The sequence below is a fragment of the Devosia sp. 63-57 genome, assembly GCF_001899045.1.
GTDB classification, from domain to species: domain Bacteria; phylum Pseudomonadota; class Alphaproteobacteria; order Rhizobiales; family Devosiaceae; genus Devosia; species Devosia equisanguinis.
Map to the genome: position 1 here is coordinate 1,411,728 of NZ_MKUY01000005.1, position 107,313 is coordinate 1,519,040.

At 62.6% G+C, this 107,313-nt stretch carries 99 protein-coding genes, 2 tRNA genes, 1 pseudogene and 1 riboswitch (1 of these 103 cut by a window edge); of the genes and pseudogenes, 42 read left to right on the plus strand and 60 right to left on the minus strand.

The annotated features are described in order from the left end of the window. The 8 genes from BGO80_RS15055 to BGO80_RS15090 form a co-directional block, all read left to right on the plus strand. On the plus strand, window positions 1-501 hold the 3' portion of the coding sequence (locus tag BGO80_RS15055; protein ID WP_286722115.1) for a cytochrome c oxidase assembly protein. 66 nt of this gene lie to the left of the window's left edge; only the last 501 of its 567 coding nucleotides appear in the window; the start codon falls outside the window, past its left edge; it ends in the stop codon at window positions 499-501. A gap of 2 nt (window positions 502-503) precedes the next feature. After that, window positions 504-1,337 carry a cytochrome c oxidase subunit 3 gene (locus tag BGO80_RS15060; protein ID WP_126149676.1) on the plus strand — a complete coding sequence of 278 codons (834 nt, stop codon included), beginning with the start codon at window positions 504-506 and terminating at the stop codon, window positions 1,335-1,337. 64 nt (window positions 1,338-1,401) lie between these two features. Beyond that, a complete protein-coding gene (locus BGO80_RS15065) occupies window positions 1,402-1,755 on the plus strand; it encodes a DUF983 domain-containing protein (protein WP_286722117.1) in 354 nt (117 codons plus the stop codon). Further along, window positions 1,752-2,522, plus strand: a complete 771-nt coding sequence (locus BGO80_RS15070; RefSeq protein WP_286722118.1) for an SURF1 family protein — start codon at window positions 1,752-1,754, stop codon at window positions 2,520-2,522. The genes BGO80_RS15065 and BGO80_RS15070 overlap by 4 nt, the downstream gene beginning before the upstream one ends. Window positions 2,523-2,594: 72 nt before the next feature. After that, window positions 2,595-3,989 (plus strand): threonine synthase, encoded by a 1,395-nt coding sequence (thrC, locus tag BGO80_RS15075; protein ID WP_286722119.1) that lies wholly within the window; start codon window positions 2,595-2,597, stop codon window positions 3,987-3,989. 51 nt (window positions 3,990-4,040) lie between these two features. Then, window positions 4,041-5,303, plus strand: coding sequence for a M16 family metallopeptidase (locus tag BGO80_RS15080; protein WP_126149672.1), 1,263 nt, complete (start codon window positions 4,041-4,043; stop codon window positions 5,301-5,303). A gap of 4 nt (window positions 5,304-5,307) precedes the next feature. Beyond that, window positions 5,308-5,925: a GNAT family N-acetyltransferase gene (locus tag BGO80_RS15085; RefSeq protein ID WP_126149716.1), complete on the plus strand. Its 618-nt coding sequence runs from the start codon at window positions 5,308-5,310 to the stop codon at window positions 5,923-5,925. 180 nt (window positions 5,926-6,105) lie between these two features. Further along, window positions 6,106-8,985, plus strand: coding sequence for an EAL domain-containing protein (locus BGO80_RS15090; protein ID WP_126149671.1), 2,880 nt, complete (start codon window positions 6,106-6,108; stop codon window positions 8,983-8,985). A gap of 27 nt (window positions 8,986-9,012) precedes the next feature. Here BGO80_RS15090 and BGO80_RS15095 read toward each other — a convergent pair whose 3' ends face one another. Continuing rightward, window positions 9,013-9,588: a YqgE/AlgH family protein gene (locus BGO80_RS15095; protein WP_126149670.1), complete on the minus strand. Its 576-nt coding sequence runs from the start codon at window positions 9,586-9,588 to the stop codon at window positions 9,013-9,015. Window positions 9,589-9,718: 130 nt separating this feature from the next. On the opposite strand from BGO80_RS15095, the gene BGO80_RS15100 reads away from it, so the two are divergent. The 3 genes from BGO80_RS15100 (at window position 9,719) to BGO80_RS15110 (ending at window position 11,743) form a co-directional block, all read left to right on the plus strand. After that, window positions 9,719-10,552 carry a protein-disulfide reductase DsbD domain-containing protein gene (locus tag BGO80_RS15100; RefSeq protein WP_286722120.1) on the plus strand — a complete coding sequence of 278 codons (834 nt, stop codon included), beginning with the start codon at window positions 9,719-9,721 and terminating at the stop codon, window positions 10,550-10,552. A 98-nt stretch (window positions 10,553-10,650) separates the two neighbouring features. Next, window positions 10,651-11,139: a peroxiredoxin family protein gene (locus BGO80_RS15105; RefSeq protein WP_126149668.1), complete on the plus strand. Its 489-nt coding sequence runs from the start codon at window positions 10,651-10,653 to the stop codon at window positions 11,137-11,139. 19 nt (window positions 11,140-11,158) lie between these two features. After that, the gene (locus BGO80_RS15110) at window positions 11,159-11,743 is read left to right on the plus strand and encodes a hypothetical protein (RefSeq protein WP_126149667.1); all 585 of its coding nucleotides are present in this window, start codon (window positions 11,159-11,161) and stop codon (window positions 11,741-11,743) included. Window positions 11,744-11,793: 50 nt separating this feature from the next. Here the strand turns inward: BGO80_RS15110 and gcvPB are convergent, their stop codons facing one another. The 9 genes from gcvPB to BGO80_RS15155 all read right to left on the minus strand — a co-directional run bounded on the left by gcvPB (window position 11,794) and on the right by BGO80_RS15155 (window position 19,470). Beyond that, window positions 11,794-13,338 carry an aminomethyl-transferring glycine dehydrogenase subunit GcvPB gene (gene gcvPB / locus BGO80_RS15115; RefSeq protein ID WP_286722121.1) on the minus strand — a complete coding sequence of 515 codons (1,545 nt, stop codon included), beginning with the start codon at window positions 13,336-13,338 and terminating at the stop codon, window positions 11,794-11,796. Continuing rightward, complete coding sequence (gcvPA, locus tag BGO80_RS15120; RefSeq protein ID WP_286722122.1) at window positions 13,335-14,678, minus strand: aminomethyl-transferring glycine dehydrogenase subunit GcvPA; 1,344 nt, start codon at window positions 14,676-14,678, stop codon at window positions 13,335-13,337. The genes gcvPB and gcvPA overlap by 4 nt, the downstream gene beginning before the upstream one ends. 12 nt (window positions 14,679-14,690) lie before the next feature. Next, window positions 14,691-15,056 (minus strand): glycine cleavage system protein GcvH, encoded by a 366-nt coding sequence (gene gcvH / locus BGO80_RS15125; RefSeq protein WP_126149664.1) that lies wholly within the window; start codon window positions 15,054-15,056, stop codon window positions 14,691-14,693. Between the two features lie 9 nt (window positions 15,057-15,065). Further along, the gene (gene gcvT, locus BGO80_RS15130; RefSeq protein WP_126149663.1) at window positions 15,066-16,226 is read right to left on the minus strand and encodes a glycine cleavage system aminomethyltransferase GcvT; all 1,161 of its coding nucleotides are present in this window, start codon (window positions 16,224-16,226) and stop codon (window positions 15,066-15,068) included. Between the two features lie 147 nt (window positions 16,227-16,373). Then, window positions 16,374-16,462: riboswitch (glycine riboswitch) on the minus strand. Window positions 16,463-16,762: 300 nt separating this feature from the next. Next, window positions 16,763-17,251 carry a F0F1 ATP synthase subunit B family protein gene (locus tag BGO80_RS15135; RefSeq protein ID WP_126149662.1) on the minus strand — a complete coding sequence of 163 codons (489 nt, stop codon included), beginning with the start codon at window positions 17,249-17,251 and terminating at the stop codon, window positions 16,763-16,765. 5 nt (window positions 17,252-17,256) lie between these two features. Then, the gene (locus BGO80_RS15140; RefSeq protein ID WP_126149661.1) at window positions 17,257-17,889 is read right to left on the minus strand and encodes a F0F1 ATP synthase subunit B; all 633 of its coding nucleotides are present in this window, start codon (window positions 17,887-17,889) and stop codon (window positions 17,257-17,259) included. A gap of 102 nt (window positions 17,890-17,991) precedes the next feature. Continuing rightward, window positions 17,992-18,219, minus strand: coding sequence for a F0F1 ATP synthase subunit C (locus tag BGO80_RS15145; protein WP_116589250.1), 228 nt, complete (start codon window positions 18,217-18,219; stop codon window positions 17,992-17,994). A 57-nt stretch (window positions 18,220-18,276) separates the two neighbouring features. Further along, window positions 18,277-19,056: a F0F1 ATP synthase subunit A gene (locus tag BGO80_RS15150; RefSeq protein WP_126149660.1), complete on the minus strand. Its 780-nt coding sequence runs from the start codon at window positions 19,054-19,056 to the stop codon at window positions 18,277-18,279. Between the two features lie 18 nt (window positions 19,057-19,074). Beyond that, window positions 19,075-19,470 (minus strand): AtpZ/AtpI family protein, encoded by a 396-nt coding sequence (locus BGO80_RS15155; protein ID WP_286722123.1) that lies wholly within the window; start codon window positions 19,468-19,470, stop codon window positions 19,075-19,077. Between the two features lie 286 nt (window positions 19,471-19,756). On the opposite strand from BGO80_RS15155, the gene BGO80_RS15160 reads away from it, so the two are divergent. Further along, window positions 19,757-20,143 (plus strand): hypothetical protein, encoded by a 387-nt coding sequence (locus BGO80_RS15160; protein WP_286722124.1) that lies wholly within the window; start codon window positions 19,757-19,759, stop codon window positions 20,141-20,143. Between the two features lie 90 nt (window positions 20,144-20,233). Next, on the plus strand, window positions 20,234-20,548 hold the full coding sequence (locus BGO80_RS15165) for a hypothetical protein (protein WP_286722125.1): 315 nt from the start codon (window positions 20,234-20,236) through the stop codon (window positions 20,546-20,548). 6 nt (window positions 20,549-20,554) lie between these two features. Here BGO80_RS15165 and BGO80_RS15170 read toward each other — a convergent pair whose 3' ends face one another. The 3 genes from BGO80_RS15170 to BGO80_RS15180 all read right to left on the minus strand — a co-directional run bounded on the left by BGO80_RS15170 (window position 20,555) and on the right by BGO80_RS15180 (window position 25,545). Beyond that, the gene (locus BGO80_RS15170) at window positions 20,555-24,010 is read right to left on the minus strand and encodes a chromosome segregation SMC family protein (protein WP_286722126.1); all 3,456 of its coding nucleotides are present in this window, start codon (window positions 24,008-24,010) and stop codon (window positions 20,555-20,557) included. A gap of 132 nt (window positions 24,011-24,142) precedes the next feature. Further along, window positions 24,143-24,943 carry a thioredoxin domain-containing protein gene (locus tag BGO80_RS15175; RefSeq protein WP_286722127.1) on the minus strand — a complete coding sequence of 267 codons (801 nt, stop codon included), beginning with the start codon at window positions 24,941-24,943 and terminating at the stop codon, window positions 24,143-24,145. 89 nt (window positions 24,944-25,032) lie between these two features. Beyond that, window positions 25,033-25,545 carry a DUF721 domain-containing protein gene (locus BGO80_RS15180; RefSeq protein ID WP_286722128.1) on the minus strand — a complete coding sequence of 171 codons (513 nt, stop codon included), beginning with the start codon at window positions 25,543-25,545 and terminating at the stop codon, window positions 25,033-25,035. Window positions 25,546-25,643: 98 nt separating this feature from the next. Between BGO80_RS15180 and BGO80_RS15185 the strand changes: the two genes are divergently transcribed. Continuing rightward, window positions 25,644-26,699 carry an A/G-specific adenine glycosylase gene (locus BGO80_RS15185; protein ID WP_286722129.1) on the plus strand — a complete coding sequence of 352 codons (1,056 nt, stop codon included), beginning with the start codon at window positions 25,644-25,646 and terminating at the stop codon, window positions 26,697-26,699. 35 nt (window positions 26,700-26,734) lie between these two features. Then, a complete protein-coding gene (locus tag BGO80_RS15190) occupies window positions 26,735-27,298 on the plus strand; it encodes a GNAT family N-acetyltransferase (protein ID WP_286722131.1) in 564 nt (187 codons plus the stop codon). Window positions 27,299-27,381: 83 nt separating this feature from the next. On the opposite strand, the gene BGO80_RS15195 is transcribed toward BGO80_RS15190, so the two are convergent. From BGO80_RS15195 to BGO80_RS15205, 3 genes are all read right to left on the minus strand, one after another. Further along, the gene (locus BGO80_RS15195; protein ID WP_286722132.1) at window positions 27,382-28,518 is read right to left on the minus strand and encodes a site-specific DNA-methyltransferase; all 1,137 of its coding nucleotides are present in this window, start codon (window positions 28,516-28,518) and stop codon (window positions 27,382-27,384) included. 82 nt (window positions 28,519-28,600) lie between these two features. Beyond that, a complete protein-coding gene (gene rnhB / locus BGO80_RS15200; RefSeq protein ID WP_502686564.1) occupies window positions 28,601-29,287 on the minus strand; it encodes a ribonuclease HII in 687 nt (228 codons plus the stop codon). After that, window positions 29,287-29,652, minus strand: a complete 366-nt coding sequence (locus tag BGO80_RS15205; protein WP_126149650.1) for a DUF4180 domain-containing protein — start codon at window positions 29,650-29,652, stop codon at window positions 29,287-29,289. Before BGO80_RS15205 ends, rnhB begins: the two co-directional genes overlap by 1 nt. A 79-nt stretch (window positions 29,653-29,731) precedes the next feature. Here BGO80_RS15205 and BGO80_RS15210 point away from each other — a divergent pair, with 79 nt between their 5' ends. Further along, on the plus strand, window positions 29,732-30,313 hold the full coding sequence (locus tag BGO80_RS15210; protein ID WP_126149649.1) for a hypothetical protein: 582 nt from the start codon (window positions 29,732-29,734) through the stop codon (window positions 30,311-30,313). A 48-nt stretch (window positions 30,314-30,361) separates the two neighbouring features. Here BGO80_RS15210 and BGO80_RS15215 read toward each other — a convergent pair whose 3' ends face one another. Continuing rightward, the gene (locus BGO80_RS15215) at window positions 30,362-31,510 is read right to left on the minus strand and encodes a PA0069 family radical SAM protein (RefSeq protein ID WP_286722133.1); all 1,149 of its coding nucleotides are present in this window, start codon (window positions 31,508-31,510) and stop codon (window positions 30,362-30,364) included. A gap of 369 nt (window positions 31,511-31,879) precedes the next feature. On the opposite strand from BGO80_RS15215, the gene BGO80_RS15220 reads away from it, so the two are divergent. Next, window positions 31,880-33,361: an MDR family MFS transporter gene (locus BGO80_RS15220; protein ID WP_286722134.1), complete on the plus strand. Its 1,482-nt coding sequence runs from the start codon at window positions 31,880-31,882 to the stop codon at window positions 33,359-33,361. Between the two features lie 104 nt (window positions 33,362-33,465). After that, complete coding sequence (locus BGO80_RS15225) at window positions 33,466-34,647, plus strand: GGDEF domain-containing protein (protein ID WP_286722135.1); 1,182 nt, start codon at window positions 33,466-33,468, stop codon at window positions 34,645-34,647. A 69-nt stretch (window positions 34,648-34,716) separates the two neighbouring features. On the opposite strand, the gene BGO80_RS15230 is transcribed toward BGO80_RS15225, so the two are convergent. The 7 genes from BGO80_RS15230 to BGO80_RS15260 form a co-directional block, all read right to left on the minus strand. Then, window positions 34,717-35,667 (minus strand): glutathione S-transferase family protein, encoded by a 951-nt coding sequence (locus BGO80_RS15230; RefSeq protein WP_286722136.1) that lies wholly within the window; start codon window positions 35,665-35,667, stop codon window positions 34,717-34,719. Window positions 35,668-35,670: 3 nt separating this feature from the next. Next, entirely contained in the window at window positions 35,671-36,501 is an 831-nt protein-coding gene (locus BGO80_RS15235) for a VOC family protein (RefSeq protein WP_286722137.1), read from the minus strand. A 104-nt stretch (window positions 36,502-36,605) separates the two neighbouring features. Then, a complete protein-coding gene (gene moaB, locus BGO80_RS15240) occupies window positions 36,606-37,142 on the minus strand; it encodes a molybdenum cofactor biosynthesis protein B (RefSeq protein ID WP_286722138.1) in 537 nt (178 codons plus the stop codon). Next, a complete protein-coding gene (locus BGO80_RS15245) occupies window positions 37,120-38,445 on the minus strand; it encodes an MFS transporter (protein ID WP_126149642.1) in 1,326 nt (441 codons plus the stop codon). The genes moaB and BGO80_RS15245 overlap by 23 nt, the downstream gene beginning before the upstream one ends. A gap of 109 nt (window positions 38,446-38,554) precedes the next feature. Continuing rightward, complete coding sequence (locus BGO80_RS15250) at window positions 38,555-38,875, minus strand: type II toxin-antitoxin system PemK/MazF family toxin (protein WP_286722139.1); 321 nt, start codon at window positions 38,873-38,875, stop codon at window positions 38,555-38,557. Beyond that, complete coding sequence (locus tag BGO80_RS15255; protein ID WP_126149640.1) at window positions 38,872-39,105, minus strand: antitoxin MazE-like protein; 234 nt, start codon at window positions 39,103-39,105, stop codon at window positions 38,872-38,874. Before BGO80_RS15255 ends, BGO80_RS15250 begins: the two co-directional genes overlap by 4 nt. Before the next feature lie 49 nt (window positions 39,106-39,154). Beyond that, a complete protein-coding gene (locus tag BGO80_RS15260) occupies window positions 39,155-39,970 on the minus strand; it encodes a uracil-DNA glycosylase (RefSeq protein WP_286722140.1) in 816 nt (271 codons plus the stop codon). Window positions 39,971-40,037: 67 nt separating this feature from the next. Between BGO80_RS15260 and BGO80_RS15265 the strand changes: the two genes are divergently transcribed. The 3 genes from BGO80_RS15265 to BGO80_RS15275 all read left to right on the plus strand — a co-directional run bounded on the left by BGO80_RS15265 (window position 40,038) and on the right by BGO80_RS15275 (window position 44,379). Beyond that, a complete protein-coding gene (locus tag BGO80_RS15265; RefSeq protein WP_286722141.1) occupies window positions 40,038-41,684 on the plus strand; it encodes an electron transfer flavoprotein-ubiquinone oxidoreductase in 1,647 nt (548 codons plus the stop codon). A 96-nt stretch (window positions 41,685-41,780) separates the two neighbouring features. Further along, window positions 41,781-43,502 carry a tetratricopeptide repeat protein gene (locus BGO80_RS15270; RefSeq protein WP_286722142.1) on the plus strand — a complete coding sequence of 574 codons (1,722 nt, stop codon included), beginning with the start codon at window positions 41,781-41,783 and terminating at the stop codon, window positions 43,500-43,502. Between the two features lies 1 nt (window position 43,503). Further along, window positions 43,504-44,379 (plus strand): 4-(cytidine 5'-diphospho)-2-C-methyl-D-erythritol kinase, encoded by an 876-nt coding sequence (locus tag BGO80_RS15275; RefSeq protein WP_126149636.1) that lies wholly within the window; start codon window positions 43,504-43,506, stop codon window positions 44,377-44,379. 45 nt (window positions 44,380-44,424) lie between these two features. On the opposite strand, the gene BGO80_RS15280 is transcribed toward BGO80_RS15275, so the two are convergent. Together BGO80_RS15280 and BGO80_RS15285 are read right to left on the minus strand one after the other, a co-directional pair. After that, window positions 44,425-45,411 carry a DUF808 domain-containing protein gene (locus BGO80_RS15280; RefSeq protein ID WP_126149635.1) on the minus strand — a complete coding sequence of 329 codons (987 nt, stop codon included), beginning with the start codon at window positions 45,409-45,411 and terminating at the stop codon, window positions 44,425-44,427. A gap of 154 nt (window positions 45,412-45,565) precedes the next feature. Next, complete coding sequence (locus BGO80_RS15285; protein WP_286723054.1) at window positions 45,566-46,561, minus strand: polyprenyl synthetase family protein; 996 nt, start codon at window positions 46,559-46,561, stop codon at window positions 45,566-45,568. Window positions 46,562-46,714: 153 nt separating this feature from the next. Between BGO80_RS15285 and BGO80_RS15290 the strand changes: the two genes are divergently transcribed. From BGO80_RS15290 to BGO80_RS15300, 3 genes are all read left to right on the plus strand, one after another. Further along, window positions 46,715-47,458: a tRNA1(Val) (adenine(37)-N6)-methyltransferase gene (locus tag BGO80_RS15290; protein WP_286722143.1), complete on the plus strand. Its 744-nt coding sequence runs from the start codon at window positions 46,715-46,717 to the stop codon at window positions 47,456-47,458. A gap of 62 nt (window positions 47,459-47,520) precedes the next feature. Then, on the plus strand, window positions 47,521-47,754 hold the full coding sequence (locus BGO80_RS15295; RefSeq protein WP_286722144.1) for a hypothetical protein: 234 nt from the start codon (window positions 47,521-47,523) through the stop codon (window positions 47,752-47,754). Between the two features lie 56 nt (window positions 47,755-47,810). After that, a complete protein-coding gene (locus BGO80_RS15300; protein WP_286722145.1) occupies window positions 47,811-48,734 on the plus strand; it encodes a glycine--tRNA ligase subunit alpha in 924 nt (307 codons plus the stop codon). 120 nt (window positions 48,735-48,854) lie between these two features. Here BGO80_RS15300 and rnk read toward each other — a convergent pair whose 3' ends face one another. Then, on the minus strand, window positions 48,855-49,265 hold the full coding sequence (rnk, locus tag BGO80_RS15305; RefSeq protein WP_126149631.1) for a nucleoside diphosphate kinase regulator: 411 nt from the start codon (window positions 49,263-49,265) through the stop codon (window positions 48,855-48,857). A 345-nt stretch (window positions 49,266-49,610) separates the two neighbouring features. Between rnk and BGO80_RS15310 the strand changes: the two genes are divergently transcribed. The 3 genes from BGO80_RS15310 to glyS all read left to right on the plus strand — a co-directional run bounded on the left by BGO80_RS15310 (window position 49,611) and on the right by glyS (window position 54,295). After that, window positions 49,611-50,165, plus strand: a complete 555-nt coding sequence (locus BGO80_RS15310; protein ID WP_126149630.1) for a LemA family protein — start codon at window positions 49,611-49,613, stop codon at window positions 50,163-50,165. 114 nt (window positions 50,166-50,279) lie between these two features. Further along, window positions 50,280-52,166, plus strand: coding sequence for a DUF2207 domain-containing protein (locus BGO80_RS15315; protein ID WP_286722146.1), 1,887 nt, complete (start codon window positions 50,280-50,282; stop codon window positions 52,164-52,166). Between the two features lie 104 nt (window positions 52,167-52,270). Beyond that, window positions 52,271-54,295: a glycine--tRNA ligase subunit beta gene (gene glyS, locus BGO80_RS15320; protein ID WP_286722147.1), complete on the plus strand. Its 2,025-nt coding sequence runs from the start codon at window positions 52,271-52,273 to the stop codon at window positions 54,293-54,295. 226 nt (window positions 54,296-54,521) lie between these two features. Here the strand turns inward: glyS and rnhA are convergent, their stop codons facing one another. From rnhA to ispH, 3 genes are read right to left on the minus strand one after another with little or no spacing between them, the layout of a single operon-like run. Further along, window positions 54,522-54,992 carry a ribonuclease HI gene (gene rnhA, locus BGO80_RS15325; protein WP_126149627.1) on the minus strand — a complete coding sequence of 157 codons (471 nt, stop codon included), beginning with the start codon at window positions 54,990-54,992 and terminating at the stop codon, window positions 54,522-54,524. A 3-nt stretch (window positions 54,993-54,995) separates the two neighbouring features. Continuing rightward, window positions 54,996-55,514: a GNAT family N-acetyltransferase gene (locus BGO80_RS15330; protein WP_286722148.1), complete on the minus strand. Its 519-nt coding sequence runs from the start codon at window positions 55,512-55,514 to the stop codon at window positions 54,996-54,998. Further along, window positions 55,511-56,482: a 4-hydroxy-3-methylbut-2-enyl diphosphate reductase gene (ispH, locus tag BGO80_RS15335; RefSeq protein ID WP_286722149.1), complete on the minus strand. Its 972-nt coding sequence runs from the start codon at window positions 56,480-56,482 to the stop codon at window positions 55,511-55,513. Before ispH ends, BGO80_RS15330 begins: the two co-directional genes overlap by 4 nt. Window positions 56,483-56,622: 140 nt before the next feature. Here ispH and BGO80_RS15340 point away from each other — a divergent pair, with 140 nt between their 5' ends. After that, the gene (locus BGO80_RS15340; RefSeq protein ID WP_286722150.1) at window positions 56,623-58,872 is read left to right on the plus strand and encodes a putative PEP-binding protein; all 2,250 of its coding nucleotides are present in this window, start codon (window positions 56,623-56,625) and stop codon (window positions 58,870-58,872) included. Window positions 58,873-58,957: 85 nt separating this feature from the next. Further along, window positions 58,958-59,506: a hypothetical protein gene (locus tag BGO80_RS15345; RefSeq protein WP_286722151.1), complete on the plus strand. Its 549-nt coding sequence runs from the start codon at window positions 58,958-58,960 to the stop codon at window positions 59,504-59,506. 88 nt (window positions 59,507-59,594) lie between these two features. Here the strand turns inward: BGO80_RS15345 and aroC are convergent, their stop codons facing one another. The 4 genes from aroC to BGO80_RS15365 form a co-directional block, all read right to left on the minus strand. Continuing rightward, the gene (gene aroC, locus BGO80_RS15350; RefSeq protein ID WP_286722152.1) at window positions 59,595-60,710 is read right to left on the minus strand and encodes a chorismate synthase; all 1,116 of its coding nucleotides are present in this window, start codon (window positions 60,708-60,710) and stop codon (window positions 59,595-59,597) included. A gap of 74 nt (window positions 60,711-60,784) precedes the next feature. Beyond that, on the minus strand, window positions 60,785-61,681 hold the full coding sequence (locus BGO80_RS15355) for a hypothetical protein (protein ID WP_126149621.1): 897 nt from the start codon (window positions 61,679-61,681) through the stop codon (window positions 60,785-60,787). A gap of 146 nt (window positions 61,682-61,827) precedes the next feature. Beyond that, on the minus strand, window positions 61,828-62,448 hold the full coding sequence (locus BGO80_RS15360; RefSeq protein ID WP_286723056.1) for a histidine phosphatase family protein: 621 nt from the start codon (window positions 62,446-62,448) through the stop codon (window positions 61,828-61,830). Between the two features lie 54 nt (window positions 62,449-62,502). Further along, on the minus strand, window positions 62,503-63,312 hold the full coding sequence (locus BGO80_RS15365; RefSeq protein ID WP_286722153.1) for an enoyl-ACP reductase FabI: 810 nt from the start codon (window positions 63,310-63,312) through the stop codon (window positions 62,503-62,505). Window positions 63,313-63,415: 103 nt separating this feature from the next. On the opposite strand from BGO80_RS15365, the gene BGO80_RS15370 reads away from it, so the two are divergent. Both BGO80_RS15370 and BGO80_RS15375 read left to right on the plus strand, forming a co-directional pair. Continuing rightward, window positions 63,416-64,840, plus strand: a complete 1,425-nt coding sequence (locus BGO80_RS15370) for an FAD-binding oxidoreductase (RefSeq protein ID WP_286722154.1) — start codon at window positions 63,416-63,418, stop codon at window positions 64,838-64,840. 142 nt (window positions 64,841-64,982) lie between these two features. Further along, a complete protein-coding gene (locus BGO80_RS15375; RefSeq protein WP_286722155.1) occupies window positions 64,983-65,546 on the plus strand; it encodes a hemerythrin domain-containing protein in 564 nt (187 codons plus the stop codon). 86 nt (window positions 65,547-65,632) lie between these two features. On the opposite strand, the gene ygfZ is transcribed toward BGO80_RS15375, so the two are convergent. Next, a complete protein-coding gene (gene ygfZ / locus BGO80_RS15380) occupies window positions 65,633-66,460 on the minus strand; it encodes a CAF17-like 4Fe-4S cluster assembly/insertion protein YgfZ (RefSeq protein WP_286722156.1) in 828 nt (275 codons plus the stop codon). A gap of 65 nt (window positions 66,461-66,525) precedes the next feature. Here ygfZ and BGO80_RS15385 point away from each other — a divergent pair, with 65 nt between their 5' ends. Continuing rightward, window positions 66,526-67,854 (plus strand): dihydroorotase, encoded by a 1,329-nt coding sequence (locus BGO80_RS15385; RefSeq protein ID WP_286722157.1) that lies wholly within the window; start codon window positions 66,526-66,528, stop codon window positions 67,852-67,854. Window positions 67,855-67,919: 65 nt separating this feature from the next. On the opposite strand, the gene BGO80_RS15390 is transcribed toward BGO80_RS15385, so the two are convergent. From BGO80_RS15390 to BGO80_RS15410, 5 genes are all read right to left on the minus strand, one after another. Next, entirely contained in the window at window positions 67,920-68,333 is a 414-nt protein-coding gene (locus BGO80_RS15390; RefSeq protein ID WP_286722158.1) for a lysozyme inhibitor LprI family protein, read from the minus strand. Between the two features lie 80 nt (window positions 68,334-68,413). Beyond that, complete coding sequence (locus BGO80_RS15395; protein WP_126149613.1) at window positions 68,414-68,962, minus strand: hypothetical protein; 549 nt, start codon at window positions 68,960-68,962, stop codon at window positions 68,414-68,416. Window positions 68,963-69,027: 65 nt separating this feature from the next. Further along, the gene (locus tag BGO80_RS15400) at window positions 69,028-69,306 is read right to left on the minus strand and encodes a hypothetical protein (RefSeq protein WP_126149713.1); all 279 of its coding nucleotides are present in this window, start codon (window positions 69,304-69,306) and stop codon (window positions 69,028-69,030) included. 94 nt (window positions 69,307-69,400) lie between these two features. Further along, window positions 69,401-69,802: a TIGR02301 family protein gene (locus BGO80_RS15405; RefSeq protein WP_286722159.1), complete on the minus strand. Its 402-nt coding sequence runs from the start codon at window positions 69,800-69,802 to the stop codon at window positions 69,401-69,403. A gap of 279 nt (window positions 69,803-70,081) precedes the next feature. Continuing rightward, on the minus strand, window positions 70,082-70,483 hold the full coding sequence (locus BGO80_RS15410) for an NUDIX hydrolase (RefSeq protein WP_286722160.1): 402 nt from the start codon (window positions 70,481-70,483) through the stop codon (window positions 70,082-70,084). A gap of 67 nt (window positions 70,484-70,550) precedes the next feature. Between BGO80_RS15410 and BGO80_RS15415 the strand changes: the two genes are divergently transcribed. From BGO80_RS15415 to BGO80_RS15425, 3 genes are all read left to right on the plus strand, one after another. After that, window positions 70,551-71,279, plus strand: coding sequence for an SOS response-associated peptidase (locus BGO80_RS15415; RefSeq protein WP_286722161.1), 729 nt, complete (start codon window positions 70,551-70,553; stop codon window positions 71,277-71,279). A 170-nt stretch (window positions 71,280-71,449) separates the two neighbouring features. Then, complete coding sequence (locus BGO80_RS15420) at window positions 71,450-72,064, plus strand: HD domain-containing protein (RefSeq protein WP_286722162.1); 615 nt, start codon at window positions 71,450-71,452, stop codon at window positions 72,062-72,064. A gap of 111 nt (window positions 72,065-72,175) precedes the next feature. Then, the gene (locus BGO80_RS15425; RefSeq protein ID WP_286722163.1) at window positions 72,176-72,625 is read left to right on the plus strand and encodes a hypothetical protein; all 450 of its coding nucleotides are present in this window, start codon (window positions 72,176-72,178) and stop codon (window positions 72,623-72,625) included. 4 nt (window positions 72,626-72,629) lie between these two features. On the opposite strand, the pseudogene BGO80_RS19480 reads toward BGO80_RS15425, so the two are convergent. Next, window positions 72,630-73,058, minus strand: a pseudogene (locus BGO80_RS19480) (cell wall hydrolase); the annotation flags it as partial. A gap of 1,039 nt (window positions 73,059-74,097) precedes the next feature. Here BGO80_RS19480 and BGO80_RS15435 point away from each other — a divergent pair. Continuing rightward, window positions 74,098-75,657, plus strand: a complete 1,560-nt coding sequence (locus tag BGO80_RS15435; RefSeq protein WP_286722165.1) for a methyltransferase regulatory domain-containing protein — start codon at window positions 74,098-74,100, stop codon at window positions 75,655-75,657. Between the two features lie 3 nt (window positions 75,658-75,660). On the opposite strand, the gene BGO80_RS15440 is transcribed toward BGO80_RS15435, so the two are convergent. Next, entirely contained in the window at window positions 75,661-76,581 is a 921-nt protein-coding gene (locus tag BGO80_RS15440; RefSeq protein WP_286722166.1) for an MBL fold metallo-hydrolase, read from the minus strand. 93 nt (window positions 76,582-76,674) lie between these two features. On the opposite strand from BGO80_RS15440, the gene BGO80_RS15445 reads away from it, so the two are divergent. From BGO80_RS15445 to BGO80_RS15465, 5 genes are all read left to right on the plus strand, one after another. Continuing rightward, complete coding sequence (locus BGO80_RS15445; RefSeq protein ID WP_286722167.1) at window positions 76,675-77,289, plus strand: biotin transporter BioY; 615 nt, start codon at window positions 76,675-76,677, stop codon at window positions 77,287-77,289. Window positions 77,290-77,481: 192 nt separating this feature from the next. Continuing rightward, a complete protein-coding gene (locus BGO80_RS15450; protein ID WP_286722168.1) occupies window positions 77,482-78,378 on the plus strand; it encodes an ABC transporter substrate-binding protein in 897 nt (298 codons plus the stop codon). 3 nt (window positions 78,379-78,381) lie between these two features. After that, a complete protein-coding gene (locus BGO80_RS15455) occupies window positions 78,382-79,368 on the plus strand; it encodes a FecCD family ABC transporter permease (RefSeq protein ID WP_286722169.1) in 987 nt (328 codons plus the stop codon). 2 nt (window positions 79,369-79,370) lie between these two features. Further along, on the plus strand, window positions 79,371-80,372 hold the full coding sequence (locus tag BGO80_RS15460; RefSeq protein ID WP_126149601.1) for a FecCD family ABC transporter permease: 1,002 nt from the start codon (window positions 79,371-79,373) through the stop codon (window positions 80,370-80,372). Further along, complete coding sequence (locus tag BGO80_RS15465; protein ID WP_126149600.1) at window positions 80,369-81,181, plus strand: ABC transporter ATP-binding protein; 813 nt, start codon at window positions 80,369-80,371, stop codon at window positions 81,179-81,181. Before BGO80_RS15460 ends, BGO80_RS15465 begins: the two co-directional genes overlap by 4 nt. A 27-nt stretch (window positions 81,182-81,208) precedes the next feature. On the opposite strand, the gene BGO80_RS15470 is transcribed toward BGO80_RS15465, so the two are convergent. Then, window positions 81,209-81,283: transfer RNA gene (locus BGO80_RS15470), tRNA-Gln, on the minus strand. A 171-nt stretch (window positions 81,284-81,454) separates the two neighbouring features. On the opposite strand from BGO80_RS15470, the gene BGO80_RS15475 reads away from it, so the two are divergent. Then, window positions 81,455-81,531, plus strand: a tRNA-Pro gene (locus tag BGO80_RS15475). Between the two features lie 58 nt (window positions 81,532-81,589). Here BGO80_RS15475 and BGO80_RS15480 read toward each other — a convergent pair. The 17 genes from BGO80_RS15480 to BGO80_RS15560 all read right to left on the minus strand — a co-directional run. Further along, the gene (locus tag BGO80_RS15480) at window positions 81,590-83,479 is read right to left on the minus strand and encodes a DUF4214 domain-containing protein (RefSeq protein ID WP_286722170.1); all 1,890 of its coding nucleotides are present in this window, start codon (window positions 83,477-83,479) and stop codon (window positions 81,590-81,592) included. A 526-nt stretch (window positions 83,480-84,005) separates the two neighbouring features. Continuing rightward, the gene (locus BGO80_RS15485) at window positions 84,006-85,370 is read right to left on the minus strand and encodes a DUF4214 domain-containing protein (RefSeq protein ID WP_286722171.1); all 1,365 of its coding nucleotides are present in this window, start codon (window positions 85,368-85,370) and stop codon (window positions 84,006-84,008) included. 90 nt (window positions 85,371-85,460) lie between these two features. Continuing rightward, window positions 85,461-86,750 carry a sugar transferase gene (locus BGO80_RS15490; protein WP_286722172.1) on the minus strand — a complete coding sequence of 430 codons (1,290 nt, stop codon included), beginning with the start codon at window positions 86,748-86,750 and terminating at the stop codon, window positions 85,461-85,463. 178 nt (window positions 86,751-86,928) lie between these two features. After that, the gene (locus BGO80_RS15495; RefSeq protein WP_286722173.1) at window positions 86,929-89,064 is read right to left on the minus strand and encodes a DUF4214 domain-containing protein; all 2,136 of its coding nucleotides are present in this window, start codon (window positions 89,062-89,064) and stop codon (window positions 86,929-86,931) included. Window positions 89,065-89,490: 426 nt separating this feature from the next. After that, the gene (locus BGO80_RS15500) at window positions 89,491-90,615 is read right to left on the minus strand and encodes a glycosyltransferase (protein WP_286722174.1); all 1,125 of its coding nucleotides are present in this window, start codon (window positions 90,613-90,615) and stop codon (window positions 89,491-89,493) included. Further along, window positions 90,615-94,253 (minus strand): glycosyltransferase, encoded by a 3,639-nt coding sequence (locus tag BGO80_RS15505; protein ID WP_286722175.1) that lies wholly within the window; start codon window positions 94,251-94,253, stop codon window positions 90,615-90,617. Before BGO80_RS15505 ends, BGO80_RS15500 begins: the two co-directional genes overlap by 1 nt. Further along, window positions 94,250-95,509 (minus strand): class I SAM-dependent methyltransferase, encoded by a 1,260-nt coding sequence (locus BGO80_RS15510; RefSeq protein ID WP_286722176.1) that lies wholly within the window; start codon window positions 95,507-95,509, stop codon window positions 94,250-94,252. Before BGO80_RS15510 ends, BGO80_RS15505 begins: the two co-directional genes overlap by 4 nt. After that, window positions 95,506-96,723, minus strand: a complete 1,218-nt coding sequence (locus tag BGO80_RS15515) for an ABC transporter ATP-binding protein (protein ID WP_126149592.1) — start codon at window positions 96,721-96,723, stop codon at window positions 95,506-95,508. Before BGO80_RS15515 ends, BGO80_RS15510 begins: the two co-directional genes overlap by 4 nt. Continuing rightward, window positions 96,720-97,514 (minus strand): ABC transporter permease, encoded by a 795-nt coding sequence (locus tag BGO80_RS15520; protein ID WP_286722177.1) that lies wholly within the window; start codon window positions 97,512-97,514, stop codon window positions 96,720-96,722. Before BGO80_RS15520 ends, BGO80_RS15515 begins: the two co-directional genes overlap by 4 nt. A 71-nt stretch (window positions 97,515-97,585) precedes the next feature. Then, window positions 97,586-98,677: a glycosyltransferase gene (locus BGO80_RS15525; protein WP_126149590.1), complete on the minus strand. Its 1,092-nt coding sequence runs from the start codon at window positions 98,675-98,677 to the stop codon at window positions 97,586-97,588. 58 nt (window positions 98,678-98,735) lie between these two features. Next, window positions 98,736-100,160, minus strand: coding sequence for a mannose-1-phosphate guanylyltransferase/mannose-6-phosphate isomerase (locus tag BGO80_RS15530; RefSeq protein ID WP_126149589.1), 1,425 nt, complete (start codon window positions 100,158-100,160; stop codon window positions 98,736-98,738). 201 nt (window positions 100,161-100,361) lie between these two features. Next, window positions 100,362-101,714, minus strand: coding sequence for an HlyD family type I secretion periplasmic adaptor subunit (locus tag BGO80_RS15535; protein WP_286722178.1), 1,353 nt, complete (start codon window positions 101,712-101,714; stop codon window positions 100,362-100,364). 9 nt (window positions 101,715-101,723) lie between these two features. After that, complete coding sequence (locus BGO80_RS15540) at window positions 101,724-103,445, minus strand: type I secretion system permease/ATPase (RefSeq protein ID WP_126149587.1); 1,722 nt, start codon at window positions 103,443-103,445, stop codon at window positions 101,724-101,726. A 339-nt stretch (window positions 103,446-103,784) separates the two neighbouring features. Next, entirely contained in the window at window positions 103,785-104,210 is a 426-nt protein-coding gene (locus tag BGO80_RS15545; RefSeq protein ID WP_126149586.1) for a GtrA family protein, read from the minus strand. A 1-nt stretch (window position 104,211) separates the two neighbouring features. Then, on the minus strand, window positions 104,212-105,147 hold the full coding sequence (locus tag BGO80_RS15550) for a glycosyltransferase family 2 protein (protein ID WP_126149585.1): 936 nt from the start codon (window positions 105,145-105,147) through the stop codon (window positions 104,212-104,214). Then, on the minus strand, window positions 105,144-106,763 hold the full coding sequence (locus tag BGO80_RS15555; protein ID WP_286722179.1) for a DUF6311 domain-containing protein: 1,620 nt from the start codon (window positions 106,761-106,763) through the stop codon (window positions 105,144-105,146). The genes BGO80_RS15550 and BGO80_RS15555 overlap by 4 nt, the downstream gene beginning before the upstream one ends. 94 nt (window positions 106,764-106,857) lie before the next feature. Further along, window positions 106,858-107,313 (minus strand): hypothetical protein (locus tag BGO80_RS15560; RefSeq protein WP_286722180.1); only part of this gene is annotated, 456 nt, incomplete at its 5' end.

Consider the following 107,313-nt stretch of genomic DNA (forward strand, 5'->3'; position numbering starts at 1 on the left):
ATGCTGGCTGGCATCGCCGCCGGCATGGTGGGCCTGGCCTTCGTGTCGGTGCCGCTCTACCAGATGTTCTGCCAGGTAACCGGCTTCGGTGGCACCACTCAGGTAGCAGCCGATAACCCCAAGGGCGTCATTGCCCGCGAGATGAAGGTCCGGTTCGACGTCAATGTCGAGCGCGCCTTGCCGTGGACGGTGAAGGCTGCGGCGCCGGTGACCGACCGCATTGGCACTGTCGACACGGTCAACTACATCGCGACAAATAATTCCGACAAGCCGCTGACCGGCATGGCCGTGTTCAACGTCACGCCTGAAAAGGCCGGCGTCTATTTCAACAAGATCCAGTGTTTCTGCTTCAACGAGCAGACACTACAGCCGGGCGAGACGGTGGAAATGCCCATCGTCTTCTTTGTCGATCCCGATCTGGACGACAATCCTGAGCTCCACACCATCAAAGAGATTACGCTCTCTTATACCTTCTACGCTTCAGACAGTGAGGGAAGCTGAACATGGCCGCCTTAGAAAAGAACCATGACTACCACATGGTCGAACCGAGCCCCTGGCCGTTCGTCATGTCGGTTGCCGTCTTCGTGCTGGCGATCGGTGGCATCGCTTGGATGCACCATTGGACGCCGTGGCTGTTCTTCATCGGCCTGGCTGGTGTGGTCTACACCTTCTATGCTTGGTGGGCCGATGTGATCAAGGAAGCCAATGGCGGCTTCCATACGCCGGTGGTCCAGCTCCACCATCGCTACGGCATGCTCTTGTTCATTGCCTCCGAAGTCATGTTCTTCGTGGCCTGGTTCTGGGCCTATTTCGATGGCTTCTTCCGCTTCGACGACATCGAGCAGTATGCCCGCGTCGCCTTCACTGGCGGACATTGGCCCCCGACTGGCATCGAACTGTTCGACCCCTGGCACCTGCCGCTGTTCAACACGCTGATCCTGTTGACCTCCGGCACCACGGTGACCTGGGCCCACCATGCGCTGCTTGAAAACGATCGTCAGGGCCTGCGTTGGGGCCTCGTGCTCACCGTGGCGCTCGGCGTGCTGTTCTCTTTCGTTCAGTATCTCGAATACACCCATGCCGGCTTCTCGTTCTCGGGCAACCTCTATGGCGCCACCTTCTTCATGGCGACCGGCTTCCACGGCTTCCACGTCATCATCGGCACCATCTTCCTTCTGATCTGCCTGATCCGTGCCGAACGCGGTGATTTCACCCCCAAGCAGCATCTCGGCTTCGAGTTCGCCGCCTGGTACTGGCACTTCGTGGACGTGGTGTGGCTGTTCCTGTTTGCCTCGGTCTATGTCTGGGGCTCCTGGGGCGTGGCCCTGAGCCATTGAGGCCGAATACGACAATCGGAGAGGGGCGCGGCATGGTCTGCGCCCTTTTTCTTTGGAACATACCATGAGCACCCCCAATCCCATTTTGACCGGCATTGCCTGCCGCTGCCCGCGTTGCGGCAAGGGTAGGTTGTTTTCCGGCTATCTTCAACTTACCCCATCTTGCCCCCAGTGCGGGCTCGACTACGACTTTGCCGATAGTGGCGATGGCCCGGCTGTTTTCGTGATATTTCTGGTCGCGCCGGTGGTGATCATTCTGGCGCTTGTTGTCGGCGCCAGCTTCACCATCCCGCCGTGGATGCATCTCGTGCTATGGATTCCCACGACCTTGATCCTGTCGCTGGCCCTCCTGCCGCCATTCAAGGGCGTGCTGGTCAATGTCCAGTACCGCCATGATGCGCATGAGGGCCATCAATGAGCACTGTTCGCCTCGCCAATCTGCGTTGGACCGATTGGGTCTTTGTCGTCCTGATGCTGGCCCTCGCTGCAACCTGCGTTTTCCTTGGTACCTGGCAAATGGAGCGCTTGGGTGAGAAAGAAGCGCTGATCGCCGCCGTCGATGCCCGCCTGAATGCTGCACCCATCCCGGTGCCGGCCGCCGATACCTGGCCCGATCTCGATGTCGATGCGCTGAATTTCCAGCCGGTGTCGCTGAGCGGCCACTTCGCCTATGACCAGACCAGCACCGTCTTCACCAGCCTGGCCGATCCCAAGGGTCGATATGGCGGTCCCGGCTACTGGGTCATGACCCCCTTCGTGCTCGACGCGGGCGGCACCGTCTTCGTCAATCGCGGCTTCGTGCCGGAGCAGAATCAGGAAGAGGTGATCCTGGGCGGTCTTCATGATGCCAGTGAGGGACAGGTGATCGTCTCGGGGTTGTTGCGCCCTGGGGAGCCCACCGGCTTCATGACCCCCGAGACCAATATGTCCGACCGGGTAGCCTGGGTCCGCGACCCGACGCTGCTTGCCACCATGATCGATCCTGCCCTTGTGCCGGTGGCGCCGTTCTATGTCGATCTTCCGGCCGGCGCGCCCGATGCACTGCCGCAGGGCGGCGAAACCGTCATCAGTTTCCCCAATAACCATTTGGGCTATGCATACACCTGGTATGGCTTTGCCATCGTCGCCATTGTCATGCTCGGCTTCTGGTTGTGGCGGCAGGCGCAGCGGCAGCCAAAACGCTGATCGCGGCAAAACCTTGCGGCTCAGCGCGGCTTTGACTAGGTTGCAACAATTCTAAAAGGGCGCTTCTTCCCGATGCAGTTTGTTTCTACGCGTGGCAAGGCGCCCGCGCTTGGCTTCTCCGACGCAGTTCTGGCAGGACTTGCCGCAGATGGCGGCCTCTACGTGCCGGCATCCTGGCCGCAGGTCAGTGCGGACGAAGTCGCCGGTTTCGCTGGTAAGCCCTATGCCGATGTCGCCTTCGCGATTATCTCCCGCTTCACCCAGGGCGAGATCGATGACGCGACGCTGAAGACCATCATCGACGAAGCCTATGCCAGCTTCCGCCACGCCTCGGTGACGCCGCTGGTGGAGATTGCCCCTGGCCATTTTGTGCTTGAGCTGTTCCATGGTCCGACCCTGGCGTTCAAGGACGTCGCTATGCAGTTCCTCAGCCGGGTGATGGACCATATCCTGGCCCAGCGCGGTCTGCGCGCCACTATTGTCGGCGCCACCTCCGGCGATACCGGTTCTGCCGCCATCGAAGCCTTCCGTGGCCGCGACACCACCGATATCTTCATCCTCCATCCCAAGGGGCGCACCTCGGAGGTGCAGCGCCGGCAGATGACCACCGTGCTCGACGCCAATGTCCACAACATTGCGCTCGAAGGCACCTTCGATGATTGCCAGGACCTGGTGAAGGCCATGTTCAACAATCATGGCTTCCGCGATCGCGTGCGCCTGTCCGGCGTCAATTCGATCAATTGGGGCCGCATCGTCGCGCAGATCGTCTATTATTTCACCGCTGCCGCATCGCTGGGCGCACCACACCGCAAGGTGAGCTTCACCGTGCCCACCGGCAATTTCGGCGATATCTTCGCCGGCTATTGCGCCAAGCAGATGGGCCTGCCAATCGAGCAATTGGTAATCGCCACCAATGCCAACGATATCCTGCGCCGCACGATCGATACCGGGCGCTACGAAATGGCCGGGGTGGAGCCGACGATCAGCCCGTCCATGGATATTCAGATTTCCTCCAATTTCGAACGCCTGCTGTTCGAATCTGCCGGTCGTGACAGCGACGCGGTCAACCGCATGATGTCGAGCCTCAAGCAGTCGCGCGGCTTTGCCTTGCCGGATGCGGCGCTTTCGGCGATCCGCCGCGACTTTGCCGCCGGCACCACCGACGAGGCGGCAACGCGCGCCGTCATCGCTGGGACCTGGAAAAAGAGTGGCTACCTACTCGATCCGCATACCGCCGTTGGTCTTGGCGTTGCCCAGCGCCTGCCGTCCACAGCCGTGCCGATGGTGACGCTGGGCACCGCCCATCCCGCCAAATTCCCAGCTGCGGTGAAGGAAGCCTCGGGTGTCGATGCGGCCCTGCCGAGCTGGTTGGCCGATCTCTATACCCGCGAAGAACGGGTGACCGTGCTGGCCAATGACCAGCGCATGATAGAAGACTTCATCGGGGCGCGTAGCCGCGCGGCCTGAACGACACGGCGAACCCGCGGTCGCGATGGCCGCCGGTTCAGGAGGACCAGTGTGAGCGTACGATCGACAAGTCTCGACAATGGCATGGTGGTTCTCACCGACGACATGCCGCATCTGGAAAGCGCGTCGCTGGGCGTTTGGGTCAAGGCCGGTGCGCGGTCCGAGCGCAAGGCCGAACACGGCATTTCGCACCTCCTCGAACATATGGCCTTCAAAGGCACCAAGACCCGCACGTCGTTGCAGATCGCCGAGGCCATCGAAAATGTCGGCGGTGATCTCAACGCGGCCACCTCCATCGAGCATACCGGTTATTTCGCGCGCGTCCTCAAGGACGATGTGGTGCTGGCGGCTGATATTCTCGCCGATATCCTGCAGAACTCCACCTTCGACGAAGATGAGCTCGCCCGCGAAAAGCAGGTGATCGTCCAGGAAATTGGCGCTGCCCGCGACAATCCCGACGACCATGTCTTCGACCTGTTCCAGGAGGCGGCCTACCCGACCCAGCCCATCGGTCGCACCATTCTGGGCACCGTGGATTCGGTGCGTGCTTTTACGCCTGAGACCGTCCGCAAATATATGCGCCGCAACTATGTGGGCGACCACATGGTGATCGCTGCCGCCGGCAATGTCGACCACGATGGGTTGGTGGAAGTGGCCAAGCAGCGCTTCGCCGACCTCGCGCCCAGCGGCGCACCGGCCCCGCAACGCGCCGAATATCGGGGCGGTCAGGAGCGGCTGGTGTCCGACCATGAACAGGCCCACATCGTTCTCGGCTTCGAAGGTCGCGCCTATAATTCCGATGGCTTCTATGCGGCCCAGGTCCTTGCCTCGGTTCTTGGCGGGGGCATGAGTTCGCGCCTGTTCCAGGAAATCCGCGAGAAGCGCGGCCTGTGCTATTCGGTCTATTCCTTCCACTGGGCCTTTGCCGATAGCGGCGTGTTCGGCGTTGCCGCGGCTACCGGCGAGGACGAAGTCTCCGAGCTCATCCCTGTCGTGCTCGACGAGCTCCGCCGTGCCACCGAGACCATTTCCGATGACGAAGTGGTGCGCGTGCGCAACCAGATCAGGGCGGGTCTGCTGATGTCGCTCGAAAGTCCTTCAGCGCGCGCCGGGCAGCTTGCGCGCCAGCAGATTCTCTGGGGTCGCCCAATCCCCATGGCCGAGACGGTCGAGCGCATCAATCGCATCACCGCCCAGCGCGTGCGCGAGGTCGCCGAGCAGATCTTCACCAAGGGCGCCGTGACCCTGGCCGGTATCGGCCCGATCGATCGACTGGCCGATGTCGAAAGCATCGGCGAGACGCTGCAACGCTGATCCCATGGCCTGGCCCTGGTCCTCGCCCCTGCCTCTGGTTGCTCTGCGTGGTGGTCGGGTCATGCTGCGCCTGCCGGTCATGCGCGACTATGAGCCCTGGTATCGTTTACGCCGCGAGAGCCAGGATTTCCTGAAACCCTTCGAGCCGCGTTGGTCCGAGGCCGATCTGGCGCGACGGGTTTTTGCCATGCGGGTCAAGCGGGCGCGTCAGGAAGCAGAGCAGGGCACCGATTTCACCTTCTTCGTCTTCCTGCCCGATGGTCGTTCCGAAACCCTGGTGGGCGGTATCACCCTCTCCAATATTCGCCGTCGCGCCGCCCAGTTCGTCAATCTTGGCTATTGGATGGGCCAGCCCTATGCCGGCAAGGGGCTGATGAGCGAGGCTGTCTCGGTCACGCTGCCCTTCATCTTCGACACCCTGAGCCTGCACCGCGTCCACGCCGCGTTCCTGCCCACCAACACGCCGTCGCGTCGGGTGCTGGAAAAGAACGGTTTCGTGGAAGAGGGCTATGCCGAACGCTATCTGCAGATCAACGGCCGCTGGGAAGACCACGTTCTCATGGGGCTGACCCATGAGCGCTGGGAAGCGGAAAGAATGGGTGTGCGCCACTGGGTGGCCTAGCGGCTTAAGCGCCCATCAACCCACTGTGGCAGTTTGGCCACAGGAAACGACGCTTGTCGCAAGCGGCAATCTCTCGTACCAAGTTACCGCCCTCCGGGAGGAGAAAGAAAAACCAAGGCTGTGCGGCCTCTTTTGCGCCGCCGCCACAATGAAGCCTAGCGCAGGATTTAACTGCCCCTGATGCGTCACTTTCTCGCCGCCGCGATCTCCCTGGCCGTCGCCTTCCTCTGCCTCACTTCAGCGTGGGCCTTCGAGGTCATTTCCGTTCCCGAGGACGTCAACGCCGTCAATCTCTCCGCCGTGGTCGAGATCGTGCCGGGCCAGGATGGCCGCGTGCAATTGTCGACCGCGCCGGACTCGACCGGCATCATCCGTCGCATCGAAGTGCTGGCGGCCGAGCAGGGCACGAACCCTGCCTTTGCGCTGATCGCACTGCGCAATGACAGCGACCAGCAGATCGAGCGTCTGCTCGTCGCGCCCTTCTTCCGTCTGCCGGGTTCCGGCGTGTTCCAGCCAGATCTAGGCGAAGGCCGCGTCACTGCCGTAACGCCCAGCGCCGGCATCCGCCCGGTCCGCCTCGCCGATCCGGAAGCCGATGTTTTTGAGGTAACGCTCGATCCGGGCTCCACCGTTACCCTCGTTGCTGAGCTGACGTCAGGCAATCTGCCCGAACTCTACCTCTGGCAACCCAATGCCTATCGGGACTATGTGAATTCCTTCACCCTGTTCCGAGGCGTGGTTCTGGGTGTCGCAGCGCTTGCCGCCGTGTTCCTCACCATTATGTTCGTGGTCAAGGGACGCGGTGTTTTCCCCGCTACGGCAGCCGTGGCCTGGGCGGTGCTGGTCTACCTGCTCATCGATTTCGGCATCATGGGGCGCCTGTTCGGCCTGTCCCCAGGTGGCGTGCAGCCTTTACGCGCGGCGGCGGAGGCGGGCATAGCAACGGCCCTGGCCGGATTTTTGTTCATCTACCTCAACCTCCATCGCTGGCATCTGCGCTTCATTCATTTGGCGCTGGGCCTCGCGGCCTTGTTCCTGGCGCTCTTTGCCTTTGCCTTCTTCCAGCCCGCCATTGCCGCCAGCATCGCCCGGCTGGTGCTGGCGCTGCTGGGCGTTTCGGGTTTCTTCCTGATCCTGCTTCTGGCCCTTCGCGGCTATGACCGCGCCGTGCTCCTGGTGCCCACCTGGATCATCTATATCGCCTGGCTGTTCTACGCCTGGCTGGTCATTTCAGGCCAGGTGAGCAATGACGTGGCCCAGCCTGCCGTGGCCGGCGGCCTCGTGCTCATCGTCATGCTGCTTGGCTTCACCGCCGTGCAGCACGCCTTTGCCGAGGGGCAGGTCTCTATCGGTACGCTCAGTGAGGTGGAGCGCCGCGCCCTGGCGCTGACCGGTTCGGGCGATTTTGTCTTCGACTGGAACATCGAGCGCGACCGCGTCACCGTCAGCGACGAACTCGGCACCAGACTGGGCGAAAAGCGTGGCACGTTGCGTGGCGCCATCAAGCGCTGGCTTGACCGCGTCCATCCCGACGACCGCGACCGTTTCCGCACCGCCTTCGATACACTGGTGGAACTGCGCCGCGGCAAGGTTTCCGCCGATATGCGCATCGCCAGCCACGACGGCAGCTATCGCACGTTCCGCATGCGGGTGAAGCCGGTTCTGGGCGGCGATGGCCAGGTCAATCGCATCGTCGGCACCCTGCAGGACGTTACCGAAGACCGCGCCGCGCGCGAACGCCTGCTGCATGACGCCGTGCATGACAGCCTTACCGGCCTGCCCAACCGCCAGCTCTTCCTCGACCGGCTGGAGCGGGCCCTGGTCCGCGCTCGCATCCCCGGCGGCACCAAGCCGGCTGTGTTCCTCATAGACATCGACCGCTTCATGGAGCTCGAGGAACGCATTGGCCATTCCGCAGCCGATTCCGTGCTGCTCGCCATTTCCCGCCGCATCGCGCGCATCATGCGGCCGCTCGATACGGTGGCGCGGGTGTCTGGCGACCAGTTTGCCGTTATCCTCTCTTCCGAACAGGCTGCCAGCAAGATCGCCGAAACCGCGGAGCAAATCCGCAAAGCGCTGAAATCCCCGTTCAATTTCGGCGACCGCGACCTGGTGCTGACCGCCTCGATTGGCGTTACCATCTATGACAGCAATCCCTCGACCGCCGAGGATGTGCTGCGTGATGCCGAGCTGGCCATGTACTACGCCAAGCGGCTGGGCGGCGACCGTATCGAAGCCTATCGTGCTTCCGCCCGTTCTATCGCGGCCTACAACAAGGCAAGCGAGGAAGATCTCGAGCGCGGTATGAAGCAGGGCGAGCTGCATGTGCAGTTCCAGCCGATCATGGATCTGCAGACCGGTCAGATGGCCGGTGCCGAGGCGCTGATGCGTTGGACCCATCCCACCCGCGGCCTGGTCATGCCCGACGAATTCGTGCCGCTGGCGGAGCGCTCGGGCCAGATTGAAAAGCTGGGCCGCCTGGCTTTCGAGCAGGCGGCGGCGCAGGCCCGCGAATGGATGACCACACCGGGCCTGCCGGAAGGGTTCTTCATCTCGGTCAACCTCTCTCCTACCCAGTTGGCGACGGAGACGCTGCTGACCGACATGCGCAACCTATTGTCCCGCGACAAGGAACTGGCCGCCCACCTCAAGCTAGAGATTACCGAGAGCCAGGCCATGACCAATCCGGAGCATTCCGCCCATATGCTTGAGGCACTGCGCAATCTCGGCGTTGGGGTGGCGCTCGACGATTTCGGCACTGGCCATTCCTCGTTGAGCTATCTCCACCGCTTCCCGATCGACACCATCAAGATTGCTGCGCCTTTCGTGCGGTTGAGCACCGAAAACGGCATTGCCCAGACCCAGGCGCCGATCATTCGTGCCGTCGTGGCCCTGGCCACCGATCTCGATCTGTTGGTGATTGCCGAGGGTGTTGAAACGCAGGACGAAGTGGATCGCCTGCGCGACCTCAACTGCCGCTATGCACAGGGCTTCGTCTTTGGATCGGCCATGACCGGCGTGGAGCTTGGCAAGAAGCTGGCGGTGCAGCTGGGGCGGTAAACCCGCTCACAAGCTAGAGTGGCCGCGCTAACCGTGCCCGACTTCCGTGCTGAGGCTGGCGCGGGTGATATGCAGGCTGGCCAGCGCATGGTCGTAGCGGTCTTCCACCGGCACGTCGAACAGCAGTTCACGGCTGAACGGCGCAGTCAGCCAGCCATTGGCGCTGATCTCGTCTTCCAACTGCCCGGGACTCCAGCCACAACAGCCCAGCGCCAGGAGAGAGGCGCGCGGTGCCGGCCCGAATGCCATGGCCTTGAGCACATCCAGCGTCGCCGTCAGCCCGACCTCTTCAGACACCTGATAGGTATTGCCGCTCTGGTAGTCGGCGCTGTGCAGTACGAAGCCGCGCCCCTTTTCCACCGGTCCACCGCGCATGACCGCACGCTGCCGGATCGCGTCTGGAAGCCGGATCACCGCATCGGGATCGCCCAGATCCAGTTCGTCCAGAATATCGGCGAAGCGCAGATTGGCCATTTCGTGGTTGACCACCAGTCCCATGGCGCCTTCGGTGCCGTGGCCGACGATCAGGATGACGCTTTCGGCAAAGCGCTCATCCTCCATATCAGGCATGGCGATCAGAAAATGTCCTTCGAGCGAGTTCATGATCCCAAGTGTAAAGGGCCCGGCCCGCCCTGCCAAGCGAACCAGGGCCGCAGCCGGACAATTGAGCATCACGAAGGCCTGATCGCCGATCAGCTATTCCTTCACCTTCTGCTGCGCTAATGCCAGCACCATGCGCACCCTTCTTGCTCTGCTCACAGTGCCGTTTCTTGCCCTGTCGCCCGCTTTGGCGGGCGAAACCGCCTGGCAGGAACTGGCGCCGGGCGTGACCCTCCGGCTGATCAGCACCGGGATCGTCAAGGCCGACGGCACCACCCTGATGGCGCTCGAAATCGACATGCCTGCCGATACCAAGACCTATTGGCGCGTACCCGGCGATACCGGCCTGCCAACGCAAATCGACTTTACAGGCTCCATCGGCGTTTCCGGGCACGAAATGCATTGGCCCTATCCGGTGCGCGACCAGAAGGCGGATTATCTTGATTATGTCTATTTCGGTCATGTGGTACTGCCCTTCGCCGTGACGGTGGATGACCCCGCCGGTCGCGTCGAGGCGGCCGTGACCCTTGGTGTCTGTGCCGAAATCTGCATTCCGGCCCAGGCTCGTCTCAGCCTTGAACTCCGCGATGCGGCGCCCGACCGGGCCAATGGCCTGCGCATCCGCCAAGCCTTGGCCAGCGTCCCTGCCAGGTGGGCCGAACCCGATGAGCCGATCGGCGCTGTGGAAGTGCTTGATGGCGGCAAGGCCATCGGGGTGTGGATAAATGACGATGGCTTTGATCCCGCGAGCTTGATTGCCTCCACCCAGGAGGGTTTTCCGGTGTTCGGTGCGCCGCAAAAAAGCCCTCAAACCAACCTAGTCACGCTTCCCATCCATGGAAAAACGGACAATAGTGCCCTGCAAGGCAAGATTGTTCAGCTTACATTCATGACCGGCATGGGAGCCTTTGAGGTCAGCCGGACCATTGGTAAGCCTGTGGACGACGTAACTGCACCGCGCCCATAGACCGCCGGGTCTTGCTTGCGGCGGCAAAGCCGCATATCGCGGTGCAGAGTTTTGGAGTAGGCGGCGCTGACCGCCAGAGGCATGGGGCATTTCCACCAATGATCGAACGTGGCAATCCGATCCCGTCTATCGGGATCAAGCTTGTGACGGCGACCGGGACCAGCGACACCACCAGCGACGCGGTTTTGGGCGAAGGCACAGTTGTTCTGTTCTCCGTGCCTGGGGCCTTCACCCCGACCTGCCATGTCAATCATCTGCCCGGTTTCCTGGCCAATGCCGACAAGCTGCATGCGGCCGGTGTCGACAAGATCGTCTGCGCCAGCGTCAACGACGCCTTCGTGATGAAGGCGTGGGCCGAGGCCAGCGACGCGCTTGGTGCGGTCGAGTTCATCGCTGACGGCAATGGCGACCTCGCCAAGGCCATGGGCCTCGACAAGCAATTTGGCGGGCTTGGCCTGCGCTTCGTGCGCTCTGCCATGATTATTCGCGACGGCGTCCTCTCCGATGTGTTCGTCGAAGATGCGCCTGGCGTCAACGCCAGCGGCGCCCCCGCCATTCTGATGGCCCTCCAGGCCGCTGCAGCCTAATTTGTCAGGAGCGACAGACATGACCACGACCCTGACCACCACCTTGCGTTTTGCCTCACTCGGCGCCATGGCCGTTCTTCTCGCCGGCTGCTCCATGGGCGGCCTCATGGGCGGTGGCTCGCGCGACACCGCGCAGCTGCAGAATGCCACGGCCACCCCGGCTGCCGTTGCCCAGGCGCAGACCAGCGCCCTGCCGGTGATCGCCACCGAATGCCCGCCGATCAAGGTGCGTCTGGGCGGCGAAGCCATGTTCTATTATGGCGGCGGCCGCACCGGCGATGCCAAGTCCCTGCAATATCAGGGCGTCATCGACGAGACCTCGCGCAACTGCGTCGTCTCCAACGGCCAGATCACGGTCAATATGGGTGTCACCGGCCGCGTGCTGCTCGGCCCTGCCGGCAAGCAGACCTCGGTCAATGCTCCGATCCGCTTTGCGGTCGAGCGCGACGGCCAGGCCATCTTCTCGGAAAAGTACACCATTCCTGTTGCCATCACGCCGCCAGCCCAGTCGGCTGAATTCGTGAAGGTCGTCAACAGCGTCAATATTCCCTATCTCGGTGGCGAAAACATCACCATCTGGGTCGGGTTCGACACGCGCGGCTGATTTCAGCGCGGCAGACAAGAAAAAGGCCCGGATCGCTCCGGGCCTTTTGTTTACTCGGCTGCCTTCGGCAGCTCAACGGGCTTTTCCCATTTCAACACCGGCTGACGGGCCGCGCGGGTCTCGTCGAGGCGACGGCGCGGGGCCTTGAGCGGGGCTGCAGTAAAGCGCTCGGTATTGCCGGCCTTGGCGTCGTTGGCCAACTCCGCCATCACGTCGCAGAAGCGATCCAGCGTCTGCTTGCTCTCGCTTTCTGTCGGCTCGACCAGCATGGCGCCATGCACCACCAGGGGGAAATACATGGTCATGGGGTGAAAACCCTCATCGATCATCGCCTTGGCGAAGTCGAGCGTGGTGACGCCCGTGCCCTTGAGGAAGCTGTCGTCGAACAGCGCCTCGTGCATGGTCGGATAGTCAGGGAAGGGCACCGAGAACACATCCTGCAGCCGCGCCTTGATATAGTTGGCGTTGAGCACCGCGTCTTCCGCCGCCTGCGCCAGCCCGTCGGCACCATGGCTCAGCATATAGGTGAGCGCGCGCACATACATGCCCATCTGACCATGGAAGGCGGTGACGCGACCCAGGGCCTGATCTTCGATATGCTCGACCAGGTCCAGCCCATTGGCACCCTTGCGGACGAACGGCACCGGCGCGAAGGGCGCCAGAGCCTCGGACAGCACGACAGGGCCGGCGCCCGGCCCGCCCCCGCCATGCGGCGTCGAGAAGGTCTTGTGCAGGTTGATATGCATCGCGTCGATGCCGAGGTCGCCTGGACGGACGACGCCCATAATGGCGTTGAAATTGGCGCCATCGCAGTAAAAGAACGCCCCGGCCTCATGCACGGCCCTGGCAATCTCGATGACCTGCGGCTCGAACAGCCCGCAGGTGTTCGGATTGGTCAGCATGATCGCGGCGACCTCCGGCGACAGCGCCGCCTTGACTGCTTCGACATCGACCGTGCCATCGGCCTTGGCCGGGACGGGCTTGACCGTGTAGCCGAGGAAGGCTGCGGTGGCCGGGTTGGTGCCGTGGGCGCTTTCGGGCACGAGCACGACGGTGCGGTGCGCGTCGCCCTTGGACTCCTGTGCCGCCTTGATGGCCATCATTCCCAGAAGCTCGCCATGGGCGCCCGCCTTGGGCGAGAGCGCCACGGCAGCCGTATTGGTGAGCGTCATCAGCCAATGGCTGAGTTCGTTCATCAGCTCCAGCGCGCCCTGCACGGTAGAGACCGGTTGCAGCGGATGAATGTCGGAGAAGCCGGGCAGGCGGGCCATTTTCTCGTTGAGGCGCGGATTGTGCTTCATCGTGCACGAGCCCAACGGATACATGCCGCTATCGATCGAGTGGTTGAGCCGCGACAAGCGCACATAATGGCGCATGGCTTCAGGCTCGGTCAGGCCCGCCAGATCGAGCCTGCTCTTGCGGCCAAACCCGCCGAGGCGGTTTCTGGTCAACTCTACCTCCGGGAGGTCGACGCCGGAATGTTCGGTGTCACCGATTTCGAACAGCAGCGGTTCGTCGGGTAGTAGCGCCGAGCCTGAGGCGGAGGTGCCCAGGGTGCCGATGCCGGTGGGGCGGCCTTGCGTGTTCATGCTCATGCCAGTTCCTCCGTCAGGGCGGCGACCAGTGCGGCAATGTCGGCCTCAGTGGTGAGTTCAGTGGCAGCAAGGATGATCAGGTTTTCGACACTTTGCTCATCCGGCAGCAAGCGGCTGACCGGCACACCGGCAAGAATGCCACGGTTGGCGAGGCGCTCGACCAGACCGGCAGCGGGCTGCGACACCCTGATTGTCATTTCGTTGAAAAATGTGTCGTTGAGCACACGCACACCGGGGACACCGGCCAGCGCATCGGCCAGCTTTATCGCATTGGCATGGTTGAGCCGCGCCAGACGGGTAAACCCCGCCTCGCCGAGTAGCGCCATGTGAATTGAAAAGGCCAGCGCACAAAGGCCGGAATTGGTGCAGATGTTCGACGTCGCCTTTTCGCGGCGGATATGCTGCTCGCGGGTGGAGAGCGTCAGCACGAAGCCGCGATTCCCGTCGGCATCGACAGTCTCGCCACACAGCCGCCCGGGCATCTGGCGGATGAATTCCTTTTTGGTCGCCATCAGCCCGAGATAGGGACCGCCGAAATTGAGCGCATTGCCGATGGACTGGCCCTCGGCCACCACGATATCGGCGCCCAACGCCCCTGGAGCTTCCAGGAGGCCCAGCGACACCACTTCGGTCACAACGACGATCAGCAGCCCGCCTTGGGCATGAACGGCGTCTGCTGCGGCCCTGAGGTCGCGCAAGTGGCCGTAGAAATCTGGCGTCTGGATGACGATCGCGGCGGTATCGCCATCGATCTGGTTCAGAATGTCGCCCTGACCCTCCGGCGACGGCGATAGGCACACCAGATCTGCGTCGTCCTTGAGATAGGCTTTCACCACGTCACGGTAGTGTGGATGCAGGCCACCAGAAAGGATGATCCGGTTTTTGCGCGTGAGGCGGCGCGCCATCAACACGGCTTCGGCAGTGCCGGTGGAGCCGTCATAGAGCGAAGCATTGGCCACATCCATTCCGGTGATCTTGGCCACCTGCGTCTGGAACTCGAACAGCATCTGCAGGGTGCCCTGCGAGATTTCCGGCTGGTAGGGAGTATAGGCCGTGAGCCATTCCGACCGCTGGATCAGATGATCCACCGTCGCTGGGACGTGGTGGCGATAGGCCCCGGCCCCGACAAAGAACGGACCATCGCCGGCGGCGTGGTTTTTGCCGGCAAGGGCGCGCATATGCGCCTCGACCAAAAATTCCGGGCTATGGGCCGGCAGGTCGAGCGTGAAGGATTTGAGGGCACTGGCCGGCACGGCGCTGAACAGCGCCTCGACACTGGGCGCACCGATCACACCGAGCATCTCGGCGCGCTCATGGGCGGAATGGGGAAGATAGCGCATGATGTCCAGGTCTTAGAGTGTCAGCTCGGCATAGCCGTCGGCGTCGAGCAGGGTGTCGATTTCGCCGGCGTCAGCAATGGTGATCTTGAACATCCAGCCGCCGGCCTCGGCGGCGGAATTGACCAGACCCGGTTCACCATTGAGGGCTTCGTTCACCTCGGTGACAGTGCCTGACACCGGCGCGTAGATTTCCGAAGCAGCCTTGACCGACTCGACCACGGCCGCTTCGTCGCCCTTCTTGAGCACCTTGCCCAGGGCGGGCAGCTCGACGAAGACGATGTCCCCCAGCTGCTCCTGGGCATAGTGGGTGATGCCGACGATCCCGGTCGAACCCTCAACGCGGATATATTCGTGGTCTGGCGTGAATTTGGTGGTCATAGGGGGGCCTCAGGCTGATTTGCGGAAGTAACGGTGGGGAACAAAGGGAAGCGCGACGACTTCGGCCTTCTGAGCACGGCCGCGAACGGAGACCTGTAGGGCCGTGCCGATATCGCTCAGGGCAGGGGGCACGAAACCCAAGGCTATGGCCCGCCCGATAGAGGGCGCAAAGCCGCCGCTGGTGACGATGCCGACGGCATTGCCATCGGCGTCGAGAATTTCGGCCCCTTCGCGGGCCGGCGCGCCTTCGACCAGAAGGCCGATGCGCTTGCGGGACAACTCCCCTTGCCGCTCGGCCAGTATGCGAGAGGCGCCTGGAAAATCGGCAGCCTCGCGACGACGCTTGGAGACGGCGAAGCCAAGGTCGGCTTCGATCGGCGAGACGGTTTCGTCGAGGTCATGGCCATAGAGCGGCAGTCCGGCTTCGAGCCGCAGGCTGTCCCGGGCACCGAGGCCGATCGGCTTGACGCGCGGATCGGCGAGCAGCGCGTCCCAGAGGGCTGCGGCATTGTCGCCAGGCACCAGAATTTCAAAGCCGTCCTCGCCGGTATAGCCGGAGCGAGAAATCGTTGCTTTCACCCCGTTCCATTCATAGCGGCCATACTGCATGAAACCGAGTTGCGCGGCGTCAGGCACCAGCGCCGACATGACATTGACCGCCTCCGGCCCTTGCAGGGCCAGCAAGCCGCCGTCGTCCGCGCGGTGCAAGATAGCCTTGTCACCCGCCGCTTTGGCTATGATGGCAAAATCGTTTTCCTTGGTGCCGGCATTGACCACGATCAACAGCGAGCCCGGCGTGGTCGGCGAGCGGCCCACCATCAGGTCGTCCACAGCGCCGCCGGTATCGTTGAGCAGCAGCGTGTAGCGCATCTGGCCGGGCTTGAGTCCGGCGATATCGCCAGAGATCAGCGGTTCGATGACAGCGGCGATGGCTGCGTGGTCCGCCTCGGCGTCGCCGGAGGGATTGGTGAGGGTGAGAAAGCTCGGTCCCATATGGCTGACATCGAACAGGCCGGCCTGCTCGCGCGTCCATTTGTGCTCGGCCATGATACCGGTGGGATACTGCACCGGCAGGGCATAGCCGCCAAACGGCACGATGCGGCCGCCGGCGGCGACGTGACGATCGTAGAGTGGGGTTTGCTTGAGGTCTTCTGTGGAGGCTTCGGCCATGAACTCTCTCTGGCTGGACGGCGACACGACAAGGCTCCGCCTTACGGCGGGAATGCGTGCCCCCTCTGTCCTTGCCCTGAGAGATTTCCCGGCTGAGCACCGGTTGCTCCTTCGGAGAGGCCGTTAAGCCTGCTTTCCAGAGTTTCTGACCTGACTGCGGTCCTTTGGCCTGAGAGTTTCCGGGGCGGTTGCTCCTTCGGCGCCGGCACAAGGCCAGTCTCTCCCGCAGTCATCGGCACCATGGTGGAGATTTTTGCTTGCGTCAATCTGCGTCAAGAATTGTTCTGCTATCCAACCCGCAGTGCCCGGGGAACTCGCCTGCAGAGTCCCAGACTTCCAGCCAAAGTGCCCCCACCCCGCCTCCCCCTGAAGACGGGGGAGGAGCCCATCCAGCTTGTCCTCGCAATTGGGAGCCACTGCTGTTCTTATCCTCCTCGTGAGAGGGGGAGGTCGGGTAGGGGCCTCGTCAATTCGCATCAAACAAAAAAGGCGGGCATCGCTGCCCGCCTTTAAAATTCATGTGGACCGTTCGATCCTTAGTTCAGCCGGCCTGCGACATCGGCGATGGCGGCGTCGATGACCTTGCCACCATTCTTGTTCATCTCGTCGGACAGCACTGCACGGGCTGCCTCGATGGCGATGTCGGCAGAGCGCGACCGCACTTCGGCGAGCGCCTGAGCCTCGGCCTGGGCGATCTTGTCTTCCACGGCCTTGGTGCGACGGGTCACCAAATCTTCCAGCGAAGCCTTGGCTTCGACGGTGAGGCGCTCGGCCTCCTGCTTGGCGGCAGTCACGATGCCCTCGGCTTCGCGTTCGGCGGCAGCGCGCTTCTGTTCGTATTCGACGAGCAGGGCGGCAGCCTCAGTACGCAGGCGCTTGGCCTCCGCGATGTCGGTCTCGATCTGCTTGATCTTGCCGTCCAGCATCTTGGCGATGATCTTCGGCACGCCGAAATAGATCATCAGGCCCAGGAAGAGGACGAGGCCGACCGTTGCAAAGAAGCTGTTATCCAACCATTCAGCCATGGCGATTACCCCTTAACCTTGGCAACGGCAGCGCGAACGCTGTCTGCCGACACGTCGCCGACGATCTGCCCGACAACGGCCTGGGCCGTCTCTGCAGCAATCTCGTCCACATGGGTGAGGGCCTCGGCCTTGGTCTGGGCGATGCGGGCTTCCGCCGCCGTAACCTTGGCGCTGAGATCAGCCTCGACGGCAGTGCGCTTGACAGCGAGATCCGCCTGGATGGCGTCACGCGTCTGGTTGGCAATCCCCTGAGCGTTGGACTTGGCATCGGCCAAGGCCTTCTCATAGGCAGCAATGGCAGCGTCGGTCTTCTGGCGATCCGCGTCGGCGGCAGCCAGATCGGCATCGATCAGGGCCTTGCGGTTTTCCAGGATCCCGCCGATGCGCGGCAGAGCGACCTTGCTCAGCAGCACGTAGAGTGCGGCGAAGGTAATGGCGAGCCACACCAGCTGGCTGGGGAAGGTCGCGGGATCGAAAGGAGGGAACACGCCCGAACCATGGTCACCGCCATGCGCTTCGGTCGTGGCATGCGTATCAGCGGTCGGGTCGCCGTGGGCGGCGTCCGTGCCGTGAGCAGCATCGACAGCATGTTCTGCTGCCGGGGTTTCCGCTTCTTGAGCGTAGGCTTGCGTTACCATCTGGTCGAGGTCCCGTTAAATCCGGTCATCCGGCCGAAGGACCGGAGAAGGGAGCGCAGCCGAGCGAGATGCCCGGCCGCGTTAGTCTCGTGCTGTCGCGAATTAGGCGACGAACAGCAGGATCAGGGCAACCAGGAACGAGAAGATGCCCAGAGCTTCGGTCACGGCGAAACCGAAAATCAGGTTACCGAACTGGCTCGGAGCAGCCGACGGGTTGCGCAGGGCACCCGACAGGAAGTTGCCGAAGATGTTGGCCACGCCAAGGGCGGCGCCAGCCATACCGAAGGTAGCAATACCGGCACCGATGTACTTCGCGGCTTCAGCTTCCATTTCAAAGTCCTTTCAAGCGACTATGGGTTCCGGCGGGCCATCCGCCGAGATTGGTGGTTAGTGGGAGGGGTGGATCGCGTCGTTGAGATACATGCAGGTCAGGACCGCAAAGACATAGGCCTGAACTGAACCGACGAGAAACTCGAGACCGGTGAGGGCAATTGCCATCAGGATCGGCAGGATGGAGGCGACCCAGCCGACGGCACCCAGTCCGGCGATCATCATCACGGCAAAGCCGGTAAAGACCTTGAGTGTGATGTGACCGGCAAGAATGTTGCCGAACAGACGGACCGAGAGGCTGATCGGACGCGAGAGGAAGGAGATGACCTCGATCGGCGTCACGATGGGAAGGATATAGCCGGGAACACCGGCAGGCACGAACAGCTTGAGGAATTTCGGGCCGTTCTTGACGAAGCCATAGACGATGACGGTCACGAAAACCAGCATCGAGAGGGCGAAGGTGACGATGATGTGGCTGGTGACGGTGAAGAAGTATGGCACCATGCCGAACATGTTTGCCACGAAGATGAAGGTGAACAGCGAGAACACCAGCGGGAAGAACTTCATGCCGGCGGTGCCTGCCGAACTTCGCACCATTCCTGCCACGAACTCGTAGAGCAGTTCGGACACGAGCTGCGCACGGGTCGGGATCAGCTTCTTGCCGGACGTGGTCAGCAGCAGGAAGGCGACGATGGTCGCCACGGTGAGGACCATGAACAGCGCCGAATTGGTAAAGGCGATGGTCGTGCCAGAACCTTCGGTGCCGTCACCACCAATGGTGAAAAGCTTGGCAATGTCATAGATGACAAACTGGTGGATCGGGTCAGTACCGGCCATGGAGCCCTCTAATCGTCATCAATTTTCATTCCGCTCTTCGTCTTCCGCGTCGGGACCGAGATCGGCACCCTTCGGGGCAGGCGATGCGGCGTTCATTTCCGTCACCACGCGGATGACGTTCAGGATTCCAGCGGCGAAGCCCATCAGCAGAAGGATGAGCAAACCCCAGGGGCTGGTCCCCAGGCCAAAGTCGATCAGGTAGCCGATGCCGGCACCCACCAGAACCGCGGCGATGAACTCGGTGCCGATGCGCAGGCCGCGCGCCAGACCGGTCATTTCCGGGGAAGCGTCCCTCGAGGCTCTGTTGTCCTCCAGATCCCGCTCCCGCTTGGCCGAAGCAATACGCGATGCAAGATCGCGCGTCGCCTCTCGAGCATGTGCGGCTTTGCCCTGGTCGTCAGACGGCTTGGTCACCCGCTGCTTCCTCCGGCCGGCCGCATTCCCGGGGATTCCGGGCTGCCCTTCAAGTTGGGCGCAACATAGTGGTGGCCCCAAAAGGTGTCAAGGCGCATTGAAAAGGCATAAGTCTTTGTATTTTCAGCGGTATTCGAACCATTTCCGGGGTGCGGCATGCTGTCCACACCGTGATCGTGGCAGAGTCATGGCGCGCTTGGGGGATTCTTGGTCCCTGCTGGGTGTCTGCGGATGTCAGCTCCCGTTCAGGATCGAAGCGATAGGGAAGGCATGAGCGGAGGCCCCCATGAGCAAAAAGCGGCTGCTGTTATTCTGCCTTCTTGGTCCCTTTCTATCCTTGTGCGTTCTTAGGTTCTTGCTGGCGAGTGACACTTTGGATGCCTTCGATCCATTTTTTCTCGTGGTTGTTTACCCACCTGCTCTCGCCATGGGATGCCTGCCATTCATTGCTGCAGCCGGCGTCGACCAGGTGCTCGAGGAGAAAGGCCTGCCATTTCGGCCAGCGATCATGCTCATGGTGGGATTTCTCTTCAGCTTCGTACCGATTGCCGTTCCTGTCATTCTGTTCGGCCTGTGGTCGCCGCTGGTCCTGTTCTGGGGCCTGCTTGGCGGGCCTCCGGCTGCGATCTGTTCTCTGCTCGCCGCAATCGGCGCGCGCAAGCCGGCCGCCTGAGGCAGCCAAGGCATGGCGCCGTTGAGGTTGTGTGTTGCTTCCGATTGAGGCAATGCAGGAGGTGAATGTCAGCAAAACAGGAAAAGCATGATGGATCTGTCCGAAGTCGAGCGTCTGGTCAGCGAGTTGCTGGCAACCGGAGAGATGAACGAGGACACTTCGGCCGATCTCGAACGCATTCTTGCCGAGGCGCGTGCCGGTCAGTCCTATCCGGACGATCTCGACTATCTCGCAGCTCTTCATGCCAGGATTCTTTCCGCCGGTGCTCCGCAGGCCAATATAGCAGCGCCGACAGCCATCCATGAAGACATCGAAACCCTGCGCCGGGAAAACGCGCAACTGCGCGCCGAACTGCAGGACGCGCGCCAGATCATTTCCGAACTGGAAGCCCGCCTCACCCTGTAGCGCCGGCTACACGGCCTCGAGAAAACCCTCTGCGGTGGTCAAATCCACCGACACCAGCTGACTCACCCCGCGTTCGGCCATCGTAACGCCGAACAGGCGGTCGACGCGGCTCATGGTGATGGGATTGTGCGTAATGACCATAAAACGCGTATTGGTGCGCTGGCGCATATTGTCGAGCAGATTGCAGAAGCGCTCGACATTGGCGTCATCGAGCGGCGCATCGACCTCGTCGAGGACGCAGATCGGCGCTGGATTGGTGAGAAAAACCGCAAAAATCAGGCTCATGGCGGTCAGCGCCTGTTCGCCGCCGGACAGCAGCGTCATGGTCTGGGGCTTCTTGCCGGGCGGGCGGGCGATGATCTCCAGCCCGGCTTCCAGCGGGTCATCGCTCTCCACGAAGGTCAGCTCGGCCGTGCCGCCGCCGAACAGCGTCGTGAACAGCTCCTGGAAATAGGCATTGACCTTGCCGAAAGCCTCATTGAGCCGCGCGCGGCCTTCGCGGTTGAGCGAGGAAATGGCGCTGCGCAGCTTGGCGATGGCCTCGATGATGTCGTCGCGGTCCGCCACCATCTTGTCGAGCTTTTCCTGGACCTCCTCGGCTTCCTTTTCGGCCGAAAGATTGACCCCGCCCAGGCGCTCCCGATCGGCCTTGAGCCGTTCCAGCTTCTGCTCGGTGGGGCTTTCGGGGGGCAGGGCCTCTTCAGCGCGAATACCCGAGGCTTCGAGCGTCTTGCTCGCCGGAATGCCAAGCGATTCTTCGGTCTGCCGCTCGATCTGCTGGCGTTGGGCGATGAAGCCCTTGAGACGCTCGTCGATACGCGTCAGCTCGATACGGACATCGTTGACCCCATCGCCGGCTGACTTGACGGCACGGTCGGCGTCGCGCCAGGCGGTTTGCGCGGCCGAGAGCCGGTCCCCGGCCTCCTTGTAGTCGATCTGCGCGTCTTCGATCTGGTCGTCGAGCTGGGCCTTGCGGCTCGAAAAGCCTTCCGGTGCCTCGGTAATGCCGGCCAGCTGCGCCTCCACCTCGCGGGTGCGCTGGTCGAGCGTATCGAGCTGCGCCTGGGCGCCATCGCGGCGGCGCTGCCAGGCGGCGGCGTCGCGGGTCAGCTGATCAAGGCGGGCGCTTCGCATGCGCGTGGCAGCCTCCACCGTGCCGAGATTGAGCCGAGCCTGCTCGGCCCGCTCCCGCAGAGCGGACAAGCGGCGCTGTCCGTCTTCGGCGGCGGCCGCAAATGCGTCCTCGTCGCCTGCCTCTGCCAGCATGTCTTCGGCCTCGGCGCGGGCGGCCTCGGCTTCCTCCTGGCCGGAGGTTATGCGCTGCAACGCTTCTTCAAGCGCCGAGCGGCGGCTGGCGAATTCGCCCAACGCCCGCTGCGCCTGGTCCAAGGCGATCTGCGCCGCGCCGATGGCATGCTGGGCCTTGCGCCAATCCTCGCGGCGCGTTCGCTCTTCGTGGCGTCGCTCATCGAGCGCGTTGGTCAGCATGTCGATATCGCGTCGCCACGCATTGCGCTCAGCCTTGGCGCGCGCGATTTCCTCGTCCAGCTCCGCCAGCCGATTGCGCTGGGCCAAGCGCTGTGCTGCCGCTGTCGGTGCGTCTGCCGCAGCGACAAAGCCGTCCCAACGCCAGAGCGCACCCTCGATCGTCACCAGCCGCTGGCCCGGCCACAACGCTGTCATCAGCCCCGGCCCATCCACTGCATCGACCAGCCCGATCTGATCGAGCCGGCGCTTCAGCAGCGGCGTGCCGGAGACATAGCGCGACAACGGCTCGGCGCCCTGCGGGAGCGGCGGGTCGTCATAGCCCTCAATGGCGATCGACCAGTGCATCGGCGCCCCGGCATCGGATGAGGCTTCGAGATCATCGCCCAGCGCCGCACCCAGCGCCGTTTCGTAGCCGGATTGCACCTGCAATTCATCGACAATAGCAGGCCATAGGCTGGCGCCGATATTGAGCATCTTGCCCAAGGTCGATGCCTCAGCCTCGAGCCCGCTCACCAGCGCGTCGAGTTCGGCCAGCCTCGGGCGGGCATCATCGAGCCGCGCCTGGGCAATGGCCGATTCTTCCTCGGCCTCCAGCGCAATGGCTTCGGCCTCGGCCGCGTCCACCCGTGCGGTCTCAAGCGATTCGCGGCAGGCCGTGACCGTCTCGTCGGCGTCCAGCACCTCGGCAATGCGGCTGAGTTCGGCGGCAACCCCAGCGCGTTCCTGCGCCAGTCGAGACAGGCGGGTTTCAGCGTCCTGGGCCACGCGCAAGGCCTGGGCCCGACGGCTGCGCAATTGCGCCAGGGCCTCGGTTGCCTTTCGCGTCTCGGCCTCGGCCTCGATCACCGCAGCGCGCGCCGCCTCAGCGACCTCGCTGGCTGCTTCGAAGGCCTCCTGCGCCTCTTCCTGCTCCTCGCGCAGCGCTTCCTGCTCCTCGAGATAAATGGCCAGCGTCGATTCGCTCTCCGCCACCAGCTCCCGTTCACGTGCGCCATCGGCCGCGATCTGGCGCAACCGTTCTTCCAGTTCCACCCGGCGCTGGCTCATGCGCCGCGCTTCATCGGCCAATTGCTCGGCCAGAATCGTGTAGCGCTGCAGAATTGCCCCGGCCACCGCCTCCTTTTCGCGCAGGGGCGTCAGCGCCGCCTCGGCTTCAGCGAGCCGTTTCTGGGCCTCGTGCTCTGAATGGGTAACATCGGCCAATTGCCGCACCAGCACCGCCTGGGCCGCTTCGGTTTCCTTTTCCGCGGCGCGGGCGGCCACCCAGCGAATGTGGTAAAGCGTTGCCTCGGTGCGGCGGATGTCGCCGGACAGCGCGCGATAACGTGTCGCCAGTCGAGCCTGGCGCTTCAGCGTTTCGAGCTGCGTTTCGATCTGCGCAATGATGTCATCGACGCGCTCGAGATTGCCTTCGGCGGCGCGCAGGCGCAGTTCGGCTTCGTGCCGGCGCGAATGCAGGCCAGAAATGCCGGCCGCCTCTTCGAGCAAAGCGCGGCGAGCGGTCGGTTTGGCGGCAATCAGCTCGCCGATCTGCCCCTGCCGCACCATGGACGGGGAACGCGAGCCGGTCGAAGCATCGGCGAACAGCAATTGCACGTCGCGGGCGCGCACATCCTTGCCGTTGACGCGATAGACTGAGCCCTGTTCGCGCTCGATCCGGCGCGTGACCTCGAGCACATCGGCGGTGTTGAGCGTTGCCGGAGCGGTGCGGTCGGAATTGTCCAGCACCAGGGTGACTTCGGCGCTGTTGCGGCCGGGGCGATTGCCCGAGCCGGAAAAGATCACGTCGTCCATGCCCGACGCGCGCATGGCCTTATAGGAGCTTTCTCCCATGACCCAGCGCATGGCTTCGACGAGGTTGGACTTGCCGCAGCCATTGGGTCCGACAATGCCGGTCAGCCCCGGTTCCATGACCAGGACCGTCTCATCGCAAAAGGATTTGAAGCCGTGAAGCTTGAGCCGCGTGAACTTCATTTCTTGCGTCCTCCGGGGAGGGGCAAGGGGACGCGGCGCATTGCATGAATGGTCTTGGCGGCGGAGGCGGCGAAAAGCCCGTCATCCGCGAAATTGCCTTCTCCCCATGCAGGGGAGAAGGCGACGTCGGAATTACTGCTGCGCAGGGGCCGGGGCCATGCTGTCGGTCGCCGGTGCCATGGTGTTGGCTGGCGCCATCGTATTGGCAGGGGCCATCGTGTCGGTTGCCGGAGCCATTGCACCTGCGGCGGGCTGCTCGGTGGTCGCAGCCGGGGCAACGAAGTCAGCAGGCACGAGGGGATCGATCTCGGCAGCGAGCTGCTCGAGCGTCTTGGCCCCCGAAAGCGTCTTGCCGTTGACATAGAAAGTCGGTGTGCCCGTCATGCCGAATTCGTCGAGCGCCTGGTCGCGCTGCGCTTCCATCCCGGTGAACAGGGCCTGATTCGTCAAGGCGGTGTCGAAGCTTTCCTGGGTAAAGCCGAGCTGCTTGGCAATATCTAAAATGGCGTCGCGCGGCGTGGCCGAGGTGCCCCAATTGTTCTGGGTGCGGAAATAGGTGGCGAGCACATTATTGTACTGCTCGGGACCGGCCGCTTCCGCCAGCATGAAGATGGCGGCGTCGAGCACGTTGCGCACGAAGGGGCGCAGGATGAATTTCACCTTGCCGGTATCGACATAGGCGGCCTTGAACGGCTCATAGACCTCGTTGTGGAACTGCGCGCAATGCGGGCAGGTCGGGGAGGCATATTCGATGACAGTAACGGGGGCGTCGGGATTGCCCTGCACCTTGTCGGGAATATCGCCCGCCGGGGCCATCAGCTTGGCGACGTCGACCACGTCACCTTCGGCCGCTTGAGCGGTGACGACACCGCACAAGCTCAGCGCCGAAGCGGCAGCAGCGAGAATTAGAGTGTCGCGGCGAGTGAAATTCACGGGGAGGCTCCTGTTTTTCTTTGTGCGCGACACTACACGGGCGGAACTTGTCGGCAAGTAGGCACAATTATCACTTGGGGGTGAACAGTCTATCCGTCGTTCTGTTCCGATCTGCCGGAGAGCGCCAGGCCCAGGGCCCGCAACGCTTCCCGCAGATCGCTGTCTTGGACCTTGTCGGTCACAGCGCCGACCTTTGCGACTTCGCTCTGGCTCGGTTGATGAGGTTTATGCCGCTTCTGGCCTGAACCGGGACTGAACGGTTCGGCAGACAATCTGACATCGGCCACCAGCAGATAGCCGAAATAGCGGTTGACCGCCTGCGCGATCTCGGGCGCTGCATGCTGGGCGAACAGCGCCTGGCCCGGAGCGCAGCGCAATACCAATACCGCCCCTTCGGCGCCACTGGCCCCGCGCGGCCAGCTGAGCTTGTCGGGCAGGGTGGTCTTGTCGAATGGCGGCGGCGCGATCGCGGCCCAATGGGTGATGATGTCGCGACCGGCAAAGCCGCGCTTCTTCAGCACCGGATCGAGCGCATGCCCAATCGCGTCGGCAATGCTGACGGATTTGTTGCGGCGCTTCGGTTCGGGCGGGGTTTCGGCCATGTCTAGGCAGTACTGTTGCCGCCCATGTCATGCAAGGTTGATCCTGTCCGCTCAGCGTCCGGCTTGTCGGCAGCGGCCACAAGACGATATCCACGCCCATGCCCCTTTCGTCCCCGCATGCCCTCGATTCGTCTGCCGTCCTCGTCTGGTATGATCTGCATTCACGCGATCTGCCTTGGCGCGTTTCGCCTGCCGACCGCAGAACCGGCGTCAAGCCGGACCCCTATAAGATATGGCTGAGCGAGGTCATGCTGCAGCAAACCACCGTGGCGGCGGTCAAATCCTATTTTGTCCGCTTCACCAGCCTCTGGCCGACAGTGTTCGACCTGGCTGCGGCGCCGCTCGATTCGGTGCTGCGCGAATGGGCGGGTCTCGGCTACTACGCCCGGGCCCGAAATCTCCATGCCTGCGCCGTCGCGGTCGTCCGCGACCATGGTGGGGTCTTTCCGACAAGTCCCGTCTCCTTGCAGAGCCTGCCTGGGATCGGCGCCTATACCAGCGCCGCCATCGCCGCCATCTGCTTCGACGAACCCGTCGCCGTGCTGGACGGCAATCTCGATCGTGTGCTGGCCCGCTATTATGCCCTTCCCGTGCCGGTGCGCGATGCCAAGGAGCAATTGCGCGCGGCTCTTCAAGCGTCGGTGCCCACACGCGCCGGCGATTTCGCTCAGGCCATGATGGATCTGGGGGCTACCATCTGCGCGCCGCGCAACGCCTCCTGCCTCATCTGCCCGCTTCAGCCAGGATGCATGGCCGCGCGCGAGGGCAATCCGCTGCTCTATCCGATCAAGCCGGCCAAGGCTGAACGCCCCGTCCGAAAAGGCCACGCCTTCGTCATGCTGGACGCAGCGGGCGATGTGTATTTGCAGTCGCGTCCCGGCAAGGGCCTGCTGGCGGGCATGACCGAGGTGCCGACCTCGGAATGGAGCGCCGATCTCGTCGATCCCATATACCCACTGCCTGCAAACTGGCGGCATCGCGGGCAGGTGGTCCATATTTTCACCCACTTTCGATTAGAACTCGAAGTGTGGTCGGCTGTGGTGCCACCCGAAGGGTTGGACGGTGGCTGGTGGAGCGAACCTGCGCTATTGGGCGGCGAGGCTTTGCCGACGCTATTCCGGAAAGTGCTGGCTGCGGCCGGGCTTGATGGGTGACGAGATGTCACTCACAAAGATTGAAAGACGAAGAAATGCAAACCATCCAAACCGAGCGCCTGACCCTGCGGAAATTTCGCGATGGTGATGCCCCGGCGCTGTTCGCCTATCTCGAGGCGCCCACGGCCGGCTGCTTCCTGTCGCTCAAGCTTGCCGATCTGGCTGCGGCGGAAATCGAGGTGAGCAAGCGCGCTGCCGAAGATGGCTATATTGCCGTGTGTCTCAAGCAGACCGACGAGGTGATCGGCGATCTTTTCGCCCATGTCGAAGAAGACCCGTTCGCTGCTGTGCCGGACACGATTTCGGTCGGCTGGAATTTCAATCCCGCTTTCTCGGGAAAGGGCTATGCCTTCGAGTCGGCCAAGGCGTTTTTAGCGCAGCTTTTCCAAGAGCAGAATGCGCGGCGCATCTATGCCTATGTCGAGGATCACAATGTCGCCTCGCAGCGTTTGTGCGAAAAACTGGGCATGCGGCGTGAAGGCATGTTCATCGAATATGTGACGTTCATGAACGATGCCGATGGTAGGCCCATCTACGAAAACACCATGCAATACGCCATTTTGCGCCGCGAATGGGAGGCGCATGCTCAAGGCGCCTGACTGGCCGATTGCGCAAAGAAAAAGGCCGCCGGGGCAAACCGGCGGCCAGTGGATAGAGCCTGAGACGTGATTGGAGGTCAGGATCAGGCAGAAAGCAAATCAAGTTTTTGACGAACGCTGGCCCGAAGGGTGTCGATGGGCTCGGCGACGCCAAGGAAGTCGTGATGCCAGAAGGTCCACCCGTTGCATGCCTCGGCTCCCTGAACCAGCGCGCCGACCTTGTGGATCGACCCCTGGTGTGGACCCGAGACGAGCGAGCCGTCTGCACGAACCATGGCAGAGTAACGTTTCGTTAAGTCGAAGAGTTGCGCGCCCGGTTCAATAAGTCCTTGCTCGACCAATGAGCCGAAGGGAATGCGCACTTCCTTGCGTTTCGGCGTCACCGACTGCAGCGCCTCGAATACCCCCGGACGTATGGTGGCGATGCGGGTGCGGGCAGCTTCGATATATGCTGGTTCACGCTCGATGCCGATGAAATGCCGGCCCAGTTTGCGCGCCACCGCCCCGGTGGTGCCGGTGCCGAAGAACGGGTCGAGCACGATATCGCCCGGCTTGGTCGTGGCATTGAGAATGCGGAACAGCAGCGCTTCGGGCTTCTGGGTCGGATGGACCTTGCCATCGTCCTCGTTCTTCAGCCGCTCCGCCCCGGTGCAGATGGGAAACAGCCAGTCGCTGCGCATCTGCGTATCGTCATTGGCCAGCTTCATGGCTTCGTAATTGAAGGTGACGCGGCTCTTCTGACTTTTCGCCGCCCAGATCAGCGTTTCGTGCGCATTGGTAAAGCGCGTGCCGCGGAAATTGGGCATGGGATTGGCCTTGCGCCAGATGACATCGTTCAGCATCCAGTAGTCCAGATCCTGAAGCGCGGTGCCGACGCGGAAAATATTGTGATAGCTGCCGATGACCCAGATGGCGCCATTGGGCTTGAGCACCCTGCGGGCGGCGCGCAGCCAGCCGCGGGTAAAGGCATCGTAATGGGCAAAGCTGTCAAACTTGTCCCAGTCGTCGTCCACCGCATCGACCTTGGACTGGTCGGGGCGGGTCAGGCCCTCCGCCAGCTGCAGGTTATAGGGGGGATCGGCGAAGATCAGATCGACGGAGCCGGCCGGCAAGGCATTCATGTGGTCGATGCAATCGCCCACGAGAATGGTGTCGATTGGAAGGCGGGTCGCCTCCCTCTCCGCATCGGCCTTGCGGGCCGTACGCGCGGTACGCAACATACACTTAACCCTAACGCAGTACTAACAGTCCCGTTATAGCCCGTCAGGGTTAATGGAGCGTTCGCAAGGGGTTAGCGAGGGGTTAACCGGCAACCACAACCGTTGTCCGCCGCATCAGCAACGCCGTAACCGGCGCAAACCCGTTCCGGTGGTGGCGGCAGGGTCCATGTGTGTTGAGCGCATTCAAGTGCGCGGCAGTTCCATAGCCCTTGTGACCGGCAAAGCCGAATTGCGGTGTGTCGCAATCCATGACTGCGCACATGCGGTCGCGCGTCACCTTGGCGATGATGGAGGCCGCGGCAATCGACACGCTGCGTCCGTCCCCACCGATCAGCGCCAGGCCGGGGCAGGGCAGTCCCGGCGGCACGTCACGTCCATCGACCAGCACCCGATCGGCGGCATAGGGCAGGGCGCGCACGGCCCGTGCCATGGCGGCAAGCGTCGCGCCTCGAATGTTAAGGCTGAGGATTTCACCCGGTGGTGCGCTGGCTATGGCCACCGCGCTGCTTGCCATGATCTCGGCATAGAGTGCCTCGCGCTGGGCAGCATTGAGCTTTTTGGAATCGTTGAGGCCGGCGGGGATATTGTGCGGATCAAGATGGACCGCTGCCACCACGACAGGGCCAGCCAGCGGTCCGCGTCCGGCCTCATCGACGCCGACCACGATCCGCGCCCCGCGCTCGATCAGCATGGTTTCATGAGAAAAGTCCGGGGTCTCGGGCATGGTGGCGAAAAGATCGTCGCCCTCTGGTCGCAAACGCCTTGCCATCAGCGCCCTCGCTCGAGCGCGGCGACCAGCGCCGCCCGGTCAGGGACGAATAAATGGTGGCCGATGCGGTTGGTTTCGCCGACGAAGTCGCGAAGCGCCTTGCTGGCGGCCATGCGTTCGGAAATATCGCCGATCACGGCCAGCCGCAGGCTGTAATTCTGCATCTTCTGGAAAAACAGCCCGGCAACGCGCGTGTCGAGTTGGAGAAATTCCGGCACCAGCCGGCCCACCGGCACCACCACCATCTCGGCGCCGGTCCCATAGGTGTTGCCGATAATGTCGACAGCATCCGCTTCGCTGCCCTGCAGCGGCCCTTCACTGGGCAAAAAGGCCAGCGTCAGGGGGCCAAGCTTTTCGATGTCCATGGCGTCGCCTCCATTTTCCCAGCACATTGACCCTGATATAAGAGTCCGTGCCGGGGGGCAAAGCGATTGAGAGACAACAATGCGCCTAGCGACATGCTTTGCCGTCGGCCTGCTTATGGCCATGCCCGCCGTGGCGGCCCCGTTTCACCACCCCTATGGCGAATGGCGCGAATATAATCGCGACTGGCTGGCGGCCTGTCCCGACAAGATCGACGAGGACGCCACCGATTTCTACGGCTATTCCTGCTTTGCCAGCACCGGTAGCCAAACGCTCAACGGCGCCAATTTGCCCTCCTACAAGCTGACCCTTGTTCGCAATCGCCTCGACGGCAAGCTCGACCTTGCCATTACCATTGCCGGCGAGGAGGGCGATTATGACCCCACCCGTCCCATGGAACTGCGCTTCGGTGGTGAGCCTCCCATCAGCCTGCCCATGGGCTCCGGCATCGAAACCCGTTTCAACACCATTAATCAGTTCTTCATCACCGATGATGTGGTCGAGACCGGGATCATCGACAAGATGAAAAACCGCAATGCAGTCACCCTTTCTGTGCCCCTTACCGGCCGCGATCAGCCGCTCGAGGTGCGCCTGTCCCTGCAAGGTGTCCTTGCTTCGCTCGACTTCATGGACATCTATGCGCGAAAGGTGGCGGAGTACTAAGGGCCGACCCGCGGGCCCGAGCCTTGCAGTCGCGCCGACCTTGTCTTTTCAGAACAGGCTCATCTGTCGGCTTTCCAGCGTCGGGGCCTCGAACAGGTCGATGCGCAGCGGCGGCAATTTGGCGTCGAGTTCCAGCCGCTCCCGGGCCTTGTCGAGGCGCTGGCGCAGCAGGGTGGCATAAGGGCCTTCGCCGGTCATGCGCGTGCCCCAGCGGGAATCGTAATCCTTGCCGCCGCGTGTGTCGCGCACCAGCGACAGCACATGGCGCACCCGGTCGGGGAAATGGCGCAGCAGCCATTCGCGGAACACGTCGCGCACTTCGCCCGGCAGCCGCAGCAGGATCATCTGTGCGCTGACGGCACCCTGCGCCTTGCCGGCATCGAGAATGCGTTCGAGCTCCATGTCGTTGATCGCAGGGATCATCGGCGAGGCGAAAATGGCGGTGGGCACGCCGGCCTCCGACAAGACGCGGATGGCTTCCAGCCGCCGTGCAGGCGAGGAAGCGCGCGGCTCCATCTTGCGGCTGAGCTTGTGATCCATCGACGTCACCGAAATCGCCACCTTCACCAGGTTGAGCTTGGCCAGCTCGGTGAGCAGGTCCAGATCGCGCAGAATCAGGGCTGACTTGGTGGTAATCATCACTGGATGCCTGGTCTCCAGCATCACCTCCAGAATGCCGCGCGTCAGCTTGTGCTTGCGCTCGGCCGGCTGATAGGGATCGGTATTGGTGCCCATGGCAATAGGCTTGGGCCGGTAGGACTTTGCCCCCAATTCGGCGCGCAATGCCTCCACGGCGTTGGTCTTCACATAAATATCGCGCTCGAAGTCGATCCCGGCCGAATGGCCGAGATAGGCGTGGGTGGGCCGCGCAAAGCAGTAGGAGCAGCCATGCTCGCAGCCGCGATAGGCGTTGATCGAGCGATCAAAACCGATATCGGGGCTGTCATTGGTGGTGATGATGCTCTTGGCGCGCTCAGTGTGCTCGATGGTCTCGAACACCGGCAGGGGCTCCACATTGTTCCAGCCATCGTCAAAGCCTTCACGCTGGTGCACCTCGAACCGGCCCGTGCGGTTCGATTGCGCACCGCGGCCGCGAATACGGTCCGGATTTTCCAGCTCGCGCCGCGCCAGGTCGGCGTCGCGGCTGCGGCTCAAGCGTTCCAGGGCTTCGAAGGATGGGGCCTGATAGAGGGCCATTTCGTGTTCTCCTGCCTGCGACGGCGGCAGAATCGCTGCCTTCCGACACGCAAAAGACTTAACAGCAACACGAGAACAAAACAAGAACGAACTTGTTTGGATGACATTTCCTGCCTACCATATCGGCATGGCCGGCCTGCATTACAAGACTTTACGGCCCAGCCGCACTGGCGTAGACAACCGCGCCTGGGCCGGCCCACCCGTTAACACATTGTCCTGCGCCTTATCCCGCGATCCCGATCCCATCTCGGTTTCGCGTGCGCCCGATTTGTTGCTGACAGGGTCTGTCACGAATTTTTTGGAAGCGGTGTCGAAAGCCGATGGGTCGCTCCGTCGTCTTGCCGACACGCACAGCCATGAGGGACTGAGATGACAATGGACGCAACCATGGACGCCGCGCCGACCAGCGCGCCGCACCACCCCGACAATGCTGCGCGCAATCGGCTGGTGATCGCCATCCTGCTCGTATCGACCTTCGTGGTATTTCTCAACGAGACCATCATGAGCGTGGCCATTCCCCACCTCATGAAGGATCTCGAAGTGACAGCCAGCGCCGCGCAGTGGCTGACCACGGCGTTCCTGCTGACCATGGCCGTCGTCATTCCAGTCACCGGTTTCCTGCTCCAGCGCATCAATACGCGCCCGATCTACATGATCGCCATGTCCGTTTTTTCCGTGGGCACGCTGATCTGTGCGCTGGCGCCGGGGCTCGAACTGTTGATTTTCGGCCGCGTGGTGCAGGCCACCGGCACCGCGATCATGATGCCCTTGCTGATGACCACGGTCATGACCCTGGTGCCGCCAGAGGGCCGTGGCAAGACCATGGGCAATATCTCCATCGTCATGTCGGTGGCTCCCGCTATCGGCCCGACCATTGGCGGCTTCATCCTGGCGCATTTCGACTGGCGCTTCATGTTCTACTTCACGCTGCCCATCGCCATCGGTGCGCTGGTGCTCGGCGCCATGCGCATCCGCAATGTCTCAAATCCGCGCTATGCGCCGCTGGATGTGTTCTCGGTCATCGTCTCGGCCCTTGCCTTTGGTGGCATCGTCTATGGCCTCTCCAGCCTTGGTGAAGGCGCCGAGCATGGTTCGGCCATTCCGGCCTGGCTGCCCATCGTGGTTGGCGTCGTTGCAATGGCGGTGTTCATCTGGCGTCAGATCAATCTCGCCAAGGATAACAAGGCGCTGCTCGATCTGCGCACGCTCCAGCATCGCAATTACACCATGGCGCTGATCACCATGGCCATTGCTATGGTGGCGCTGCTCGGTTCCTCCATCCTGCTGCCGATCTATACGCAAAGCGTGCTTGGCCTCGACACGCTGCAGACTGGTATGCTGCTGCTGCCGGGCGGCCTGCTCATGGGGCTGATGGGGCCGATCGTCGGTCGGCTCTACGACAAGATTGGCCCGCGCCCATTGCTGGTGCCGGGCGTGATCCTGGTCTCCGCCGTCATGTGGGCACTGACTTTCGTCAGCCAGTACACTCCGGTCTGGGCCGTGGTTGCCGGTCACATCACGTTGAGCTTCGGCCTGGCCTTGACCTTCACCCCGCTCTTTACCTCGTCCATGGGGTCGGTGCCGATGCCGCTTTACTCCCACGCCAGCGCCATTCTGGGTTCGGTCCAGCAGGTTGCCGGTGCTGCCGGTATCGCGCTCTTCGTTGCAGTGATGAGCCTGCGGACAGCCTCCGGAATCGCCGAAGGGCTCGATGGCATTGACGCGCTGGCCGCCGGCATTCGCGCCGGTTTCCTGTGCGGTGCCATCATTTCGCTGGCCATGGTTGTGGCCGCCTTTTTCGTGCGCAAGCCGGAGGTGGCGCCTGGCGGAATGGCCCCCGCCGGTCACTGAACAGAGACGGCGCCCCTCGGGGCGCCGTTTGTTTTTGAGACCAGTTGTCATCGCCATCGAACCGCTTTTTTAACGGCATTGTTTGTAGGATTGAATGGCAGCACTTGAGGCTTGCGACCACACTGGCCGGGCCCATGGACCACTTGGCGTTTCTGCTTCCCTCGACGATGATCCTGTTCGCGATCACCTTTCTGGCCGTTGGCTGGTCAGGACCAAAGTCCGCACGCGCCTGGGGGCTGGCTTTCCTGTTCGGCGCGCTAGGCTTCATTGCGCCCATATTGCCTCTCCCTTTCGCCCTGCAATCGCTACTGGCCAATGCGGCCTTTCTGGTTTCCTTTTATTGCTACGGCGATGCGCTGCTGCTTCACTTCCGTGCGCCGCGCATGATTGCCCCGCGTATTATCTTCGCGCTCCTGGCCTACGCCATGGTCATCGTGGCCGTCGAGGGCTTTGCCAGTCTCCCGCTGGAACTGACGGTCGCGGACATCTCTGTTGCCATACTGCTCGGCGTGCCGCTCGCTTCCGTTATTTGGCGCGCCCATACCTTGCCCGATCGCGTGCTCGTCGCGGTGGCAGGCATTGTCGTGCTCGACATTATCGTGCGTCTCTTCATCTTCAACGTGCTGGTGGGTATCAGCCCGGCACTGTCCGATTTTGCGGCCTCGTCCTATGCCTATTACAACCAGGTTGCGGTGGGCGTGCTGAGCGTCGGCTTTGCTTTGGCGGCCATGGGATCGATTGTCTCTCAGATGTTGGCCGGCTATCGCAGCGCGGCCGAACGTGACCCGCTGACAGGCCTGCTCAACCGGCGCGGCTTCGACGCTGTTGCCGCCCCCATGACCCCGATGGGGCAGGGGGCTGCTATATTGCTGGTGGATGTCGATCGCTTCAAGCTGATCAATGATGATTTTGGCCATGAGGCCGGCGATCTGGTGCTGGCAGGGCTGGCCGATATCCTGCGCTCCATCCTGCCGGGCACTGCTGTTATCTCGCGCTTTGGCGGCGAAGAATTTGCTGTGTTGATTCCGCGGCTCAGCATGGCCGAGGCGGGCGCCCTGGCGCATGGTATTCGTCTTGCCTGTTCGGAACGCGATTGGCGGCTGTGCGGCGTTGACCGCTTGGTGACGCTATGCGTCGGCGTCAGCCTTGTGCTCTCGGAGGAGCCGAACTGGAAGGCTGCGTTCAAGCGCGCCGACAGCGCCCTCTATGCCGCCAAGGACGATGGGCGCGATCGGGTTATGTTCGCCAAACCCGACGCCTATCTCGCCATTGAGCGCGCTGCCTGACAGTTCCCGCCGGGACCGACCACTCGCGCGGTGTGGGGATAGCCGCGAACGCAGCTGTTCCTGCTCCGATCAGCGCGCCACCCTATCGAGCCCGGCAATATCTGGCCCCCGCGGGACTATGCCATTGGGATTGAGCGACTTGATCGAATAATAGCCGCGCTTGATATGGTCGATATTCACCGTTTCTCGCACCCCCGGAATATCCAGTACGCGCAGCATATAGGCCTGCAGATTGGGATAGTCGGCAATACGCTTGAGGTTGGTCTTGAACAGCCCGTAATAGGCCGCGTCGAACCGCACCAGCGTCACAAAGGCGCGAATGTCGGTTTCGGTGAGCATATCCCCCAACAGGTACGCCTTGCCCGCAAGCCGCTCTTCCAGCGCATCGAGTGCCGTGAACACATCGGCGAAAGCCTCGTCATAGGCCAGTTGCGTGGTGGCAAAGCCGGCGCGGTACACCCCGTTATTGAGGCGCGGATAGATATAGTCGTTCAGCGCGTCTATCTCAGTGCGCAGTGTATCCGGATAGAGATCGTAGGCGTCGGAAGCCAGGCCGCCAAAGCCCGAATTGAGCATGCGCAGAATGTCGGCGCTCTCATTGTTGACGATGGTATTGCGCTGCTTGTCCCACAGCACCGGCACGGTGGCGCGGCCGCTGATCTGCGGATCGGCCCTGGTATAAATCTCGTGCATGTAGGTTGCACCGTTGATCGGGTCCGGCGTGGCAAAGCGCCAGCCTTCCTCGGTTAGCTCGGGTTCGACAACGGACATGGAGATGACGTCTTCCAGGCCCTTGAGCTTCCGCGCGATGATGGTGCGGGAAGCCCAGGGGCAGATCAGTGCCACATAGAGATGATAGCGTCCTGCCTCGGCAGCAAATCCGCCTTCTCCGGTTGGCCCGGTGCTGCCGTCTGGGGTGATCCAGTTGCGGAAGCTCGAGGTCTGGCGCACGAAACCACCCTTTTCGTCCTTGGCCTGCACCGGCTGCCAATTGGCGCTCCACTTTCCGTTGACGAGCATGGCTCAGCTCTCCCTGGCGACGTTGAGGGTGATCGCAAGACCCCAAGGGTCGGTGATCGTGTTTTGGTTCGATTGCGCCCGCTCGAGAATGGCGCTGCGCTGCGCGTCGTCGTCGGCCAGAAGTTCGAAGCCGACAAGGCCGGTCTGGTTCTGCGGGATGGGGCCGGCGCCGCGGCTCGACCAGATATTGGTCGCCAGCTGGTGATGATAGCCGCCCGCACCATAGAAGCTGGCACCCGGATAGTGCGCCGTGATGTCGGTGCCCAGGACGCCCGAGTAGAACGGCTCTGCGATGGCATTGTCGCCCACCTGCAGATGCATATGACCAACGATCAGTCCGGCCGGCGCCCCGGCCCAGCTCTTTTCAGGCGCCAGATCCAGCAACGAGGGAATATCGAGCTGTTCGGTGCTCATTGTTATCTGCTTGCCGTCGATACCCCACTGCGCGCGGGTCCGGTCGGCATAGACCTCGATGCCATTGCCCTCGGGGTCGTGCAGATAGACGGCTTCGCTGACCAGATGGTCCGATGCGCCATCCACCGAGATCCGGTCAGTGGCGACGTGGCGCAGCCAGACTCCGAGGCTTTGCCGATCCGGCATCAGGAAGGCGGTATGAAAGAGTCCGGCCGAGCGCGGATTGCGTTGCACCAAGGCTGCATTGCCCCGCAATTCCAGCAAGGCCAGCCCGTTCACGCCCAGTTGCACCGTCGTGCCATCCTGGCCGATCGTCTCGAGGCCCAGCAGATGCCGGTAATAGTCGGCCACCCGGTTGTGGTCACGCACATTGAGCGTCACCATGCCCACCTGCAGGGGCGCGGTCGCGGTTCTGGACATGGTCAATCTCCTGTCGGGCGCTGGTTCAGCGCCGTTTCAGCAAAGATGCCCAGTCTGATTGCAATGTTAAAGGGAACGCTGACGAACGCGTTGTTCGCCAAACCTCACCGTTCGCTGAGCCGCGGCATGATCTCAACGAAATTGCACGGCTTGTGGCGGTAGTCCAATTGGTGGCTCAATATCCCCTCCCAGGCATCGCGGCAGGCGCCGCTGGAGCCAGGCAGGCAGAACACGAAGGTCTCACCGATAAGACCGGCCGTGGCCCGCGACTGCAGCGAGGACGTGCCGACCGTGGTTGCCGAATACTGATGGAACAGCACCGAGAAGCCTTCCATGCGCTTGTCGAACAGCGGCTCAATGGCGTCTGGTGTCACGTCGCGGCCGGTAAAACCAGTGCCGCCCGTCGTCAGCACCACATCCACCTGTGGGTCTGCGACCAGAGCCTGCACTGCGGCGCGGATCAACTGGATGTCGTCGCGAACCACCTGGCGGCTGGCGCAGTGGTGGCCATCGGCCTCCAGCAAAGACTGCAGCAGTTTTCCGCCCTTGTCGGTTTCCAGCGTGCGCGTGTCTGAGACCACGACGATGGCGATCGATACGGGTTTGAGATCACGGTCTTCATATCTTGCCGTTTTGAACATCGTCGTCGCCCTCAACCGTTTCGATCAGTTCTTCCGGCACCGCTGTTTCGCGCGTCACCGGAAAATCGTCGGCATCACTATCAGCGCGCGGATCGAGTGCAAAGCTTTCCGGCGTCGCCTGCTTGTCGCTCATTGGCTGGAACGGCGCGCGGCTCGAAGCGTCGGGGCTCTTGCGTACGCGCATGCGCAGATAGGCAGTGCCGGCCAGGGCGCCGTGGAAAGTGGCGGTAACCACGAAGAGTCCAACAGGGCTCCAGGCGCCCATGATCATCGAAGCGACGGCCGGCCCGATGGCCAGGCCCGTACCCAGAATGAGCAGCATGCCTCCGGCGATCTTGGCAAATTCGCCATCCTTGGCGAAGTCGTTGGCATGGGCCACCGCGACCGCATAGATCGGGTTGGCCGCAAAGCCATAGGCGGCAAACAGCACATACATGGCCCAGCCCGCATCGGGATTGATGATCGCCGTCAGCGCGCCCACGAGCGCGGCGAAGCTGGATAGGCCAATGAGGACCAGACGGCGGTCGATCCGGTCGGAAAGCCGGCCAAACGGCACCTGTGCCACGGCGCCCAAAATGGCGGCGATGGCAAAAAGCAGCGCGATACCACTGGCATCTAGCCCCTGTTCATAGCCGTAAACCGGCGCCAGCGTGCCGAAGGCCCCATTGGCCATGCCGCAGGAAAAGGCCGCGATCGCCGCCACCGGCGAGGTCTTGTAGAGCAGCTTGAGATCGAGCTTGGCCGATTGCAATGGCCGCGGCTGCGGGCTGGAGGTGAGGGCAGTGGGCAGAACCGCGCAGATAAAGCTGATGGCGCCGACAACAAAAGGAATATACCCCGCCGTGCCTGTGACCGACATGGCCAGCTGCCCCATGGTGGAGGCGGCCATGTTGATGGTCACATAGATCGAAAACACCGTTCCGCGGTTCTTGTTATCCGCCACCTCGTTGAGCCAGCTTTCCACGATCATGGCAGCACCGGCAAAACAGAAGCCGGAGAGGGCCCGCAGCAGGATCCAGCTGACATCGTTGACCAGCAGCAGATTGAGCAGAATGGTGACGGTGCCGATGGCCGCCATGACCGAAAAGGCACGGATATGGCCGACCTTGCGCACGATCAGCGGCACGAACAGCGAACCGGCCACGAACCCAACCGACCAGCCGGTACCGATCAGGCCCAGCGACAGTAGCGAAAACCCTTCCTCGGCGCCGCGCACCGAAAGCAGCAAACCCTGCAGGCCACCGCCAAACATGAGCAGGGCCGAACCGAGAAAAAGAGCATAAATCTTGATAACGGAAGCCATGGCGCTTTCGGGTCTGTAAGCAGATCAATCGTTGCAAATCACTCAAGCGTGACCATAACGCGGCATTCCGCGTTTGCGAGGGCCGATTGCGCCCGGTTCCTGAATTTTATCAGACGAGGCCGATAAAGAGCGTCAGTCGCTTGCTGACCTCTTGCATAGTCTCCTGGTCAAGCCGGCCGATGACCTGTCCCACCTTTACTCTGCCGGTGGTGGTAATGCGATCCGTCATGATCTGGGAAAGTTCACGCAGCCCGTTGCCGGGTTTGGGCTGTACGGTAAGTCGGATCATTGATTCAACGACGGTGGAGGTGATCGGAACCAGGACAACGCTGCCTGTTTCGGAAAACAAATCCGATTGCAGAATTAATGCGGGGCGCGGTTTGCCCAGATCGCCGGGAAGCGCGACGATGACGATATCGCCGCGTTTCACTTTTCCAACTGGTCTAGATACTCTGCCAATTCCTGGTTGGCAGCGTCGAGAAAGCTGTCGATCGTTGGGTCTTCAGCGTCGGCCCGAGCGAGAAGGCGGGCTTCTTGCGCACACCTCTCCTTGAACTCGGGTGAATCGAAATCCGGCACCCAAATCGTCACCGGCCGCAATCCCGCAGCTCGCATTTCTGCTTCTTCTTCGGCTGTATAAGTTCTGGCTGTATTCGGCATGGCCAATACTCCATCCAAGCGCCAAATATAGAGCGCCGGGGGAGCGCCATCAACCCAGTCCCAGTTCCGCCATTTTGACCTTCAAGCCCAATAGGTCCCGCCAGGCCTGCTGTTTGGCAGCGGGATTGCGCAGCAGGTAAGCCGGGTGCAGCGTCGGCACGGCGTCGACCTCATGGCCGCCAATGGCGACCCGTTGCCACTTGCCGCGCATCTTGATGATACCATTGGTGGTCTTGAACACCGTTTGCATGGCCGGCCCGCCCAAGGTCATCACCAGGCTTGGCGCCACCAGCTCCACCTGCCGGTTAAGGAATGGCAGGCAGAGTTCCATTTCTTCCGGCGTCGGCGTCCGGTTGCCGGGCGGCCGCCATGGCACGGTGTTGACGATATAGACCTTGGTTCGGTCGAGCCCGATCGCCGCCAGCATGCGGTCGAGCAGCTGCCCAGAGCGTCCAACGAACGGCTTGCCCTGTCTGTCCTCTTCCGCCCCCGGCGCTTCGCCGATCAGCATGATTTTGGCCTCGGGATTGCCATCGGCAAACACCAGCTGGGTGGCGCGGAATTTGAGACCACAGCCATTGTATCCGTCCAGAATGCCGCGCAATTGCTCGAGAGACTGCGCCGATGCCGCCAGCTGCCGTGCCTCGCTGGGGTCCCCGCCCAGCGCCGCGGCAGGCACCGGCGCCGCCGCAGCGGCGGTCTGGTTCGGTTGCGCTGGGCGCGGCGCAATCGCCTGCGGCGCCGGCGCGATCTGGGCAAACCTGTCCACCGGCGCCTCACCCACGGCCAGGTCCACACCGGCGGACTGATACCAGTCCAGCACGGCGAGTAGTTCGGCGTTATCGAGGCTGCGATCTTGAGACATCGGGCCCGTTATGTCACACCCCGTCCGGGGGCTCCAGTCTTGCCCCGAGGTTGAGGATGCTTTCCCCATGGCACAAGCGGGCAGTCGCGAAACGCTTTCCACCGATGTGTTGATCGTCGGAGCGGGCCCCGCCGGACTTTCCGCCGCCATCCGCCTCAAGCAGCGCCATCCCGATCTTGCCGTCACCGTCGTGGAAAAATCCGCCGAGATCGGCGGCCATATCATTTCCGGCGCGGTTATGGACCCTGTGGGCCTCGACGCGCTCATTCCCGACTGGCGGCTCAAAGGTGCGCCGGTCGGTCCCGCCGTGACCCGAGACAGCTTCCATTTCCTCACCGCCGGCGGCGATTTCGCCATCCCCCATGGGCTGGTGCCGCCGCAGATGAAAACGCCGGGCGCCGTGATCGTCAGCCTGGGCCGGCTGGTGCAGTGGCTCGGCGATCAGGCCGCCGAGCTAGGTGTTGATATCTTCCCCATGACCGCCGCTGTCGACGTTCTGGGCGGGGAGGGGGCTGCCGTAAGGGGCGTCATCACCGGCGATCTCGGCCGCGACGCCAAGGGCGAGCCCAAGCCCGGCTTTGCCGAAGGCATTGCCCTGGAAGCTAAATATACCCTCATTGCCGAAGGCGCGCGGGGCTCGCTGGCCAAGCACATCATCGCCGATAACGCGCTGGCCAACGATCCGCAAAAATATGGTCTCGGCATCAAGGAAGTCTGGGAAATCCCAGCGGCGCTGCACCAGCCTGGCCGCGTCGATCACTATCTCGGCTTTCCACTCGACAATGCCACCGCCGGCGGTGGCTTCGCCTATCATGCAGAGGACCGAAAACTCTATCTCGGCCTTGTCACCTATCTCGATTATGCCGATCCCACCCTTTCGCCCTTCGACGAATTTCAGCGCTTCAAGACCCACAAGTCCATCGCACCATTGCTGGAGGGCGCGACGCGCCTGTCCTATGGCGCGCGCGTGGTCACCGCTGGCGGTTGGCAGTCCATTCCCACCCTGGCCTTTGCCGGCGGCGGGCTGATCGGCTGCTCGGCCGGCTTCATGAATGCGCCGCGCCTCAAGGCAATCCACAATGCCATCCTCTCGGGCATCGGCGCCGCCGATGCGGTGGGCGAAGCCATAGCCGCCGGTCGTCAACACGATGTGATCGACGACTTCGCCCATCGCATCATGCAAACCGGCATCGAGCGCGAGCTCAAGGGTGTGCGCAACGCCAAGCCGCTCTGGTCCCGCCTCGGAACCATCGCAGGCAGCCTCGCCATCGGCATCGATCTGTGGACCTCGGCCATTTTTGGCCGGTCCTTGCTGGGCACCCTGCATCACCGCAAGCCCGACCATGTCGGTTTGAAGCGCCGCGATCAGGTGCAGGGCCGCGTCTATGAGCGCCCGGACGGCACCACGCGTTTCGACCGCGCCTCCTCGGTTTTCCTGGCCAATCTTTCTCACGATGAAGACCAGCCGGTGCATCTTCGCCTGGCCGATCCAGCCGTGCCGGTGCGTGACAATCTGCCCGTCTATGGAGAGCCAGCTCCGCTTTATTGTCCCGCCGGTGTCTATGAACTGGCCGAGGAAGGCGGGGCGCCGATCTTCCGTATCCACGCCGCCAACTGCGTCCACTGCAAGACATGCGATATCAAGGACCCGGCGCAAAACATCACATGGGTCCCGCCCGAAGGCGGCAGCGGTCCCAACTACAGCGGAATGTGACCGGCACTTGTCTTGCCGACCTTGCGGCGCAGTCGCAAAACGGACAATCTTTGCCGCCAAATCCTGCCGTACTCGGCACAGGGAGACTTCAGTAACGTGATCCTGCTCAAGAACCGACTGGCGCGCCCATTTGCCTTGGCTCTGATGCTGTCGGCATTCAGCCTGCCCACCATGGCCGAAACCGCGCCAACCGGAGCCCTCGACTTCCTGAAGCTCCTGCGCCCCAGCATTTCGGGTTCGTTCATTGCCGGCCAGGAGGCGATGAAAGACCTGCGCACCGACGAAGCCGCGCGCTATTTCGGTCAGGCCGTGCAGGGCGATTGGGACAATCCCATTCTGGCCGAGCGCGCCTTCTTCGCCGCCGCCGCCGATGGACAAATTCCGCAGGCCGCGGAAATGGCCAAGCATCTGCTTGATCTGCAGAAGGGCAATGAACTGGCGGAGCTGGTGCAGGCCAGCGTCGCTCTCAAGGAGCGTCGCTATGGCGCCGCCGAACGCGCTCTGGCGCAGGTTCCTCAGGATACGTTCAGCGGCATCACCGCCGGCATTCTGCGGGCCTGGGCCCTGGTGGGCGATGGCCGCGGCGAAGAGGCCGAGCAACTGCTCGGCAAGCTCGGGCAGCGCGGCCTCGAAGATTTTCTGGTTTTCCATCGCACGCTGATGGCCGAGGCATCGGGTAACAAGGCCAAGGCGCTGGAACTGGCCGAAAAAGCCTATGATGTCGAACCCTATGTGCCCCGCGTCGTCGAAATCTATGCGCGCATGCTGGCCAATGACGGCCAGTTCGATGCGGCGCTCGATGTGATCAACGAGTTCGAAGCCCAGGGGCTCAGCCATCCCGAGCTGACGGCGGTCAAGGCCACGATTGCCAGCGGCAAGCGCCCCGGCGTCTTCGTCGCCAATGCGCAGATCGGCGCGGCAGAGATGTATCAGGGCATCGGCGCCGCCCTGGCCCGCGATGGCAGTTCCGATCTGGCGCTGGTATTCCTGCGCCTGGCCAACTACCTCAATCCGAGCTCCGACGTCATTCCGCTCACCGCGGCCCAACTGCTCGACAATGCCGGCCAGCACGAGGCCGCCAACCGCATCTATGATGCGGTTCCCGCCAATTCACCGATGAAGCCGGCGGCCGTGGTGCGCATCGCGCAAAACCTCGATGCCATCGGCAATCGCTCCGAAGCCCTGCGCCGCCTGCGCAATATCGTCGCCACCAATCCCGACGATCTGGACGCGGTTTCGGCGCTGGGCGATCTGCTGCGCTATGACGAGCAATATCTCGACGCCGCTGCCGCCTATAGCCACGCCATCGAACTGACCGGCGGCGACGCTCCGGCCGACTGGCGCTATTACTATGTGCGCGCCATTGCCTATGAGCGCGCCAAGGAATGGCCCAAGGCCGAGGCGGATTTCCTTAAGGCGCTGGAGCTCAATCCGGAACAGCCGCAGGTGCTGAACTATCTCGGCTACAGCTGGATCGATCAGGACATGCACCTGGAGAGGGCGCTGGAAATGATCGAGAAGGCGGTCGAGATGCAGCCGCGCGACGGCTACATCGTCGATTCGCTCGGCTGGGCCTTCTACAAGCTCGGCCGCCTCGACGACGCCGTCGAAACCCTCGAACGCGCTGTCATGCTTCGCCCCAACGATCCCGAGATCAACGACCATCTCGGCGATGTCTATTGGGAGGCCGGGCGCAAGCTCGAGGCCGGCTTCCAGTGGCAGATCGCCAAGGCCATGGATACCGAAGGCGGTCATGTACGCGATCGGGCCGAAGCCAAGCTGGCCGAAGGCCTCACCGAAAAGACCGCCTCCGAATAGCATGGTTGCCCCATCCGTTCAGGCAGCGCCGGCCAAGGTCAATCTGGCGCTGCATGTCACGCGGCGGCGTGAAGACGGCTATCACGACCTCGAAAGCCTGATTGTCTTCGCGGACATTGCCGACGAGTTGGAGGCAAAGCCGGCGGCTGCAGATAGCCTCGAGATTTCCGGCCCTTTTGCATCCGGCCTGGGCGCCGGGCCGACCAATCTTGTCCTGCGCGCCACGGCAGCCTTTCGGAAGCGCTGGCCTGAAATTGCGCCGGCAGGCCTCGCCATGCATCTGGTGAAAAACCTGCCGGTGGCGGCCGGTATCGGCGGCGGCTCGGCCGATGCCGCCGCGGCGCTGAGATTGATGGCGGAATTGTCGTCCGAACAGGTGCCTGTGGTCGATCTGGCCGACCTGGCGGCGACCTTAGGCGCTGACGTGCCGGCCTGCCTGTTGTCACGACCGCTGGTGGCGCGCGGTGTTGGCGAAATCCTTTCGCCGCTCCCGGATTTTCCGGAGCTGCATATTGTTTTGGCCAATCCGCTCATCCCGGTGGTCACAGCCGATGTGTTCCGTCGTCTGCGGGCGCATGACAATTATCCGCTGCCCGCCCTCCCGTCGCCGCTGACGCGCCCCGCGCAACTGGGATTGTGGCTGGCCGAAACCCGCAACGACCTGCAGCCCCCCGCCATCAAGCTCGTGCCTGAAATCGGCGATCTCATCGACGACCTCGCCCAGACCCAGGGCTGCATTCTGGCCCGCATGTCCGGCTCCGGCGCTACGGTGTTCGGCCTTTTCGGCTCCGCCAGCCAGGCCCATGGCGCCGCGCACGAATTGCGCCTGCGCCGACCACAACACTGGTTCGCCGCCGCTCCGCTATTGCGGCCCTAATTTCTTCAAACAAGGCATACTCTGGACTCTTTCGCCTCCCTCCCCTCAAGCCGCGGCGCGCTTGGGCAACAGGCGCTTGATTGCCCGCCATGCCGGCGCCAGCACATAACCGGCGACAGGGATCAGCAACAGGCCCAGGATCAGTCCGACGATCCCGTCAATCAATGCGGTCATGGCCCAGCCGGCAAAGCCGGCAATGGCGGGCAGGGCATGCTCGGCCCATTCGGCCGCGGCCTCCACCATATGCTCGGGCGCCGCGATGCCGAAGCTGTCGAGGCCGTGGATCAGGATGCCGCCGCCGACCCAGATCATGGCAGCCGTGCCGACCACGCCCAGAACTTGCATCGCCAGCGGCATGGCGCGCACCAACCAGCGTCCGAACTTGCGCGTCAGGTCCAGCCGTCCCCTGCGGGCCAGCAGCACGCCGAAATCATCGGCTTTCACGATCAGCGCCACGGCGCCATAGACTAGCGCTGTGATCCCCACGCCCACCAGCGCCAATATGGCCGCGCGCGTCCAGAAATTGTTCACCTCGATCGCGGCCAGCGCGATGGTCATGATCTCGGCCGAGAGAATGAAGTCGGTCTTGATGGCGCTGGCCACCTTGGTGTCTTCCAGGGTCTGCGGATCGAGCGCCACCGGCTCGAGGCTAGCCTCATGCGCCTCGGCTTCATGCGGCTTGAGCGCATGATAGACCTTCTCTGCGCCTTCGTAGCACAGATAAGCCCCACCCAGCATCAGGATGGGGGTGATGATCCATGGCGCGACAAGGCTGAGGATCAGCGCGGCCGGCAACAGGAACAGCAGCTTGTTGCGCACCGATCCCCAGGCGATCTTGCCGACGATCGGCAACTCGCGATCCGAGGAGAAACCATCGACATAGCGCGGCGTCACCGCCGCATCGTCCACCACCGCGCCTGCGGCCTTGATCCCGGCCTTGGCGGCCTGTCCGGCAATATCGTCCAGCGACGCCGCCGCCACCTTGGCAAGCCCCGCAACATCATCGAGAAGGGCGAGAAGACCGACGGACATGGATAAGCCTCAAGGTGATTTGAGCGCGATAATGCGCGGCGAAACCAAAGGTGCCAAGTGGAAACCACGACGCAGGTCGACAGGCCACCGCTCGATCTGGTTTGAAGCGACGGCATCGCCACCAGGCAGGCTGAGATTGCCAATAGGCAGAGTGCTAAGACGCGCGGCCGACGCTGTGGCGGACGACGTCGGCGAGGATGGATTTCATCTCGCTGTCGGGGAGCTCGGACAGTGCCGCAATCGCGGCTTCGGCGTGTCGCTCCGCTTTGTCCAGCGTGCGCTTGAGGGTGTCGTAGCGGTTGAAGATGGCCACAACCTGCTGCACTTCGAGATCGCTGGCATCGACCTTGCCCAGGGCGGCGGCGATCACTGATCGCTCTGCTTGGGTGCCGTCGGCCAGCGCCAGGATGACCGGCAGGGTCATCTTGCCCTCGCGCAGATCGTCGCCGACATTCTTGCCGAGCGTGCCAGACTGCCCGCCATAATCCAGCGCATCGTCGACGAGCTGGAAAGCATTGCCCAATTCAAGCCCATAGAGAGCCAGGGCCTCGCGGCCGGCCTGATCGGCACCGCCGGACATGGCGCCCACTTCGCAGGCGGCCTTGAACAACACGGCGGTCTTGGCGCGGATGACTTCGGCGTAGTCGGCCTCGGTGGTGGCGAGGTCGCCGGTCTTGGCGAGTTGAAACACTTCGCCTTCGGCCATCACGGCAGAGGCGGCGGAGAGCACGCCCAGCGCGCCGATATCGCCGGTTTCCACCATCATCATGAAGGCCTGGCCGAGCAGGAAATCACCCACCAGGATGGATGCTTTGTTGCCCCAGACCATGCGAGCTGCCGGCTTGCCGCGGCGCATGTCGCTTTCATCGACGACATCGTCGTGCAGCAGGGTGGCGTTGTGCATGAATTCGACGGCGGCCGCGAAATTGACGGCATTGCCGGTGCCGCGGCCGAAGAGAATCGCGGTGGCAACGGTGAGCATCGGCCGCAGGCGCTTGCCGCCGCTGTCGATGAGATAGCGCGCCAGTTCGGGGACCATGTCGACATGGCTGTGAGCACGATCCAGAATCAGCGCGTTGACCCGGGCCATGTCCTCGGCCGTCGCAGCCATCAGGCGCTCGACCGGGTTGGCCACCGGCTTTTCTTTCATCTGGGGCAGAACTGACACCGCCGTAACGTCCTTGTTGCCACAACGGCAAATCGGGTTGAGACCATCGCTGCGACCCATATAAGGTCGCACCGAACCAGCCATCCGGGTGCGATGTCCCTAGACCAGCCAATCGAGTTTGTAAAACACCAAACGGTGACGCGCGACGCCTTTTTGGGCGGTCGGCTCACTCTGTCGCAGCCGCGCAACGGCTTTCGCGCCGGGCTCGACAGTGTTTTGCTTGGCGCCGCGGTACCAAAGGGCACGGCGCGACTTGCCGATCTGGGCGCGGGCGTGGGCACGGCGGGGCTGGTGGCCCTGGCGCTAGGCCTCGCTGAAACCGCGCTTCTGGCCGAGATTGACGCCGAGGCGTTGACCCTGGCGGCTGAGAATATCGCGGCCAATGGCTTTGCCGCCCGAGCCGAGGCGCATGCCATCGACATTGCCGCCCCGGCTGCGGCCCGGCGCGCGGCAGGGCTTGTGGATAATGGCTTTGACGCCGTGATCGCCAATCCGCCCTTCTTTGCGGCAGGACGCGGCACGCCTGCGCCGGACGCGAGCCGGGCAGGCGCGCGGCATATGCCGGAGGCGGACCTGGACCAATGGGTGCGCAGCGCTGCCGCTTCGGCAAAGGCGGGCGGCACCGTCATTTTCGTTTATCCCGCCACCGCCCTTGCGCCGCTCCTGGCGAGCTTTTCGGCGCGGTTCGGGGCCATAACGCTATTGCCGCTCTGCCCGCGGCCGGGCGAGGCTGCGAGCCGGGTGCTCATTCGCGGCATCAAGGGCTCGCGCGCGCCGCTGACACTTCTGGCCAGCCGGGTGCTGCACGGCACTGACGGTCGGGCATTCTCGGCAGAATTCGATGCAATTTTTCGCGGTGCGGCCCGTCTTGACTGGTAATGATCCGACCGAGCCCCTAAATCTGCGCCACCGCCCGAACCCGTCCTGAGGTTTCCCGCAAGATGCTGCTGCGCATTCTCCTGTTCACTGCCCTGATCGTGCTGATCTATCTGGGCATCCGCCGCATCTGGAAGGACTGGACCGGCAAGTTCAAGACCGACGAGGAACAGGCGCGTATCGCCAGACGCGAGCGCGACGCGGCCGAACGCCAGCGCCCCGACGTGATCGATCTCAAGCGCGACGATGACGGCACCTATCGCCCGCATGACCAGCGCGACACCGACAAGCGCCATTGACCGCCCGGAGCCGCCAAACTAGAGGTTTGTCCGGCTCTAGACCGTAGGACTGCCCGATGACCTCTCGCCCCGCTCACATGGACCCGAAGAACTCCTTCCAGGGTCTTATTCTGACGCTGCAGAATTTCTGGGCCGAGCAGGGTTGCGTGATCCTGCAGCCTTACGACATGCAGATGGGCGCCGGCACCTTCCACACCGCCACGACATTACGTGCGCTAGGACCAAAGCCGTGGAAAGCCGCCTATGTGCAGCCCTCGCGCCGGCCCAAGGACGGCCGCTATGGCGAAAACCCCAACCGGCTGCAGCACTATTACCAGTTCCAGGTGATCCTGAAGCCTTCGCCGGAAAACATCCAGCAGCTCTATCTCGACTCGCTGGCCGCCATCGGGCTCGACGCTTCTGTGCACGATATCCGCTTTGTGGAAGACGACTGGGAAAGCCCGACGCTGGGCGCTTGGGGCTTGGGCTGGGAGTGCTGGTGCGACGGCATGGAAGTCAGCCAGTTCACCTATTTCCAGCAGGTCGCGGGCTTCGAATGCGCGCCGGTTCCGGGTGAAATCACCTATGGGCTCGAGCGCCTGGCCATGTATGTACAGGGCGTAGAGAACGTCTATGACCTCAACTTCAACGGCCGCGAAAGCGACGAGAAGGTCACCTATGGCGAGGTGTTCCTGCAGAACGAGCAGGAATCCTCGAAGTACAATTTCGAGGCCGCCGACACCGAAATCCTGTTCCGGCATTTCGCCGATGCAGAAAAGGAATGCCGCGCCATCCTGGCCAAGGGCGCCGACGGCAATCGGCAGACCATGGCGATCCCGGCCTATGAGCAGGTGATCAAGGCCTCGCATAATTTCAATATGCTCGATGCGCGCGGCGTCATCTCGGTGACCGAGCGGCAGAGCTATATCCTGCGCATCCGCGAACTGGCCAAGGCCTGCGGCGAAGCCTGGTTGCAGACCGCCGGCGGCGGCGCGGAATAGGCTAGTCTACACACCCCCACGCGGCAAAAGAGCAGATCGTCACCCTCGGGCTCGACCCGAGAGTGACGGCTTGTGTTGTAACCCAGCGGTGTGCAGGTGTCTGCGAAGGCGGGGCGTGTCCTACTCCGCGGCGACCGGTGCTTCGACATCCAGCACGGTCAGCATGTGGCGCTTGTCGGCGCGGTCGCGCCAGGTGATGGACTGGCCCTTGCGCAGCCCGATGAGGGCGGTGCCGATGGGCGTCATCACCGAAATCTTGCCTTCGTCGATATTGGCTTCTGCCGGGTAAACCAGGGTGACCGCAATTTCCTTGTCGTCATTGGTGCGATAGGTGACGCGCGAGCCCATGCGGGCCACGTCCTCGGGCACCTTTTTGTCATCGACGACACGAGCGCGGTCGAGTTCGTTGAGCAGGCGGTCGGCCAGTTCGGGCATGCGGTCGAGCCCGGCGCTGGCCAGCGCGTTGAGTTTGGCGTGATCAGCCTTGCCCAGAATAATGGCAGGCGAGAGATCGCGACGAATGTCGTTCATGTGAGTCTCCTCAGGTTCCGGCGCGCGACAGCGCGACATGCGGAACGGTGGTGATGAATGGGAATGACGGGTGCCGGATTTCGGTGCGATGCACCTTGAGCCCTAAACAGGCTCCGGCGAGAGCGTGCCTAGGGCGTCTATCCTGCGAGCAGAATGGTGCAGCGATGGAAGAGGCGCGTTGTCATGGCATAAAAGCTAGGGATTGCGCGCAGGAAGTCAAGCCCGCCCCATTGGTGGCCCGTTGCAATGGGCCGCTTGACCTGCCAGTCTCCGCCCCATTCGTCAGCCTGCCCGCGCCTGCCCAAGGGGCGCGTCGGAGCCGGGGACAGCTTTGGAGTCTAAGCCATGGAATGGGTCATTCTCGCGCTGGTGGTCGGCATCGTCGGCTATGCCATCGTCATCTACAACAGCCTCGTGTCCAACCGACAGATGGTCAAGGAGGGCTGGTCGGGGATCGATGTGCAGCTCAAGCGCCGCACCGACCTCATTCCCAATCTCATGGAGACGGTGAAGGGCTATATGGCCCATGAGCGCGAAACACTCGAGGCCGTGGTCAGCGCCCGTGCCAAGGCCACCAGCGTCGCTGCGGCCGGTCCCGAGGCTCGCGCCAAGGCAGAGGGCGAACTCTCGGCTGCATTGGGCCGCTTGCTGGCCATTGCCGAGGCCTATCCCGATCTCAAGGCGAATACGACTTTTCTCGAATTCCAGAGCGCGCTCAAGGGTGTGGAAGACGAAATCCAGATGGCCCGCCGCTACTACAATGGTGCGGTGCGCAACCTGAATATTCAGGTCGAGAGCTTCCCGTCCAACATCATCGCCAACATGTTCAAGTTTACCCAGAGCGAGTATTTCGAGCTGGAGAACGAGGCCGATCGGGCCGTGCCGCAGGTGAAGTTCTAAGCTTTTCGCAGCCAAATCAGCCAGCAAGGCGGACCATCGAAGGATGGTCTCGAAGTAGTCCCGACCAGGGGTTGGGATGGCACCGCGTCCGGGCCTTATGCCGAGTTCATGATCATGCGCTTCCTCGCCGCCCTTTTCCTGCTGCTTGCCCTCGCCGTGCCCAGCCTGGCGCGCGAGGAAATCCGCAGCATGGTGTCGGATGTGACCCTGGCGACCGATGGATCGGTACAGGTGGTCGAGACGCTGGTGGTCAATGCCGAGGGCGACCAGATCCGGCGCGGCATCTTCCGCGACATTCCGGTGACCATGCTGGGAGATTCGGGCAACAAGATCCGCATTGCGCTCGACGTCGAAAGCGTCACCCGCAATGGCCAGGCCGAGCAATTCGATGTCGAGCGCGAAGGCGATTTCCGCCGGATCCGGATCGGCAATCCCGACGCGCTGCTTCGCCCCGGCGAACAACGCTACGTGATCACCTATCGGCTCGAGCGCATGGCGCGCCCGAGCGCCGATGGCGACGAAATCTATTGGAACGCCACCGGCAATTACTGGAATTTCCCCATTCTCAATGCCGAGGCGCGGGTTCATCTGCCAGCTGGCGCAGTCATCGCCAACATGGCTGTTTATACCGGGCCTTTGGGCTCGACCGCGCGGGACGCCGCGATCAAGCGCGTTTCCGACAATGAAGCTGTGTTCCGCAGCCAAACCGTGCTGCAGCCCGGCGAAGGCATGAGCGTCGCGGTGTCGTTCCAGAAGGGGATTGTCAGCTACCCCGAGGGCATGGACGCCCTGGCGCAGTCGGCATCGGACCTGCGCGAGGTCATCCTGCCCATTTTGGCCGTGCTGCTGGTGCTGGGCTACAATCTCATCGCCTGGAACAAGGTGGGCCGCGACCCGCCCAAGGGCACGATCATTCCACTGTTTCATCCGCCCGAGGGCTTCTCACCCGCTCTCACGCACTATGTGCATCGCTGGGGCTTCGCCAATTCCGGCTGGACGGCGCTGACTGCGGCGATCTTCAGTCTCGGCGTGAAGGGGCTGGTGACGATCTACAACCCAGACAAGACGCTGACCGTGGTCGCGACCGATAAGCAAGCCGGGGGCGAACTGCCCGCCGGCGAGCGCGTGCTCTACGGCTACTTTTCGTCCAAGCGGTCGGTCACCATCGACAAGGCCAATGGGGTTGAGCTGGGCGCCAAGCGCACCGAATTCGTCAAGGCTATCGAGAGCGAGAACCGCCAGCTCTGGTTCCGCAACAATACCGGTTACGCGGTGTTCAGCTTCGTCCTTTCCGCAGCCTGCCTGGGGCTGATGGTGCTGTTCGACGTGCTCGATCCGATCTACCTCGTCGGGGCGGCATTTTTCGGGGTCTTTGCCGGGATCATCGGCAGCCTCATGATGTCGGCATTCAAGAGCGGCATCATCCAGAAGGTCATTGTCGGGGTCTGGGTCGGCATCGTGCTGTTCAATATGGGGGGCGGCTTCATCGAATCGCTGACCAGCATCACCATCAACAATGCGGCAATCGCCGCGGCGTCCCTGATCATCATCAGCGTGGTGTTCGCGGCACTGATGCGCGCGCCGACCATCCAGGGCCGCAAGGTGATGGATCAGATCGAGGGCTTTAAGCTCTACCTGGAGACCGCCGAAAAGAACCGGCTCAACATCAATGACGAACCGCCGATGACAGTGGAGCGCTTCGAACGCATCCTGCCCTATGCCATTGCGCTCGACGTGGAAAAGCCCTGGTCGGAGCATTTCGAGGCGGAACTGGCGCGCAATGCCGTGCCCGAGACCACCGCCAACAACTACTCGCCCAACTGGTATGCCGGCAGCCGCTCCTTCTCATCGGGCGGTCTGTCCAAGGCCATCAGCACCGCAACCACTGGCATGGCCGCCGCCATGGTCGCCGCGCAGCCTGTGCAGGCCAGCTCTTCCGGCTCGAGCGGCGGCGGCTTCTCCGGTGGCGGGGGTGGCGGCGGGGGCGGCGGGGGCTGGTGAGAAGGGTAGGTGAGGCCATTCCGCAATGGCGTGCGCGTATGCGCATAGACAAGCCCGCGCCCCCGCGCTAATCACGCACACGCCTTCAAATCCGGTACATTTTCATGCCCGAACTCCTGCTCGAACTCTTCTCCGAGGAAATCCCGGCCCGCTTCCAGCGTCGCGCCGCCGATGATCTCAAGAAAGCCGTCACCAATGCACTGGTCGATGCGGGTCTCGTCTATGAAGGAGCCAAGGCCTTCGCCACGCCGCGCCGCCTGGCGCTGACCGTGTCGGGCCTGCCGGTGCGCTCGCCCGACACGCGCGAGGAAAAGAAGGGGCCCAAGGTCGGTGCGCCGCAGCCCGCTATCGACGGCTTCCTGCGGTCGGCCGGGCTCAGCTCGCTGGATCAGGCCAAGGTGGAAAGCGACCCCAAGAAAGGCGATTTCTACGTCGCTCAGATCGAAAAGCCGGGTGCTGACGCGGTCGAGCTGCTCTCCGGCATCCTGCCCAAGGTGATGGCCGACTTCGCCTGGGCCAAGCCGATGCGCTGGGGCTCTGGCAGCTTCACCTGGGTGCGTCCGCTGCGCGCCATTACCGCCACTTTTGGCACCGAGAACGACGAGCCTGTGGTGGTGCCCTTCGCCGCCGCCGGGCTGCAATCCGGCCAGACCACGTTCGGTCATCGTTTCCTGTCGCCCGACGCCATTCGCGTCAAGCGGTTCGACGACTATCTGGTGGCTCTGGAACGCGCCAAGGTGGTGCTCGATATCGATCGCCGCAAGGACATCATCCGCACCGACGCCGATAACCTCGCCTTTGCGCAGGGCCTGAGCGTCATTCATGACGAAGGTTTGCTCGAGGAGGTCGCCGGCCTCGTCGAATGGCCGGTGGTGATGATGGGAACGTTCGATCCCGAATTCCTCAAGCTCCCTGAGGAAGTGATCATCGCCACCATCCGCGCCAACCAGAAGTGCTTCTGCCTGCGCGATGCTTCGGGCAAGCTGGCGCCCAATTTCATCATCACGTCCAATACCATCCCCGCCGATGGCGGCGCGGTCGTGGTCGCGGGCAATGAGCGCGTCATTCGCGCCCGCCTGTCCGACGCTGCCTTCTTCTATCAGGGCGACCTCGCCATTCCGCTGGAGCACGGCCTGCCCAAGCTCGAAGACATGGTGTTCCACGCCAAGCTGGGCACCCAGTTCGCCATGGTGCAGCGCCTGGTCAACCTGGCGGCCGAGATTGCGCCGCAGGTTGGCGCCGATGTGGAAAAGACCAAGCGCGCGGCCATGCTCGCCAAGGCTGATCTCGTTACCGGCATGGTCGGGGAGTTCCCCGAACTGCAGGGCTTGATGGGCCGCTATTATGCGACGGCGCAGGGCGAGCCGGCTGAAATCGCCAATGCGCTTGAAATGCACTACAAGCCGCTGGGCCCCTCCGATCGCGTGCCGACCGAGCCGGTGTCGATTGCCGTGGCGCTGGCCGACAAGCTCAACGTGCTCTCCGGCTTCTGGTCGATCGACGAAAAGCCAACGGGCTCGCGCGATCCCTTCGCGCTGCGTCGCGCGGCACTCGGCGTCATCCGCATTATCAGCGAGAACAATCTCAAATTCCCGCTGCAGGTGGAGCCGGATCTGCTGGCCTTCTTCCATGACCGTCTCAAGGTGACGCTGCGCGATGCTGGCGCTCGCCACGATCTGGTCGATGCCGTGATTTCGGCCGACAGCAACGATATCCTGCAGATCACCCAGCGCGCCGAGGCCCTGTCCTCGCTGCTGGCCACCGACGATGGTGCCAATCTTCTGGCCGGTTACAAGCGTGCGGCCAATATTCTAGCGGCTGAGGAAAAGAAGGATGGCAAAACCTATGGTGGCGCCATCGATCAGGGCGCATTGAAGCTCGCCGAAGAAGAGGCGTTGGCCTTCGCCGTCGATGGCGTCCATGCCGCCGTGTCCGCTCATGTGGCCAAGGACGACTACAAGGGTGCCATGGCCGAGCTCGCCACGCTCCGCGCGCCGGTCGATGCGTTCTTTACCGCAGTGCTGGTCAACGATGCCGATCCTGCCGTGCGCGCCAATCGCCTCAACCTTCTCGCCCGCCTGCGTGACACCATGCATCTCGTCGCTGATTTCGGGAAGGTGGCGGGGTAAGCCCGTAAGGCACCGTTCTGGTTGATGCCTCACACCCACCATGCCGCCGCCCTCGGGCTTGATCAGAGGGCGGCATGATGCGCGTTGCATCTGTCGTGCCAAAGCATTGGTTCTAATTCATTCAAGCCTGGCCGGCCTGCAAGCGCTCCTGCCTCTCAAGCGGAGACGCAGCGAAAGCGCCCCAATATAACCGGCAGTCGCTCGCTTCGGCCTCAGCCACACCGCCTTAAAACGGCGCCGTAAACCCTTCGGGCTTTTTGCCCTTGAATGGCGCCATGCCTTCGCGGGCGAGTTCGTCGGCCCGTTCGTTCAGTTCGTCACCGGCATGGCCCTTGACCCAATGCCAGGAAATCTCGTGCCGCTTGGTCGCCTCATCCAGCGCCTGCCAGAGATCGACATTCTTCACCGGCTTCTTGTCGGCGGTCTTCCAGCCATTGCGCTTCCAGCCATGCATCCAGCTTTGGACGCCGTTTTTCACATATTGGCTGTCGGTATGCAGATCGATCTTGCAGGGACGGTTGAGCGCGTTCAGTGCCTCGATGGCCGCCGTCAGCTCCATCTTGTTATTGGTGGTCAGCGCCTCGCCGCCCTTGAGCTCCTTGCGGTGCTGCCCGAACTGCAGAATGGCGCCCCAGCCGCCGGGGCCGGGATTTCCGGAACAGGCCCCGTCAGTATGAATGATAACGGATTCTGACATGGCCTAGGGGCGCCTCAGGATATGGAACTGGCAGGGAAGGCCGTAATAGTCGACGGCCTGATGCGTTTTCTCCATGCCGATCTTTTCCAGGACGGCACGAGACGGCGCATTGTCGACATGCGCCATGCCGATAAAGTGTTCGCCCTTGTCGTTGGCAAAGAACCAGTCGCGCAGGCCAGCGGCGGCCTCCTTGGCAAAGCCCCGTCCCCAGAACTCTTCGTAAAGCGTGTAACCGATCTCCGCCTCGCCAGTAGGCGGGTAAACGCCAAACCCAGCTCGACCCACCAGAGTGCCATCCGACTTCCGGCGCACTCGCAGCTTGCCCAGCTGCCGGGTTTCGAACAGGTCGATCCAGTGCGCGATTGCCTCTTCGCACTGTGCGCGCGTAAACGGCACGCCACGCGATGTAAGATAACGGGTCGCACCTTCGCTGCCGTGCAGGCGCATCAGGTCGTCGATCTGGTCCATGCGCCAGCCCGAAAGCACCAGCCGCTCGGTTTCGAACAGGTCGAGATCGCTCATCGCCCCGAGGCCACTTCCAGATTGCGCAGCACCTTGGGAATGTTGAAAGCGATATGCTCTTCGGCGGTGGTCTTGGTCTCGACCTTGACCTCATAGCGGGCGGCAAAAGCGTCGATCACCTCTTCCACAAGGCTTTCCGGCGCCGAGGCCCCGGCGCTGACACCCAGCGACTTGAGATCGCCATAGAGCGACCAGTCGATATCGCTGGCGCGATCCACCAGCGTGGCAATCTTGCAGCCCGAGCGCAGGGCGACTTCGACCAGGCGCTGCGAATTGGACGAATGGGGCGACCCCACAACAATCATCGCATCGACCAGGGGCGCCACCGCCTTGATCGATTCCTGCCGGTTGGTGGTGGCGTAGCAGATGTCTTCCTTGTGCGGCCCATTGATAGCCGGGAAGCGCGCCCGCAGTGCCGCGACGATTTCGCGCGTGTCATCGACGCTGAGCGTGGTCTGGGTCACAAAGGCCAGCGTTTCCGGATGCTTGGGCGTAAAGGCCCTGGCGTCGGCAACTGTTTCGATCAGCGTCACCGCCCCTTGCGGCAATTGCCCCATGGTCCCGATCACTTCCGGGTGGCCCTGGTGGCCGATCAGCACGATCTCGTGGCCTTCCTCGAAATGGCGCTGCGCCTCCACATGCACCTTGGATACGAGCGGGCAGGTGGCGTCGAGAAAGAACATGTTGCGTGCCTTGGCATCGGCCGGCACGCTCTTGGGCACGCCATGGGCCGAAAACACCACCGGCGCCTCGGTCTCGGGGATTTCGTCGAGTTCCTCGACAAAGATCGCGCCCTTTGCCTCCAGGCTCTGCACCACATATTTGTTGTGCACGATGGCGTGCCGGACATACACCGGCGCGCCGTATTTTTGCAGCGCCAGCTCCACGATCTGGATGGCGCGGTCTACGCCGGCGCAGAATCCACGCGGGGCGCAGAGAAGAATGTCGAGGTGCGGCCTTTTTTCCATGCCAGATCAGATGCTTTCCGCGGTCCTGCAAGTCAAGTGCTGTTGCAGCAGACACAGGGCACGGGCAATATGATGCCAGTTTGGCGGGGGACGGTCGGTCAGTGAGTTTAACCCAGGAAATGTTTGCGATTGCCCCGGCAATGGGGAAGGCGAACCTGAGTGCTGGGCAACTCAAATTGCTGGCCGGCAAGGCGCGCTGGATTTTCCGCGTCTGCGAGGCCGGTTTTCCCACTGTTCCCACCATCGTTCTCACCCGCGCCTGCTGGGATGAGTTGCAGGCCGAACGCGGCCGTCGCGACATGCGCCTGCGCGCCCATTGGGTGGCCTGCCTCTATAAGCTCGTCGACAAGGACGGCAAGCCGCCCATGCTGGTGGTCCGCACCTCCGCCGCCAGCCATAATGGCGGGCTGATGCCGGCCAAGGTGGGCATTCCCGCGCCGGGAGCTCCGGAAGACTCCGTGGATCCCGCGCGTCCGCTGGCCCGTGCCATCAAGCAGGCCTTCGAAAGCTATGGATTTTCAGGCGCCGGCTGGGGCGCCTCGCGCAGCGACGAAGAACGCGCCCGCCAGATCGTTTTGGTCCAGGCCGTGGCCGGCGGCGAGGTCGAACAATTCCTCACCCGCCACGCCACCACCGGGGCGCTCGGCCCGGCTGCCTTACCCGGCAGCCCGCTGCCCCGCTTGCCGGAAAGCGTTGGTGCACTGGTCTCCTTGCTCGATGCCAAGGCCGGCCGCCACATGGCGTGCCTCGTCTCGGTGGATAAGGGCAAGGTCCTGTTCCTCTCCGCCCGCCCCGTTCAGGCCAGTGGTGATGCCGATCTCAACGCCGCGGTGGACCGCGTGCACCGCAAGGTGTGGACGCCGCAGGGCGCCGTCACCCGCGTCGATCCCAACCGCCTGGCGCTGATGCTGCATCCGCGGCTGAAATCCTCTGAAGGCGTCTCGCCCATCGCCATGGGCCTTGGCGTGTCCCCGGGTGCCGCCAGCGGCGCCATCGTCTTCAATGCCGAGGATGCGGCCCGCCTGCGGGCGCGCGGCAAGCATTGCATCCTCGTCGTCAACGAAACCGGTCCCGCCGACATCGAGGGCATGAAGGCCGCCACCGGCATCCTCACCGCCCGCGGCGGCATGTCGAGCCATGCCGGCGTCATTGCCCGCATCACCGGCAAGCCCTGCGTCGCCGGGGTGCGCAATCTTTCGGTCGACACTACCGAAATGGTCGCCCGCATCGGCGACCGCGAATTCCGATCCGGCGATCGGCTGACCATCGATGGCGGCGACGGCTCGGTCTATGTGGGAACGTTGCCGCTGGCCCAGCCACAGATCGGCGGCGCCATAGGCACGCTGCTCGGCTGGTCCGACAGCAGCCGCACCATCGCTGTGCGCACCAATGTCGAAACCGTCGATTCCGCCGCGACGGCCCTCAGCTTCGGTGCCGAAGGCATCGGCCTCGCCCGTTCCGAACACATGTTCTTCTCGCCCGAGCGCATGGTGGCGCTGCGCCGCATGATTCTCTCCGAAGATGAGGACCAGCGCAGCCTCGCCATCAATGGTCTGGTCGACTTTCAGACCGGCGACTATTCCGCGCTTTTCTCCGCCATGCGCGGCCTGCCGGTCACCGTGCGCCTCTTCGATCCGCCCTTGCACGAATTCCTGCCGCGCACCGACGAGGAGATCGAGGAAACCGCCGCTTCGCTGGGCCTTGCCGTCCGCGCCCTGCGCCTGCGCCTCGAGCGCATCGCCGAGATCAATCCCATGCTGGGCCATCGCGGCGTGCGGCTCGCGATTACCTATCCCGAAATTCTGCAAATGCAGATGCAGGCGGTGCTGGCCGGCGCCAGGGCGGCCAGCGAGGCCCTCAACCTCACCATTCCGGTCGAGGTCATGGTCCCCTTCGTGTCCACGGCCACCGAGGTCTCCTGGGTGCGCGAACGCGTAATCAATATCCTCAACAATTCCGGCCTTGTGCGCTCGGACCGCGTCAAATTTGCCTTCGGCACCATGATCGAATTGCCGCGCGCCTGCCTGCGTGCCGGCGATATTGCTGGCATGGTCGACTTCATCTCCTTCGGCACTAATGATCTGACGCAGACCACTTTCGGCATTTCGCGCGATGACGCGCCAACCTTCCTCGCTGCCTATCAGCGTAAGGGCGTCTATGAGCGCGACCCCTTCGTCACCATCGACGAAAAGGGCGTCGGCGAAATGATCGAGATTGCCATTGCCCGGGGCAGGGCGGCCAATCCCCGCCTCAAGATCGGCATTTGCGGCGAACATGCGGGCGATCCTGCCTCACTGCGCTTCTTTGCCGGCCTCGGCGTCGATTACGTCTCCTGCTCACCCTATCGTGTTCCGGTGGCCCGGCTGACCCTGGCGCAAGCATCTGCTTAAATTTGCGGGACATTATGCCTATATAGGACAAAGCGTTCGATCCGGCCGCAACAAGGCCGGACGCAAGGGAAGGAAAATTGCGCCCGTGAAAAGTCTGACGGCACTGCTTGTTCTGCCACTGCTCGTCGTGCCATCGGCACCCGCCTTCGCCCAAAGCGGCGCCCAGTGCGCACCCATTGCATCAGCCGAAGAACGGCTCGCCTGCTATGACGCCGTTTTCCGCCCCGATCCCGGTGCCGTTGCCACCAGCAGCGCAGTAGTCGAATCGGAACAGTTGATCCCGGCACGCCCCAGCGGCCGTGCCCCGGCAACGATCACCATTTCCTGCGAAGCAAAAGGCCTGCAGATCGCTTTCGGCTTTGCCGGAAACAACATTTCCGCGCTCGGACGCGATGCGGGCCTGACGCTACAATACGATCTGCAACGCCGCTCCAGCACCCTGCCGGTCAATGCCGACAATACGGCCATCCTCATCGATAACCCGCGCGACGCTCGCGCCTTCGTCGATAGCCTGGCCGGCGTCACCAACCTGACCCTGCGCATGACCCCGGCCAATACCAGGACGCTCTCGGTGCGCTTCCAGGTCGACGCCATTCTGCAAGCCGCCGAGCCGGTCGTCGCCACCTGCCCCTAAGCGTGATTGCCGTCTGCGCGCCGCGTGGCCTTCCCTCTTCCCTTCGCGGGAGAGGATGGCGCTCACTGCGCTAAAACGTGGGAAAAGTTCAGTTCCGCTGAAAACCCACCGCGCCTTCGCGCCCGGTCTGGCCGCGATGGCGCAGCATGTGATCGGCCAGCACCAGCGCCATCATCGCCTCGCCCACCGGCACGGCGCGGATGCCGACGCAGGGGTCATGGCGACCCTTGGTGATGATGTCGGTATCCTCATTGCCCGTCGTCACCGTCTGGCGCGGGGTGATGATCGAGGATGTCGGCTTGACCGCAAAGCGGCAGACGATGGGATCGCCGTTGGAAATCCCGCCGAGAATGCCGCCGGCATGATTGGAGAGGAAATACGGCCGGTCCGCCCCCGCGCGCATTTGGTCGGCGTTCTCCACACCGGTGAGACCAGCCGCATCGAACCCGTCGCCGATTTCGACAGCCTTGACGGCATTGATGCTCATCATCGCCGAGGCCAGATCGGCGCTCAGCTTGCCATAGATTGGCGCGCCCCAGCCGGCGGGCACGCCTTCGGCGACCACCTCGATCACCGCGCCCACCGAGTTGCCGTCCTTGCGGATGCCATCGAGATAGTCGGCCCACAGCGCCGCCGCCTGGGCATCGGCACAGAATAGCGGGTTCTGGTCGACCTGGTCCCAGTCGAAATTGTTGTAGTCGATCTTGTGCGGCCCCACTTGCACGAGGCTGGCGCGAATGGTGACGCCCGCAAGCACCTGCCGGGCAATGGCCCCCGCCGCCACGCGCGCCGCCGTTTCGCGCGCCGAGGTGCGGCCGCCACCGCGATAGTCGCGAATGCCGTATTTCTGGTCATAGGTGTAGTCGGCATGGCCCGGACGATATTTGTCGCGGATATCCGAATAGTCCTTGGAACGCTGGTCGGTATTCTCGATCACCAGCGAAATCGGCGTGCCCGTGGTACGCGGCCCATCCGTGCGCTCGTCCTCGAACACGCCGGAGAGAATTTTCACCTCGTCCGCCTCGCGACGCTGGGTGGTGAACTTGGATTGCCCCGGCTTGCGGCGATCGAGGTCCCGCTGGATCATTTCGGGGGTGAGGGCAATACCCGGCGGGCAGCCATCCACCACCACGCCAAGCGCCGGCCCATGGCTTTCGCCCCAGGTGGTAAAACGGAAAAGATGCCCGAACGTATTGAAAGACATGGATGCTCGCCTCGTATTGGCGCCTTCATAAAGCCTTTTGCGGCGCGAGGGAAACCGCTTTCATCGCGCGGCCCCTAGCAGCCGATATCGTTCGGCGGCTGGTTATAGACATAGGCTGAGACCGACATATAGGTCTTGGCCAGAACAAAGCTCCGGTCCTCGCCCAATGGCCAGACGGTCTGGGATGCATCGCTGCAACCAGGGATTGAGGAACCAAGAACGGCTTCCGCTGCAGCAGTAAACTTGTCCATGGCAAACATATCGGCTTCCACCTGTGAGGAGAGGATGAGGGCGGACAACGCTTCGCCGCTGCAGATATCCGCCTGGCCATGCAGGAACACAAAGCCGTTGAGCCCTTCAATGACAGGCGCATCCAGCGACGGAGCCGGCATGCTGATACTGAGCGTGCACTCGTCCGATCTGTTTTCCTCCGCCTTGCCATAGCGGCTCATCCACGCGCGAAAGGCATGTTCGTCGCCGAACGGCACCAGCTCGTCGCGGAGGCGCTGCATGAATTCCATCAATTGCTCGGGCACGAGAAGCTGTGCGCTATCGGTGGCGCTGGGCACGCAATTGGCGTCAAGCGGAGGAGAAGCGCGCACTGCGATTTCGACATGGTTGCTATTGTAGTCGAGTTGCTGCCAGCGCATCGACCGGTCTCGGGCAAGCTGCCAATGCTGGTAGCCGCTGATGCTGCAGGCGTCGTCAGGCGCTCCAAATCGACGTGTCAGCAGCGCCTCGAAACTGTCCCGGTTCTGCGTCGAGCCAAAAATTACCGACAGCTTCACCTGATGGGGCGAGCCGTCATTGATGTCGCGCTGCACCTCGAAAATGCCGGGCAGCTTGCCCGTGGCGTTGGTATAGAGCGCATCCGGATCGAGATCGGCAAGCGGACGCAGTTGCGCTGTGGATGTCGGGCCGTCTGCGAGCAGGCTATCCATATCGTTGAGCACGGCCGCGAGACGCTTCATGCCCTCTCTATCGAGCACTCCGAATTCGACAATGTAGTCGTCACCCTCGCCCTGCGCCCACGAAGGCGCACAGGAGGCCGATAGTGCTACCGCAAAGCCCAGTGCAGCAAGCAAGCGCCCGAGCGCGCGTCCCCTCACGCGCCGCACTAGACGTCTGCAGCCGTGAGCAATTCCATTTTGCCGGGCGTGAAATGCATGATCACGTCCTGTGGCGGAGCCCAGTTGATCACTTCGACAATGGGTGCGCGTTCGATCAGGGCGCGCAGCGTCCGAGCAATGCCGCCATGGGAAACCACCACCGAGGGCCCCTTGAGCACGCCAGCAAATTCCACCAGCCGGGCCTCGACGTCGCGATAGTTCTCGCCGGCCTCGGGGCGGAATTCCCAATAGCTTTCGTCGCGTTCGCCAGGGGCCACCGCCATATGTTCCGGCAGCTCGTCATGAAGGCTGCCCTCGAGCACGCCGAAGGAAATTTCCATCAGCCGCACATCGTACTGTACGTCAGGCAGGTGCTGGTCGAACCCGGCGCGGACGCGATCCATGGTTTCGCGGGTGCGTCCCAAAGGCGAGGCATGCCACTCGAAGGCAAGCGGGTCGAGCCCGCGCGCCTTGAACAGGGCGGCCAGCGTCTTGCCGTTCTGGCTCGCCTGGCCACGGCCCTTGTCATTGAGCGGAATGTCGCGGCGGCCCTGATATCGCCGTTCGGCGTTCCAGGGCGTTTCGCCATGCCGGATGAAGTAGATTTCCGGCCAGACAAGGGCAACCATGGTCACATGCGCGCCGCCACCGGCGCGCCCCTTCGATTGGGCCTATGAACGGGTCTATGCTTCGGCTTCGGTGGAATTATCATCCAGAAGTTTCATGCCGACGACATTGAAACCGGCATCGACATAGTGGATTTCGCCGGTCACGCCGCCCGCCAGGTCCGACAGCAGATAGGTGGCCGCGCCGCCCACATCGTCGATCGAGACGTTCTTGCGCAGCGCCGAATTGGCTTCCTGCCAGTGCAGCATGTCGCGCAGGCCGGAAATGCCAGAGGCGGCCAGGGTCTTGATGGCGCCGGCCGAAATGCCGTTGACGCGAATGCCCTTCTTGCCGAGATCCACCGCCAGGTAGCGCACCGAGGCTTCCAGCGCCGCCTTGGCCACGCCCATCACATTGTAATTCGGCACATATTTGACCGCGCCGTAATAGGTCAGCGTCAACAGCGCCCCGCCCGGGTTCATCAGCGGCTCGGCGCGCTTGGCGACGGCGGTGAAGGAATAGACCGAGATATCCATGGTCAGCGCAAAATTGTCGCGGCTAGTCTCGATATAGCGGCCTTCCAGCTCTTCCTTGTTGGAAAAGCCGATGGCGTGCACCACGAAATCGAGCGAGCCCCACTTGTCCTTGATCTGGCGGAAGGTCTCGTCCATGGCGGCTTCGTCGGACACGTCGCATTCCACGAGGAAGTCCGAGCCGACCTCGGCAGCCAAAGGCTCGACGCGGCGCTTCAGCGCCTCGCCCTGATAGGAAAACGCCAGCTCGGCGCCCTGTGCGTGCAATTGCTTGGCAATGCCCCAGGCGATCGAGCGGTTGTTGGCGAGGCCCATGATCAGTCCGCGCTTGCCTGCCATCAATCCAGTGGCCATTCTTGGGTTTCCCTTGCTGGAGTCGTTTGTCCGGTTGTGGCACATGGGGGCAGGGGCGGGCAAGGTTGCCTGCCGCGCGTCTCTAATGTTTCCGGGGTTTTCCATGTCCCTTTCCGCCACCCAGATCGTCTCCGCCCTCACCGATATCCTTGGCAGCGGCCATGTCGTCGGCGAGGTCGAGAAGATGGGCGCCTGGCTGAACGAGCCGCGCAAGCGCTTCCACATGCAGGCTGCTGCCGTGGTCACACCGCCCGATGTCGCGGCGGTGCAGGCAGTGCTGCGCTGGGCCAACCAGAACCGCGTGGCCATCATCCCACAAGGCGGCAATACTGGCCTTGTGGGTGCCCAGGTGCCGCTGCGGGGCGATGAGGTCATTGTGAGCCTTGCCCGGCTCGACCGCATCCGCTCCGTCGACAGTGCCGCCGGTGTCATGGTCGCCGAAGCCGGCGTCATCCTCGAAAACGCCCATAAGGCCGCCGAAGCCGCCGGGACGATTTTCCCGCTCTGGCTGGCCTCGCAGGGTTCGGCCCGCATTGGCGGCGTGCTCTCCTCCAATGCCGGTGGCGTCAACGTCCTCGCCTATGGCAATGCCCGCGAACTGACCATGGGTGTCGAGGCAGTCCTCGCCGACGGCCGGCTCTATCAGGGGCTCAACGCCCTCAAGAAGGACAATACCGGCTATGATCTCAAGGACCTGCTGGTCGGCGCCGAAGGCACGCTGGGCATCATCACCGCCGCCTCGCTGAAGCTCTATCCCTTGCCCGAGGACTATGAGACCGCGCTGGTCAATGTCGCCTCGCCCGATGCGGCGCTCGATCTGTTTCAGCTGATGCGCCAGCGCGCCGGTGGCCGCCTCAACGCCTTCGAACTCATTCCCCATATCGGCCTCGACATCCAGCTGCGTCACGGCATGCTCGATGCCGATCCCACCGCCAGTGCCTCCCCCTGGTATGCGCTGATCGAAATGAGCCGCATGGCCGGCTCCGCTCCCGGCGCGCTGCAATCGGCTCTGGAAGCCGCCTTCGAGGAAAACCTCATCGCCGACGCCACAATCGCCGAATCGCTGGCCGACCGCACCCGCATGTGGGCCTTCCGCGAGCAGATGAGCGAGTGCCAGTCGCGTGAGGGCGCCTCGATCAAGCACGACGTCTCGGTGCCCATCGCCGCCATTCCCGCGCTGATCCGCGAGGGCAGCGCCGCCGCCGAAAAGCTAGTGCCGGGCATTCGGCCGGTGCCGTTCGGCCATATGGGCGACGGCAATATCCACTTCAACTTCTCCATGCCGCTCGGCGCCGACCCCAAGGCCTTCATGGCCCAGTATGACGAGGCCATGCACGAGGTGATCTATGAGGTGGTGCTGCGCCATGGCGGCTCGGTTTCCGCCGAACACGGCATCGGCCAGCTCAAGGTGGACCTGCTGCAGCACGTCAAAGACCCCGTCGCCCTCGAAATGATGCGCGACATCAAGACCGCCCTCGACCCCAACGGAATTCTCAATCCGGGAAAAATGCTCCGAACTGTGCCATAGGCCAAACGCGCCAGTGGCGCGTTTTGAACTGAGAACGCCATGAGAGCTACGCTCGAATGGCACGAAGTCGGGGACTTCTTTCTTCCCGGTTCTCCCACTGTGCCTTCTTGCGACGGCACTCCGGCAGCCCCATCTCTGCTACATGCTACTCAAAGATATCCAGTTTCTCGACGACGCCACGCGCCCTGCCATTCCCGATCTTCCGGGCATAACCGAAGTGCAAAAGCTGCCCGGCCAGCACCTGCGCATGATCCATGACCATCTGCGCGACAACATGGTCGTGCTTGGCCGCCTGATCGAGCGCGCCGGTGAAGGCAAGGCCAGCGTCGCCGAAGTCAAGGCAGAAACCGCCGACCTCGTCATGGTCTCGAACTATCGGCGCTTCGGCACGCTGTGTGGCCAATATTGCCAGTTCGTCCATGGCCATCACTCCATCGAGGACGTGGCCATCTTCCCGGCGCTGGCCGATCAGAGCCCCGCCTTCAAGGCGATTGCCGATCGCCTGCAGGCTGAGCATGTGGTGGTGCACACCCTGCTCGAAAAGCTGATCGATGCGCTGATTGCGCTCGCCGATGCGCCCGGTCGTGACAATTTCGATGATGCCGTCAGCGTTTTCCGCGCCCTCGAAACCGTCCTCCTCAGCCATCTCGGCTACGAAGAAGACGCCATTGGCGACGCCTTGGGCTATTTCGACATCGGCGTTTAGCGCCAGGCAGATTGCCCTCTGGCAAACTGCCTCCCCGTGCCCCATTCCGCCCTCGGGCCTGACCCGAGGGCTTCAGCCGCGAGAGCCTAATCCTCCGCGCCCGCCTCGCCAAAGACATAGCGCGCCCAGACGGGCAGTTCCAAACTCACCGGCTTGCCATCCACCGTCGCCGCACCAGCATCGCTGATCCGGTCTAGCCGCAAAATGGCGACGGCCTGTCCATCGACCACCTGGCCGATCGTGCCCGCCTCGCGCCCGCCCGCGACCACTGCGCTGCCCTCCGGCGCGTCAATGCCCGAAACGATCACCGGCCGCCGCCGCGCCGTGCCGCGATGCTTCATGCGGCTGACCACTTCCTGCCCGACATAACACCCCTTGGCGAAGTCGATGCCGTCGAGAATGTCGAGACCGATATCGTGGGCAAAGGCGTCATTGGCGGGGAAGTCATTGCCCTGATGCAGGATGCCGGCAGCGATGCGCTCTTTTTGGTAGACGCCGTCATCCTGCACCCAGCCTGTGGTATCCTCCACCGGCGCAATCACGCGCCACCCCAGGTCCACAGGACCAAGCCGGTCAGTATGGCGTACCCCCTCCAGTCCGGCCTCCTGCGCAAAACCCGCGCGATGCGTAGCGCGCAAATCCTCGATTTCGACCTTGGCGCGCAGCTTGTACATGCGCATGCGCTTGAAAAAGTCGTCGGCCACCGATTGGTGCACGTCCAGCCACAGCGCCTCTTCGGCATGGCCCGCCAGCCCCTCGGCCAGGATCTTGCCCTGTGGCGACAGCAGCGTCCATGCCGCCGCAACCTCACCACTATTCGGAATTTGCCCCGTCACCACGTCATTGAGCAGGCGATGGGCCTCGGGCCCCGAAAAGCGGAAGACGGCGCGGTCGGCGCGAAGATAGGTGGTCATCTGGCTTGCCTCTCGGAACACCCATGCTAAACCGGCCGGAGGTGACCAGCAGCAGGACCGAAGACATGGCGCAGTACGACACGATTTTCAAGAACGCCACCCTGGTCAATCACGATGGCGAGGGGCTGGCCGACATTGCGGTGAAGGACGGTCGCATCGTGGCGCTGGGCGCCATCGACGGCAGTGCCGCCGAAATCGTCGACTGCAAGGGCCTGCATATCCTCCCCGGCGTCATCGACACCCAGGTCCACTTCCGCGAGCCCGGCCTCACCCACAAGGAAGACCTCGAAACCGGCTCGCTCGGCGCCGTCATGGGCGGCGTCACCGGCGTCTTCGAAATGCCCAATACCAATCCGCTGACCACCACGCGCGAGACCTTTGAAGCCAAGATCGCCGCCGGCACCAACCGCATGCACTGCGATTTCGCTTTCTATATCGGCGGCACCCACCACAATGTCGCCGAGCTGCCCATGCTGGAAAAGCTCCCCGGCTGCGCTGGCGTAAAGGTGTTTATGGGCTCTTCCACCGGCTCGCTGCTGGTCCAGGACGATGCCGGCGTCGAGGCCATTTTGCGCGCCATTTCGCGCCGTGCAGCCTTCCACTCCGAAGACGAATATATGCTTGAGGAACGCAAGCACCTGCGCATTCCCGGCGATCCCTCCAGTCACCCGGTCTGGCGGTCGCCCGAAGTGGCGATGAGCTGCACGACGCGCCTCGTCAACCTCGCCCGCAAGACCGGCAAGCGCATCCACGTTCTGCATATCTCGACCAGGGAAGAAATCGCCTATCTCGCCGACCACAAGGATGTGGCCTCGGTCGAGGTCACCCCGCACCACCTGACGCTCGACGAAACCGCTTACACACGTCTTGGCACCTATGCCCAGATGAACCCGCCGGTGCGCGACAAGGCGCATCGCGACGGCATCTGGCAGGGCGTCGCCAATGGCGTCGCCGACATTCTGGGCTCAGACCACGCGCCGCATACGCGCGAAGAAAAGGACCATCCCTATCCGCAGAGCCATTCCGGCATGACTGGCGTGCAGACGCTGGTCCCCACCATGCTCGATCACGTCAATGCCGGCCGACTCAGCCTCCAGCGGTTCGTCGACATGACCAGCCATGGCCCCAATCGCCTGTTCGGCATTGCCAACAAGGGCCGCATCGCCGTCGGCTATGACGCCGACCTCACCATCGTCGACATGAAGCGCCGCGAAACCATCACCAATGACTGGATCAGGAGCCGTGCCGGCTGGACCCCCTATGACGGCGTCACCGTCACCGGCTGGCCTGTCGGCACCGTGGTGCGTGGTCACAAGGTCATGTGGCAGGGCGAATTGGTCACCCCCAACAAGGGCCAACCCATGCGCTTCCTCGAAGCCCTGCCACAGGGTTAGTGTCCTGCGGCGATCGCCTACCCGATCGTCACCCTCGGGCCTGACCCGAGGGCCCTGGCTCTAAGCTACCCCTCCACCTCCTCGGTGGCGCGCTGGTCCAGCTTTTCCTGCATGCAATACGAATAGACCATCGGTCGCATGCTGCCGCCCTCGGCTTCCTCGTCGGCAGCGGCGTTGCATTCACCTTCCGCCTCGCTGCGCCAGGCAGCAATTTCATCGAGATAGGCCTTGGTCTCGGTCTTGCTCATGCCTTCGGCATTGTCTTGCACGATCTTTTCCAGGTTCATGTCCGCTTCGACGAAATCGTAGAACGCGCACAGATTCATCGCCATCTGCGTGGTCTCGCAATCGGCCAGGATATCCTCGAGCTCGCCCACCGGCACGTGGCTGCGCGCGGAAAGCTCGTCGAGCACATCGTCGGCCTGGCCTGGGCTGATCAGCAAAAGCATCGGCAGGACGAAAAGATAGCGTTTCAGCATGAGGCTCTCCTTTGAGTTGGTACCATTCTACATCGGGGCGTTGGGCGAGAAAACGCCCGCATTCCCGATGGGGCAGGGGCTCAATCCCCGGCCACGAAAGCCGACCATTCCCCGCTCTCGCTGATATGGAGACGCCAGTAATACCAGCCTCCGAATTGCTTGAGCTCCTCTATGCCCTCGCTGTCGATCAGCCGATAGGCGTCCACCGTCTGCTCGGCGGTCAGGTTGTTGGGATCGAGTTCGGAGAGATAGGGCCAGATGTAATAGGTCTCCCCGCCACTATCGGGATAATAGGCATAAGGCTGGTCGAACAGGTCCAGCATCAGCCCCAATATCTGCCTGCCCTCGTCATCCTCCGACACGTCCTTGAGAAAGGCCACCGGGTCGTCGGGCGCGCCGAAGCTGACATTGGGCCGGGATTTCTGAGCGTCGATGATGGGGCGCAGCGCCTCGATGTCGCCGCTCCGGGCCGCTTCGATCAGCGCCGCGCGCTTTTCCTGCACCGCTGGGGGCAGGGCCGAGATATCGCTGCTGATCTGGGGTTCCGGCCAGTCCCATTCCGCCGCCTCCTGCGCCAGGACCGGCGTCGACAACAGCATGGCGGTGCACAACAGTGGGGCAAGGCGCATGGATCGGTCTCCCTTTTGCGAGGAAGCCTAGGATCACTCCGTGCCCTCACTAAGGCAAGGCAGGCCTATTGCAGGATCCGCTCGAGATTGTACTCGCCGTTGCGGATACGGTCAGGCAATTGCGCCACCAGGTCCGCGGTGGCCTCGTCGCCATGCATGCGCACAAAGGTGGCCAAGGCAGCGAACAGCGACGCATGGGCCAGCGAGGCGCTTTCTAGCCCGTCTTCTTCGGCCGAATTCCAGGCTTCGGCCAGATATTCGAGCGCCAGCTGGCGTTCGGCCTGGCTGCGGTCAAACGGGCCTTGACCCGACGATGCGGAAAATAAGGACTTGGTCGTGCTCATCATGGCGGCATAGCACGCCACGAACCACGCCGCGCGTGAGAAGTAACCCGAAGGTTAACGCCCGGTAGGCAATTCTACCGACCGGGCCCCGCGCCTATTCGGCAAAACGCGTGTGGATTTCCCGCGCCAGCTTTTGCGCTTCGCCGAGCAGCCGCCGCAACGCTTCCCGCGAAGCCGGCGTACACTGGTGATGGAAACGGGCAAAAGCCTCATAGCCGGAATTGAACGCCCCGGCCAAACGCTGCCGCCGATCTTCATCCGGCTCATCCAGCGCGATCAGATCCGCCATCTGTGCCCGCCAGTCCTCGGTCCCCGCCTTGCATAGTGGCTGCAGGAAATAGAGGCTCCCCATGATCTCCGACAACCGCTCCATCTGCCGCTGATAGGGCGGGTCGATGGCGAGGGCAGGGGCGGCGAGCGGTAGCAGCAGCAGGATGGCAAATAGTGGATACAGGACGCGCTTTCCCCAAGCAGCCGCGCGCTTTGCGACCTTCAATACGGCAATGTCTAGGGCAGGCTTATCAATAACCGATGTCAGCGCTCTTTCTCCTCCCTCCCCCTTGAGGGGAGGGATTGAGGGTGGGGGTGCTGAACCTTCCCCGAATCCGTTCGGAAATGGGAGTTTTCCAAGCCTGCAGAACCGCCACCCCAGGGGGGGATGGGAGCCCGAGACCGCAGTGATGCCAGCAACACCGTCATCAAGACCATCGGGGTGCGAGGAGCACACAGTGGGGTTGGGGATTTGCTGATGCACGGGCAACCTCATCCGCCTCCCTTACCAGCTCTGCCCCAGAACGGAGAAGCATTCCCGGATCACATCGTCGAGCCGCGAGGTGGTGCGCAGGGCCAGCAGCATGCCCGGATCGGCCCATTTATAGTCCGAGATCTCGTTGCTGGGCCGTATGGTGCCGACATAGTCGGTTGTAGTGAACACGGCCAGCCGGTAGGTGCCGTCGCGGCCGAGTTCCTGGGTGGTGACATGGCGCGGATTGCGCACGGTCAGGCCCAGTTCCTCCTGCACTTCGCGGATGGCGCATTGCTCGATGGTCTCGCCATCATCCATCCGGCCGCCGGGGAAGGTCCACAAATTCTGATACGGCGCGAAGGCACGCTTGATCAGCAGGATCTTGCCATGGCGAACGATGCCGACGCTGGCGGCGTTAGGAAGATCTGTCATAGCCCTTGGGTTGGTTTGCGATTCGTTTCCGATGAGCTTATCTCCCAACAGGTGAAGGAGACATGCCATGTGTGGGCGTTATGCCTCGACTTTGCCGCCCGAAATGATGGTGGAACTGTTCAAGCTCATCAAAGGGCTCGATATCATCCCGCGCTTCAATATCGCGCCCACTCAGCCCATTGTCGCCATCTGGGAAGCCCAGGGCCAGCGCGAGGCACATTTTGCCCGCTGGGGACTGGTCCCCGGCTGGGTCAAGGACCCGCGCGAGTTTCCGCTGCTGGTCAATGCGCGTGCCGAAAGCATGGCTGAGAAACCGGCCTTTCGCGATCCACTCAAGCATGGCCGCTGCATCGTCCCGGCCAGCGGCTACTATGAATGGCACACTGGGCCCGACAAGAAGAAACAGCCTTATTACATTACCCGCGCCGATGGGCAGCCCATGGCGCTGGCCGGCCTCTATGCCACCTGGTCCGGTCCCAATGGCGAGGAGATCGACAGCGTCGCTACCATTACGGTGGCGGCCAATGCACAACTGTCGGAAATCCACGATCGCATGCCGGCCATTCTCATGGATCGGCAGCAGCAGGACGAGTGGCTCAATGTGCGCGAGGTCCGCGCCGCCGAAGCCGCGCAAATGGCCCTGCCGCTCGAAGAAGGTGTGCTCAAATTCCATCCGGTCTCCACGCGCGTCAATTCCGCCCGCGACGACGACGCCGGATTGATCGAACCCATCACCCTCGAAAAACCCGCCCCAGTGCTCAAAAAAGCCGCCGGGGGCCAGCTGGATCTCTTTTAGTCCGCCCGCGCGGAAACATACCCGCTTGCACAGTGCCGCCCTCGGATTTGATCGGAGGGTCTTATGACCCATGCCCTGCGGGCAATTTACCCTCCGTCACACAGCCATCATTCTCGAATCGGCTGTCTCTGCTAGTCTTCCGGCAACAGTCCGCAAACGCGATCTCGCTCATGTCCCGCAACAGTTCCCGTGCCTGGCAGCGTATGCTGTCCGGTCGCCGCCTCGATATTCTCGATCCCTCGCCCGTCGATGTCGAACTCTCCGACATTGCGCATGGCCTGGCCCGCGTGGCCCGCTGGAACGGCCAGACGCAGGGCGATTATCCCTTTTCGGTGGCGCAGCATTCGGTGCTGGTGTTCGAGCTGTTCCGCCAGGCCAATCCGGATGCCTCGGCTGCCGCGCTGTTGCAGGCGCTCCTGCATGACGCCCCCGAATATGTCATGGGCGACATCATCTCGCCCTTCAAGGCGGCGATGGGCGGCAATTACAAGGACGTCGAAAACCGCCTGCTTTCGGCAATCTTCCTGCGCTTTTCGCTGCCCGCCACCATGAGCGTGGCCCTCACCAAGCAGGTCAAGAAGGCTGATCGGGAAGCCGCCTATTTCGAGGCTACCCATCTGGCTGGCTTCGATCCCGACGAGGCGCGCAAGTTTTTCGGCGAACCCAACCAGCCTGCCTTCGACGTCGAGGCTTTCGATCGTCTCATCCGGCCCTGGCCGACCCAGCAGGCCCATGCCCGCTTCGTCGAAGTCTTCGAAACTGCCGCCGCGACGCTCCTCGGCTGATCGTCTGGCAAATTAACCTTAACGAAAGATAAAATTCGCCTGATCTGCTGCCATATGGTTACTGATTGGTTAAGGCGTCATGCCGCCTTGGATCAAATCGGGACAATAGCCATGAACCTGCCGCACCGTCTTGTCGCCCTGAGCCTGCTTTCGGGCCTGCTCTGCGCCACCGCTGCCCCGATCATGGCCGATGAAATGCCGTCCGGCTTCGATACCAGCCGTCTCGTCAAGTTCGCGGACCGCGACTACCTGGTCGACTATGAGGATTGGGTCTCGACCGAGCCGCTGAGCACCAGCCGCATCAAGAAGGTCGAGGGGGGCAGGGTGAGCTATGTCACCATCACCCAGACCGCCACCGGCACTTACTCCACCGACGGCATGACCTCGCCGCATGTGCTATATCCCGGCATTGCCGTCGAGGCGGTCACCGCCCAGCCCAACCGCGTCGCGGTGCTGAGCTATGGCGGCAATTCCTTTGTCTATCTGCGCAACCGGGGCACGACCATTGTCAGCACCCCGGCACGCACCTGCATCTCCACCGCCAGCTTCACCTATTGCTGAGGCGTCAGCCGAACAACCAGCCGGGCTTGAACTTGTAGAAGACATGCAGGCCGATCTGGGTCACCTTGGTCATGCGCGGCGCCCAGGCGGGGCGAACATAGGTGGCGTGGTAGTGCGTCGCATCGCCCACTTCGGTCAGGTAAAGCTCGCCGCTGGTTGTCTTCTTGGCGATTTCCTCAGCCTGTTCCCAAGGCTTGCGCTCGGTCACCACATCGGCAATGCCGTCGCAGGCAAAGGAGAACTGGCAGGCATTGCGGCGGTGCTGGTTCTGGAACACGACGCCGCAGATGGTGTTGGGATAACGGTGATCCTTGACCCTGTTCAGCACCACCTGCGCCACCCCGACCTGGCCGCGATAGGTCTCGCCGCGCGCTTCGAAATAGATGGCGGTGGCGAGGCACCACAATTCCTTGTCCGATGCCGCAGTGATGGGGCCGCTGTCGAATGCGCCGGTCACCGGGGCATTGGCGCGGGCATAGGCCAATTGCTCGGAGGCGATGGCCGGCATGGGCATGCCCTGCGGCGTTCCGAAAGCGGGCGGTGCGCCGAGCGAGGCCATTTGCGGGGCAATGCCGGCAATGGCGTCCAGAGCTGCAGCAGTCGAGGGATCGATCGAGGCCACCGACATGCGCGGACCGTCCTGGCTGCCCTGAACTGTGGCCGGCGTGTCGAGATCGGCTATGCGCGTCTGGCCGAGATCGGTGGGATCAAGCGGCGTGCCGCGCAGCGCCGCGATCTGAATGCGCGCTTCCTCGAAGCTGCGCGAAATTGCCAAGGCATCCACTTCAGGCCGAAAACGGTCGGTTTTGGCAGCGCGGTTGGGACCGGTGAAGCTGGCCGTTTCGAAAAGATGGTCGACCGACCCGGTAATCACCGGATCAACGCCGAAATAGCTCAGGCTCGCCACTTCCGCCGGCGTGGCGGGCGTGCCGATGCCGACATCCGCGGCAAGTTCCGTCCCCGGCCCAAAGGCGCCGGTTGCAAGACCGATATAGGAGAGGGAAAGCGCCAAGCCTGCCACCACCACACGGGCGGCAGGAACAAGAAGGCGGACCGCTCTAGCCGGGCGCGAACGCACCACCGGCTGGTGGGACTGGGCCATAAACTCTACTCAACGCTACTAACACAACTCAAAGCCGACAAATGTGACGCTCAAATGCCGCTGATCCGGATCATCTCTCATTAGGGTTAGCAGGGAGTAAATCGCCAACAAGCCCACCCCAAGGCGCCCCTGTGGCGCCAAAGGGGCAGTGTGCGGTCTGACAGCATCGTGATCGGCGGTGTTAGGTTTTCGCGGACGGCAGACCGTATTCGCATGACGGTCTTCGGGACGCCGGCGCCTGGCGCAAGTCCATCTCCTGCGGCCTTGCCCTCCGGTCACAATTCTTCTCGCCTGGCATATTCGAGGTCATTTTTCTTTGCACGCTGCGGATCGATATGGTCAAAAAGTTGCCGGATGCACGGAGAAACAAATGTTCGACTGGACTTCGGGTTATGTGGCCGAGCTTGGCTATACCTATGGCTTTTACCGCGAACTCACCCCGCAAATCCTGCAATTCAGCGGCCTGACCAAAGGCGTCTCCACCTCGAAATCATCGCGCGAGCGCCTCGCATTTTGCGAATTGGGCTGCGGGCAGGGCTTCTCCACCAATCTCTTGGCAGCGGCCAATCCGGAGATCGATTTTTACGCCACCGACTTCAATCCCGCGCAAATTGCGGGCGCCCGCCAACTGGCGGATCAGGCCGGAACGGAGAATGTGCATTTTTTCGACGACAGTTTCGCCCAGTTCGAGGCGCGCACCGACCTACCGCAGTTCGACATCATTGCCTTGCACGGCATCTATAGCTGGATCGCGGCCGAGCACCGCGACACCATCGTCCGCTTCATCGACAAGCGGCTGAAGCCGGGTGGCCTCGTCTACATTTCCTACAATTGCCTGCCGGGCTGGGCTGGACCGTCGCCGGTCCGCCAGTTGATGCTGCTCGCCGGTGGCGCCGCTCCCGGCCATATGCTGCAGAAGATCGATGCCGGCCTCGCCTTCATCGACCGCATGAAAGCGGCCAATGCCCGCTACTTTGCCACAGTGCCCGGCATCACCGAACGCATCGAGCGCATCAAGGCGCAGAACCGCAACTATCTCGCGCATGAATATATGAACGCGGATTGGACGCTGTTCTACCATTCCGACGTTGCGCGCGAGCTGTCGCATGCCCGCCTGTCCTATCTGGGCTCGGCGCATCTGCTCGACCATGTCGACGCCGTCAATCTCACCGCCGACCAGCAGGCCATTCTCAACGAAACAGCCGACCCCGTGCTGCGCGAAACCTATCGCGACTACATGATCAACCAGCAGTTCCGCCGCGATATCTTTGCCCGCGGCAGCGTCGCCCTTTCGGCGGGCGAGGCACAGGCGATCTGGCTCGAAACCCGCTTTGCCCTGTCCTCCCCGCGCAGCGAGATAACCATGAAGGTCAATGGCGCCTTGGGTGAAGCCAATCTCCAGGAAGAGGTCTATGCACCGATTGTGGAGGCTTTCGCGCGGCCAGTGGAGGCGGGCCGGTCTGCAGCCATCAGCCTCAGGCAAGTGCTGGCCGACAATCCGAACCTGGGCGAACTGGGCTGGGGCCGCATACAACAGGCAATCCTCGTTCTCGTCGGTGCCGGCCACCTGCAGCCCTGTCCCCATGGCAATGCGGACGACGATGCTGCATGGGCCGAGTCGGCGACCCGCTTCAATCGCGTGGTGCTCGAAAAGGCGCGTTACAGCGCCGATCTTGGTTATCTCGCCACCCCGACGACCGGCGGCGGCATCACCGTCGATCGCTTCCAGCAATTGTTCCTTCTGGCCCAACTGAGCAATGAAGCCGATCCGGCGGCCTTCGCCTGGCGCATGCTGGATGCGCAGGGGCAACGCCTCCTCAAGGACGGCTCCATGCTGCAAACCGCCGAGGAAAACATCAGTGAGCTGCGTCAGCGTCACGCCGCATTCGAAGCGCGCCTGCCGATCTTCCGCGCCCTCGGTATCGTCTGAAACTCAGCGCGGCAGGGAAAGTCGCGTGCCGAACAGCCGGCGGTGCACCGTTAAATCGCCGCTGGCTTCGAGATATTCGATATGGGCGGTGATGGTCAGGCGGGCGGCGAAGCGCACCTTCGCTGGCTGCTGGGGGTAGATGCGGTCGACCACCTGGCCGATGCGGCGGGCACCGTCCCGCACCGCCGCGATCACCTGGCTATTGCGCAGCCGCCGATGCGCCTTGAGGGCGCTGGCATGGGTCGGCCCATCGGCGATGGCACCACCATGACCGGGCAGATAGCGGCGATAGGGCAGGGCGATCAGCCTGTCCAGCGAGGCGAAATAGTCCGCCATCGACCCGTCCGGCACTGAAACCAGCGTCGAATTCCATCCCATGACATGGTCGCCCGACAGCAGCATCGCAGTGCCGGCAATGCCGAATGCCAGATGGTTGGCGCAATGGCCGGGCGTCGCATGCACCGTCACGGCCATGTCGCCCGCGGCGATATTCTCGCCGTCCACCAGGGTACGATCCGGCACCAGGTCCCAGTTACATGATCTGCCGATGGGATTGAGCTCGAATCGCCGCAGCGGTCGCGATAACCGATGTGGGCCGCCGAACCATAGTGGGGCGGCCAGCTCCTTTGCCCAAGCCGCTGCCGAGGCGCTGTGGTCGCGATGCGTGTGGGTGAGCAGAATGGCCGAAACCGGCCTGCCGCTAATGGCGGCGCGCAAGGCCGCGGCATGCGCTGCATCAGCCGGCCCCGGATCGACCAGTGCCAACCGCTCATGTCCAAGCAGAAAGCTGTTGGTGCCGGTAAAGGTATAGGCCGAAGCATTGGGCGCCGTGACCCGCACCACGCCGGGCGATTCGCTTACCGGCATGCCGGTATCCGGACGAAAGTCGGTGCTGAAGCGGGGGGCGGAAAGTGGGCTGGCCATTGCGCGGTCATGAACGAGAAAGTAAGAAGCAGGGGAGTGAACCGCGCGATGCTCTCATGGGCGGGCGGTTCTACCTAGCATGGAAGGTATGAAATGGCAGTGACTTTGACCACGCCCAACACGCTGCTCGGCGTGTTCCAGCCCAAGGGCAATGTTGCCAAGCTGGCGACCAATCTGGCCACCGTCGTCCTCGGGACCCTGTTGATCACGGCAGCCGCCAAGGTCAATGTCCCGGTCTGGCCCGTTCCGGTGACCCTGCAGTCCTTTGCCATTGCCGCGCTTGCCGCTGCCTTTGGCATGCGCATTGCCACCGCCACTGTCGCCCTTTACCTGCTCGAAGGTGCCATGGGCCTGCCCGTATTCGCCACTGGCGGCGGCATGGCTTACCTCGTCGGCCCCACCGGCGGCTTCCTCATCGGCTTCCTGGCCATGGCCGCCATTATCGGCGCCGCTGTCGACCGTGGTGCGTCTTCGCGTCCGGCCGTGCTGTTCGCCTCGATGCTCGTCGGCGGTAGCGTCATGTTTGCCTTTGGTTTCGCCTGGCTCGTGGCCATGGCCGGTCAGGCCCAGTGGGTCGATCAGGCCAATGTCGTGGGCTCGGCCTTCGCCAAGGCCGTCCAGCCCTTCATCGTCTGGGACATCCTCAAGATGGCCTTCGCGACCCTTACCGTCACCGGTGCCTGGAAGCTGTTTGGCGCCAAGCGCTAAGGGTTTTCCGACTGACACGAGTTCTATGAGGGCCGGTGGCAGCACCGGCCCTTTTTATGCCCTGATTGGTCCTGTGCAATGCGCGTTGACGGCCGTTCCGCCGTCTGTTAGCTCCTAAACAGGACAATTATGGTCAGGTTAAATCTCATGGGGCTCTCTCTCCTCCGTCAATCCGCGTCTATGGGGCTTGCCTTGCTCCTCGCCTGCGCGCCGCTGGCGCCGGCCATGGCACAGGTTGCCGAAATTCTCGACACCACGGCCACGGCCCGCATCGTAAAGGACGCGCGCGGCGAAGTGGAAGTGCCGCTTGAGCCGCATCGCATCGTGGCGCTGCACAACATGTTCTCCGAAGCGCTTGTTGCCATGGGGCTTGCTCCCGTTGGTGCCGTGGCGCGGGTGAACGGCATGCCCGGTCAGCTGCAGGATGCGCTCAAGGATACCCAGCCGGTTGGCGACCAGTCCGCCCCCGATTTCGAGGCCATTCTCGGCCTCGAGCCCGACCTTATCCTCGCCCAGGCCGACAAGATCGGTGACAATTACGAGCTGCTGAGCGCCATCGCGCCCACCTTGCTGCTCGACGAACCCGAGGGGCCGTGGCGTGAGTGGCTGCATGGCCTAGGCGAGGCGCTTGGCCATGCCGAACAGGCCGATGCCGCCATCGCCGCCTACGATGCCCGCGCCGCCGAGGTGAAGGCGGAAGTCACAGCCCTTCACCCCAACGAAACCGTGCTGCTGCTGCGCGTGCGCGAAAAGGATATTCGCGTCTATGGTGGCTCGCGCCGGTCTGGCCCCGTGCTCTACCAGGACTTGGGGCTGACCCCGCATCCGCTAGTGCCGCTCGAGGTCGAGCACGAGACCGTCTCCAACGAGATCATTCCGCAGCTGACCGCCGACCACATCTTCCTCATGGTCGAGGACGAGGCGAAGATGTCGGGCATTGAAGCCACTGCGCTCTGGCAGGGACTGCCGGCGGTCAAGGCCGGCCACGTCTATCGCGTCGATATCCAGCCCTGGAACCAATCGACCGGCCCGATCAGCTTCGGCCGCATCGTCGAGGATGTCGCTGACCATATGGGCAAGGCGGACTGATTTTTGCGCGCTAGCCTCGTTCTGGGCGCTGCCGCAATCTGCCTGCTCGTGGCCATTGTGGGATCGATCTCTGCCGGTGCGGCGGAGATCGATCCTTTCACCATCTGGCAGGCCATGGTCCAGTTCGACCCGACCCAGCCCAACCAACTGGTTATCCAGGAATTCCGCCTGCCGCGTGTGCTCGCATCGGCAGCGGTGGGCGCGTGCCTGGGCGTCGCGGGTGCCGTCATGCAAGGCATGACCCGAAATCCCCTGGCCAGCCCCTCCCTGATGGGCCTCAATGCCGGCGCAGGTTTCATGCTGGTCATCGGCATGGTGCTCCTTCCTTGGCTCGATTTCACCGGCCTCATCGTTCTCAGCTTTCTCGGTGCTGGCCTCGGTGCGGCCCTCGTCTTCGGTCTCGGCGCGCTGCAGCGTGGCGGCCTGACACCCGTTCGCCTGGCGCTGGCCGGTGCCGCCGTTTCGGCGCTGCTCGGCGCCTTGACCACTGGCATCGTCATCGTCACCGGTATCGCCCAGGACGTGCTCTTCTACACAGCCGGCGGCGTGCAGGGCATTCGCTGGCCCCACCTGCTGCTGGCGCTGCCCTGGATGGGGGCGGGGCTCGTGCTGGCGCTGCTGCTCTCGCGCGGCATTTCGCTTTTGAGCCTGGGCCAGGATGTCGCCACCGGCCTTGGGCAGCGCACCGGCCTGGTGCGCGCCGGCGGCATTCTCGCCACGCTGTTCCTCGCCGGCAGCGCCGTGGCGGTGGCAGGCGGCGTCGGCTTTGTCGGCCTGGTCATCCCGCATTTCTCCCGCTTTCTCGTTGGCCTCGACTATCGCTGGATCATTCCCTGCTCGGCCCTATGCGGGGCCTGCCTCTTGGTGGTGGCCGATTTCGTGGCCCGCATGGTCAATCCGCCGTTCGAAACCCCGCTCGGACTGATCACTGCCCTGATCGGCGTGCCGTTTTTTCTGTGGCTGGTCCGCCGCGACGAAAGGGGCATGTAGCCATGGCCATCCGCTTCCTACTGCTGGCCGGCCTGCTCGCCATTGCCGCACTGGTCAGCCTCAATCTCGGTTCCTTCGCCATCAGCCCGTCAGATCTCATGGCGACCATATTGGGGCAGGGCACCCCCAAGCAGGAACTGGCGCTTTACGCCATTCGCCTGCCGCGCCTCGTCATGGCCATGCTGGTCGGCGCCGGTCTCGCCCTTTCCGGCGCCATCCTGCAGGGCGTGTCCCGCAACGGCCTCGCCGATCCGGGCATTTTGGGGCTCAATTCCGGCGCCGGGCTCACCATCGTCGCGCTGCTCTACCTGCATCAGCAAGCCATTCTCGATGTGCCCGGGATAGTCTGGCCGGCGGTCGCCTTTGTCGGCGCCATGATCGGCGCCATCAGCATCTACCTATTGGCGCAGCGCCGCGGTCAGGTGGATCCGGCCCGCATGCTTCTGGCCGGCATCGCCATCAATGCCGGCTTCTCCGCCGCCATGCTGGTCCTCTCCATGCGGCTCGACCGTCGGGTCTATGATGCTGCCGCCGTCTGGCTGGCCGGCAGCCTGTCGGGCTCCAAATGGGCCGATGTCATGGCAATCCTGCCCTGGTTTATCCTGCTGGTTCCCATGCTCATCGCCCTTGTCCGTTCACTCGACATTCTCGGCGTCGGCGACGAGGCTGCCACGGGCGTCGGTGTGCGGGTCGAGGCGTCGCGGCTGGCGCTGCTGGCCATCGCCGTGGCCTTTGCCGGCGCCGCCGTGGCGCTGGCCGGGGCCATCGGCTTTGTCGGACTGCTCGGTCCGCACATCGCGCGGCTGATGGTGGGCCCCCGTCACCATGCCCTCTTGCCCGCGGCAGCCCTGGTCGGCGCCACGCTGGTGGTCATCGCCGATCTCATCGGCCGCACCCTGCTCGCGCCCATCGAAATCCCCGTCGGCGTCGTCGTCGCGGTGATCGGCGCGCCCTATTTTCTTTACCTGCTCGTCAGGTCCAACCAGCGGGCGCTTTCAGCATGATCCTGCAGACCCACAATCTCGGCTTCGCCTATGGCGAGGGTACGGTGCTCGAAGGCCTCGATCTCGAAATCCCCGAGGGCCGCATCACCGCCCTGGTCGGTCCTAATGGTTCGGGCAAGAGCACCATCCTCAAGAACCTGGCCCGCATTCTCAAGCCCAGCCATGGCGCGGTCTATCTCGACCGTCACGCCCTCGCCGACCTCTCCACCAAGGCCATAGCCCGCCGCATGGCCGTGCTGCCGCAGAGCCCCGAGGCCCCGGCCGGCCTTCTGGTGCGCGAGCTGGTCGGCTATGGCCGCTTCCCTTGGCAAAAGCCGCTCGCCGCCATGAGCGCCGAGGATCGCGCCGCCATCGATACCGCGCTCCGCCTCACCGGCCTCACTGCCTTCGCCAATCGACCGGTCGGTACGCTCTCGGGCGGCCAGCGGCAGCGGGTGTGGATTGCCATGGCGCTCGCCCAGACCAGCCCGGTGCTGCTGCTCGACGAGCCCACCACCTTCCTAGACATGGCCCACCAGCTCGAAGTGCTGAACCTGCTCGAGCGGCTCAATCGGGAGGAAGGGCGCACCATCGTCATGGTAGTGCACGACATCAATCACGCCCTGCGCTTCGCCCATCATGTGATCCTGGTGCGCGCCGGCAAGATCATGAGTGCCGGCGATCCCGAGACCGTGTTGACGCCCCAGACCCTCGCGGCCGCCTTCGGTATCCTCGCCGACATGCTCCGCGACCCGCGCAGCGGCAAGCTCCTCTGCGTACCCTATGGCCTCGCCGCGGCCCAGCACGACGCCGCACGCGCGCCGGCGTGAGTCCAAAATGCTGAAATCAAGGGAAAATGGCTGGGGTGCTAGGATTCGAACCTAGGAATGCCGGTACCAAAAACCGGTGCCTTACCACTTGGCGACACCCCAACTGGCGCGGTTCCTACACGGTTTGCCCGTGCTTCGCAACACGGTGAAACAGCGGTAGAAAACTATGTCGGAACAGCTTGAACACAGCAAGCCTCGCAGTTATAAAGCCGCCAATCGCGATGACGTCGCGGCGCCCCGACGCCGGCTTACGACCCTCTCGATGAATCCTGACGGAGTATAGCGCAGCCTGGTAGCGCACCTGCTTCGGGAGCAGGGGGTCGAGTGTTCGAATCACTCTACTCCGACCAATCAACCCCGGTCTCGCGAGAGGCCGGGGTTTTTGTTTGTCCTTGGGGCGATAAAACCCTACGCCCAGAGCTCGGCCCACTGGCTCTGCGATACCGCGACCAAGCCAGTCTCGTTTCCTGCTGGCGCAAACACGTCATTGCGGTGCTCCTGGCTGAGCGCAAATGCCACCAGCAGGTCCTGGCGCGATGCGCCCAAAGAGAGCTGATCCTGCCAGTACTGCACACCCTCGGCGTCGCCATCGCGGCCCAGGATGTTGTGATAGAGCGCCTGGACAAAGTCCCCGTTGGCTGTGCTGTCCGCCGCACCAAAGCGCTCCGCGAAACCCGCATCGGTTGTCAGTTCGGTCGCGAGGCTGGCCAGGTCCTGACCCTGGTCGAATTCGGAGGTCCAGAAATTGAGACTCTCGTTGCTTGGACCAAACCCAAGTCCGGCGCGATAGAGCAGGATCACGTCGTCTGCCATCGCGTGGTTGCTCTCCGGCACGATTGCCCCGATCAGCGAGAAAATGCCGTCGCGAACCGCCAGGAATTCCAGGCTGCTGGCAATGACCGAGCCGCCCTCATAGAGGATGCTGACAAGATCGTTGGCGTCGAAGGAAATGGTGAGCATATCGAGCACGAAGTCGAGCACGAGCGTGTCATAGCCCTCGCCGCCCTCGATGGTATTGCTGCCCAGGCCCGGAACGAAGATGTCATTGCCGGTGCCGCCGAGAAGAATATCGTTGCCGGCCTTGGCCGGTGCCGGGGGCAGGGTCGCAGTGATGAAATCGGCGATGTCGAGGCCGACAAGCATGAGCTCGCCCCCGATGCTGTCGCCCACCAGAATATTGCGACCGACCACACCCTCGAGCACATCGTTCCCGGCACCGCCGATCAGCACATTGTCGGCAATATTGCCGCTGATCCTGTCATCGCCGGCACCGCCGATGGCGTTCTCGATCAGCGCCAGCGGATTGTCCTCATGCAGCATGGCCACGGCCACATTACCCGGAGCCATCTGCCCGTTTCCAAGATTCGCCAGCTGTTTGTTGCCAAAATTGGTCCAGCCACCCGGGCTGAGATCGACGCTCAGGTTGGTGGCATGGTTGGACAGATCGAACGTATCGCGCCCGCCACCGTCCCAAACGGTCTCGAACACCTTGTTGGCGCCCGGCTTGCCTTGGCCAATGCCATCGATGAATTTTTCGCCCGTCGTCTCGCTCCAGCGATAGACGGTGTCCTCGGCGCGCGTCTGGTAATTGGCGCCGTACAGATGTTGCAGCGCCGCGATATCGCGCGCCATCGGCGTCTGTGCATAGCCGAATTTCTCGTTGCTATAGCCATTGGAAATCGCCTGGCCCTCATAGGAGCGATAGCTCATCACCGACCACGCCATGGCATCCACCGGCGATGCAACTTCGACGGCAGTGGTGAGAGGTGTGGTCGTGCTCTGGCCGTGCAGGGTGCCGGCGCAGCAGGGGCAGAGCCCGCCATCTGGCGTCCCGCCGGCCTGCTTGGCCGCGGCTTCATGGGGGTGGCTCAGTCCCAGGGCATGGCCGATTTCATGCATGATGGTGAAGTGGGCATAGTTGCCCTTCTCGGGTGCGGCCAGATATTTCGTGCCGAGCCAGACATCACCACCTTGTGCCATTGCTGATGGCGTATAGGCCCAGGCCGTCGATGGCATGCTGGAAACGCCGATGCGGATCTCCGCATTGTTCGCAGTCGTCTGGATGATGTCGAGGTCAATCAACTCCCCCCACATCTTCATGGCGTCGAGGGTGGCCTTCTGCTGCGCAATGTTGAGCGCTGCAAAGCTTGCGCTCTCGCCGCGTCCATATTTGGCCCCATAAACAGAGGCCGAATACGAAAAGCCGAAGCTTACGCTGTCGCTGGTCCACTTCCGGGAGCCAAGCAGGTCGTCGACATATTTGTCACCGGAAGACGTCGTCAGAGTAATCGTCGACATGTCTGCGCCAATCCCAGGATGCGTTGTGGGTTGACTGCAGTGCTAGAGACCAGACTTTCAGGCTCCGTTGGAAAATGGCTTCAAATTGTCACTATGCAAGAAAGCACTTGCTAACCATGGTCGGGGCTATCATTGAAATTGCTGCATAATTTTGCGCAGGCGATGGCGGTAATTCGTTTACCCTGCGCTGAAATCCGCGCCGGCTTGGAGGCGTGAGGTGTGCTCGGATATGGTCTGGCGAATACCCGATACGCTTCGCGTCAGTACACGCGAGGCGCGGGCTATCGCATATATGTTTGAGTCCTGATCCCACACGAGCGGAAGCGCGACTTGGCGCGTCGTATCGCACGGCGTTGCACATCCACAGTTCCGCCCTCGGGCTTGACCCGAGGGCCCGTCGGCAGGCGACGGACCTTCCTTGCCAGCCACCAAGGCGTGCATGAGTGAACTCAGCGCGGCATGAACGGACCTAACCCGCCCAGGGGAACACGCGCCCATTGCGGGGCGCGCGTCGCAAACCGCCGGGTCAGACGTACCAGATGCCGTCTTCCACCTGTGCGGCAACCTTGAGCTTGTTCTCGTCGCTGTTGGAAAAGAACGCCAGCAGATCACTGCGGTTGGTCTCGTTGGCGTTGAGCTTGCCCACCCAGTAATTGAAACCGCCCTGATCGTATTGGCGCCCCAACGTGTGGGTATAAAGCAGGTCGATGAACCGGCTATTGGTCACCGTGTCCTGAGTGCCGAAGGTTTTCTGGAACTCGTCGGACGCCAGGAAGCTCTCGGCGATGGCGGCGACCTTGATGCCCTTGTCCAGTTCGCGGATCCAGTAGCCCAGCCCGCTATGGTCAGGCGTGCGGTCGAAGGCCGCCTGGTAAAGCCGGTACATCTGCCCCGCATTGCCATCGATATCGGTGGCGAGAACACCGTCTGTGAACACAACGCGCTCACCTTCGGAGATGACCATGTCCCAGCCGCTGCCGGTCTTGAGGTAGAAGCTAAGATAATTGTTCTTGAGGCTGGTCCAGCCGATCTCCGAATAGGCGAAATCGGTGTGGATGACGTCGAAGCCGGGACCGGCCGAAATCTCGAAGGACTTGCCCGACACATAAATGGTGTCGTTGCCGGCGCGGGCAATGATTATATCGCGTCCGCCGCCGCCATAGATGATATCGTCGGAATTGGTTCCCTTGAAGGTCTCGGAGGCCGCGGTGCCCCATTGGGTCAGCGTGTGGGTCTGGTCGTTCCAGCTCCAATCCGCCACCTGCGTGCCGTCCTGGGCATCGGTGCCATAGAGCGCCTGGATCGCCTGCAGGTCCATGGTGCCGAGCTTGGGGAAGTAGTCCTTGTAGCTCATGACCGTGACATTGCCATTGTCGAGATCGGCCGGCAGGCGACGGTCACCCTCATGGGGATGTTCGAGGCCCAAGGCGTGCCCGATCTCGTGCAGGATGACGTGTCGATCAAGCCCGCTCTGATAATCGAGATAGAGACCTTGGTGCGGGTTGTTGCCGGGACCGTAGATATTGAACTGGCCGTCGCGCAGGAAAAACTTCGAGCTCGGCATGCTGCCATAGCCAGCAATACCGGTCGCAAGGTCGTAGACGCCGATATCGATGTCGCCCATGCCGGCTGGGACTTCGAAGAAGGTGATCCCCGAGACATCGTCCCAGGTCTTGAAGGCATCGCGGACCAGCTGTTGCTCGGCCGCACTCAGCTGCCGGAAATAGTTGGGGTCGGCAAAGCCCATGCGGTCGTTGATCCCTTGGGGCCGCGTTGCGGTGAAGGAATAACTGACAAAAACGGGGGTAGGTTTCAGGGTTCCGCCGACGGCCTGGTTCCAGGTCGAATCTGCGCTGACAAGGGCGGTATAGTCGCGGACGTAAGTGGCCATCTTCATCTCCATCGCGGCTGTCGGCGCATCTTGGCGCTCTAACCATGTCGCAAGTATTTCTGCTAATCACAACCCGGCAAGAGAGGAATCTCAGCGCGCACCTTTCCGCAACAAAAGCGTCTTGATGGTGCGCACCGAGATGATCACGTCGAGATCGAAGGAGACGTGCTTGAGATAGTAGAGGTCGTAGGAGAGCTTTTCGATCTCCTCGTCCTGCGTTTCGGCATAGCCATGGGATACCTGCGCCCAGCCGGTGAGCCCGGGCAGAAGGATAGATCGGTTGATATATTGCGGAATACGGGCTTCCAGCGCCTCTGCAATCGCCACCGAGACCGGGCGAGGCCCGATAAAGCTCATTTCCCCGCGCGCGATATTGAGCAGCTGCGGTAGCTCATCGAGGCGCAATTGCCGCACCAGATGGCATCCCGGCAATACGCGGCTATCATTGGCCGAGGTCGAGGCGCCATCGGCATTCTTGTACATGGTGCGGAATTTGTAGAGGCGGAATGTGCCACCGCCATAGCCTCGCCGCTCCTGGATGAAGAAGGACGGTCCGCCATCGACGAGGCGGATATAGAGCCAGAGCAGACCGCCCACGACCAACACCGGCACGGCCAGCACCAGCACGCCGACCAGATCGACCACTCGCTTGAAGCGATAGTAGAAAATCTGGCTCGGGCTATAGGACACGTCAGCCAGCTCGAAACTGTCGATGTCGACGCGGCCAGCATAGGTTTCAAGATAGCGTGGCCACGCCTCCATCTCGAGTCCTCTGGTGTAGAGCCGTGCCAGCACCGGCGCCCATTCGGCGCTGTGGTGAAAGGCCGGATCGATCAGCACCCGCCGGATATCGGGCCCAATTTCTTCGGGCGACACCACCTGCACCCGTCCATCGAGCTTTTGCGCCACGGCCTGGGCGCCGGGAAAGTCGAGGAGGCAGGCCCGGCGCGAGAGGGATCGCGCCATGGCCAGGTTCGCCAGCGTGACGCAGAGCAGGGTTGAGGGAATGGTCAGCGCGATGCCCACGAAACTCACCGGAATACGCGTCGCCGCCAGGATGGAGATGGCAAAGCTCAGCGCAAAGACCGTCACGGCCACGGCCATGCTGAAGGGGTGGTTGCGGCGGCTGGCAATGACCAGCAGGCTGACGGCAATGGCGGGGACCATGGCCACGACCAGTCCGACAGGCAGGATATTGTGCCAGTCGACCCGGTCGGCGCTGACCATCACCAGCACATAGATGGCCAAGGCCAAAAGCGCCGCGCTCACCGTCGCCGGCAGTGCGGCCTTGATCAGCAGCACATTGTTATGCGCCCGCCGCCGCGCCCCCAGATCGATCACCGCCTGCAGGCCATTCTGGCTTTGGCGAGTTTGGCTCATGAATACTCACGGAGGGTTGAGGGCAGGGCGCAAAAGCGTGAGTGCTGTTGTTGTCGCAGACGGTGTCGGCGTCAAGGGTGGGTTGCCCAGGACGTGGCCCCAAGCGAAAAATGGCGCCCGATAGGGTTATCGGGCGCCGAAAGTAAATTCGGAAAATTTGAACTAGACTAGCTTGCTGCTACTCAAGGTGGGCAAAGGCTTCGGCACCGCCTTGTCCGACGATCACGGTGATTTCTGCCGAAGCCACTTCGATGCCCTTGTGCTGAGCTAAAAGCTCGATCTCAAACTGGCCATGCGCGAAATTCCAGCCGGGATGATTTGCGTCGATTAGGTTTTTGATCCACCCAAAGTGGAAGTTTTGGGAGTTCTGAGCAATCTTGTCACCGGCAATATCAAGCGGGCGACCGTTAGCACCCAGTTGGGTAGCATGATGTCCGCCGACATTGTCCAAGAATCCCACCGTCTGGGACCCGGTCAGCAAGAAGGACTCGAACGCTCCATCAATGGTCGGGCCATCTGTCAGCTTTAGAGTGATGAAGTCGTTTTTCTCGGTCGGGTCGATGTCTACCTTCAGGAAAATGTCGAAGTCTTTCATCGAAAGCGGCGAGCCGTTCAGACCAGACGTAATGGACAGATCAAAGTTCCACTTGGCCTTGTCACCACCAAATATGCCACCGGCGGCGTCATACTGCTTATCTGTTTCATCGTACGTTACTGAATTTGCGTTGTCTCGACCGCGCGCTCTCAGCGCCAGTTCAATACCTGCCTGCTCGTTGGTAGAAGTTGTGAAGTTCGAAAGAGCGTCAATGCCGTTTCCGTTCCACATTTCCTTATTGTTGTAGATCGCACTTGCGTCGAGCTTTCCAAAATCGTTGACCGGGCCGGAATAATCCGAACGGTTCCAGCCCATCGCGTAATCGAATGCAAGAACGACCTTGTGGGCATCGCTACCCACATCAGTGCTGCGTCCACTGAAGACACCGCGTGCCGCATAGCCTTCGCCTGCTTCGTCCTTGATCCGCTGAATCAGCTCAGCGGCTTCGTCGGTCGGCCACCGATCTTGAATCGTGCCAACGTGGAAATTTCCAAGAAGATTGTCGTGAAGGCTCTGATCGCGACCCGCCTCAACCTTTGCGGAGAAGTCGGAGAATGGAATTCCACCGTCTTTCAGATATTCCACATATCTAAGCGCCAGCTCCAATGTCGCAGTATTGATGTTTTTATTGTAATACGCATTCTCAGTCGACGTATAGACGTCGTCCCAAATGTCCCAGAGCGCCTTGATCGTGTCGCCCTCTGAGCCATTCACCGAGACATCGATGCCTGTCTGGCCGCCTTGGTTGTTGTGACCAAGATTGTAAATCGTCTCGATATACGTTGCGTAGTTGATGGATTGGCCGAGGGTCGCCTCCGCAATCACCACCCCGGTCACATTTACCACGCCATCGCCACCAAATTTGGCAAACGACCCCGTCGACGCCACGTTCACCTTGCCGCCGGCGGCAACGTTGATTTCGGTGACGCTCGCATCATTGAAAGCCACGCTGTAATAGCCCGGTCGGCTGAGCGTCAGCACGCCATTGTTTTCCGACAGCGTCACTTCGGTACCAGCAGCGATCGAAATCACGCCATTTGCAATTGACGCCGCCGGCAGCGGATCGGGTACCACCGGGCCCCCGCCATTGCCGCCATCGGGGTCACCGCCGCCCGGCTCCTGGCCGCCATCGGGATTGGTCTTTTCCTCGATGAACTTGGCGATCTCGTCATTGGCGCTCTGCACGGAAGCCGGCGTGTGGTCGACCTTATCGACGATGGACTTGGCCGAGGCCATGTCTTCGCTCTTCCAGTCGGCGCCCGAAGCCACGAAATCACTAGTGAACTTGGCGGCCACTTCCGCCTTGTTCTTCAGCGCGTCAACATCGTTCTGGTTGGTGCTGTTGCGAGCAGCATTTTCAATTTCGAACAGCACGCGGACACCGGGCTTGCCCTGGTCCATCTCGGTCTTCCAGCGGCCGGCCCAGTAGTCGAGCCCTTCGTCGTCGGGCGTGCGCCCGAACATGTTCATATAGGCCTCGGCAATATAAGCCTTGATCTCGGCATCAGTTGGAGAGGCGGTCGTCTCATAGATCGCCTTGGCTTCCGGGCTCTGGGCGAACGAGTCGGCCATGTCTTCGAGGAACATCTTGCCGTCGCGACCGGCAGCAACCTCGTCGTTATAGCGCTTCACCCAATATTGCAGGCCTTCCGGATCGGCGGCACGGTTGAAGAACGACACATAGAGGCGCGACACTTCCACGCTGATATCGAAATCCATCACTCAACTCCCCAGGGATTAAATCGATTAACGAATTGTTAATCTGACAATTCATGGGGCGTCAATTGAGGGCAATTGTAGTGCCTGTGCCCTATTCCTTCGGATTCTGTAAAAGACTCTTTTGTAACAAAGAATTAACCATTTTTTCACGGATGCCGGAAAAATGTCTGATTGTGGACAGAATTTCGCCTTTGCAATGCTTGCTGCTCGCCATCTATCCGTAAGTATACGAAGGGCCGGTCGATGGTCGCGCTTCGCGCTGTGCATACGCCACGGCATTTGCGCGGGGGCGAAGGGGCTCGTTTCGTTTTGCGCTTGCTGATGAACTGTGCGGTCACGGACAGAAGTCCGCCGCGTCCCACGATTTTCGCGGGCTCGCCAAAGCGTCATCGCAGGGCGAAGGGTTCTGGCCCGCGATCCGCCAATTCAGCTTCGCGCCAGCGCCTGGTCGATCACGGCGCGCATGCTGTGGATGAACTGTGCGCGACCGAACTTGAGCGCTTGAGTTTCGCAGGCCGGCCGCATGGCGAGTGCTCGCTCGGGGGGCAGGGAATTGATCGCACCGATAAGGTCGCTGGCCGATGGGGCAGGGGGAAGCAGCACGCCGGTCTGCTCCGGCAACACGGTTTCCAGCAACCCGCCTTCGGCCACGCCGATCACCGGCTTGCCGGCCGCCATGGATTCCACCGGCGACATGCCGAAATCTTCTTCCACCGGAATATAGATGGTGGCAATGGCCCCTGCGATCAGGCCGCGCAATTGTTCGTCGCTGGTCCACCCGGCAAATTCAATATTGGCGGCACCGGCGGCACGCGCCCGCAATTCAGCCTCCTGATCGCCACCCGAGGCGATGATCAGCCGTTTGTCGGGCATGGCGATGAATGCGTCGATGATGGTCGCAATGCGCTTGAGCGGGGTCAGGCGCGCGGTCGACAGGTAATAGCCTTGCTGGGGTTCCCAGGCGAAACCACTGGTATCCACCGGCGGATAGACCACGATGCTCTCACGCCCAAGATGCTCGCGAATACGCTTCTGGATATTGACCGAATTGGCCACGATCACATGCATCCGCTCGACGGCGTGTTCATAGGCGCGCTGGAATAGCGGCCCCACCACGTCGAGGCCCAGCTTGCGCAATGGCCCGCTCTGCTCCCGGAAAAATGCCTTCTGGTCGTAGAGAAAACGCGGCGGCGTGTGGCAGTAAAAGACGTTGACGCCCGGCTTGTCGCGGGCTGGCGCGGCGAAAGGCGCCGCCACGCCGCTGTAAATGCGCAGATCCGCCTGGGCGGCGTGGCCACGCTGCTGTGCAAAGGCTGTAGACAAGGCAATGGAGGCTGCGCCGCGTACCTTGCGAATGCCGGAAAGGTTGAGATCCTTGTGCGCCGGTGGAAAAGCGGCCTCGTCATAGCTCTCCGCAGTGCGGTAGCCATAGATCAGCTCTGCCGAGATGGCATTGGCCAATTCCAGCACCAGCCGTTCACCGCCACCGCGAATGGCGAAATAGTCGTGATAGACCTGCAAATGCCTTGAGCCGGCCGGCACTTGCGCCATCAGTGCGTGGTTTCCTTGTCGAGGCTGTTGCGGAAAATGCCGCGTAACGTACCGGCCAGCTTGCGGCCGAGCACCGGATAAGCATGCACGTCGCGCCATTGCTGCGCCCGCTCGAGCACGGCCTGGCTTTCAGCGGCATTGGCACGCAGGTCGCGCGACAATTGCTTGAGCCCAGTCGCGATATCGGCCGGGGAAATGCCCGGCAGGGCGAAGACGCTGCCGGCCACATCGTCGAAAATCGGCAGCGGCGTCACTGCCACGGCCTTGCCCGCCGCCAGGCCGTAGCGCACCGCGCCACTCGCCGATTCTGCCGTGTTTTGATAGGGATAGACCACGATTTCGGCCTGCGACAGCAGCCTCAGGCTTTCGGCATCGGGCAGGAAATCGGTATGCAGCTTGACCTCGCTGCCGAGCCCATAGCGGTCGATCAATCCACGCGCCTGTTCGATCAGCTTTTGCGAGACTTCGGCCGGAAAGGCCGCATTGACCATATCGAGCTTGAAGGCAAAGTTTTCCGCCTTGAGCAGACGGGCGGCCTCGACCAGTTCGATCAGCCCCTTATTGGGCAGGAAGAAGCCATAGCTGGCCAGGTGCACCGGTGCATGGGCAGCAGGCCGTGCCGTGTTGCCGGCGGGCGAAGCGAGCACGCCATGGGGAAACAGCCCGACATTGTCGACGAGGCCCAGCGCCTTCAGCCGGTTGAGATCCGTGATCGAGTGCACCAGCAGGCGATCGCAGCGCGCCAGGGCGTCAGCGATATGGGCCAGCTTGCGGTCGGGATCATGTGCGGGGTCAATGGTCGCGTGCATGGTCACCACAACTCGCGTACCGGCGTCGCACAGACTGTGGAGCAGCTTGCCGAACGCAGCGAAGTCGAAAAATCCGTAGTTGAACTGGATAACGACCATATCCAGCTGGTGCCGTTTTACGGCGGCCAGCAGGTTGGAAAAATCGTCGACCTTGCCCTCGCGCCAGCATCGGACGATATTTTCGGGCTCGCCGGTGGGCAAGTCGTCCGGGGCGTCGGCGAGGATGATCGCGGGCATGCCCAAGACATCGAGCAGATGCTCCGAATAGGTGGCGATGCCGCAACGTTTGCGATAGGTCGACACCCAGCCCAGCCTCGGCTCCGCGGTCAGCGCCTCGACGCTGAGTGCGCGCGCCGCCTGCTGGTTGCGACGGGCCACTTCGGCCCAGCTCCAGCGGGGCAATAGCGTCTTGGTGGCATCGCCGGCCTTGCGCTCCAGCGCCTCGCGCAGCAATTGCGTCAGGTGCTCGCCGTCCGGCTCGGCCCAGGCGCTGAGTGGCTTGCTGGCTTCGTGAGTTGAGGCCGAGGCAAAAGTAAAATCGATCAGCGCGCTGTTTTCGGGCGTGCAGAAATCCATCTGCCCGCTCCAGCCGGTGGTGATCACATGCAGCCCGCTCAGCATGGCTTCCGCGATCGGCAGGCCAAAACCTTCTGCGCGGCTCGGCGCCACCAGCGTGTCGCACTGTTCGTAAAGCGCCTTCAGCGCACCATCCGAGAGATCATCCATGATGATCGTCACCGCTGGAAAGTCCGGATTGGTGGCGCGCAGTGCCGCCAATTGCTGCTCGATGGTGTTGTGCGGGTTGGCAAAAGTCTTGATGACCAGCAGCACATCGTCGTCCTTGCGGAACGCCGCGCCATAGCTCTTGAGCAGCACATCGGCGCCCTTGCGCGGAAAGCAGGACGAGACGTGCAAAAAGGTGTGTCCCGCGGTCTCGATGCGGTAGCTCTTGTCCGCCTCCACCGCCAACCAATGGTCGACGCCATTGCCCACAACGGTCACAGGCACCGACACGCCGGCATCGATCAGCACCTTCTTGACGTGCTCGGCCGTCACTGTGACGAATTGCGCACCCTCGTTGATGCCTTCGGCATAAGCGAACGGAAAGCCAGTCTCCTCCCAGGCGTAGCAAGATAATCCATTGATCTGGCTGTCCATATCCACCGCCCGGGGCGGATACATGTTGCGACTGACGACCTGTGCAGCAGCGCTATCGCTCGAGCGAGCATGCAGGGCGGCTATTTGCGGATTGGCCTTTAGGAAACCCTTGTCCGCCTCGTAATCACCGGGCCCCTCGGAGGCATGCAGTGCCGCGCGGGCCCCCGTCTGTTCCAAGCCCAGCGCCAACTCGCGATTGACCAGCGCCAGACTGTAGCTGCTGTCGAACGGGCCCTCGATGCGCCAGTCGATGACTTCGGGCAAGTCATAGGACCGTGAGAGATTGGCCACTCTCACGCGGTTGATCGCCATGGCCTGAGCAATCTGGGCGAGATCGGACGCGTTGGGGTGGCCGAACTGGCCAGACAGGGCCTTGAGCGCCGCGACCAACTGCTGTTCTACCGCGTCAAGGCGGAGCCTGGTTGCAGTCCAGTCAGAGCCGGGTTCATTCGGCTGCGCGGTTTCCAGCAACTTGGCCAAAGCTATTTCGGCGCTCTTGCTCCAGGAGAACTTGGCTGCCTGCACAGCGCCCTTGGCCACCAGCTCGGCGCGAAAGGCGTCATCGGTCAGCACCCGGTCGAGTACTCGAGCCATGTCACCAACCGAATGGGGATCGAACATGGCGTCGTCATTGCCCATCACTTCGGGGATGCTCGAGACATTGGAGCCGATCACCGCTGCCCCGCATTGCATGGCCTCGAGGCACGGCAGCCCAAATCCTTCATGCAGCGACGGAAAGACGAAGACTTCGCAGAGATTGTAGAGCTCGACCAGGTCGGCATCGCTGACGAAGCCGAGCAGCTTGTATTCGCTGCGATCGAGACCAACTGCATCGGCTTTTTCTAGCAAGTGCTGCCGCTCGCCCGGCGAAATACTGCCGGCCAGAACCAGTTGGTGCTCGCCCCGCAGCGCTTGCGGCAGGCGCGCAAAGGCTGCCATCAGCCGATCGAGGTTTTTGCGCGAGTCTGCGCCGCCGGTGTAAAAAATGAACTGGTCGCCCACCCCGAACCGCGCACGCGCGGCCGCCTTTTGCTCGTCCGACAGGCCCAGCGGCCGAAACTCCGGCTCGGCGCCTTCCGACGCATTCACCGCCTTCTCGGCCGGATAATGCAGCAGCTCCACGGCCTCCTTGAACGATTGCTCGGAAATGGCGATCAACCCGTCGGCACCAACGAACTCTGCCAGTTTGCCGCGATAGAAGCGGGAATAGTTCGGATCCGGCTTGAGATAGCGCTCTTCGAGGATCAGCGGGATCAGGTCATGCACCGTCGCCACCACCGGCACACGCGACAGCCGGTGCACGCTCAGCACCACGTCGTCGATAAAACCTTCGAAGAAGCTGGGCATGAACACGACGTCGGGCGCCAGCATCTCGATATAGGCTTCGCGCATGAGGGCCGAGGCATCATTGCGCCACCGCCCACGCTCCGAGCGGTCGTCCGCCTGGTCGAGCAATTCCACCACATGGATGTTCGCATCCGGCACGAAGTCGGAAAAATACTGTCGCAGCGGCAGGATAGTGTGTCCGAACCTGCTGTTGAGCAACAGGTGCACGCTGCCCGGCGCGGCGATCTTGGCGATCTCGCGCGCCATGTTCTTCACATAGCGGCCCAGCCCGCGAAACCTGCTCTCGTTCTGGCAGGCTTGCAGGTCGATCAGGATGCGGGTCATTTTTGGCTATCCTCGGCGCGGTCTGCAAGTTGGGCGTAGATCAGCCGGGCGCGTGGCGACAATAGTCGGTCGCCCAACTCCTGGCGAAAGCCGGCAGCCTCCACACCGGCCGACGCCGCCGTGCCATGCAGCGCCTGCCTCGCCCGGTTGGCCAGCGCCGGAAAGCGCGGTTCCGCCCATTTGGACAATTGCCGCACCGCCGGCACCTTGATCAGACGGCGCAACATCGCCTTGGCGATCCGCACCAGCACGGCGCGGGCGCGCTTCAAGGCCTTGCCGGCAAACCGCACCGGCCAGGTGAGGCGCCAGGACGTGCTGGTATAGATGGCGCCAATCTGCGCCCATTGCTCGTCCAGCCGCCGGTGCTGCTGCTCAACCAGTCCGCGCAAGTCGCCGAGCGCCTGGTCCTGACGGCGATTGATCTCCATGAGTTCGCCGATGCGGGCCTCCATCCGCGCGTCGAGCTCCGACCTGGCCGCGTCCACCCGCGCGGCGCTTTTCTGCTCCAGGGTGCCCTCGAAGCGCTCGGCCAGCGTGTCCAGCGTCAGCCCGCGATCCCGCGCATAGACTTCGGCCATCTCGGCGGTGATATCGTCCGGCCCAGCCTTCTGCGCCACCACCGAATAATCGGGGCTGACGCCGGTGAACACATTGATCAGCCCCACATCCCCGCCTTCCCGCAGGAGCGCATTCTCCTGCAGTCGCAAGACCTCGGCCCGCTCAAAACCGTGATGCCGCGCCAGAAAGGACAACAGCCCCGGCGGCAACGGCTTATTATGGGTGGGGTCCATGTGAAAGCTCAGCGTGCCGACGCTGATATTTTCCGCATTCGGCGTTTCGAGGATCAGCAGGCCGCCCGGCCGCAGGGCCCGCGCCGCTTCGCTGATCAGCTTCTGCAACACCTCGAATGGCAGATGCTCGGCGATGTGAAAGCCCGACACCACCGCAAGACTGTCATCCGGTTCATTGGCGAGATAGGCGATGGCATCGCCATGGGTCACCGACAGGCCCCGCTCGATGCAGTCCGCCAGCATGCCCGCATCGAGATCGACGCCATGGGCAACAAAGCCCATGGATTGTGCCAGTTCCAGCCATTCGCCGCGGCCGCAGCCCAAATCGAGCGCCTTGGGTTCGGGCATGTGGCGCACCAGCACCGCCAGGAAATCGGCATAGCCGCGCTCCAGCCGGCCATGGATTTCCTCGCGGCTGCCGCGGAAATTGCGCTCGAATTCGTGGTAGAAGTTCGCGTCGCTCATCGCTCTACCTCGAGCACCGGCGGCACCCACGCCATGCCGACGAATTCGGGGTGGTCGGCATTGACCACGCTGAAGGTCACCGCGAGGTCGCGCCACTCGTAATTCTGCTCCACATGGGTTTCGTGCCCATGCAGCGCTGCCGCAATCGAAAAATTGCCATAGCCGATATTGGCGTCGAAGGCGAAACGGAAGCGCACGATGTCGCCGGCTTTGAGCCCCTGCTGCACCTGCCCGAGCTGATGCGTATTGGTGCCGAAAACCGCCTGGCCCAGGCGATCCTTGATCATGTAGCCGGCCACCAGCTGGTCGATGTCCGTGTTGACCTTGGCTACGATCTCGAGTGTGACGCGGCTTCCAACCCGCACCAGTTCGGTGGGTTTGCCGGTTTCATCGAGCAGGCGCACCGTTTCCAGTGTCGCCTCGCCCGAGCCCGAGCGCGTCTGCACCCTTCCGCTGGCATCGGTGATCTGCTCGAGCAGATGCCCTTCCTTTTCAGCGATCAGCGCATTGTAGAGATCGAGCACCTCTTCGGGCGCCCCATCCTTGCGCACATGGCCGTCGTCGAGCAGGATCGCCCGGTCGCAGATGGCGATGATCGAAGAGCGATCATGCGACACCAGCAGCAGGGTCGTGCCTGCCTCGCGGAATTCGCGGATGCGGCTGAAACTCTTGTGCTGGAAATAGGCGTCGCCCACTGACAGCGCCTCGTCGACGATCAGGATTTCCGGGCGCACTGCGGTGGCCACTGCAAAGGCCAGGCGCACCTGCATGCCGCTCGAATAGACCCGGATCGGCTGGTCAAAATAGGCGCCGATCTCGGCAAAGTCCTCGATGCTTTTGATCAGCCCATCGATATCGTCCTGGGTGAACCCCATCAGGCCGGCGGAATTGTAGACATTCTGTCGGCCCGTCATGTCGGGATTGAACCCCATGCCCAATTCGAGCAGGGCGGCGATGCGGCCATTGACCGTTACGCTGCCCTTGGTCGGCTGCATGGTGCCGGTGATGATCTTGAGCAGCGTGCTCTTGCCGGCGCCGTTCTGCCCGACCAGGCCAACGGCCTCGCCCGGCGCGATGGAAAAGTCGATCCCCTTGAGAATATCGGTCTGGCTCTTGAGCTTTGGGGGCGCGCCGAACCAGGCGGCAAAGCGCGCCCATTCGCTGCTATAGGTATAAAAGCTCTTGTGGACGTTCTGTACGCTGATGGCACTCATAGCGCATCCACCATGTCAGGACCGGCCTTGCGGAACAGCACCAGGGCAAAGCCGCAGAGCAGCGCCGACATTACCGCGATGACGGCAATCGGCATCAGATGCGGTGGCTGATGATAGAGCACGATATTGTGGTAGGCCTCCACCAGCACATAGAGCGGGCTCAATCCCAGAAGTCCCTGATAGGCTTCCGGCACCACATTGGCCGGGTAGACGATGGGCGTGAACCAGAACAGCACCTGCAAAACGATGGGCACCACCTGTTCGGTGTCGCGCACGAAGACGTTTATCACGCCCAGCAGAAGCCCGATCCCCGCGGCAAATGCCGCCACGATGGGCGCCAGGAGGAAGTAGTAGAGCAGGTATCCGCTCACCCAGTGGCCCAGCAGCAGAAAGATGACGTTCATCACCAGGAACAGCGCCAGATTGTTGACCAGCGCCGAACCGATGGCGATCACCGGCAGGGTGATGCGCGGGAAATTCACTTTCTTCAGAGTATTGGCGTTGTTGATGAAGATCTTGAGGCACCTGTCGACGATCTCGGTGAACAGGTTCCATGCCAGCAGGCCCGCCATCAGGTACACCGCATAGCCATAGGTGCTGTCTACACCCGGCAGGCGGTTGGACAATAGGTTGGAGAGAATGAAGGCATAGATCATCACTTGCGACAGCGGTTGCAGGATAACCCATAGGCCACCCAGCTTGCTGCGGACGAACCGCGCCCGAAAGTCGTTCTTGATCGAGGTCCAGATAAAGAACCTATAGAGCCAGAGGCTGCGGAAAATGCCCTGCATGCAGGTCTCCAGGGGCGCAATCGAGCCCGGTTTCTAGGCCCCAAAGGCCTAACTTGCAAGTCGCGGTCCGGCTACGAGCCAACCCCGACTTGGCGATAAAGCTCAAGATAGGCGGCTGTCTGCATTTCTGCGCGAAACAGCGACAGATAGCGTTGCCGGGCCGCTGCGCCCATGGCTGCGGCGCGCTCGGGCGCTGCCTCCAGCGTATCGATCGCCGCGGCCAGTGCCATGGCGTCCGCAGGCGGCACGGTCAGGCCGGTCACATTGTCGAGATTGATATAGGTAGTCCCCGTGCCCATCTCGCACGAGATCATCGCCTTGCCGGCGCGCGCGGCTTCCAGAAGCGCGATGCCGAAAGCTTCGGAGCGCAGATGCGAGGGAAAGACGAAGGCGCGGCAGAGGCTCAAAAGCGCGATTTTGTCCTCGTCCGAAATCGGCCCGACATAGCTGACATTGTCACGGTCGAGCCCCGGCCATTCGCTGCTGTCTCCGGCTCCGGCGACCACGATACGCGCCTGCGTCTTGCCTGCGGCATCCGCGAGGAATGACAGGCCCTTGTAATAGCGCAGCGCCCCGACAAAGAGAAAAAAGTCCTGCCCCACCCGTTCGCGCCATTGCGCCACGAGATCTGGTTGCGGCTCAGGCACGTCGGGAATGCCGATGGGAATGACCTGCACATCATCCAGAGCCTTCAGCACGGCGCTCGATTGCACATAATTGGGCGAGGTTGCCACCACCGCATCCAAGTCGCGCAGGAAGCGGTCGCGCAGCGGCGCATAGGCCGCCAGCAGCCGCTTCTGCTTGACGATGTCAGAGTGGTAGGTGACCACGGTCGGGCAATTCGGCCGTGCCGAAAAGTGCAGCAGGTCCGCAAACGGCCAGGGAAAGTGGTAGTGCACCACATCCGCGCTTTTGCTGAGTCTGCGAAACAGTCCGAGGGCCGAAAACGACATGCCGGTCGAGGCGATGTCGAGATCACGATGTGCGATATGCACCGTATGGTGGTCGATTGGGATCTCGGTGCCGGTCTTGCCGGGGCCCAGAGCCAGCACCTGTGAGCGCACGCCCTGTTCCGCCATGCCCTCGGCCAGCGCGTGGATCACGCGCGGCACACCGGTAAAGTCCTCCGGCAAATAGGTTTTATAGACATGCAGGACGTTCATTGCGCCGCCTCGCGGGCAATGGCCGCGTTCATTGTGCCGGAGCAAGCAAGCGGGCGCATCATGCGCGCCCGAATTCGTCCTCGATGCGGATGATGTCGTCTTCGCCCAGATACGACCCCGTCTGGACCTCCACCAGTTCCAACAGGATCTTGCCGGGATTGGCGAGTCGATGCACGCAACCCAGCGGCAGGTAGATCGACTGGTTTTCGGTGAGCATCGTCACCTTGCCATCGACGGTTACCTCGGCCGTGCCGCTCACCACCACCCAGTGTTCGGAGCGGTGATGGTGCTTTTGCAGCGACAGCTTCTTGCCCGGCTGCACGAACAGGCGCTTCACCTGGAAACGCTCTCCGCTCAGCACCGAGGAATAGCCGCCCCAGGGGCGATAGGCGGTCTTGTGGATTTCGGTCAGGCTGCGCGTCGTCTCGTCAGCCTTGAGCGCCTTGACCAGCTTGCCGACATTCTGGGCCTGCGACAGCCGACCCACGAATACCGCGTCCTCGCTGACGATCACGGCAACGTCTTCCAGCCCGTCCACCACCACATGGGCCTTGTCCGACATCACCATGCTGTTGCGTGTATTCGACATCATGGCCGGGCCGATCACCACATTGCCGGCACTGTCGGCCTCGTGGGCATTCCACACCGCATCCCAGGCGCCCAGGTCCGACCACTTGAAGTCGACCGGCAGCACTGCCGCCTTGTCGGTCTTTTCGAAAATGGCATAGTCGACCGAGATATTGGGTGCCGTCTCGAAAGCGGCGGCATCGAGACGTGTGAAGTCGAGGTCGCTATGGCCCTGTTCCACCGCACCGCGGGCTGCGGCGTAGGTCTCGGGGGCCAGTCGCTCGCATTCGGCCAGGAAAGCCTTGGCCGAGAACATGAACATGCCCGAATTCCAGACGAACCCGCCCTGGGCCAGCATGGCTTCCGCACCGGCCAGGTCTGGCTTTTCGACGAAACGCTCGACCTTGCGCACGCCATGGGACAGCCCTTCGCCCACCGCGATATAGCCATAGCCGGTTTCCGGATGGCTCGGCTTGATGCCGAACGTCACGAGCTTCCCTTCGCGCGCGGCAGCAGCAGCGGCGTCGACAGCGCTGAAATAACTGCTGTCGGCGGTAATGGCGTGATCGGAAGCCAGAATATGCAGCACGGCATCAGCGTCATCGGCCATGGCCACGACGGCAGCTGCCGCGATGGCGACAGCTGTGTTGCGCGCCACTGGCTCGAGCAGGATCGATGCCAGCGCGACGCCGCCTTCCTGCGCCTGTTCGGCCACCAGGAACCGGTAGTCGGTATTGGTCAGCACGATCGGCGCGCTATAGCGCGAGGTGTCCGAAATCCGATCCAGAGTCTGCTGAAACAGCGACTTGTCTCCCACCAGATCGATGAACTGCTTCGGCCGGGCCGAGCGGGACATGGGCCAAAGACGGGTGCCTTGGCCACCGGCGAGGATCACGGGAACGATTGTCTGGGTCATCTGCGTCGAATGTTGATTGTCTTGCCTCGGGTGATAGCCGGTCATCCGCGCTTTGTCACCGTGGCGAGGCATTGTTTTGAACGGGGTAGGGAGCCGCGCCGCACCAATCGTTCTCACCCCTACCGGGCGAGATGGAAAGCGCATGCCCAAATGAAAAACCGCCGGACCCGGGTCCGGCGGCTTGATCGCAGCAACGGGCGCCTATTTCTCTCGCATGCCCTTGTGGAACATGTCCGACATCGGGCGGATGAAATATTCGGCCAGGGTGCGCTCGCCAGTGGAGACGATCACGTCCACCGGCATGCCCGGCAACAGCCGCTCGCGAATATCCTGCGGCACTTCCGAATCCCGCACCTCGATACGGGCGCTGTAATAGGGCGCCATATTGGGATTGGTCGGCTCGATTACGTCCTGCGACACCACCGAAATGGTGCCGAAGATCGCCGGCGTGGTTTTGGACGAAAAAGCCGGGAAGCGGACTTCCGCCTGCTGGCCCACCGAGACGCTGTCGATGTCGATCGGGCGCACCTGCGCCGAGATGATCAGGTCGTCGTCGAGCGGGATGATGTCCATCACCGGCTCGGCGGGACGGATCACGCCGCCTACCGTGTGCACGCGGATGTTCTGCAGCTTGCCGCGCACCGGCGCCCGCACCACGGTGCGGTCCAGCACGTCCCGCGCCACATTGGCCCGCTCGGTGGTTTCGTTCAGCATTTCGCGCAGATCGCGCAATTCGCCGCTGGCGCGCTCCACGAATTCCTGCCGCAACTGCACGATCTGCAGTTCCGTCTCCGAGATTGTCTGCCGCAGCTTGGCGATTTCCGAGGTCAGTCGGCCCAGCTCACCCTGCAATTCGAGGCGCGAGCGGTTCATCGACGACAATTGGTTGGTGGCAACGATGCCGCTTTCCTGGCCCCGCGTCATGCGGGTGATTTCGTCGGTCAGAGACGTCATCTGCCCTTCGATGGCGTCGCGCTGCAGCAGCAGCCCGTTGATGGCCTCGTTCACCTGCCCGACACGCGAAGTGAAGATGGCGATCTGCCCGTCGCGGCTTGTGGTGCGATCCTCGAACAGCGTTTCCTGCAACGCCACCTGCTGCTGCACTTCCGGGCTCGTGGAATTGCGCAGTGCATCGGGAATGACCAGCGTCGGCGCATTGGTGCTTTCCGCGATCAGCCGGGCTTCCTGTGCCTGCAGCATGGAAAGCCGCGAGCTGAGGAAGGCGTAATTGCTCTGCGCCTGGGTCGATTCCAGCCGCAAAACCGCCTGGCCGGCCTCCACGATCTCGCCTTCGCGCGCCAGGATCTCAGCGACGATACCGCCCTCAAGATGCTGAACGGTCTTGCGGCTCGATTCCACCGACACCGTGCCACCGGCCACCACGCCGCTGGCCAGCGGAGCGGTGAAGGCCCAGGCGCCGAACACGCCAAAGGTCAATACCAGCGTGATATAGCCGAGGACAACATAGCGGCGCGGAGAAAACTCCTGATTGCGCACGCTCTTGCCATAGGCAAGGTCCTGGGAGTCGTCGCCTGAGAGGGTAGCGAGGGACATGGCCGTTCCTTAAGCAATGCTGCGGGTCGGAGTGGGGTCGGTCGGTGGCTGCACGGGTTTCAGTGCCGGCTTGATCTTGAGCAGTTCCTGCGTCGGGCCGAAGGAGCGCATGCGGCCTTCGGCCAGGATCAGCGCCTTTTCGGCCAGACTTACGAGGCTCATCTTGTGGCTGACGAACAGGATTGCCTTGCCCTGGGCTTTGAGCTCCTGGACGATCTGGAACAGCGACTCTTCGCCTTCACTGTCGAGATTGGCGTTGGGTTCGTCCAGAATGATCAGCGAAGGGTTGCCATAGAGCGCGCGGGCCAGACCGATACGCTGCCGCTGCCCGCCCGAAAGCGAGCGACCGCCAATGCCGATCTGGGTATTGTAGCCGTCCGGCAGGTTCTGGATCATCTGGTGCACGCGCGCCTGCGTGGCGGCAGCCAGCACGTCCTTGTCGTCGGCGTCAGCCTGGAAGCGGGCAATGTTCTCGGCCACTGTGCCGTTGAACAGCTCAACCGACTGCGGCAGATAGCCCAGATGCTTGCCCAGCACGTCCGGATCCCAGTGCTGCAACTCGGCGCCGTCGAGGCGGATGCTGCCGGAAAAGGCCGGCCAGATGCCGACCAGGGCGCGCATCAGGCTCGACTTGCCTGCGCCGCTCGGGCCCACCAGGGCCACGGCCTCGCCAGGCTGCACGTCGAAAGTGACGCCCTGCAAGAGGGCGGTGCGGGCGCCGGGTGCCACCACAGCCAGGCCATTGATCGAAAGCCGACCGGACGGCGCGGGCAGGGCGGTTTTTTCTTCCTGTTCGGGCATCTGCTTGAACAGGTTCGACAAACGGCCATAGGCTTGGCGAGCGCCAACGAACTGCTTCCACTGGCCGACGACCTGATCAACCGGCTGTAGCGCGCGGCCCATGAGGATCGAACAGGCGATCATCGAGCCGGGCGAGATTTCGCCCTCGAGCACCAAGTAGGCGCCGACGCCCAGGATCGCCGTCTGCAGGCCCATGCGTACGAATTTGGAGAGAGACTGGATGGCGCCCGCCCGATCGCTGGCGATCGCCTGCTTGACCAACATGCCCCGATGCATGTCGTGCCAACGGCTGCGCAGGCTGCCTTCCATGCCAAGGGCACGGATGGCTTCCACATTCTGCAGCGTAGTATTGGCGAAGTGCTGGGCCGACTGGCCCATGCCCGAAGCCTCATTCAGCGTCTTCTTGGTCAAGAATTCGTTGGCCAGCGCCAGCGCCAGCACAATGACTGCACCACAAAGAGCCACCCAGCCCACCATAGGATGGAAGAGGAAGCAGACGAGCAGGAAGATCGGCACCCACGGCACGTCGCACAAGGCAATCAGGCCCGAGCCGGTAAGGAACTCGCGCAGCCGGTCGACGTCGGCGAGCACGAATTCGGATTTGCCGTTGGGCTGGCGGATCGTGCTGGTCACCACGCGGTTGAACAGCGCCTTGGCGATCATTTCGTCGAACCGCATGCCGGCGCGAACCAGCACGCGCGAGCGGATCCATTCGAGAATGGCGTAAATGCCGAGCAGCGCCAGTGCGATGAAAGTGATCATCAACAGCGTCGTCTCGCTGCGGCTGTGCAGCACGCGATCGTAGACCTGCAGCATATACAAGGGCGACACGAACATCAGCAGATTGATGGCAACGCTGAACACGATCGTTGCCACCAGGATCGTACGATAAGTCTGAAGAGCCGCTTTGAACGGATTCTGTGTCGCCATAATGTTGCTTTCACTCATTCCCTGAGGGCGCAAAAGGTCGCCGCGGAAAAATGCCGGTCATGAACGGCAGTCTCCAATACAGTGCCACGCCAACATATAACAGCCCATTATCGGAAATTGCAGGCAGAAACATCGCCAATTGGTGCGACCTCATCACACTGTTTGGTGACGTCTTCTGCAGCCTGTTCGCAGCGCCTCCGGCGGCGCAATTGGCAAGCGGCGGGGAGCGCAATGGCACGCTGCGCGTAGCGGTCTTGTTCCGGCCATTTGGGTCATTGCTTGGGCAGGGGCGCATCTGGGTCGGGCATCCACGTAGCGGAGCATCCGGCCGCCGGCAAATCACTCCGCCTCGCTCCGAATTGGGGCAGGTTTGTTGAAGACGAATTTGTTTAAAATAAGAAAGCTGACCACGGGCGTCAGCACAATGATCGCGGCCAGCGAATACAGATAGTGGACGTTGAAAAACTGTCCGATCTGAGAAATCGTCAGTGTCATGCCCAGCGTGAACAAAGACGAGAAGAAGAATTTTACGTAGCGATAGACATGCAGTGATGCCTTGAAGGTGATCAGCGAATTGAGCACGTAGGAAGACACGTTCGCCACCATGAAGGCGCAGAAATTGGCCACTGTGGGATTGGCGTGGAACAGCTCGACCAGCAGGATCACCCCGCCGGCATGCACGACCGTATTGGCGGCGCCAATAGTCCCGAAAATCAGGAATTTCCGGTACTTGCGCAGTGTCCGGGCGATCCAGTTGTCCATCATGCTATTTGTCGATGATGTCGCGGACGATATAGATCGGTCGATATTTGGCTTCCTTGTAGATGCGCCCGATATACTCGCCAAGCACGCCGATGCCGATCAGTTGTACGCCGCCGATGAAGGACAGCAAGGCGGCCAGCGAAGGATAGCCCGCCACCGAATTGCCGAAGGCGATGGCGGTGACCACGATATAGAGGCCGTAGAGCAGGGCACACAGCGAGATGGTCGAACCTACATAGAACCAGAGGCGCAGTGGGGCTGTGGTGAAGCTGGTTATGCCATCGACGGCAAAGTTCATCAGCCGCCACAGGTTGAAGCTCGACGTGCCGAACTCTCGCTCCGCCACTTCGAACTCGACCACCTGGGTCCGAAAACCCACCCAGGCAAACAGCCCTTTCATGAAGCGCTGGTTCTCGCGCACCTGCTTGAGCGCCTCGACCACCTTGCGGTCCATCAGTCGAAAATCACCCACGTCCTTGGGAATAGGCACTTCGAACAGCCTGGCGGCCAGGTCGTAGAAACGGCTGCTGAACCATTTGCGCAGGGCAGAATCGGTATCACGCGTCTTGCGCTTGCCCAGCACCACCTCCGCGCCGTCGCGCCACAACTTGATCATCAACAGGATGGTCTCGGGCGGATGCTGCAGGTCGGCGTCTATGACGATGCACGCCTTGCCGCGCACATTGTCGAGCCCAGCGGTGATGGCCGCCTCCTTGCCGAAATTGCGGCTGAAATCGACGATGCGGATATGGGCTGCTTCGGTGCTGAGCGCGTTGAGGCGCGTCAATGTTTCGTCGCCGCTGCCGTCATTGACGAATATGGCTTCCCACCGCGACCCCGTCGTCGCCATCACGTCCTGCAGCCGTGCCCAGAAAGCGGCGATACCGTCCGCCTCGTTGTAGCAGGGCACGACAATGGAAAATTCGATATCCTCGGTCATGGCGTGACTCTGCAAATCGACCAGATCTCCAGCGTCTTGCACTGGGCATTTTCCGGCATGTAACTGGCAATCTGCTCTGGCGTGAAATGCGTCGTCGCAAAGACATAAGCCGATGTCGCCGGGTCAGAGGCATCGATCTCGGATGCAATGGCCTCGCAATCGGCGCCATAGCGCGAAATAAAGCCGGTAGTCAGATTATAGCCAGCCTCGGCCGCCACCGACTGCAGGGGTAGCACTTCCCGCGCATAGCCCCCGGGGCATTTGAACTTCGGGAAAGCATGAATGGTGGTTACCCCCGCCAGTTCCGCCCGCCACTCATCCATATCGGCAAGAATATGCGGCTCGCGCTCCAGACTATGTCCCACCTCGCGATAGGTCGGGATCATGTCTGCCAGCTGGATCACCAGGGCGACAACCACCAATATCGCGCGGAGCGGCAGCGCGACACGGCCAAGGCTAAGCGCCGCAACGGCAACAAGGGCATAGGACACCAGCCAGAAGAATCGTCCCGAAGACCGGAAGGCTTCGAACAATCCGGTCAGGAATGACGGAAATTGCCACTCGAGCACCTGCACGTCGCTGACATAGACATGATTGGACAGCGCATAGATGACGCAGAGCGCCAAAATGCAGACCAGCACCGGTCCGAAGTATGAAGCAGCCCCGGCTGGCTCGGTCTTGCCCTGCCGGTGTCGCAGCCAGACACTGAGGGCAAGGAGCGCGATCAGTCCAAGACCGAGATAGTTATAGCCTTCATATTGTCCGCCCGTGCCGGGCACGTAGAAGGGCAGCCGGACCAGGAAGCCGTGGCCGATTGGCGACAGGACATTCATCGAGTAGAAGCCGAAGCCAGTATCGGGCACCGCCTGACCGAACGCCGTGCCCAACATGATTGGCACGCTGGCCACAACCGCAATGACAGGCACGACGCTCGCCAGCACTTCCCCAGCCTTGCGCGTCTTGAGCCAGCGGTCGCCGGTGCTTGCCACCATCACCGCCGCGACCATCGCGGTAATGTAGAAATTGACGTAGAACGAAACCAGCAGCAGCACGGTCCACAAGACGATGTCGGGCCGGGCCGCCGCGCGTCCGCGGAAGTAGAGGGTCAGCGCCAGCAGCAGCAGGAAATGCGCCTGCAGGCTGGAATGACCCATGCGTGCCGTCAGCGACGGCATGAGGATGCAGAGCGCGACGACTAGCCCGACGCGCAGCAGGTCCGAGCCGGCCAGCTGCCGCCCGAGCAGCCAGGCCGCCCCGCCCTGCATGCCATAACAGACCAGCATCCAGTACCCGAGCGGATTGAGCGGGACATGGATGACCGTGTTGAGCAGCTTGAGCACGAAGGAAAAGGCGGGAATCGCATCGACGAAAGTCAATGTCGTGCCATGCGGCCAGTTCAGCGACGGAATGCCGAGCAGCGGCCACTGCCATGGCGCCGCGAGATAGGCCCGATAGCCGGATATGTACTGGGATACGTCCTCGACCTGGGTCTGCCAGTAGCTGGAGTAGCCCTTGATGAAATCATCGGGCGTAATAATCCAGAGAAACAGCGCGCCGACGAGGCAGGACGCGACAAAACCGGCAATGTCGAGCCAGTGCGCGCGCACGGAACTCATGGAAATTCTATTCATAGCTCTATCGCCGGTTGTTGAGCGGAGGCGGACGGCTCTATCCCCGTCCTTCACCTTTCGCAACGGCCAGCGGCCGATATCACGCGAAAAGCATGCCGCTGGCGTAGAAATCGGCGTAATGGCCGATAGCGGTGATGGTCATGATGTCGTCCACCACCCAGCTCTTGGACACATAGCGGTCCGTCGGCTGGTCGATCGCCGTCAGGTCGATCAGCACCAGCGCCGTATCCATCTTGATCATCTCGATCTTGTCGGACTTCATCATGAAGTCGAGGATGAATGACTGCGCTCGCGCGTCATAATCGGCAAAGCCGCTATTATTGCCATTGACCGAGGGCTTGTTCGGCTGTGTCGTGCCTCCCCCGCCATTCGGCGACGTGCCGCCAACCACCGGAACCGGCAGGCTGGGCAGCATGATGATGTCGCTGTCCTTGGGGGCCAGCGAGGGCGCATCATAGGGGGCAGGGGGGGCTTCCGCATTGATGGCCGCCACTAGGTCGGTCGCCGTCAGCAGTCCGGTCCCATCCTTGCTCGC

What these genes read in the sequence shown, in the direction of transcription:
- BGO80_RS15060 (WP_126149676.1), top strand. Translation starts at nt 504, where the DNA reads ATGGCCGCCTTAGAAAAGAACCATGACTACCACATGGTCGAACCGAGC.
- BGO80_RS15065 (WP_286722117.1), top strand. Translation starts at nt 1,402, where the DNA reads ATGAGCACCCCCAATCCCATTTTGACCGGCATTGCCTGCCGCTGCCCG.
- BGO80_RS15070 (WP_286722118.1), top strand. Translation starts at nt 1,752, where the DNA reads ATGAGCACTGTTCGCCTCGCCAATCTGCGTTGGACCGATTGGGTCTTT.
- thrC (WP_286722119.1), top strand. Translation starts at nt 2,595, where the DNA reads ATGCAGTTTGTTTCTACGCGTGGCAAGGCGCCCGCGCTTGGCTTCTCC.
- BGO80_RS15085 (WP_126149716.1), top strand. Translation starts at nt 5,308, where the DNA reads ATGGCCTGGCCCTGGTCCTCGCCCCTGCCTCTGGTTGCTCTGCGTGGT.
- BGO80_RS15090 (WP_126149671.1), top strand. Translation starts at nt 6,106, where the DNA reads ATGCGTCACTTTCTCGCCGCCGCGATCTCCCTGGCCGTCGCCTTCCTC.
- BGO80_RS15095 (WP_126149670.1), bottom strand. Translation starts at nt 9,588, where the DNA reads ATGAACTCGCTCGAAGGACATTTTCTGATCGCCATGCCTGATATGGAG.
- BGO80_RS15100 (WP_286722120.1), top strand. Translation starts at nt 9,719, where the DNA reads ATGCGCACCCTTCTTGCTCTGCTCACAGTGCCGTTTCTTGCCCTGTCG.
- BGO80_RS15105 (WP_126149668.1), top strand. Translation starts at nt 10,651, where the DNA reads ATGATCGAACGTGGCAATCCGATCCCGTCTATCGGGATCAAGCTTGTG.
- BGO80_RS15110 (WP_126149667.1), top strand. Translation starts at nt 11,159, where the DNA reads ATGACCACGACCCTGACCACCACCTTGCGTTTTGCCTCACTCGGCGCC.
- gcvPB (WP_286722121.1), bottom strand. Translation starts at nt 13,338, where the DNA reads ATGAGCATGAACACGCAAGGCCGCCCCACCGGCATCGGCACCCTGGGC.
- gcvPA (WP_286722122.1), bottom strand. Translation starts at nt 14,678, where the DNA reads ATGCGCTATCTTCCCCATTCCGCCCATGAGCGCGCCGAGATGCTCGGT.
- gcvH (WP_126149664.1), bottom strand. Translation starts at nt 15,056, where the DNA reads ATGACCACCAAATTCACGCCAGACCACGAATATATCCGCGTTGAGGGT.
- gcvT (WP_126149663.1), bottom strand. Translation starts at nt 16,226, where the DNA reads ATGGCCGAAGCCTCCACAGAAGACCTCAAGCAAACCCCACTCTACGAT.
- BGO80_RS15135 (WP_126149662.1), bottom strand. Translation starts at nt 17,251, where the DNA reads ATGGCTGAATGGTTGGATAACAGCTTCTTTGCAACGGTCGGCCTCGTC.
- BGO80_RS15140 (WP_126149661.1), bottom strand. Translation starts at nt 17,889, where the DNA reads ATGGTAACGCAAGCCTACGCTCAAGAAGCGGAAACCCCGGCAGCAGAA.
- BGO80_RS15145 (WP_116589250.1), bottom strand. Translation starts at nt 18,219, where the DNA reads ATGGAAGCTGAAGCCGCGAAGTACATCGGTGCCGGTATTGCTACCTTC.
- BGO80_RS15150 (WP_126149660.1), bottom strand. Translation starts at nt 19,056, where the DNA reads ATGGCCGGTACTGACCCGATCCACCAGTTTGTCATCTATGACATTGCC.
- BGO80_RS15160 (WP_286722124.1), top strand. Translation starts at nt 19,757, where the DNA reads ATGAGCAAAAAGCGGCTGCTGTTATTCTGCCTTCTTGGTCCCTTTCTA.
- BGO80_RS15165 (WP_286722125.1), top strand. Translation starts at nt 20,234, where the DNA reads ATGGATCTGTCCGAAGTCGAGCGTCTGGTCAGCGAGTTGCTGGCAACC.
- BGO80_RS15170 (WP_286722126.1), bottom strand. Translation starts at nt 24,010, where the DNA reads ATGAAGTTCACGCGGCTCAAGCTTCACGGCTTCAAATCCTTTTGCGAT.
- BGO80_RS15180 (WP_286722128.1), bottom strand. Translation starts at nt 25,545, where the DNA reads ATGGCCGAAACCCCGCCCGAACCGAAGCGCCGCAACAAATCCGTCAGC.
- BGO80_RS15185 (WP_286722129.1), top strand. Translation starts at nt 25,644, where the DNA reads ATGCCCCTTTCGTCCCCGCATGCCCTCGATTCGTCTGCCGTCCTCGTC.
- BGO80_RS15190 (WP_286722131.1), top strand. Translation starts at nt 26,735, where the DNA reads ATGCAAACCATCCAAACCGAGCGCCTGACCCTGCGGAAATTTCGCGAT.
- BGO80_RS15195 (WP_286722132.1), bottom strand. Translation starts at nt 28,518, where the DNA reads ATGTTGCGTACCGCGCGTACGGCCCGCAAGGCCGATGCGGAGAGGGAG.
- rnhB (WP_502686564.1), bottom strand. Translation starts at nt 29,287, where the DNA reads ATGGCAAGGCGTTTGCGACCAGAGGGCGACGATCTTTTCGCCACCATG.
- BGO80_RS15205 (WP_126149650.1), bottom strand. Translation starts at nt 29,652, where the DNA reads ATGGACATCGAAAAGCTTGGCCCCCTGACGCTGGCCTTTTTGCCCAGT.
- BGO80_RS15210 (WP_126149649.1), top strand. Translation starts at nt 29,732, where the DNA reads ATGCGCCTAGCGACATGCTTTGCCGTCGGCCTGCTTATGGCCATGCCC.
- BGO80_RS15215 (WP_286722133.1), bottom strand. Translation starts at nt 31,510, where the DNA reads ATGGCCCTCTATCAGGCCCCATCCTTCGAAGCCCTGGAACGCTTGAGC.
- BGO80_RS15220 (WP_286722134.1), top strand. Translation starts at nt 31,880, where the DNA reads ATGACAATGGACGCAACCATGGACGCCGCGCCGACCAGCGCGCCGCAC.
- BGO80_RS15230 (WP_286722136.1), bottom strand. Translation starts at nt 35,667, where the DNA reads ATGCTCGTCAACGGAAAGTGGAGCGCCAATTGGCAGCCGGTGCAGGCC.
- BGO80_RS15235 (WP_286722137.1), bottom strand. Translation starts at nt 36,501, where the DNA reads ATGTCCAGAACCGCGACCGCGCCCCTGCAGGTGGGCATGGTGACGCTC.
- moaB (WP_286722138.1), bottom strand. Translation starts at nt 37,142, where the DNA reads ATGTTCAAAACGGCAAGATATGAAGACCGTGATCTCAAACCCGTATCG.
- BGO80_RS15245 (WP_126149642.1), bottom strand. Translation starts at nt 38,445, where the DNA reads ATGGCTTCCGTTATCAAGATTTATGCTCTTTTTCTCGGTTCGGCCCTG.
- BGO80_RS15255 (WP_126149640.1), bottom strand. Translation starts at nt 39,105, where the DNA reads ATGCCGAATACAGCCAGAACTTATACAGCCGAAGAAGAAGCAGAAATG.
- BGO80_RS15260 (WP_286722140.1), bottom strand. Translation starts at nt 39,970, where the DNA reads ATGTCTCAAGATCGCAGCCTCGATAACGCCGAACTACTCGCCGTGCTG.
- BGO80_RS15265 (WP_286722141.1), top strand. Translation starts at nt 40,038, where the DNA reads ATGGCACAAGCGGGCAGTCGCGAAACGCTTTCCACCGATGTGTTGATC.
- BGO80_RS15275 (WP_126149636.1), top strand. Translation starts at nt 43,504, where the DNA reads ATGGTTGCCCCATCCGTTCAGGCAGCGCCGGCCAAGGTCAATCTGGCG.
- BGO80_RS15280 (WP_126149635.1), bottom strand. Translation starts at nt 45,411, where the DNA reads ATGTCCGTCGGTCTTCTCGCCCTTCTCGATGATGTTGCGGGGCTTGCC.
- BGO80_RS15285 (WP_286723054.1), bottom strand. Translation starts at nt 46,561, where the DNA reads ATGAAAGAAAAGCCGGTGGCCAACCCGGTCGAGCGCCTGATGGCTGCG.
- BGO80_RS15295 (WP_286722144.1), top strand. Translation starts at nt 47,521, where the DNA reads ATGCTGCTGCGCATTCTCCTGTTCACTGCCCTGATCGTGCTGATCTAT.
- BGO80_RS15300 (WP_286722145.1), top strand. Translation starts at nt 47,811, where the DNA reads ATGACCTCTCGCCCCGCTCACATGGACCCGAAGAACTCCTTCCAGGGT.
- rnk (WP_126149631.1), bottom strand. Translation starts at nt 49,265, where the DNA reads ATGAACGACATTCGTCGCGATCTCTCGCCTGCCATTATTCTGGGCAAG.
- BGO80_RS15310 (WP_126149630.1), top strand. Translation starts at nt 49,611, where the DNA reads ATGGAATGGGTCATTCTCGCGCTGGTGGTCGGCATCGTCGGCTATGCC.
- BGO80_RS15315 (WP_286722146.1), top strand. Translation starts at nt 50,280, where the DNA reads ATGCGCTTCCTCGCCGCCCTTTTCCTGCTGCTTGCCCTCGCCGTGCCC.
- glyS (WP_286722147.1), top strand. Translation starts at nt 52,271, where the DNA reads ATGCCCGAACTCCTGCTCGAACTCTTCTCCGAGGAAATCCCGGCCCGC.
- rnhA (WP_126149627.1), bottom strand. Translation starts at nt 54,992, where the DNA reads ATGTCAGAATCCGTTATCATTCATACTGACGGGGCCTGTTCCGGAAAT.
- BGO80_RS15330 (WP_286722148.1), bottom strand. Translation starts at nt 55,514, where the DNA reads ATGAGCGATCTCGACCTGTTCGAAACCGAGCGGCTGGTGCTTTCGGGC.
- ispH (WP_286722149.1), bottom strand. Translation starts at nt 56,482, where the DNA reads ATGGAAAAAAGGCCGCACCTCGACATTCTTCTCTGCGCCCCGCGTGGA.
- BGO80_RS15340 (WP_286722150.1), top strand. Translation starts at nt 56,623, where the DNA reads ATGGGGAAGGCGAACCTGAGTGCTGGGCAACTCAAATTGCTGGCCGGC.
- aroC (WP_286722152.1), bottom strand. Translation starts at nt 60,710, where the DNA reads ATGTCTTTCAATACGTTCGGGCATCTTTTCCGTTTTACCACCTGGGGC.
- BGO80_RS15355 (WP_126149621.1), bottom strand. Translation starts at nt 61,681, where the DNA reads ATGAAGCGTCTCGCGGCCGTGCTCAACGATATGGATAGCCTGCTCGCA.
- BGO80_RS15360 (WP_286723056.1), bottom strand. Translation starts at nt 62,448, where the DNA reads ATGGTTGCCCTTGTCTGGCCGGAAATCTACTTCATCCGGCATGGCGAA.
- BGO80_RS15365 (WP_286722153.1), bottom strand. Translation starts at nt 63,312, where the DNA reads ATGGCCACTGGATTGATGGCAGGCAAGCGCGGACTGATCATGGGCCTC.
- BGO80_RS15370 (WP_286722154.1), top strand. Translation starts at nt 63,416, where the DNA reads ATGTCCCTTTCCGCCACCCAGATCGTCTCCGCCCTCACCGATATCCTT.
- BGO80_RS15375 (WP_286722155.1), top strand. Translation starts at nt 64,983, where the DNA reads ATGCTACTCAAAGATATCCAGTTTCTCGACGACGCCACGCGCCCTGCC.
- ygfZ (WP_286722156.1), bottom strand. Translation starts at nt 66,460, where the DNA reads ATGACCACCTATCTTCGCGCCGACCGCGCCGTCTTCCGCTTTTCGGGG.
- BGO80_RS15385 (WP_286722157.1), top strand. Translation starts at nt 66,526, where the DNA reads ATGGCGCAGTACGACACGATTTTCAAGAACGCCACCCTGGTCAATCAC.
- BGO80_RS15390 (WP_286722158.1), bottom strand. Translation starts at nt 68,333, where the DNA reads ATGCTGAAACGCTATCTTTTCGTCCTGCCGATGCTTTTGCTGATCAGC.
- BGO80_RS15395 (WP_126149613.1), bottom strand. Translation starts at nt 68,962, where the DNA reads ATGCGCCTTGCCCCACTGTTGTGCACCGCCATGCTGTTGTCGACGCCG.
- BGO80_RS15400 (WP_126149713.1), bottom strand. Translation starts at nt 69,306, where the DNA reads ATGAGCACGACCAAGTCCTTATTTTCCGCATCGTCGGGTCAAGGCCCG.
- BGO80_RS15410 (WP_286722160.1), bottom strand. Translation starts at nt 70,483, where the DNA reads ATGACAGATCTTCCTAACGCCGCCAGCGTCGGCATCGTTCGCCATGGC.
- BGO80_RS15415 (WP_286722161.1), top strand. Translation starts at nt 70,551, where the DNA reads ATGTGTGGGCGTTATGCCTCGACTTTGCCGCCCGAAATGATGGTGGAA.
- BGO80_RS15420 (WP_286722162.1), top strand. Translation starts at nt 71,450, where the DNA reads ATGTCCCGCAACAGTTCCCGTGCCTGGCAGCGTATGCTGTCCGGTCGC.
- BGO80_RS15425 (WP_286722163.1), top strand. Translation starts at nt 72,176, where the DNA reads ATGAACCTGCCGCACCGTCTTGTCGCCCTGAGCCTGCTTTCGGGCCTG.
- BGO80_RS15435 (WP_286722165.1), top strand. Translation starts at nt 74,098, where the DNA reads ATGTTCGACTGGACTTCGGGTTATGTGGCCGAGCTTGGCTATACCTAT.
- BGO80_RS15440 (WP_286722166.1), bottom strand. Translation starts at nt 76,581, where the DNA reads ATGGCCAGCCCACTTTCCGCCCCCCGCTTCAGCACCGACTTTCGTCCG.
- BGO80_RS15445 (WP_286722167.1), top strand. Translation starts at nt 76,675, where the DNA reads ATGGCAGTGACTTTGACCACGCCCAACACGCTGCTCGGCGTGTTCCAG.
- BGO80_RS15460 (WP_126149601.1), top strand. Translation starts at nt 79,371, where the DNA reads ATGGCCATCCGCTTCCTACTGCTGGCCGGCCTGCTCGCCATTGCCGCA.
- BGO80_RS15465 (WP_126149600.1), top strand. Translation starts at nt 80,369, where the DNA reads ATGATCCTGCAGACCCACAATCTCGGCTTCGCCTATGGCGAGGGTACG.
- BGO80_RS15480 (WP_286722170.1), bottom strand. Translation starts at nt 83,479, where the DNA reads ATGTCGACGATTACTCTGACGACGTCTTCCGGTGACAAATATGTCGAC.
- BGO80_RS15485 (WP_286722171.1), bottom strand. Translation starts at nt 85,370, where the DNA reads ATGGCCACTTACGTCCGCGACTATACCGCCCTTGTCAGCGCAGATTCG.
- BGO80_RS15490 (WP_286722172.1), bottom strand. Translation starts at nt 86,750, where the DNA reads ATGAGCCAAACTCGCCAAAGCCAGAATGGCCTGCAGGCGGTGATCGAT.
- BGO80_RS15495 (WP_286722173.1), bottom strand. Translation starts at nt 89,064, where the DNA reads ATGGATTTCGATATCAGCGTGGAAGTGTCGCGCCTCTATGTGTCGTTC.
- BGO80_RS15500 (WP_286722174.1), bottom strand. Translation starts at nt 90,615, where the DNA reads ATGGCGCAAGTGCCGGCCGGCTCAAGGCATTTGCAGGTCTATCACGAC.
- BGO80_RS15505 (WP_286722175.1), bottom strand. Translation starts at nt 94,253, where the DNA reads ATGACCCGCATCCTGATCGACCTGCAAGCCTGCCAGAACGAGAGCAGG.
- BGO80_RS15510 (WP_286722176.1), bottom strand. Translation starts at nt 95,509, where the DNA reads ATGAGCGACGCGAACTTCTACCACGAATTCGAGCGCAATTTCCGCGGC.
- BGO80_RS15515 (WP_126149592.1), bottom strand. Translation starts at nt 96,723, where the DNA reads ATGAGTGCCATCAGCGTACAGAACGTCCACAAGAGCTTTTATACCTAT.
- BGO80_RS15520 (WP_286722177.1), bottom strand. Translation starts at nt 97,514, where the DNA reads ATGCAGGGCATTTTCCGCAGCCTCTGGCTCTATAGGTTCTTTATCTGG.
- BGO80_RS15525 (WP_126149590.1), bottom strand. Translation starts at nt 98,677, where the DNA reads ATGAACGTCCTGCATGTCTATAAAACCTATTTGCCGGAGGACTTTACC.
- BGO80_RS15530 (WP_126149589.1), bottom strand. Translation starts at nt 100,160, where the DNA reads ATGACCCAGACAATCGTTCCCGTGATCCTCGCCGGTGGCCAAGGCACC.
- BGO80_RS15535 (WP_286722178.1), bottom strand. Translation starts at nt 101,714, where the DNA reads ATGTCCCTCGCTACCCTCTCAGGCGACGACTCCCAGGACCTTGCCTAT.
- BGO80_RS15540 (WP_126149587.1), bottom strand. Translation starts at nt 103,445, where the DNA reads ATGGCGACACAGAATCCGTTCAAAGCGGCTCTTCAGACTTATCGTACG.
- BGO80_RS15545 (WP_126149586.1), bottom strand. Translation starts at nt 104,210, where the DNA reads ATGATGGACAACTGGATCGCCCGGACACTGCGCAAGTACCGGAAATTC.
- BGO80_RS15550 (WP_126149585.1), bottom strand. Translation starts at nt 105,147, where the DNA reads ATGACCGAGGATATCGAATTTTCCATTGTCGTGCCCTGCTACAACGAG.
- BGO80_RS15555 (WP_286722179.1), bottom strand. Translation starts at nt 106,763, where the DNA reads ATGAGTTCCGTGCGCGCGCACTGGCTCGACATTGCCGGTTTTGTCGCG.